This is a genomic window from Pseudomonas sp. D1-1, assembly GCF_051132225.1.
Classification (GTDB): domain Bacteria; phylum Pseudomonadota; class Gammaproteobacteria; order Pseudomonadales; family Pseudomonadaceae; genus Aquipseudomonas.
In genome coordinates this window covers 5,582,918-5,693,530 of sequence record NZ_CP071676.1, presented here as the reverse complement: position 1 = coordinate 5,693,530, position 110,613 = coordinate 5,582,918, and the positions used below count along the sequence as shown (strand labels likewise).

Sequence of the window (110,613 nt, the reverse complement as noted above, 5' to 3'; positions counted from 1 at the left end):
AGGAAGGCCTCGAATCCCTGGTCTGCCAGCTCCGAAGCCCGCCATTGATCGTAGCCGGCGTCTTGCAGTGCCCGGAACAGCACGCGTCGGCGCAAGGCACTGATGCGGTGCTTGAGGTCCGGCTCTTCGCTGAGCACTTGTGTGCGGATTGCCCACAAGCGCTCCACCGGAAAATCGCCCAGGTCCGGTGCGTTATCGGTCAGCCACTGACGTAATACGGCTTCGGCGCTGGCGATCACCGGGGCGGTGTCCCACAGGGTGTCGTCCAGGTCGAAAGTGATGAGTTCGATGGTCATGATTCGTCGCCCTTGATGCGTTTGGCCCTGGGGTGGGCACTGTCATAGACCGTCGCCAGGTGTTGGAAATCCAGATGGGTATAGATCTGGGTGGTCTTGATGTCCGAATGGCCGAGCAACTCCTGGACGGCGCGCAGGTCCTGGGACGATTCGAGCAGGTGACTGGCGAACGAATGTCGCAGCATGTGTGGATGCAGGTTCTGCCCAAGTTCGCGCTCACCGGCAGCCTTGACCCGCAATTGTATCGCTCGCGGCCCGAGGCGCCGGCCTTGCTGGCTGACGAAGACTGCTTCATCGGCCGGGTTGGCCATTGCCCGGAGCGGCAGCCACAGGTCCAAGGCTTCCCGGGCCTTGCGGCCGATAGGCAGCAGGCGGGTCTTGCTGCCCTTGCCGTGCACCTGAACCATGCCGTCGGCGAGGTCCAGTTGTTCCAGGTTCAGCCCGGTCAGTTCTGAAAGCCGCAGGCCCGAGGAATAGAACAGCTCGAGGATTGCCTGGTCTCGCCGCGCGAGAAAGTCATCCTCGACGGCGCCCTCCAGCAATTGCAAGGCGCGGTCGGTGTCGAGGGTCTTGGGCAGCCGACGCTCGCCCTTGGGCGGTGCCAGGCCGGTGGCCGGGTCGTGGTCGCAAAGGCCTTCACGATTGAGGTACTGGTACAAGCCGCGCACCGCCGACAACAGTCGCGCCAGGCTGCGGGAGGATTGCCCTTGTTGATGCAGGCGGGCAATCAGGCTGCGCAGGCGCTGGATATCCAGCGCCGACCAGCTGCCGATATTCTGTTTCTGGCACCAGCCCAGCACCTTTTCGAGGTCGCGGCGATACGCCGACAAGGTGTGGGGCGACACCTGGCGCTCACTGCGCAGGTGCTCGCAGTAGGCGTCCAGTTGCCGTTCCATCGTCAGCGTACCGAGCGCAGCGAACCGGCAACCCGTGGCAGCACGCGGCCGGTGACTTCGGCGATATAACTCAGGAACAACGTGCCGACCGAGCTCTTGTAGTGCTGCGGATCGCGGCTGGCGATGGCCAGCACGCCGTGCACGCCCTGGTGGGCAATGGCGACGACGGCCGTAGAGCCGATCTGCTTGCGTTGTTCTTCGCCGAACAGGAAATCCAGCTCATGTTCGCGCAGGCTACCGCTGACGCTTTTGTTTTCCGTGAGCAGGCCGCCGATGGCGGTCTGCGCTTCGGCGTGAGTCACCCAGCGCCCCACCGGCATGGCGTTGTCGCCAAACAGAATGAGGCTGACAAAAGGCACCTGGAAATCCTGGCGCAGGCTGTCTTCGACGCTCATCACCAGGTCTTCCAGGGTGCTGGCGTCCATCAACGCGAGGATCAGGCGACGGGTCTTGTCGAAGAGCCGGTCGTTGTCGCGCGCCACGTCCATCAGGTGCGAAAGACGGTGGCGCATTTCGATGTTGCGTTCGCGCAGGATCTTCATCTGGTGCTCCACCAGCGACACGGTATCGCCGCGCCGGTGGGGAATGCGCATCGTCGAAAGCAGGTCTTCATGCGCGACGAAAAAGTCCGGATGGGCCTCCAGGTAAGCGGCCACGGCTGCGGCTTCCGGGTTCTGGCTCGGGGATTCGTCGGGCTGCGGGGCTGGAACCTGAGGCTTATCGGTCATGGTTTGGCTCACTCAAAGACGAACTTGTCCTTCGTATACGCGTACGGCCGGGCCGGTCATCATCACCGGTTGGCCAGGGCCTGCCCATTCGATGGACAGGCGCCCGCCAGGCAGGTCGATCAGCAATGGCGAATCCATCCACCCCTGGCTGATCGCGGCGACGGCCGCGGCGCAGGCGCCGGTGCCGCACGCCTGGGTTTCCCCGGCGCCGCGTTCCCAGACGCGCAGTTGCGCACGATGCCGGTCTATGACCTGCAGGAAGCCGACGTTCACCCGGGCCGGGAAGCGCGAATGATGCTCGATCTTCGGCCCCAGTTCGTGCACGGGCGCACTGTTTATATCATCCACCCGCAGCACGGCATGGGGGTTGCCCATGGACACCGCCGCCAGTTCCACCGGCGTACCGTCGACGTCGACGGTATAGCTCAGGGCCTGGGCCGGTGCCTGGAACGGAATGTCCGCCGGAACCAGGCGTGGGGCGCCCATGTTGACGCCGATCTGGCCGTCGCTGCGGACATCCAGTTCGATGATGCCGCTTTTGGTCTCGACGCGAATCTGCCGTTTGGCAGTCAGGCGCTTGTCCAGCACGAAGCGGGCGAAGCAGCGCGCACCGTTGCCGCATTGCTCCACTTCGGAACCGTCGGCATTGAAGATCCGGTAGCGGAAATCCACGTCCGGGTTGTTCGGCGCCTCGACGATCAGCAACTGGTCGAAGCCGATGCCGGTGTGGCGGTCGCCCCATTGCTTGGCATGCTTGGGCAGGATGTGCGCGTGCTGGCTGACCAGGTCGAGGACCATGAAGTCATTGCCCAGGCCGTGCATCTTGGTAAAACGCAGCAGCATGGTATTACTCCGGCAACAGGCTTTCGCCGGCAAACAGCTCGGCTACCGTCTCGCGGCGGCGCACTTCGAATGCCTGATCACCGTCCACCAGCACCTCGGCGCAACGGCCGCGGGTGTTGTAGTTGGAACTCATGACAAACCCGTAGGCACCCGCCGAATGCACGGCCAGCAGATCGCCTTCTTCCAGCGCCAGCTCCCGACCCTTGGCCAGGAAGTCGCCGGTTTCGCAGATCGGCCCGACGATGTCGTAGGCGCGGGCCGCGGTATCGCGTGGGCGCACCGCGGTGACATCCATCCAGGCCTGGTACAGCGCCGGACGGATCAGGTCATTCATGGCCGCGTCGACGATGGCGAAATCCTTGTGCTCGGTGTGCTTGAGGTACTCGATCTGGGTCAGCAGCACGCCGGCATTGGCGACGATGTAGCGACCGGGCTCGAACATCAATGCCAGGTCGCGGCCTTCGAGGCGCTCGCGCACGGTCTTGATGTAGTCGGCCACCAATGGCGGTTCTTCGTCGCGATAACGCACGCCGACACCGCCGCCCAGGTCGATGTGACGCAGGTAGATGCCGCAGTCGCCGAGGCGATCGACCAGCGCCAGCAGGCGGTCGAGGGCGTCGATGAACGGTTCGAGGGTGGTCAGTTGCGAGCCGATGTGGCAATCGACGCCGAGCACTTCCAGGTTTGGCAGCTGGGCTGCGCGCACGTACACGTCCTCGGCGTCGGCAATGGCGATGCCGAACTTGTTTTCCTTGAGGCCAGTGGAAATGTACGGGTGGGTGCCGGCGTCGACGTCCGGGTTCACGCGCAAGGAAACCGGTGCGCGCACGCCCAGCTCGGCGGCGACGACCTGCAACCGCTCCAGCTCGTCGGTGGATTCGATGTTGAAGCAATGCACACCGACTTGCAGCGCGCGGCGCATGTCTTCGCGGGTCTTGCCGACACCGGAGAAAACGATCTTGTCGGCGCTGCCACCCGCGGCCAGCACACGCTCCAGCTCGCCTCCGGAGACGATGTCGAAGCCGGCGCCAAGGCGCGCCAGGACGTTGAGCACGCCCAGGTTCGAGTTGGCTTTTACCGCGAAGCACACCAGGTGCGGCATGCCTTCGAGGGCATCGGCGAAGGTGCGGTACTGGGCTTCGATATGGGCACGGGAATAGACGTAGGTCGGCGTGCCGAAACGTTCGGCTATCGCGGACAGGGCAACCCCTTCCGCGAACAGCTCCCCGCCACGGTAGTTAAAAGCGTCCATGGCGGTCCCTTAGTAAGTGGTGTGGGTGTCGTGCGCGTGTGACTTGGATTGCGACGACTTGGCCTGTTCTTCAGGGGACTTGCTGTCATCAGGCAGGTACAGCGGACCTTTTTGACCACAGGCTGTCACAAGGCAGGCAACCGCGACGAGCGCAGCAAGGGAAGAGATCAGGCGCTTCATGGCGAAATCCTTGAAAATGCGTTAATTGCGCCGGAGTATACCGGCCACCCGTCAGCTTGCCTATGCAACGGGGCGCCCGTCCGGCGGCGCTGGTGGTCTCAACCGGTATATCCTTTGCAATCGCCGGGAAGCGTCCGTATCTTGCGGCGCTTGAGCATGAGCAGACATTTTCGAGGTTGCCGCAATGAGTTTGACTGAAGCCCGTTTCCACGACCTGGTCGATGCGACCCAGCAAACGCTGGAAGATATCTTCGACGAGAGCGACATGGATATCGACCTGGAAAGCTCCGCTGGTGTACTGACCGTCAAGTTCGAGAACGGTAGCCAGCTGATCTTCAGCCGCCAGGAACCGTTGCGGCAGTTGTGGCTGGCGGCGGTGTCCGGTGGTTTTCACTTCGACTATGACGAGGAAAGCGAGCGCTGGATGTGCGACAAGAGTGAAGAGCAGTTGGGCGAGATGCTCGAACGCATCGTCAAGCAGCAGGCGGACGCTGAGCTCGATTTCGAAGGACTGTGACCGCGTGAGCCAGCCAGCCCCGGCGCGGCCACCCAAGCCGCTCTACAGCAACGTCAGCCCCGCCGTTCCGTCGCCTTGCACCAGCGTGTGCAAGCTGGATGAGCAGAAGGTCTGCCTCGGCTGTTTCCGGCACGTGGAAGATATCCGCGAATGGCGCTCGGCGGATGATGAGCGCCGGCGGGTGATCTGTGCCGAGGCCGCCAAACGCAAGTCTTTGTCATGATGCCCGTGGCGAGGGAGCTTGCTCCCGCTCGGCTGCGAAGCAGTCGCAAGATTCTTGGGGTCGCTTCGCAACCCAGCGGGAGCAAGCTCCCTCGCCACAAAAGCCTTCCACCAGATGGGCAAAAACCATCCGGGTTGTATATTTATTGAGCTGTGGTAGTGTCCAGCAACGCCTCAACTCATCGAGGCGCGTGAAAACCCCGTCTTATGTGGCGGGGTTTTGCTTTTTTCGTGCAGAAGAAAGGAGTCTGCCTGGATCATGACCGCACCTTCCATCACCCTGACTCGCTTGGACGTACAACGTCTGGAGCGCTTGATCGACAGCCTGGATGACACGCTTCCCGGTGTGATCGCGTTGCAAACCGAACTGGATCGCGCCGAGACACTGGTCGGCCACGATGAAGTGCCCGCCGATGTCGTGACCATGAATTCACGCGTGCACTGCCGCGAGGAAAGCAGCGGCAAGGATTACCATCTGACGCTGGTCTACCCGAAGGACGCCAACGCCGACCAGGGCCGGATTTCGATCCTGGCGCCGGTGGGCAGTGCCTTGCTGGGCTTGAAGGTGGGGCAGCACATCGACTGGCCGGCGCCGGGTGGCAAGACCTTGAAGCTGACGTTGCTGGAAGTCGAGTCCCAGCCGGCCAATGGCGGTGATTTCCCGTCCTGAACCCCGTCAGACCTGATTCAATGCTTCGTTCAGTGCGCGCTCCAGGTCGGCCTTGTAGCGCAGGAACAAAATGCTTGGGCAGGCACCGTCACCGACCAGGCCGGAGAGGTCCAGGTCGGTGATATAGCAGCGATAGCGTTCGGCGTCGCGGCGCTGCCCGACGATTTCCCTGGCGACCACATGAAACAGTTGGTCGCCGTGCTCCAGCTCCGAAAATTCCCGCTGATCGCAATAGAGGGTGACGTGCACTTGCCCGTGCGCCGCTTTGCCGATGATCGCCTGCACGTCGTAGAAGGGCTTGTTGACCGGCGTCTGCGGCGCCTGCCGTGATTCGACCCGCCGGGCCCGCCCGTTACCCGAAGGCAGGAGCTGGTAATAAAGGATTTCCAGGGTCAGCGGCTGGGTGGCGTCCATCGGCAGCAAGGCGTCGCGGCGATACAGCACCGACTGCAGGAAGCGCTGCAGCGGCACCAGCAGGCTTTGGTCATCGTGATAGGGCAGGCGCTGCTGCCACAACGCGTTGAATTCATCGAGCACATACAGCTCCGCTTCGTCCTCGTAGACCCGGTAGAACACCTGGATGCACTCGGGCTGGCCCATGGGCAGGATCAGGGCCGCGTCGTGTTCTTCCATGGCCATCGCGTCCAGATGCAGCGGGCTGTACGCCGTCAACTCTTCGCCCAGGTAGTCCATCAACGCCGGCAGGCTGCTCAACGCCACATGGTTGACCTGGCCGGGCACCAGCTCTAGCACGTGATAATGCTGCTGGACCTGAAGCAGGTAGCGGTAGTTGAGTTTGCTCAGGAGCAAGGTCTGGGCGGTCTCGATGACTTCTTCAACCCGTCGCGCGATGAACTGCGCACGGTTGTGGCAGAAACAGCGCACCTGTAAGCGTGGCTGACGCTGCGTAAGGGGCAAGTCGTTGAGGTAGTCGCGCAGGCAATCGAGCAAGGCGTGCTCGCCGTCGAACCGGTTGACCAGCACTTCATTCCAGCTGTTGAGGGTGACCTGGTCGAGGGTCAAGACCAGGTTTTCGCGGACACCGGCGTAGCTCAAGGAGTCGGTGCGCTCGGTGGTCATCAGGATGTTCAAGTCGCGGTGATGCTTGAGCGGGTCGACGCCGACGTTCACCAGTATCAACACTTCGCTGGGTACGCTGGCATGCAGCAGCTGTTCTTCATCAACCGTGGCCAGGGGCAGGGCGATGGACTGTTGCAGGCTGCCCAGCAGGTTGAACAGCTCGAACTCGCTCAGGTCGCTGTCGCCGGGGTGCAGCGCCAGGCGCGTGCTGCTGTCGATCACCCCGTTGCGGTGGCTCCAGGTGAGCAATTCGAGCAATTCGCGGCTGCGCTTGATCGGCGCGAAATTCTCCCATTCCAAGGCATTCAGGCTGCCGTTGTACAAGCCCCACTGGTTCTGCCCCGGCTCTTTCTTGTTCGGCGACTGGACCAGGGTCAGGGTGTCTTCGGCCAGGTCCGGGGCAATTCCGGGATTGATGAACTCGACCTTGTCGGCCTTGCGCTCGAAGGCCGCATACAGACGTCGGCCAAGGACATTGAGGTCGCGCTTGTTGATCAGGCTGACGGTCTTTTCGGTGCGGGCGAACTGGGTCAGGAAGCGATAGCTGTAGGTCAGCTCGTTGACCAGTGCGCGCCGCTCATTGCTGACCTGGCGGACCTTCCATTGACTGCGGCTGTCGAGCAACGCGAGTTGGCGTTGATCCCAGCCCCAATCCCGCGCCAGGCGCTCAAGCAGATTGCGTTGCCAACCGCTGCTGCGGGCATGGCCGGTGAGCTTGCGATTGACCTTCAGGTACAGCGCGCGGCGAATCAGCTCCAGGCGTTCCGGTTCGCCACGGGCGTTGAGGTATTCCTCGAGACGGCGGTAAACCACCATGTACGGGTCCAGCTCGTCCAGGTCCAGGCGATTGGCGAACACCGCCTGCTTGAAGCGCAGGCTCAGGCAGCGCACGTCCGGGTGTTCGCTGGCGTAGACCTCGGTCAGCAAAAGCTTGAGCACGGATTTGTAGGGTGACTCGATGCCCTTGAACAACTGCCAGAGCCCGGCGCCGATGAATTCGCCCGGCGGGATGTAAGCCAGATGCCCCAGGTCGAGGGTTTCGTCGGCACGGATGAAGCGCTTGGAGATCAGCGTGTGGGTGTATTGCTGATAATTCTCTTCTTCATAGACCGGCACCAGCCACCAGATCGGCGTGCGCCCGGCCAGCCAGATGGCGGTGCGGTAGAACTCGTCCAGCAACAGATAATGCTGGGTGGTGCCGCAGTCATCGGAGCTGAGCTGGTTATCCCGTTCGCCGCGGACGAATCGCGCCGGGTCGATGAGGAAAAAGTGAGCCTCGGCGCCTTGGGTGGCGGCCCAGATTTCCAGCAGCTGGCATTTCTTGCGTAGCTCGGCGAGTTCATCGTCGCTCAAGTCCGGGCCGTGGCACACCCACACATCCATGTCGCTCTGGTCGGCCTGGGCGAGTGTGCCGAGGCTGCCCATCAGGAACAGGCCGAGGATTGGCCGCGGAGGGTTGCTGCCATGGCGCGGCTTATACGAAAACGAGCGGGTCAGCCGCTGGGCCTCGGCGAGGACATTGGCGTCGGGCTCGTAATTCGACAACCCGGCGGGCGTGCTGCCGGAGACGTAGCCGGGCAGCAGTGGATGGTTGACGTGAAAGAACAGCGGAAGCAGCGTCAATACGCCCTGCTGGCGGGTCGACAACCCTTCCAGGGCGCGCTCCATGCGGCCGGAATTGAGCTTGAGGAAACGCGCGCGCAACTGGCTCAGGACCTTGCGGTCGATTCCCTGGTCCAGATCGGGGCGTATTTCGTGATTGCGGGTCATGTCAGCTCAAACCGGCTCGCGGCGTCGCACGTGGGGAAGCACAAGTGATGGCAGGTTAGCGCCCGAATCGTGGAATTCTTGAGCTGAAAATGATTTTGACGCCAGGATTTTTACGAAAGAAGCCATGCGCCTGCGGAAACCCCGAGGCAAAGGGATTTCCGTGGGCGGGAGGAGATCAGGCGGTTTCTTCGGCGCGGAGTATCGTCAGGACAGTTTGCACATTTTGCGCGGCATCACGCCCCAGGCTGGTCAGATAACCGCCATCGGGTTGGTCTATCAGGTCTTTTTCAAACAGGCGCTTGGCAGCGGCGATGGCTTTCGGGGCAGCGGTCTGATGAATTTTCAGGCCTTCCTGGGAACTGTCCAGGTTGAAGAGTGCAAGGATTTCCAGTTCGGCAACCAGCTCAGGGGTAAGCGACATAAGGACTCCAGACTTTCTAGGAATTTGGTCGACAGCGTCACTAAGGTGAGCGCACTCGGCCGAGCTGTCCAGTGTCAGTGTGGTGCTTTTTTGTTTAAAGCGATTTTTTTGTGGCGAGGGAGCTTGCTCCCGCTGGGTTGCGAAGCGACCCCGAAAATTTGCGACTGCTGCGCCCGAAGCGTCGGACGGCCGAGCGGGAGCAAGCTCCCTCACCACAAGAGCGGCGTTGCCCGTCGGGTCATTTCTTTTCCGGCGGCAGCTCAGGCAAGGCGCGCAGGGCGGCTTCGTACCACTCGGTATTGAACGGACGGTCTTCTTCCAGGATCGCGTCGATTTCAACCGCCAGCACGTGGGCCATCAGGTTGAGGATTTCGTCACGCTCATAACCGACCAGGGTCAACTTGTTGAAGGTGGCCTTGGCCGCTGGCGGGTTGTCGCTTTCGATCTGGTTCTCGATGGCCTGGATCAGCGTGGATTCGACGAACTCTTCTTCGTCCTGTTCGATATCGCTTGGCTCGCTCATGGCAGCCTCCTGTAGAAATGGCCGCCAGTTTACCTGCATTCAGCAGCGTGATGCGCCTGGCGCGAAATGTCCCGCCGGTCTATAACCGAAGGCTGCCAACCCCGCACGGCCTGGAGGCTATGGAATGCTCAAGCTTTATGGTTTTTCTGTCAGCAATTATTACAACATGGTCAAGCTGGCGCTGCTGGAGAAGGGGCTGCCCTTCGAAGAGGTCCAGTTCTTTGGCGCCCAAACCCCGGAAGCCCTGGCTATCAGCCCGCGCGGCAAGGTGCCGGTATTGAAGACCGAGCAGGGCTTTATCAACGAGACCAGCGTCATTCTGGAATATATCGAGCAAACCCAGCCGGGCAAGGCCCTGCTGCCCAACGACCCGTTCGAGCGCGCCCAGGTGCTGGCCTTGTGCCGGGAAATCGAGTTGTACATCGAGCTGCCGGGACGTGCCTGCTATCCCGAAGCGTTTTTTGGCATGGCGGTGCCCGAGGCGATCAAGGACAAGGCCAAGGGCGAGTTATTGCTCGGGTTTGCCTCGCTTGGCCGGCACGGAAAATTCTCGCCTTATGTGGCGGGTGACAGCCTGAGCATTGCCGACCTGTATTTCTACTACAGCCTTTCGCTGGCCTTGCCGGTGGGCAAGAAGGTTTTCGATATCGACTTGCTGGCAGAGATGCCGAAGGCCAGGGCCTTGATGGAGCTGCTCGGGCAGAATCCGCACGTACAGCGGATTGCGGCGGATCGAGAGGCGGAAATGCCGGCGTTCCTGGCGAAGATTGCTGCCAGGAAGTGAGTGGTTTCGTTGTCCTGACGACCGCTATCGCGAGCAAGCTCGCTCCCACATTTGATCTCCATGTTCACAAAATTTGTGTTCACTGAAATCCCTGTGGGAGCGAGCTTGCTCGCGATGCTCTTGCTTTAGCGGCTGGCGAGAAGCGCCTGGCCACGAACGACCGCTGCTTTTACCTGCGCCGGCGCCGTACCGCCAACATGATCACGGGCATTGACCGAGCCTTCCAGTGTCAACACCGCGAACACGTCCTGCTCGATCTGGTCGCTGAACTGGCGCAGTTCGTCCAGGCTCATTTCCGCCAGGTCCTTGCCGTTGTCGACGCCGTACTTCACGGCATGGCCGACAATCTCATGGCAATCACGGAACGGCAGGCCACGGCGGACCAGGTAATCGGCCAGGTCGGTAGCGGTGGAGAAGCCGCGCAGGGCCGCTTCGCGCATGACCGCATGCTTGGGCTTGATGGCTGGGATCATGTCGGCGAACGCTCGCAGCGAATCGCGCAAGGTATCGGCGGCGTCGAACAGCGGCTCCTTGTCTTCCTGGTTGTCCTTGTTGTAGGCCAGTGGCTGGCCTTTCATCAGGGTCAGCAGGCCCATCAGCGCGCCGAATACCCGGCCGCTCTTGCCCCGTACCAGCTCCGGCACGTCGGGGTTTTTCTTTTGCGGCATGATCGAGCTGCCGGTGCAGAAGCGGTCGGGCAGATCGATGAACTGGAATTGCGCGCTGGTCCACAGCACCAGCTCTTCGGAGAAGCGCGACAGGTGCATCATCGCGATGCTCGCGGCGGAGCAGAATTCGATGGCGAAGTCGCGGTCCGAAACGTTATCCAGCGAGTTGCCGCCCACCACATCGAAGCCCAGCAGTTGCGCGGTATATTCACGGTCGATCGGATAGGTCGTGCCGGCCAGCGCGGCGCTGCCCAGGGGCATGCGATTGGTGCGTTTGCGGCAGTCGACCAGGCGCTCGTAGTCGCGGCTGAGCATCTCGAACCAGGCGAGCATGTGATGCCCAAACGTTACAGGTTGCGCGGTTTGCAAGTGCGTGAAGCCCGGCATGATGCTCTCCGCCTCGCGCTCGGCCTGTTCCAGCAGGCCTTTTTGCAGGCGGGTGATTTCAGCCAGGATCAGGTCGATTTCATCGCGCAGCCATAAGCGGATGTCAGTGGCGACCTGGTCGTTACGGCTGCGACCGGTGTGCAGCTTCTTGCCGGTCACGCCGATGCGGTCGGTCAGGCGCGCTTCGATGTTCATGTGCACGTCTTCAAGGTCCACGCGCCAGTCGAACTGGCCGGCCTCGATCTCGCCCTGGATGGTCTTCAGGCCATCGATGATGCTGTCGCGCTCGGCATCGGTCAGCACGCCGACCTTGGCCAGCATGGTGGCGTGGGCGATCGAGCCCATGATGTCGTGGCGATACAGGCGCTGGTCAAAGTTGACGGAGGCGGTGAAGCGGGCGACGAAGGCGTCGACGGGTTCACTGAAGCGGCCGCCCCAGGACTGATTGGTCTTGTCAGTGCTCATGAATTCGCTCGTGATCGGCTGAAGAAAAAGTAGCGGTTAAGGCTGCGGCGGATGATAGCAGGGTTGCCGGGGCTGGCGCTGGCAATGGTCGGCAGGTTTTTTACCCGGAAAAGCCACGCATTTGCCGGGTTTTTGCACAACGATATTTTTCGATTGAGCAATATCGTCGTGGCAACCGTCTACAGTGGACGTAGGGCTTTGCTTTTTCATCTTGGACGCATCGGACGCACCAAAAAAATGGGGGGTGCTCATATTGATCAGATCGAGTGTTAACAGTCCCTGTGGCGACGTTGTGCGACAACAGGCCTCGAGCTCCGGTAGGCAAGCGCTGGTAAAGATAGGCAACCACCTCGCGGCACTTTTTGGCCCTCGGACGAGTCTTAGCGTGGATCGCGGTGACGGATGTCACTTCCCCTGTCTACGCTATCCTTGTGCGAGACTCACGCAGGAATCCAGCGCAATATGAATGTCCTGATCGTTGACGACGAACCACTGGTCCGCGAGCGCCTGAGCCGAATGCTTGGCGAACTCGAGGGTTACAGTGTCCTGGAGCCGAGCGCCACCAATGGCGAAGAGGCGTTGGCCCTTATCGACAGCCACAAGCCGGATATCGTGCTGCTCGACATCCGCATGCCTGGCCTGGACGGGCTGCAGGTCGCGGCCAAGCTGTGCGAGCGCGAGTCGCCTCCCGCGGTGGTGTTCTGTACCACCCGGGACGATTTTCCTCCGGAGGTGTTGCAGGCCGGTGCCGTGGGCTATCTGATCAAACCGGTTTCCGTCGAGGCGCTGGAAGAAGCGTTGCGCAAGGCTGAGCGACCGAACCGCGTGCAACTGGCGGCGCTTACCCGCCCGGCCGCCGAGAGCGGCAGCGGCCCGCGCAGCCACATCAGCGCACGGACCCGAAAAGGTATCGAGCTGATTCCGTTGAACCAGGTGGTCTACTTCATTGCCGACCACAAATACGTGACCTTGCGCCACGAAAGCGGAGAAGTGCTACTGGACGAGCCGCTCAAGGCGCTGGAGGACGAGTTCGGCGAACGGTTCGTACGCATCCACCGCAACGCCTTGGTGGCTCGCGAGCGTATCGAGCGTTTGCAACGCACCCCCCTCGGGCACTTCCAGCTTTACCTCAAGGGGCTCAATGGCGACGCGCTGATCGTCAGCCGGCGGCATGTGGCGGGCGTGCGCAAGATGATGCAACAGCTTTAGCGTGTTCCGCAGCGTTCCATCTCCAGGATTGGCGGCCAGGGAGGCCTTTGCGTCGTGATTCAAGTCAAAGCGGATTTGGCTGAGCTGTTATTATCTGCCGTATCTTTTAAGTACGGATTGATCCATGTCCCCTCGCGAGATCCGCATCGCCACCCGTAAAAGCGCCTTGGCTCTCTGGCAGGCCAAGTACGTCAAAACCCGCCTGGAAGCGGCCCACCCTGGCCTGATCGTATCGCTGGTGCCGATGGTCAGTCGCGGTGACAAACTGCTCGATTCGCCACTGTCGAAGATTGGTGGCAAGGGCCTGTTCGTCAAGGAGCTGGAAACCGCCCTGCTGGACAACGAAGCCGACATCGCCGTGCATTCGATGAAAGATGTGCCCATGGACTTCCCGGAAGGCCTGGGCCTTTTTTGCATCTGCGAGCGGGAAGACCCGCGTGATGCGTTTGTCTCCAACAGCTTTTCCAGTCTTGAAGCATTGCCCCCGGGAAGTGTGGTCGGCACTTCCAGCCTGCGTCGCCAGGCGCAGTTGCTGGCGCGGCGTCCGGACCTGCAGATCCGCTTCCTGCGCGGCAACGTCAACACGCGCCTGGCCAAGCTCGATGCTGGCGAATACGACGCGATCATCCTCGCCGCCGCCGGCCTGATCCGGCTCGGGTTTGAAGATCGCATCACCTCGGCCATCAGCGTCGATGACAGCCTGCCGGCCGGTGGGCAGGGCGCGGTGGGCATCGAATGCCGTAGCGCCGACAGCGAAATCCATGCGCTGCTGGCGCCGCTGCACCACGACGACACCGCCACGCGGGTCTTCGCCGAGCGCGCCCTGAACAAGCATCTGAACGGCGGATGCCAAGTGCCGATTGCCTGCTACGCCGTGCTCGAAGGCGAGCAGGTCTGGCTGCGTGGCCTGGTGGGCGATCCCAGCGGCGGCCAACTGCTCAGCGCCCAGGCCCGAGCACCGCGCCGCGATGCCGAGGCGCTGGGCGTGCGGGTGGCCGAAGACCTGCTGAGCCAGGGCGCCGATGACATCCTCAAGAAAGTCTACGGCGAGGCTGGCCACGCGTGACGGGCTGGCGGCTGCTGCTGACCCGGCCGACGGACGAATCGGCGGCCCTGGCGGCTGTGCTGGCGGATGCGGGGATCTACAGCAGCAGCCTGCCGCTGCTGGATATCGAGCCGGTCCCGGTGACCGAGTCCGGGCAGGCGATCCTCCGTGAATTGAATCAGTATTGCGCCGTGATCGTGGTCAGCAAGCCCGCCGCGCGCTTGTGCGTGGAGCTGCTGCGTCAGTATTGGCCGCAACCTCCGGTCTTGCCATGGTTCAGCGTGGGCGCCGCAACCGGACAGATTCTTGCCGATGCCGGCCTCAGCGTGTTTTATCCCGATAACGGCGACGACAGCGAAGCCTTGCTTGAGCTCGGGGCGTTGCGCCAGGTGCTCGACCGGCCCGATCCCCGTGTCTTGATCGTCCGTGGTGAGGGTGGGCGCGGATTGCTGGCAGAGCGTTTGCGCGAGCAAGGTGCTAGTGTCGACTATCTTGAGCTGTACCGGCGCGGCCTGCCGCAATACGCCGAGGGCGAACTGCCGGCCAGGGTCGAAGCGGAACGCTTGAACGCGCTGGTGGTCAGCAGTGGGCAGAGCTTCGAGCATCTGCGCCGGCTCGCCGGTGAAGCGTGGCCCGCCCTGGCGCGGCTGCCGTTGTTCGTTCCAAGCCCCAGGGTCGCCGACATGGCGCGTGCCGCCGGGGCCCGGACAGTTATTGATTGCCGTGGCGCCAGCGCCGCGGCTTTGCTGGCGGCATTACGGGAACAATCCGTGCCGTTTTCCAATGCAAAGGATGGATACGTGAGCGAAACAGCCTTGCCAAAAGATCAGGACCAGCCAGCGCTCGATGCGCCGCTTGAAACGGCGCCGCCGATAGCACCGCGTCGCGGCAACGGGCTGGCGATTGTCGCGTTGTTGTTGGGGGCTGCCGGCGTCGCCGTGGGTGGCTGGGGTGTATGGCAAGTGCGTCATCTGCAAGCCAGCACCCAGCAGCAATCCGCCCAGGTCCAGTCGCTCAATGACCAGGCCCAGGGCCTCAAGCTCAATGAGCAACGCCTGAGCGCGCGCCTGGAGCAATTGCCTCCGGCCGAAGAACTGGAGGAGCGCCGCCGCCAGGTTGCCCAGTTGCAAGGCGACCAGCAGCGTCTCAACCAGCGCCTGGAAACCGTGCTGGGTGCCAGCCGCAAGGACTGGCGCCTGGCCGAAGCCGAGCATTTGTTGCGCCTGGCCAGCCTGCGTCTTTCCGCCCTGCAGGACATCAGCAGTGCCCAGGCACTGGTACAGGGCGCCGATGAAATCCTGCGCGAGCAGAACGACCCGGGCTCATTCGCTGCCCGCGAACAATTGGCCAAGACCCTCGCTGCGCTGCGCAGCACCGAGCAGCCGGATCGCACCGGGCTGTTCCTGCAACTGGGTGCCTTGCGTGACCAGGTGCTGCAGTTGACCGAGCTCGCGCCCGAATACAAGGACCGTGGCGAGTCGCTGCTGGGGCTGACGAGCGACGGCGATGGTGCCAGTCGCTGGGCGCAGTGGTGGGACCGGATCTCGCGTTATATCCGCATCGATTTCAATGCCGATGAAAACGTCCGTCCACTCCTGGCCGGACAGAGCCTGGTCCAGGTGCGCCTGGCCTTGAGCCTGGCACTGGAGCAGGCGCAATGGGCCGCGCTCAATGGTCAGGCGGCGGTGTACACCCAGGCGCTGGCCGAGGCGCGTGACGTGCTCAGGAACAACTTCAACCAGGACAACCCGCAAAGCAAGATCATGCTCGAGCGGGTTGGCGAGTTGAGCAAGTTGCCCGTGACAGTGGTCACGCCGGACCTGACCGGCACCCTGAGCGCCGTCCAGGCCTACCTCGAGCGCCGCAACCTGAATGCTGAAGACTCGGTCAAACCGCTGCCCAAGGCGGGCGGGCAGGAGACCGCGCCATGAAGCGTCTCTACGTGATTCTGTTCGTGGTCATCGCGGCCGCAGCCTTGCTGGGCGTGGCGATTTCCGAGCATTCGGGTTACGTGCTGGTGGCGTACAAGAGCTTCCGCTACGAAGCCGGCCTGTGGGTCACCCTCGCACTGATCGCGGTGATCTGGCTGTTGTGGCGCGCAGTGTTTGCTCTGGTCGGGCTGGTAACCACGTCCACTGGCGTGGTCAACCCGTGGTCGCGACGCAACCGGAGTCGTCGCGTACAAGTTGCAATCGAACATGGCCAGTTGGACCTGGCCGAAGGCCGTTGGGCCAGCGCCCAGCGGCATCTTCACCGCGCCGCCGAAGCCGAGCGCCAGCCCTTGTTGTATTACCTCGGCGCCGCCCGCGCGGCCAATGAACAAGGCCTCTATGAGCAAAGCGACAGTCTGCTTGAGCGCGCTCTGGAGCGGCAGCCCCAGGCCGAGCTGGCCATCGCGCTGACTCACGCCCAGTTGCAGACGGACCGGGGTGACACCGACGGTGCGTTGAGCACGCTGCAAGCCATGCATGAACGCCATCCTCACAATGCCCAGACCCTGCGTCAGTTGCAGCGCTTGCACCAGCAGCGCGGTGATTGGTCGGCGGTGATCCGGCTGTTGCCGGAGCTGCGCAAGGACAAGGTCCTGCCGCCCGCCGAACTGGCTGAGCTGGAACGGCGGGCCTGGGGTGAAAACCTCACCTTGGCTGCCCATCGCGAAGCTGACGGAAGCGTCGGCTTGCAATCGCTCGATCGGGCCTGGCAACAGCTCACCTCAGCCCAACGCCAGGAACCGGCAATGGTGCTCGCCTATGCCGAGCAACTTCGTCAGCTGGGCGCCCAGGCGCAGGCTGAGGAGGTATTGCGGGTTGCGCTCAAGCGTCACTACGACAGCCACCTGGCGCGTTTGTACGGACTGGTTCGCGGCGCTGACCCGAGCCGCCAGTTGCAAGCGGCCGAGGGCTGGCTCAAGGAGCATCCGAATGACCCGAGCCTGCTCCTGACGCTGGGGCGTCTGTGCTTGCAAAACAGCTTGTGGGGCAAGGCGCGGGATTATCTCGAAAGCAGCCTGCGCATCCAGCGCAACCCTGAGGCTTGTGCCGAACTGGCCCGCTTGCTGGCGCAACTGGGCGATGCGGAGCGCAGCAACCAGTTATTTCAAGAGGGGCTGGGGCTGCTGGACGAGCGCTTGCTGGCGGCACCCTTGCCGGTTCCGAGCACTTGAATTACTAATGAATCATCGTGGCGAGGAAGCTTGCTTCCTTGCCGCATTTCCATCCCGTCGAAGGTGAATTGGGTCCGTTATGCGGCCGCTGAAGCTCTCTTCAGTAAAATCCTACAGCCTGTTGCGCCAAGTCTCGTGGTGCTTGTCGGGTATTCCTTACATCTTTGACGAAGTCTCCGCAACGCCTCGTCTTGAAAGGTCCGAGGGCTTTCCTCTACCGTAACCGCTTGTCTTTTCTGTTACGGAACCGCCATGTCTTTGGCCAGCTCTCGCTCTCTGTTTCTCCTGGCTTCCATCGCCGCGGCTCTGGTTTTGGGGATCACGTTTTACCTGGAATATGCGGTCGGTCTGACCCCGTGCAGCCTGTGCATTTTGCAGCGGTTATGCCTGACGCTGTTCCTGATGACCTGTCTTGCCGCTTGCGTGCATGGCCCGGCTCTGAGAGGTAGCGTTGTGTATGCGGCGGTGGGCGTGGTCTTCGTCTCGGGAGGGCTGGCGCTGGCGTGGTATCACGTCCTTGCGCAGAGCGATTCGATCGAGCTGTTGCCCGACTGCCTCGCCAAGCTCAGGGGCGCCGATTTGTGGTGGCACGCCATGCATCGCGCGCTTGACGGAGCGATCGATTGCACGAGCGTCTCCTGGACGCTGTTTCGTCTGAGCATCCCTGAATGGAGCCTGCTGTTTTTTATCGCGCTCTTCATCTCGATGACTTATCTGCTGCTGCGCCTGGCCTGGAATGCCCTGGTGCCACCGCTCGGCGACGAGACGTCGCAGTTGGTCCGAAGGCTGGATCAAACACTTGTATGAACTTTATAGCCTGCGTACCTTGAAGCAGTTGTCGTGCGGGCATAATCTGGCCGGCACGTATCATTGGAATCATGCCACTCGATCTGGTTGTGTCTGGCTCGTTCCTGGTCATCCAGGTGTGCTCCAGACTGCGAGGGGTGTGACTCAGAAGGGAAGAAATCACCATGCTCGAAAGTTGTCAGAATGCTCAGGAACGCTGGGGTGGGGTGCATCTGCTGATCGACCGCTGGTTGCAGGAGCGTCATGAACTGGTTCGAGCCTATGATGCTCTTGGCGACAAGCCTGAAGCACTGAGTGAAAGTCGCAAGCCTTTGCAGGAATTTTGCGGTGTGCTGGTGGACTATGTGTCGGCCGGTCATTTCGAGATCTACGAGCAACTGACGGGCGAGGCCAAGGCCTTCAATGACAAACGCGGCCTGGAACTGGCCGATACGATTTATCCGCGCATCGACGTCATCACCGAGAAGCTGTTGGCCTTCAATGACCTCTGTGATGAAGGTAAATGCGTAGCGGAAAAATTCAAGGAACTGGGCGGTTTGTTGCATGAGCGTTTCGAGCTGGAGGATTGCCTGATCGAGGTGCTGCACAACGCCCACAAGGAAGAGGCTACCGCCCAGGCTTGAGGGCTTGGCGGTGACATGAAACGGTGCGCTTTGCGCGCCGTTTTTCGTTTAACGGCTTCAGGTCGTTGCGCCCAGCAATTCAATTTCGAACACCAGCGGCGTGAAGGGTGGAATCAGGTCCCCGGCACCTTCGGCGCCATAGGCCAGGGCCGAAGGAATCACCAATCGCCACTTCGCGCCCACCGGCATCTGCGGCAGTGCGCTGCGCCACCCATCAATCACGCTGTCAAGATTGAACCACTGCGCCTGATGGTTGGAATCGAACACGGTGCCGTCCGGCAATTGACCGACATACCGCACCTGGACCTTGCCGTGGGGGCCGGCCTTCGCGCCGCTGCCCGGCTTGAGTTCGGTCAGCAGGATGCCGTCCGATAATTGCTGGACGCCCGGCCGGCCTTTTTCCTCATCGAGAAATTTCCGCTCGCTCTTCAGCGCCATTTGCGTTTGCGGCGTGGACGACTGCGCCAGGAGTTGCGCCTGATGTTCGGCCAGGATCCGTTCGATGCGTTCATCTGCCAGGGCCAACGGTTTACCCAGATAGGCCTGCTGCAAGCCTTCGACCAGCGCCTGGATCTGCAGGTCCGGCACGTCCTGACGCAGGCGCTCGCCCAGGCTGGCGCCGAGGCTGTAGGCCAGGTCGCGACCGTCGTTGGCGTCGGATTTTTCAGCGGCCTGAGCCAGGGAGAAAACCATGCAAAGAAATAAAAAAAGGTGACGCGACATGTGTACGTTCTCCGCCCTCGATTTTAGGGATTATGCCAGTGTCGATAACGCTCGAAGCGATTTGTCCTGGCAGTGCTGCAGACTATTTTTTGCCTCGTGCAACGCAACGCCTTGTGTAGTGTCAACATGCCCTAGCGGCGGTTGCAGCAGAGGTCTAGTATGAGCCGCACTCACGTCAGTCAGGAGGTAAACCATGTCGGCCACCAAGAAGCCTGTAAACACTCCGTTGCACTTGCTCCAACAATTGTCGGGCAGCTTGCTCGAGCATCTGGAAAATGCCTGCTCCCAAGCTCTGGCTGATGCTGAAAAACTGCTCGCCAAGCTGGAAAAACAACGCGGCAAGGCGCAGGAAAAACTGCACAAGTCGCGAACCAAGCTGCAAGACGCGGCAACCGCCGGCAAGGCCAAGGCACAAACCAAGGCCAAGGATGCCGTGAAGGAACTCGAAGACCTGCTCGATGCCTTGAAGGATCGTCAATCCGAAACCCGCGCCTACATCCTGCAACTCAAGCGTGATGCCCAGGAAAGCCTGAAGCTGGCCCAAGGTGTCGGTCGCGTTCAAGAAGCCGCCGGCAAGGCGCTGAGCCTTCGCGCGGCCAAGCCTGCCGCTGTATCGGCCAAGAAGCCAGCGGCTAAACCTGTCGCGGCAAAAACTGCGGCCAAGGCGCCCGTCAAGCCAGTCGCCAAAGTTGCCAGCAAGCCTGCTGCCAAACCTGCCGTGAAACCAGGCGCTGCCAGCGCTGCGAAACCTGTGGCGAAAAAACCGGCCGTGAAAGCAGCTGCCAAGCCTGCCGTCAAAGCTGCTGCTGCCAAGCCTGTTGCCGCCAAACCAGCCGCAAAAGTTGCCGCCAAGCCTGCCGCTAAAACCGCTGCTGCCAAACCCGCTGCGACGAAGACCGCCGCTGCCAAGCCTGCTGCGAAAGCGGCGGCCAAACCTGCTGCCGCGAAGCCGGCCGCCAAGGCTGCCGCTGCCAAACCCGCTGCCGCCAAGCCTGCTGTCAAATCGGCGGCCAAGCCGGTTGCTGCTGCCAAGGCTCCCGTCAAAGCACCTGTAAAGGCCGTGGCAAAACCCGCAGCAGCCAAACCAGCCGCCAAGCCGGCAACGGCCAAGCCGGCCGCTGCAAAACCTGCAGCCAAACCCGCTGCGAAGCCTGCCGTGAAAAAGCCTGCTGCTGCAAAACCGGTGACGGCTCCGGTTGCCAAGCCTGCCGCGCCAGCACCAGCGGCCGCAGTGACGCCTGCGCCAACGACCAGCACGCCGGCGCCAGCGGTGAACCCAAGCGTAACCACCGCGCCGAGTACTACTCCGCCCCGCGCTTCCTAAGGGGTGACTGCCGCGACGCGCAGCCGATGCAGCGCGTCGCGGTTGGTTTGGCCGGCATTCGCCACCAGCCTCTGCAGCCACTGCGCTGTCGCTTCATCCTGGCCCTTGGGCCAGTCCCCTGCCGCGGCTTCCAGCCGCTCCAGCAATTGTCGTTCGGCCTCCAGCTCCAGTTTCTTGATCTGTTCGCGCAGGCTACCCAGCCCGGCGTCCTGGCGGGCGAGGTCTTTCCATTGTGTGCGCAACGTCCGCAATGGCTGGACGACGGCTGCGTCCCAGGGGCCGGCCACGTGCCTAAGTTGCTGCAACCTCTGCTCATCACAGGTTACCCCGCGTTGTTCCAGCCACAGCCCGCAAAGCACCAGACAGACGTTCGCGCCTTCTGCCTGCAACGCCAGGCACGCCGCTTCCACGCCAGGCCTGGCATAAAGGTTGATCGAAAAGCTCCACAGATCAGAGGACATCGTGCTACTCGCGCCAGTTGCGAGCGAAGCTGGTAGACTCCGCCGCCATTATGATTCGACTTCAGAACCTGACTTTACAGCGTGGCCCGCAACGTCTGCTAGAAGACGCCGAGCTGACCCTGCACGCCGGCCACAAAGCTGGCCTCATCGGTGCCAACGGCGCCGGCAAATCGAGCCTGTTCGCTTTGCTGCGCGGCGAGTTGCACCCGGACTCCGGCGATTGCTTCCTGCCGGCGGATTGGCGCATCGCCCACATGCGTCAGGAGGTCGATACACTCGAGCGCCTGGCCGTGGATTATGTGCTCGATGGCGACCTGCGTCTGCGTGAGGTGCAGCGCGATCTCGCCGCGGCCGAAGCCGCCCATGACGGTGCCGCCCAGGCGCGCCTGCACTCGGAACTCGACAGTGCCGACGGCTACACTGCGGACGCCCGGGCACGTAAATTGTTGGCCGGCCTGGGCTTTACCAACGAACAGATGGATCGCCAGGTCGGCGACTTCTCAGGTGGCTGGCGGATGCGCCTGAACCTGGCGCAGGCCCTGATGTGCCCGTCGGACCTGTTGCTGCTCGACGAGCCGACCAACCACCTGGATCTGGACGCGATCATCTGGCTCGAAGAGTGGCTCAAGAGTTACCCCGGTACACTGCTGCTGATTTCCCACGACCGCGACTTCCTCGACGCCGTGGTGGATCACGTAGCCCATGTCGACCAGCGCAAGCTCACCTTGTACCGCGGCGGCTACAGTGCCTTCGAGCGTGCCCGTGCCGAACGTCTGGCCCAGCAACAGCAGGCCTACGAGAAGCAACAGGCGCAACGTGCGCACATGGAAAGCTACATTGCCCGCTTCAAGGCCCAGGCTACCAAGGCCCGCCAGGCCCAGAGCCGGATCAAGGCGCTGGAGCGGATGGAAGAACTGTCGGCGGCCCACGTCGACTCACCATTCGATTTTGTCTTCCGCGAATCGAGCAAGATCTCCAGTCCGCTGATCGACCTGTCCGACGCGCGCCTGGGCTACGGCGACAAGACCGTGCTGGAGAAGGTCAAGCTGCAACTGACCCCAGGCGCGCGGATCGGTCTGCTGGGGCCCAACGGTGCCGGTAAGTCGACCCTGATCAAGAACCTCTCTGGCGAGCTCCAGCCCTTGGCCGGACGCCTGACGCGCGGCGAAAACACGGTGGTCGGCTACTTCGCCCAGCATCAGTTGGACTCGCTCGATGCCAAGGCCAGCCCACTGTTGCATCTGCAACGCCTGGCGCCGACCGAACGTGAACAGACTCTGCGCGATTTTCTCGGTGGTTTCGACTTTCGCGGCGCGCGTATCGACGAGCCGGTGCTGAATTTCTCCGGTGGCGAGAAGGCGCGCCTGGCGCTGGCGTTGATCGCCTGGGACCGGCCGAACCTGTTGCTGCTCGACGAGCCGACCAACCACCTGGACCTGGAGATGCGCCTGGCCCTGACCATGGCCTTGCAAGAGTTCAGCGGCGCGGTGCTGGTGGTCTCCCACGACCGGCATTTGCTCAAGAGCACCACGGACAACTTCTTCCTGGTGGCCGACGGCAAGGTCGAGGAGTTCGATGGCGATCTCGAAGACTATGCGCGCTGGCTGGTGGAATATCGCCAGCGCAACGCACCGGTCAGCAGCACCCCGGTGAACCCGGACAAAACCGACAAGAAGGCCCAGCGCCAGGCCGCGGCAGCGTTGCGTCAGCAGTTGGCGCCGCACAAGCGCGAGGCCGACAAGCTCGAAGCCGAGTTGGGCAAACTGCATGAAAAGCTGCAGAAAATCGAAACCAGCCTTGGCGACAGCGGTCTCTACGAGGCAGCGCGCAAGGACGAGCTGCGTGATCTGCTGGCTGAACAGGCCAGGCTGAAAGTTCGAGAAGCGGAACTTGAGGAGGCGTGGATGCAAGCCCTGGAGTTGCTGGAAAACCTGCAAGCGGAGCTGGAGGCGTTGTCCTGATGGAAGCGTTGTCCCTGCCTATACCCGTCATGTGGATCGAGCCGATCTGGCTCGGTGTGCAAATCCTGCTGATTCTGTTGGTCGGTTATGTTGCCCAGCGTGTCGTCGCGCGCTTCCTCACCGGGCTCGGTGAACGTTACCCACTGCCGCCCCAATTGGTGATCATCCTGCGCGGTGTGCTGCGCTGGCTGATCATGGGCAGCGCGGTACTGGTGGCGCTCGAACGCCTCGGCGTCTCGGCTACGGTGCTGTGGACCGCGCTGTCTGGGTTCGTTGCCGTTGCGGCGGTGGCGTTCTTCGCCATCTGGAGCGTGCTGTCGAACCTGCTCTGCGCCATTCTGATCTACACCGTCGGCCCGTTCCGACTGGGTGACGTGGTCGAGCTGGTCGAGGCCACCGACAAGCCTGGCATCAAGGGGCGGGTGGTGGCGATCAACCTGCTCTACACCACCTTGATCGAACCCGAGGAACTCGGTACCGGCAGCTCCATGGTGCAGGTGCCCAACAGTCTGTTCTTCCAGCGTTCGGTCCGGCGCTGGCGCGGCAGCGAAGCGTTTCCGGTCGGCGGTTTCGTCGAGTAGTCCGATCCCTGGGCGGGTTATGAAAAAAACGGTGGTTATCCGCACGACGGCGCATTAGCTTATTCGTTTCGACGGAACTGAGCCGAGGTGTGCGATGTTGCTGGAAACGTGGCTGGCGTTCTTCGCCGCCTGCTGGGTCATCAGCCTTTCGCCGGGCGCCGGTGCCATTGCATCGATGTCCAGCGGTCTGCAATACGGTTTCTGGCGTGGCTACTGGAACGCCCTGGGCCTGCAATTGGGCCTGGCGTTGCAGATCGTGATTGTCGCCGCCGGTGTTGGCGCGATTCTCACCGCGTCAGCTACCGCCTTCTACGCAATCAAGTGGTTCGGCGTGGCGTACCTGGTCTATCTGGGCGTCAAGCAATGGCGGGCCATTCCCGCAGACCTTAGCGACGACGCGGCGGTGCGCCCCATCGGCAAACCCCTGGCCTTGGTGTTTCGCGGTTTCCTGGTGAACATCAGCAACCCCAAGGCGCTGGTATTCATGCTCGCGGTGCTGCCGCAGTTCATCGATCCTCATGCCCCGTTGGTCAAGCAATACCTGATCCTGGGCGTGACCATGATCTGCGTCGACCTCATTGTCATGGCCGGGTACACCGGGCTGGCATCCAAGGTCTTGCGCCTGTTGCGTACCCCGAAACAGCAACGGCGGATGAACCGGACCTTCGCCGGGCTGTTCATCGGCGCGGCAGGTCTGCTGGCGACGATTCGCAGGGCTGCGGTGTAACGCCAAACTTGTGCCAGGGCGCTTCTGTGGCGAGGGGATTTATCCCCGCTCGAGTGCGCAGCGCTCGTAGAATTTCAAGGGGTGCTTCGCACCCCAGCGGGGATAAATCCCCTCGCCACAAAAGTGCCCCTCAGTATTGCTCAGCGCAGGATTACCGGCGCGGTATCCCTCGGCAGGTTATTGCGCTGCACCGGCTCGCCAGGCTGTTCATGGCTCGGGCCACCGAGCTGCTCGCTCAACTGCCGCGCCACGTCTTCACCCAACGCCTTGGACACTTCGCGCACGACCCGTGGGCGATTGAGGCTGATACGCACGTCCCGGTGGTTCAACAGCTTGGTGTCCTGGCCCTCGCCCATGGCGGTGAAGGCCGAGGTGATTTCATAGGTCTTGGTGTTGATCAGGCTGAAATCCGCCACCAGCGACAGTGCAAGCACCGCCGAGTAGCTGTCGGCAGTGCCCAGCTCGTTGATGTCCCGAGTGAAATCGATGTCCGACACGGTGCCGAACAGCACATAGTCGGCGCCCTTGAAATGCCCGGCCTTGATTCGCTTGATCACGTCATAGACATCGCCCGTGGACGATGCGGTGTGCGGCGTGCCCTGCACCAGCTGGAACATACCGCTGCGCAGGATCTCGCCCTTGATGTCGCCAGTGAACTTGCGCAGTTCGCCTTGCTCGATGTAGCTGCTGGTCGCTTCCATCTCTTCGTAGCTCGACGACGCGCTGGCGCTGTACGGGTTCGCCTGGAAGTTGCTCTGGGCCGAAACGGTGTGGATGTATTCTTCCACGCGTTGCTGGTACGCCAGGTCAGTCACTGCAACTCTTGGGGCCGCCTGCGCACTGAATGCGCAGGCCAGGGCCATGATGCCGATCCATGTACGCATGGCTTAACGCTCCGTGGTCTTGCGGATTTCTTTCTCGTCCATCCATTCGGCCAGACCGCTTTCGACATCGATCAGTTGCAGGCTGAATTTGTAGAAGACGTCCTTGTAGTCTTCGCTGCGCTTGACGATCGAGCTGATGGAACCCTCGATGCGGTACTTGGCGGCGATCATGTTGCCGGTCTTGGCCACTGTGCTTTTTTTGTACAGGCCGCTCTGGTTCTGCAGCTTGAGCTGGTCGACCTGGCTGTCCATGGCATTGTTGTCACTGGCAAAGCGTGCCGCGCCGGTTTTCATCAGTTGGGTCTTGATGCTGGTAGTGATCTCGCGAGTATCGATGTACTCGCTGGTCTTGTTCTTCACGTCGTAGACCTGCACCACCGGACGGCCCTGCAGGATGCCGGACTGGGCGAGGGAGCGGGTCATCGACTCGGCGATCATCTGCAAGTCGGTGGAGCCGAACTCGTTGGTGACGGTTTCCACGGCCTTGGTGTCGCCATAGCTGATGTTCTTGTTGCCCAGGACCGGCGAGTTGTTGGCGCAGCCGCTGACCAGCAGGGCGGCGAGGGCGAGGGAGGAGATGCGTAGGAACATTTAGGTGCTCTCTAAAGGAATAAATGAATTAGTCGCAGTGCCAACCAGGGCAGGCCGTGCCACGGGGCTGGTGCTGACCTGATCGACTGGAACAGGGCTCAAGGGGTATTGATTTCCAAACGGAAGTCCACGGCCTTGGGCGTCGGTGCGATGGCCGGCAGGAAGCGGGTCTGTTCGCCATACAGCGTCAGGGTTTTCCAGCTTTCCTCTTCGGCGATCGGGAAGCCTTCCGGTCCCAGCCAGGCGAAGCGGTAATACATCGTCTTGTTATTGAAACTGGTGTTGCTCAACTGCACGTTGACGGTCATGTAGCCGTTTTCGCGGGCGACGCGCATGGCGCCGACCACGATGTTTTTTGTCTTGCCCATCGCCACGACCTTGCTGGCGGCAGTGCCCTGCTCCGGTGGTGGTGGGGTGGCGCAACCGGCCAGCAAGGCCAGGGCGCCGACGGCGATCAGTTTTAAACGCATGTGAACAAGACTCCGTTCTTAAGGTTGCTTGAGGGCGATGGCGGTCGGGTTGGCGCTCGGGATCACCTGGGCCGCGAGGCCGCCGGCGAAGACCTGGCTGCCCACCGCCCGCAGGCTGATGACCTGGTAACGCTGATCAACCTTGACCTTGACCACCGAGCCGCCTACCGCGCTTGGCAGGGTGACCTGGTGTTCGCCCTTCTTCAGGCGCAGGCGCACCACTTGGGTGTAGTCCGGCAAGGTGCGCCAGGTCCGGGTGTCGGCGCCTTCGAGCACGGCCGAGGTGATGCCCACGGCCAGGCCGGCCAGCGGGTTGGTTTCGTTGATCTGTTTCTGTGCGACGCCACGGGTGATGGCCCGCACGGTCGTGCGCAGGATGATCCCCGGCATGTCGTCGCGCAGGGCCCGGCGCGACATGGCGGTGGTGCTGTTGAGCTGGGTCAGGTCCAACTGGCGGCCGTCGACGCCGATCTGGGCGAAGGTCGCGGTGGAGGTGTCCGGCTTGATCAGCGGGAAGGACAGTGGCGTGATGACCACATTGCCGCTGATCGGCAAGGGCAGCGGGATTCGCATCGAGTCACGGGATGGCGCCAGGCCGCTCTGCACCACAATCAGGACGTCACTGTCGTCGTCCTTTGCGGCAGGCTTGTCGAGGTTGAGCAGCGCCTGTTCCAGCAGCGGGGTGTTGGGACGCAGTTCGGCGGCCTTGCGATAACCCGGCGCGGCCAGATCTTTCTCGCCCAGGGCTTCGTAGACGAAACCTGCCAGGTAATGGCTGAACGCGCTCTGGTAACTGTTTTTCAGGCTGACCACTTCAGGGGCGTCAAGGCTGGCGACCGGATAACCCTTGAGGTCCTTGTATTCGGTCTTGACCCCCTGTTTCTCGGCGTCTTCCTCGCGCTTGAGGTATTCCTTGTCGCGCAGGTCGGCGATCACGGCTTCGCGCTCGTGGGTCTTCTTGATCTGCATCCGTGCGCCGTCGAAGTCATTCACCGCCAGCAGGTTCAACGCCATCTGAGTGGTGAGCATCACCTTTTCATAGTCATAACCCTCATAGCGCCGGACTTTGTCGTTGACCAGGAAACTGCCGAACTGCGCAACGTACTTGGCGGTATCGAGCTTGACGGCGTCTTCCCACTGCCCGACTTGCTGGTCGGCGCTGGTCCAGGCGGTCTGGCTGCCGGACAGGTCGCCCTTGGCACGCAGCAGCTCACCCTTTTCAAAGAAATAAAGCAGGTCTTTGTCTTTGCTGGTGTTGTTTTTTTCCAGCAGGGTCAATGCCGCGTCGACGTTGCCCGAGGCCAGTTGCTGATTGGTCTGGGCCAGTTCGCTGTCGTAGTTGCGAAACGCCGAGCAGCCGGACAGCAAGGTGATCGCGCCGAGGGCGACCGAGAAAAGAGCACGGGATGCCATGAACACTTCTTCCCTGAGTATCAGCCGGGGGGTGCGGGTCGGGCTGGGGCGATCCACGGACAGGCGCTTTTGCGCCGTCGGTTCCTCAAGTCCAGAGGAGCTTTTATGCCTTCTTCTAATAAGTAGGCGGCGCATTATAAGCAGTGGATTTGCTTGTGTAGTGGCTTTTTAGTTTCTAAATGATGTTTTTGTGATGTCATCTTCAAAGCATGAAGATCCGATGAAAATGCTTGGCCGGAACACATCGGTGCTTGAGCCAAGCGCATTGGAAGTGAACAATGTGTTACTTCTTATTTCCAATCGAGAGTCATTCATGACTGCCCCGTTTCGTTTTCTGGCCTGGATTGCGCTGCCGATGCTTGCGCTTTGCAGTGCCGATCTGCTGGCTGACACTGTTGAAGGCGCGCCACAGGCGCTGCACTTGCTGGATTACATCGGGGCGGATTACCCGGCGACCGTCGACGCGGGGAAGGTCATCGACGATGCCGAATATCGCGAGCAACTGGAATTCACTCAAGTGCTGGAAGGGCTGGTCGCCGCGCTGCCAGGCAAGCCGGAGAAAGCTGAGCTGACGCAAGGCATCGGTACGTTGCGCAGTGCGATCAGCCAGCGCCAGGACGGCGCTGACGTGGCCCGTCTGGCGCGGCAGCTGGGGGCCAGGCTGGCTGTAGCCTATGAGGTCAGCCAGGCGCCGGTGATCACCCCGGACCCGACGCGCGGGGCGCCGTTGTATGCCCAGAACTGCTCGGTGTGCCATGGTGACAGCGGTGCCGGCGACGGTCCGGCGGGTGTCGGCCTGGAGCCGCCGCCCTCGAACCTGCGCGACGGGCAGCGCCTGGATCGGCTGAGCCTCTACGCGATCTACAACACCCTGGGCATGGGCGTCGAAGGCACCGATATGCCGGCCTTCGCCGATCAGCTCGACGACCGTCAACGCTGGGACCTGGCGACCTACATCGCCAGCTTCAGCGCCGACCCGGCTGCGGCCAAGGGCCAGCAGGCCTTCAACCTTGCCGACCTGGCCCGCCAGACCCCGGCCGAAGTCCTCGCCGCCCAGGGGCCCACGGCAGCGGCGACGTTCCGCGCCCAGCGCGCCCAGCCACCGCAGGTGCAGCGCGGCCCGGCGCAGTTGCTTGACTACACCGCCGCTACCCTGGACAAGAGCATCGCGGCGTATCGCACAGGTGACCACGACCAGGCCTACGACTTGTCGGTGGCAGCGTACCTGGAAGGCTTCGAGCTGGTGGAAAGCTCACTGGACAATGTCGACGCCAACGTCCGTAAAGATACCGAGAAGGCCTTGATGGCCTACCGTCAGTCCTTGCAGGACGGTTTGCCGGTCGAGCAGGCCGAGCAACGCCTGGACGCGGCCAAGGCCAAGTTGAAAGAGTCCGCCGGCCTGCTCGGTGGCGATGGCTTGAGCTGGTCGCTGAGCTACATTTCGGGCTTGCTGATCCTGCTGCGCGAAGGCCTGGAGGCGATCCTGGTCCTGGCGGCGATCCTGGCGTTCTTGCGCAACACTGGCCAGCAGTCGGCGGTGCGCAGCGTCAACGTTGGCTGGGGCCTGGCGCTGCTGGCCGGCCTGGCGACCTGGGCGCTCGCCGCATACGTAATCGATGTCAGTGGCGCGCAGCGCGAATTGCTCGAAGGCGCGACGGCGTTGTTCGCCAGCGTGATGGTGCTGTGGTTGGGCGTGTGGATGCACGATCGGCGTCACGCGGCGGCCTGGCAGGATTACATCAAGAGCAGCCTGGTCGGCGGCGGAGGCCGTTTCGGTTTCGCGATCCTGGCATTTTTCTCGGTCTATCGAGAGCTGTTCGAGGTGATCCTGTTCTACGAAACCCTGTGGCTGCAGGCCGGCCCGGCCGGGCATGACGCGGTGTTGGCCGGTGGCGCGACGGCGCTGGTGCTGCTGGTGGGACTGGCCTGGGTGATCTTGCGCGGCTCGGCGAAATTGCCGCTGGCGCTGTTCTTCAGCATCAACGCCGGTTTGCTGTGTGCGTTGTCGGTGGTATTTGCCGGTCATGGCGTGAAGGCCTTGCAGGAAGCCGGAATCTTCGGCACGCGGCCGGTGGCGTTCTTCGAGTTCGACTGGCTGGGCATCCATGCCGATGCTTATTCCCTGGCGGCCCAGGCGGTAGCGATCATCGCGATCGTTGTGCTGTACGGGCGCAGTTGGGTGGCGGAGAAACGTCGGGTGCAGGTTTCCTGAAAAAGCATTCGCTGCGCTCATAATCGCGAGCAAGCTCGCTGCCACAGGAGGTAGGCTATCCATCGTGGGAGCGAGCCCGCTCGCGAAGCTTTTAGAGAGGAATAACCCGATGCGTGTATGGATCGACGCCGACGCCTGCCCCAAGGCCGCTAAGGAACTGGTGGTCAAGTTCGCCTTGAAGCGCCAGTTTGAAGTAGTACTGGTGGCCGGGCAGCCGCAGATCAAGCCGGGCCTGGCTCTGGTGAAGCTGATCGTGGTGCCCAGCGGGCCTGATGCGGCGGACGATTATCTGGTGGAGCATGCCGTCCCGGGTGAACTGGTGATCTGCAGCGACGTGCCGCTGGCCGACCGCCTGGTAAAGAAAGGCGTCGCAGCCCTTGACCCGAGGGGCAAGGAGTTCGACGCGCAGAACATGGGCGATCGACTGGCGGTGCGCAACCTGTTCACCGACTTGCGGGAACAGGGCCACATGGGCGGTGGCCCGGCGGCGTACAGCGAGCGGGACAAGCAGGGATTTGCCAATGCGCTGGATCGGATATTGACGCGGTTGTCTCGAATCTCCTGAATGTGTCCGATTCCCTGTGGGAGCGAGCTTGCTCGCGATAGCGGTGTGTCAGTCAGCACTTATGCGACTGAGTTGACGCCATCGCGAGCAAGCTCGCTCCCACAGTTGATTGTGTGTGGTCACTCATCATTCTCGTGCGTCAGCTCCAGCACCCGGTCCACCAGCTTGTTGATCCCCGAAGCCGCTTCGCTGATGTTCTGCGCCAGCATGTAGGCGGGGGTGCTGACCAGCTTGCGCGCGGTGTCTTCGACGATATCGGTGACCAGGCACTCTTCATGAGTCCCGCCCATCTTGGTCACGGCAGCGGCGGTGTCGGCGTCCGTGCCGATGGTGCAGGTCACCCCAGGGCCGTAGATTTTCGCCGCCAGGGCCGGTGAGATGCAGATCAGCCCAACCGGCTTGCCGGCCTCGGCGAAGGCTTCGGTCAACGCCAGGACTTGCGGCTGGACGCTGCAACCGGCGCCTTCGACGGCAAAGTTGGAGAGGTTTTTCGCCGAGCCGAAGCCGCCGGGCACGATCAGCGCATCAAAGTCCTCGGCCCTGGCTTCGCGCAGGTCTTTCACATTTCCCCGGGCGATGCGCGCCGATTCCACCAACACGTTGCGGCTCTCGGGCATTTCCTCACCGGTCAGGTGATTGATGACATGCAATTGGGCGATGTTGGGGGCGAAACACTGGACCTGCGCGCCGCGCTGGTCGAGACGCAGCAAAGTGATCACGCTTTCGTGGATCTCTGCGCCGTCGTACACGCCACAGCCGGAAAGGATCACTGCAACTTTTTTGCTCATGGGCTTTTCTCCAGATTCATGGCGTTAAATGTCTACTAATTTGTCACTCGTTGCCATAGGGGGATCCGGCAGCTACACCTAATCTGCCAGCTCCTTCCTGCCTTGCATGCCCGGGTCGCGTCATGAATTTCATCCTGTATGCCGTGCCGTTTTTCTTCGTGTTGATTGCCGTCGAGTTGCTGGCCGATCGCTGGCGTGGCGTGAGCCACTATCGCCTGGCGGACGCGATCAACAGCCTGAGCACCGGTGTGCTGTCGACCACGACGGGGTTGTTGACCAAGGGCGTGGGCCTGGTGACCTATGCCTTTGCCCTGGAGCATCTGGCGGTCTTTCAATGGCCGACCGACCAGGCCTGGACCTGGGCATTCGCCTTTGTGTTCTATGACTTCTGCTACTACTGGCTGCACCGCTTGGGCCACGAGCGCAACATCCTCTGGGCCGCCCATTCGGTGCACCACCAGAGCGAGGACTACAACCTCTCCACGGCGTTGCGCCAGACCAGCAGCGGTTTCCTGCTGAGCTGGATCTTCTACCTGCCGCTGGCGGTGCTGGGCGTGCCGCTGCTGGTGTTCGTCGGTGTCGCGGCGTTGAACCTGCTGTATCAGTTCTGGGTGCATACCCAGCACATCCCCAAGCTCGGCTGGCTGGAGTGGTGCTTCGTCACGCCATCCAATCATCGTGCCCACCATGCACAGAACCCTCTCTACATGGATCGCAACTACGGCGGCGTGTTCATTATTTGGGACCGTCTGTTTGGCACCTTCCAGGAAGAGGACGACAACGAGCCGGTCATTTTCGGCGTGACCACGCCACTGGCGAGCTGGAATCCGTTGTGGGCCAATCTGCAGTTCTATGCGCAACTGTGGGCCGATGCCCGGCGCGCCGAGCGCTGGTGGGACAAGCTGCGGATCTGGTTCATGCCCACCGGTTGGCGGCCAGCCGATGTGGCCGCCAGGTACCCGCTGAACAAGCCGGACCTGAGCCGGTTCCGCAAATTCGAAGTGCCCCTGGCCGGACGCCAGCAAGGGTACGTGGCGCTGCAGTTTTGCTTCTACATCGCCCTGGGCAGTTATTTGATGAACCTGGAAAACAGCCTGCCGGCCACTGCCCTGGTGTTGGGGTGGGGAGCGGTAGCGTTGGGTCTGTTCGTGTTGGGCGCGGCTCTGGAGAATCGCCCGTGGGCGCTGAGGCTTGAGGTTTTGCGCCTGGCTGCGAACCTGCCGCTGGTGTGGCTGGCGCCGCTGTCCGGGTTATGGCCGGCCAGCCCGGTGGCCTGGGTTGGCTTGCTCAGCTACAGCCTGATCAGTGGCATCGGCTTGTACTATTGCCGCAACCGTCTCACTCGCCTGGCGTCGTAGTTTCGGCGGACTTGGCTTGTTCGAGACGTTCTGCCGCAAGGACTTGTCTGGCCAGCCGTGCGTTCTTGATGCGTCGACGCAGCCATAGGCCCAAGCCCAGAACCAGCAGGGCGCCAAGTACCCACAGTTCGTATTTCTTGATGCTGCCCAGCATGCCTTCGAGCACCGCGCCAAAGTGGTACGCGGCAGCCGCCAGGGCCGTGGCCCAGATCGCCGCGCCGATACCGTTGAGCAGCAGGTAGCGACCCGGTGGATAGCCAGAGAGGCCGATCGCCACCGGCATCACCGTGCGCAAACCGTAGACGAAGCGAAAGCTCAGTACCCAGATGTCCGGATGGCGGCGGATGTGCTCCAGCGCGCGATCCCCCATCAACTGCCAGCGCGGCTTGCGCGCCAGGAGCTTGCGGCCATGTTTGCGGCCCAGGAAGTACCACAGCTGATCGCCCGCGTAGCTGCCGCAAAATGCCACGACCACCACCAGGTTGATGTCCATGTAGCCACGGAACGCCAGGAAGCCTGCGAGCACGAGGATGGTTTCGCCTTCGAAGAACGTGCCGATAAACAGGGCCAAGTAGCCGAAGTCATGCAGAAATTGTTGGAGCATTGTCTGGGTGCTGGCGAAATGAACGCGCAGCCTAACCCTTCAGACACATTCAGGAAAGTATCGAAATGTGTCTCGACGTGAACATTTCCTACAGAAGACAATCGCTGCGACTAGTGGTCGCGCTTCAGCACAACTGTCATGTGTTCGTCATAATGACCGCTTATAACTGTCACGCTCGCCCGTCTGCGGGCTCAGGAGTCTGCCGTGAGCTTTACCCCCGCCAATCGTCTGTTCCCCGCCACCCGTCTGCGCCGCAACCGCCGTGATGAGTTCTCCCGTCGGCTGGTGCGTGAAAATGTGCTGACCACCAATGACCTGATCCTGCCGGTGTTCGTGCTGGACGGGGAGAACCGTCGTGAAGCGGTGGCGTCGATGCCGGGCGTGGAGCGCCTGACCATCGACTTGCTGCTCGAAGCGGCGGCCGAGTGGGTGGAACTGGGTATCCCGGCGCTGGCGCTGTTCCCGGTCACCCCGCCAGCGCTCAAATCGCTGGACGCCGCCGAAGCCTGGAACCCCGAGGGTATTGCCCAGCGCGCGACCCGTGCCCTGCGCGCGCGCTTCCCGGAGCTCGGTGTGATTACCGACGTGGCGCTGGATCCGTTCACCACCCACGGTCAGGACGGCATTCTCGACGAAGAAGGCTACGTGCAGAACGACATCACCGTCGATGCACTGGTCAGGCAAGCGTTGTCCCACGCCGAAGCGGGGGCCCAGGTCGTGGCGCCATCCGACATGATGGACGGTCGCATCCAGGCGATCCGCGAAGCCCTGGAAGTGGCCGGCCATGTCAACGTGCGCATCATGGCCTATTCGGCCAAGTACGCCAGCGCCTACTACGGTCCGTTCCGCGACGCGGTCGGCTCGGCCCTGAACCTGGGCAAGGCCAACAAGGCCTCCTATCAGATGGACCCGGCCAACACCCATGAAGCCTTGCACGAAGTGGCTGCCGACTTGTCAGAAGGCGCAGACATGGTCATGGTCAAGCCGGGGATGCCTTATCTCGACATTCTTTGCCGGGTAAAGGAAGAATTCAAAGTACCGACCTTTGTTTATCAGGTCAGCGGCGAGTATGCGATGCACATGGCCGCGATCCAGAACGGCTGGTTGAGCGAAGGGGTGATTCTCGAGTCCCTGACCGCTTTCAAACGTGCGGGTGCTGATGGCATCCTGACCTACTTTGCCGTGCGCGCCGCCCAATTGTTACGAGAGCAGAAATAGCCTCCCAGGAACTTGCGATGAATACCGAAGGACTCACAGAAGTTGCCGTAAAAGACGCTCAGCCCGTGGTCGAGCAAGCCGCCGAAACGCCGCCGGAGCTGGAGTCGGCTCCAGCGGCCGTGCCCGAGCCGGCCCCTGCTCCGGCGATCGCGATCACCAACCTGGATGACAGCAGCCTGTACATCCACCGCGAGCTGTCGCAACTGCAATTCAACATCCGCGTGCTGGAGCAGGCACTGGATGAGTCCTATCCACTGCTGGAGCGGCTGAAGTTTTTGCTGATCTTTTCCAGCAACCTGGACGAGTTCTTCGAGATTCGCGTCGCCGGCCTGAAAAAACAGATCACCTTCGCCCGCGAGCAGGCCGGTGCCGATGGCTTGCAACCGCACCAGGCCCTGGCGCGCATCAGCGAGCTGGTACACGGCCACGTTGACCGCCAGTACGCGATCCTCAACGACATTCTGCTGCCGGAGCTGGAAAAACATCAGGTCCGCTTCATCCGTCGCCGCTACTGGACGACCAAGCTCAAGACTTGGGTACGCCGTTACTTCCGCGACGAGATCGCCCCGATCATTACCCCGATCGGCCTCGACCCGACGCACCCGTTTCCATTGCTGGTAAACAAGAGCCTGAACTTCATCGTCGAGCTGGAAGGCATCGATGCCTTTGGTCGCGATTCCGGCCTGGCGATCATTCCGGCGCCGCGCCTGCTGCCGCGCATCATCCGCGTGCCGGAAGATGTCGGCGGGCCAGGCGACAACTATGTGTTCCTGTCGTCAATGATCCACGCCCATGCCGATGACCTGTTCCAGGGCATGAAGGTCAAGGGCTGCTACCAGTTCCGCCTGACCCGTAACGCCGACCTGTCGGTGGACACCGAGGACGTCGAAGACCTGGCCCGCGCCCTGCGCGGCGAGCTGTTCTCCCGCCGTTACGGCGATGCGGTGCGCCTGGAAGTGGCTGACACCTGCCCGAAACATCTGTCCGACTACCTGCTCAAGCAGTTCAACCTGCACGAGACCGAGCTGTATCAGGTCAATGGTCCGGTGAACCTGACGCGGCTGTTCAGCATCACCGGCCTGGACAGCCATCCGGAGCTGCAATACTCGCCGTTTACGCCGCAGATTCCGAAACTGCTGCAAAACAGCGAGAACATTTTCAGTGTGGTCAGCAAGCAGGACATCCTCCTGCTGCACCCCTTCGAGTCGTTCACGCCGGTGGTCGACTTGCTGCGCCAGGCCGCCAAGGATCCCCACGTATTGGCGGTGCGCCAGACGTTGTATCGCAGCGGCGCCAACTCGGAGATCGTCGACGCCCTGGTGGACGCGGCGCGAAACGGCAAGGAAGTCACCGCGGTGATCGAATTGCGCGCGCGTTTCGACGAAGAATCCAACCTGCAACTGGCCAGCCGCCTGCAAGCGGCCGGCGCGGTGGTGATCTACGGCGTGGTTGGCTACAAGACCCACGCCAAGATGATGCTCATCCTGCGGCGCGAGGCCGGCGAGATTGTGCGCTACGCGCACTTGGGCACCGGCAACTATCACGCCGCCAACGCTCGGCTGTATACCGACTACAGCCTGCTGACCTCGGATGATGCGCTGTGCGAGGACGTCGGCAAGCTGTTCAGCCAACTGATCGGCATGGGCAAGACGCTGCGCATGAAAAAATTGCTGCATGCGCCGTTCACCCTGAAAAAGGGCATGCTCGACATGATCGCCCGGGAAACCCAGTTCGCCCTGGACGGCAAGCCCGCGCACATCATTGCCAAATTCAACTCGCTGACTGATCCGAAGATCATTCGCGCGCTATATAAGGCCAGCCAGTCGGGCGTGCGCATCGACCTGGTGGTACGCGGCATGTGCTGCCTGCGGCCGGGCATTCCGGGGGTGTCCCACAACATCCATGTGCGCTCGATCATCGGGCGCTTCCTGGAGCACACCCGGGTGTTCTATTTCCTCAATGGCGGCGAGGAGCAAATGTTCCTCTCCAGTGCCGACTGGATGGAGCGCAACCTCGACAAGCGTGTCGAGACCTGCTTCCCGGTGGAGGGCAAGAAGCTGATCCTGCGGGTCAAGAAGGAGCTGGAAAGCTACCTCACCGACAACACCCACAGTTGGAGTCTGCAGTCGGACGGTCGTTACATCCGCAACACACCGACCGGCAACCAGAACCCGCGCAGTGCCCAGGCGACCTTGCTGGATCGGCTTAGCAGCCCGGTGTTGGCGGTTCGTTAGGGTTGGAGGCGACTGCTTAAGGCTACACAGTCTGAGGCGAGCGGATTTATTCGTGGCGAGGGGATTTATCCCCGTTGGGCTGCGCAGCAGCCCTAAAACCTGGCAGCGCGGTGCGTCAGATTTACTGAGTCCAACCTCTCTGGGGCTGCTTCGCAGTCCAGCGGGGATAAATCCCCTCGCCACAAGATCTTTGTCGCTGGACTCAGTGAATATTCAACACAATCCCAACCCGGGTCAGCCATTCCGCTTCCTGGGCGAAGTCGGCCTGGGTCAATTGGTTTTCTTCCAGCCAGCCGTCCGGGAATATCACATCCAGTTGATCACCATTGGCATGCAGGGTTACCTGGGGCATTTCCTGGGTGCCGCGGATGTGGTGGAAGAGGATTGCGAAGCGCAACAGCACGCATAAGCGGATCAGCTTGATGCCGTCATCGCCGAACTCGGCGAATTTATCCTTGGGAATATTGCGCCGGTGACCACGCACCAGTAGCGCAAGCATCTGCTGGTCCTCGCGCGAGAAACCCGCCAGGTCCGAGTGCTCGATCAGGTAGGCGCCGTGCTTGTGGTAATGGTAGTGGGCGATGTCCAGGCCGACTTCGTGCACTTTGGCGGCCCAGCCCAGCAGTTCGCGCCAGACACCGTCGTTCAGGTCCCAGTCGTCGGCCACCTGGTCGAACGCGTGGAGGGCCTTGCGCTCGACCCGCGCCGCCTGTTCCTGATCGACGTGGTAACGCTCCATGAGCGAGCCGAGGGTGCGCTCGCGGACGTCTTCGTGATGATGGCGCCCCAGGAGGTCGTAGAGCACGCCCTCACGCAGGGCACCTTCGCAGTGATCCATGCGTTGCAGTTCGAGGGCGTCAAAAATCGCCTCGAGAATCGCCAGGCCCGCCGGGAAAATCGCCCGGCGATCAGGCTTGATGCCTTCGAAATCGATCTTGTCCGATTCGCCCAGCTTGAACACTTTGCGCTTGAGCCAGGCCAGGCCTTCGGCGTTGACCTCGCCACTGCCATGGCCGCCAGCCTTGAGCGCCAGGCCGATGGCGCGGATGGTGCCCGAGGAGCCGATGGCTTCATCCCAGGTCAGGCGGTGCAGCGCGTGCTCGATGCTCATGATTTCCAGGCGCGCCGCCGTGTAGGCCTGGGCGTAGCGGGCCGGGGTGATCTTGCCGTCGCGGAAGTAGCGCTGAGTGAAGCTGACGCAACCCATCTGCAGGCTTTCGCGCAACAGTGGTTCGAAGCGCTGGCCGATGATGAATTCGGTACTACCGCCGCCGATGTCCGCCACCAGGCGCTTGCCCGGGGTGTCCGCCAGGGTGTGGGAAACACCCAGGTAGATCAGGCGGGCCTCTTCACGGCCGGAGATGACTTCCACCGGATGGCCGAGGATCTCTTCGGCGCGCCGGATGAATTCGCCGCGGTTGCGCGCCTCGCGCAGGGCATTGGTGCCGACGATGCGCACCGCGCCCAGGGGCATGCCGTTGATCAGTTGGGCAAACCGTTTGAGGCAGTCGAGGCCGCGCTGGATGGATTCTTCGCTCAGTTGACGTTCTTCGTCGATACCGGCGGCCAGCTGGACCTTCTCGCCGAGTCGCTCAAGAATGCGGATTTCCCCGTTCTGGGCCTTGGCGACGACCATGTGAAAGCTGTTGGAGCCCAGGTCTATGGCAGCGATCAGGGACAGATTCTTGGCTTGGGATAGCGGCATGGTCAAAAAGTCTCGGTCGATAACCTTGCCATCCTGCCACGATCGATCGCTTACGCCAACGCGCCTGATCCAAACCACTGACCCAGAGCCATTCGCAGGATGCTTCTGTGGCGAGGGGATTTATCCACGCTGGGCTGCGAAGCGGCCCCCAAACCAAGCAACTCGTCGTGCCAAGAAGATTGAGTTCATAGCTTTAGGGCCGCTGCGCAGCCCAGCGGGGATAAATCCCCTCGCCACAGAGTGTTCTTTGGCAGTAAAAATCAGGCAGGCTCCACCGTCCCGATGAAGTTTGCCAGCTCGGCCGTCTGCGGATCGGCGAACAGTACCTTCGGGTCCCCCACTTCATGCACCTTGCCCTGGTGCATGAACACCAGCTTGTCCCCTACCTCCCGGGCAAAGCGCATTTCATGGGTGACCATGATCAGCGTCATGCCTTCCTTGGCCAATTGCCTCACCACGCTGAGCACTTCATTGACCAGCTCCGGGTCCAGGGCCGAGGTGATTTCATCGCACAGCAGCACCTTCGGCGACATCGCCAGGGCTCGGGCAATCGCTACCCGTTGCTGTTGGCCGCCGGACAAACGGTCCGGGAAGGCATCGAATTTCTCGCCGAGCCCGACCCGCTCCAGCATCTGCCGCGCCAGCTCGGCCGCCTTGGCCTTGGGCACTTTTTGCACGACTTGTGGCGCGAGCATCACGTTCTCGCCGACCGTCAGGTGCGGGAACAGATTGAATTGCTGGAACACCATCCCGACTTTCTGGCGCAGGCTGCGCAAGTCGGCGCGTGCCGCGTCGAGGTACTCGCCATCGACTTCGATCACGCCGTCGTTAATCGATTCGAGACCGTTCAGGGTGCGCAGCAAGGTGGATTTTCCCGAACCGCTGCGGCCGATGATCGCTACCACCTGGCCTTCCTCGACACTCAGGTCGATGCCTTTGAGCACGTGGTGATCGCCGTAGTACTTATGCAGGGCGGAAATTCTAAGCAGAGGCATGCAGTCTCCTTTCCAGGTAGCGCGCGCTGAGGGACAAGGGGTAACAAAGGAGGAAATAACCGAGGGCCACCAGGCCGTAGACCATGAACGGCTCGAACGTGGCATTGGCGAGCATGCCGCCGGTCTTGGTCAGTTCGGTAAAGCCGATGATCGACGTCACGGCCGTGCCCTTGACCACCTGCACGGAGAAGCCCACGGTCGGCGCCACGGCAATCCGCAGCGCCTGGGGCAGGATCACGTAGCGCAACTGTTCCAGCGGGTTGAGCGCCAGGCTCGCGGACGCTTCCCATTGGCCGTTGGAAATCGACTCGACGCAACCGCGCCAGATCTCCGCCAGGTAGGCGCTGGTAAACAGCGTCAGGGCGATCGCCGCCGCCATCCAGGGGGAAATCTCCACCCCGGCCAGGGCCACGCCAAAGAACACCAGGAACAACTGCATCAACAGTGGCGTGCCTTGGAACAGCTCGATATAGGTCCGGGCGACATTACGCGGCAGGGCGCGTTTGGAGATGCGCAGCACCATCACCAGCAAGCCGATCACACCGCCGCCGATAAACGCCACCAGCGACAGCGCCAGGGTCCATTGCAGGCCGGTGAGCAGGTTGCGCACCACGTCCCAGAAAGTGAAATCGCTCATTGGCTGCTCCTGGCAATGTAGCGACGCCCGACCCAGTTGAGAAACTGGCGGATCAACAGCGCCATGCACAGGTAGATCAGCGTCGTCAGCGCGTAGGTTTCGAACGCGCGGAAATTGCGCGACTGAATGAAATTGGCGGCGAAGCTCAGCTCTTCGGTGGCGATCTGCGAACAGACGGCGGAGCCGAGCATCACGATGATGATCTGGCTGCTCAGCGCCGGCCAGACCTTGCCCAGTGCCGGCAGCAAGACTACGTGGCGGAACGCTTCGAAGCGGCTCATCGCGAGTGCCGCGGCGGCTTCCAGTTGCCCCCGTGGGATAGCCTGGATGCCGGCCCGGATGATCTCGGTGGAATACGCGCCGAGGTTGATCACCATCGCCAGCACCGCCGCCTGCCACTCGGAAATCTGCAGGCCCAGGGACGGCAAGCCGAAGAAGATGAAAAACAACTGGACCAGGAACGGCGTGTTGCGGATCAGTTCCACGTACACGCCGAAGATCGCCGCGAACGGACGGATATTCCACGCCCGAACCACCGCCCCGACGATGCCCAGGCCGACCCCGAGCAAAGCGCCGATGGCCGTCAGTTCAAGGGTGAACAGCGCGCCGCGCAACAGCAGCTCGGTGTTTTGCACCACCGGCAGGAAATCGAACTGATAAGCCATGCTCAGCCTCTCAAGCGACGGTCAGAGGTCGGCCGGCAGCGGCTGCTTGAGCCAGGTCTGGGCGTTTTTCTCCAGGCTGCCGTCGGTCTTGGCCGTAGCGAGGATCTGGTTGACCTTGTCCAGCAGCGCCGGCTCGTTCTTGTTCACGCCCACGTACACCGGCGAGTCCTTGAGTTTCACTTTCAACGCCGGAACGCGCTTGGGGTTGCGCTCGCTGATGGCCACCATCACCACGTTGCCACTGGCGATCAGGTCCACCTGGCCGGCCAGGTAGGCGGCGATGGTCGAGTTGTTGTCTTCGAAGCGCTTGATGGTGGTGCCTTCGGGGGCGACCTTGCTCAGCTCGATGTCTTCGATGGCGCCACGGGTGACGCTGATGGTCTTGCCCTTGAGGTCGTCCAGGCCGTTGATGGCGGCATCAGGCGGGCCGAATACGGCCAGGTAGAACGGCGCGTAGGCGCTGGAGAAGTCGATGACTTTTTCACGCTCAGGGTTCTTGCCCAGGCTGGAAATCACCAGGTCGACCTTGCCAGTGGTCAGGAATGGAATGCGGTTGGTGCTGTTGACGGGCGTCAGTTCAAGCTTGACCTTGAGCTGGTCGGCCAGCAGTTTCGCCGTATCGATGTCCAGGCCGCGTGGCTTCATGTCCGGACCCACGGAGCCGAACGGTGGAAAATCCTGAGGCACCGCAACCTTGAGCGTACCGCGCTTGACCACGTCTTCCAGGCCATCGGCGTGGGCGGGCAATTGGCAAAGCATCAGGCTGGCAAACAGGGCAGTGAGCAGGACGCTGCAACGCTGGATCATGGTGAATCTCCGCAGTCGATGATGTGATTTCTCTGATCGGACAGAGCACAGGCCATGCCAAAGGCCTTGCTGATCCACCAAAGCCGCGATTTTGCTGGCGGGCATCGGTCTGACTGGTCTGAACAGTTGCGTCGCGTTTCGCACCTTTATCGAGCGTTGATACAAGCCGCCGAACCCTGCTGGGGCACGACTTGCCGAGGGCTTCGAATAGCTTTACAACTAGCCGCTCATTGACTCGGTTTCCCTGAAAAACCATGAATTCCATTTCTCGTGCCGTTCCGGAAGTCGCCCTGCAAGGCATCCGCAAGCTGATCGCCGATCAAGGTTTCGGCCCGGGGGATGCGCTGCCGTCACAACGGGACCTGGCCTTGCAGCTGGGGGTGAGCCGGGCCTCACTGCGCGAGGCGCTTTCATCGCTCAGTGCCTTGGGCATGATTAGCGTGCAGCCAGGGAGGGGGGTATTCGTGCAATCGCCGGCGCAAGCCCCACGCAGCGAACCAACGCCGGGTTGGCCCTTCGCCGCGCAGGCCTCGCCGGTGGATATCTTTCAGTTGCGTTATGCCCTTGAGGGGTTCGCGGCCGGGTTGGCGGCCGTCACGTTGAGCGCCGATGAGCTCGATGCCCTGGATGACAACGTCGAGGCCATGCGCCGAGAGTTGAAAGCGGGGGATTTCGACGCGGCGGCGCGGCTCGATTTCGAGTTCCACCGGCGGATCCTGCTGGCCAGCGGCAACCAGGCGATGCTGGGCATTCTCACCGCCAGCGCCGATATCTTCCTGGAAAGCCAGAAACTACCGTTCATCAGGGCGGAGCGGGCGATGGAGACGTGGCAGGAACATCGCAAGATCCTTCGCGCCCTGGCCCGCCGGGCATCGGTTTCGGCGCAAAAAACCATGCAGGAACATGTACGTAATGCGGCGTTGCGTACCGGTATCTCGTTCATCGCACCGGCCGCTTCATGAAGCGGGCCATACCCAAAGCCATCAATCTCCATAGCGAGACTCAATCAACTGCGGCTTCCTGAACCTGGGAAGGGCAGCTATGATGGGCCACGTTTTTTTGCTGATTACCCCGGAGATTTCCATGAGCAGCGATCTGATCAAACACGTTAGCGACGCTAGCTTCGAAGCTGACGTACTCAAGGCCGAAGGCGCAGTGCTGGTCGACTATTGGGCTGAGTGGTGCGGTCCTTGCAAAATGATCGCTCCGGTCCTGGACGAAATTGCCGAGACCTACAAGGGCAAACTGACCGTCGCCAAGCTGAACATCGACGAAAACCAGGAAACCCCGGCCAAGCACGGCGTGCGTGGTATCCCGACCCTGATGCTGTTCAAGAACGGCAACGTCGAGGCCACCAAGGTCGGCGCGCTGTCGAAGTCGCAACTGGCAGCTTTCCTCGACGCCAACATCTAAGCGTCGAATGTTCTGCCAAAAGCCCCGCAAATCGCGGGGCTTTTTCGTTATCCAGGGCTAGACGCTCGTAAATCGAGGTGTTACATTCGGCCCCGCACTGGTTTCTCCATTGCCCCCTGCAAGCCGTCGCCGACGCTCTCCTTTCGAACAAGTACGCGATCCTGTCGCCTTCTCTGCGGCGCGGCCTCATTAAGCCAAAAGCTTAATTTCCCCCCTCCATAAATGATTACGTCATTCCTATATGAATCTGACTGAACTCAAGCAAAAGCCGATTACCGAACTGCTCGAATTGGCCGAACAGATGGGCATAGAAAATATGGCCCGTTCGCGCAAGCAGGACGTGATTTTCTCCCTGCTCAAGAAGCACGCAAAAAGCGGCGAGGAAATCTCCGGTGATGGCGTGCTGGAGATTCTCCAGGACGGCTTCGGCTTCCTCCGCTCCGCGGACGCTTCCTACCTCGCCGGCCCGGACGATATCTACGTCTCGCCGAGCCAGATCCGTCGCTTCAACTTGCGCACCGGTGACACCATCGTTGGCAAGATCCGCCCTCCAAAGGAAGGCGAGCGTTACTTCGCGCTGCTCAAGGTCGATACGATCAACTTCGACCGTCCGGAAAACGCGAAGAACAAGATTCTCTTCGAGAACCTGACCCCGCTGTTCCCGACCGTGCGCATGAAGATGGAAGCCGGCAACGGTTCCACCGAAGACCTCACTGGTCGTGTCATCGACCTGTGCGCACCTATCGGCAAAGGCCAGCGCGGTCTGATCGTGGCGCCGCCGAAAGCGGGCAAGACGATCATGCTGCAGAACATCGCGGCCAACATCGCCCGTAACAATCCTGAAGTTCATCTGATCGTGCTGCTGATCGACGAGCGTCCGGAAGAAGTGACCGAGATGCAGCGCACCGTGCGCGGCGAAGTGGTCGCCTCGACGTTCGACGAGCCGCCGACCCGCCACGTGCAGGTTGCCGAAATGGTGATCGAGAAGGCCAAGCGCCTGGTCGAGCACAAGAAGGACGTGGTGATCCTGCTCGACTCCATCACCCGTCTGGCCCGTGCCTACAACACCGTGATCCCGAGCTCCGGCAAGGTATTGACCGGTGGTGTCGATGCCCACGCCCTGGAGAAGCCGAAGCGTTTCTTCGGTGCCGCACGGAACATCGAAGAAGGCGGCTCGCTGACCATCATCGCCACCGCGCTGGTTGAAACCGGCTCGAAGATGGACGAAGTGATCTACGAGGAGTTCAAGGGTACCGGCAACATGGAACTGCCCCTGGACCGTCGCATCGCCGAGAAACGTGTGTTCCCGGCCATCAACATCAACCGTTCCGGTACCCGTCGCGAAGAATTGCTGACGGCCGATGACGAGTTGCAGCGCATGTGGATCCTGCGCAAGCTGCTGCATCCGATGGATGAAGTGGCGGCCATCGAGTTCCTGGTCGACAAGCTGAAAACGACCAAGACCAACGATGAGTTCTTCCTGTCGATGAAGCGCAAGTAAGTCGAGCAGGCCAGCAAGAGCCGGGGAAACCCGGCTTTTTGCTGTCTGTGCATTCACTATTGCGAACGGGCGGCGTTAAACTCGGGCCCCCGAACGCCACGGTCACCATGAGGCTTTGCATGCAGTATCGCGACTTGCGCGACTTTATCAGCGGTCTGGAACAGCGCGGCGAACTCAAGCGCATCCAGGTGCCGGTGTCCCCAGTGCTGGAGATGACCGAGGTCTGCGACCGCACCCTGCGGGCAAAGGGCCCGGCACTGCTGTTCGAAAATCCGACCGGCTATGACATCCCGGTGCTGGGCAATCTGTTCGGCACACCGGAGCGTGTAGCCCTGGGCATGGGGGCCGAAGCTGTCAGCGAACTGCGCGAGATCGGCAAGCTGCTCGCGTTCCTCAAGGAGCCGGAGCCGCCGAAGGGCCTGAAGGACGCCTGGTCGAAGCTGCCGATTTTCCGCAAGATCATTTCCATGGCGCCGAAAGTCGTCAAGGACGCGATCTGCCAGGAAGTGGTGATCGAGGGCGACGCTGTCGACCTCGCCATGCTGCCGGTGCAGACCTGTTGGCCGGGCGACGTGGGGCCGCTGATCACCTGGGGCCTGACCGTCACCAAAGGGCCGAACAAGGATCGCCAGAACCTCGGTATCTACCGCCAGCAGGTGATTGGCCGCAACAAGGTCATCATGCGCTGGCTGAGCCATCGGGGTGGCGCGCTGGATTATCGTGAGTGGTGCGAAAAACACCCTGGCCAGCCGTTCCCGGTTTCGGTGGCCCTGGGCGCGGATCCGGCGACTATCCTTGGCGCCGTCACGCCCGTGCCGGACAGCCTTTCCGAATATGCCTTTGCCGGCCTGCTGCGGGGCAACCGCACCGAGCTGGTGAAATGCCGTGGCAACGACCTGCAAGTGCCGGCCACCGCCGAGATCATTCTCGAAGGCGTGATCCACCCCGGCGAAATGGCCGATGAAGGTCCTTACGGCGACCACACCGGTTATTACAACGAGGTGGACAGCTTCCCGGTGTTCACCGTCGAGCGCATCACCCATCGGATCAAGCCGATCTACCACAGCACCTACACCGGACGTCCGCCCGATGAGCCGGCTATCCTCGGCGTGGCGCTGAACGAAGTGTTCGTGCCGATCCTGCAGAAGCAGTTCCCGGAGATCACTGACTTCTACCTGCCACCGGAAGGCTGCTCGTACCGCATGGCCGTGGTGACCATGAAGAAGTCATATCCGGGGCATGCCAAGCGGGTGATGTTGGGCGTCTGGTCGTTTTTACGACAATTCATGTACACCAAGTTCGTTATTGTCACTGATGACGATATCAACGCACGGGACTGGAACGACGTGATCTGGGCCATCACTACGCGCATGGACCCGAAGCGCGACACGGTGATGATCGAGAATACGCCGATCGACTACCTCGACTTCGCCTCGCCGGTGTCCGGCCTGGGGTCGAAGATGGGGCTCGATGCCACGCATAAATGGCCCGGTGAAACCACCCGTGAATGGGGCCGGGTTATCGTCAAGGATGAAGCCGTTACCCAACGGATCGATGCCATCTGGAATCAGTTAGGAATAGATTGATGCGTGTAACCTTGCAGCCGTCCGGCGCGGTGCTGGAGATACAGCCGGCGGAGCGGATTCTCGATGGCGCCCGGCGCCTGGGCTACGAATGTCCGCAGAGCTGCCGCAATGGCAATTGCCACGTCTGTGGCGCGCTGCTGGTGGAAGGTCGCGTGACGCAGGCCGGTGAGGTGCGTGATCACGGCGAGATCTTCACCTGCATTGCCGAGCCGCTGGAGGATTGCGTGGTGCTCTGGGATGGCGTGCTGGCGCCGGGTGAACTGCCGGTGCGCAACCTGGCGTGCCAGGTTACCGAATGCAGTGATGTCGGCGGCGATGTCTGGCGGGTGCGCCTGCGGGCGCCGGCGGGCAAGCCGCCGCGCTATCACGCTGGGCAATACTTGATGATCGAGCGCGAGAACGGCGAAAAATCGGCGTTCTCCCTGGCCTCGGCGCCGCATTCGGGGCGGGACCTGCAGCTACATGTACTGGCGCGCGAAAGCAGTGCGCTGGCGCTGCTGGAGCAACTGCGGCGCAATCCTACCGTGCGCATCGAAATGCCGTTCGGTGATACCCACTTGTCCGAGTTGCCGGATGGCCCGTTGGTGCTGATCGCCGCTGGAACCGGCATGGCGCAGATGCACAGCCTGATCGAGCACTGCCGGGCCGCCGGTTTCAAATACCCGGTGCATTTGTATTGGGGCGTGCGGCGGCCGGAGGATTTCTACGAAATCGAGCATTGGGATGAATGGAAAAAACTGCCGAACTTGTTCCTGCACAAAGTCGTCAGCGACTTGTGCGGCTGGGAAGGGCGCTGCGGGATGCTCCATGAAGCCGTGTGCGAAGACATCAGCGATCTTTCCAGCGTCCACGTCTACGCCAGCGGCTCACCAGCGATGATCTACGCCACGCTTGATGCGCTGGTGGAAGCCGGGATGGACGCTCATCAGATGCGTGCGGATGTGTTTGCGTACGCGCCGCGGGCTTGAACCGCGTTCGTCCAACCTAGGCTCGGTGAGTTCTTCGTGGCGAGGGAGCTTGCTCCCGCTCGGTTGCGCAGCGACCGCCTCATCTGGGACTGCTGCGCAGTCCAGCGGGAGCAAGCTGCCTCGCCACAAGAACGAATGCCGATCGATATAACGGCCCATATTTCGTTTCGGTATTTAGTTCTGTCAGCTAGATACCGATAACGTATATAGAAGCCCGATGGCATCCAACTTGCCTTCGTTCCTTCAAACGCCAGTACCTTGGCGTTGCCAAGCCATTCACAATCAGCGAGGAGCCAACCGCTACCGGCCATGACCGCTATCGAATCCGCCATCACCTGCGCGCTGTATCCGCCACGACTCGAGTTGGGGCCACAGCTGACCCGGGAACAACTGCTTGCGTCGATGCACTCGACCATGAGCCTGCACCAGGGCGGCCCAGTCTGGCTGTTCGCCTACGGCTCGTTGATCTGGCGGCCCGAATGCACGGCGGTGGAGCGTATGCGCGGGCGAGTGCACGGTTATCATCGCGGGTTGTATCTGTGGTCCCATGAACACCGTGGCACCCCGGAATTGCCAGGGCTGGTATTCGGGCTGGATCGCGGCGGCTCGTGCAGCGGTTTCGCCTACCGGTTGCCGGAAGAAAACCTGCAGGATTCGCTGTTGGCCCTGTGGCAACGCGAGATGCCCGTGCCGTCCTATCGGCCGCACTGGCTCAGCTGTCGGCTGGAAGATGGCAATCGGGTTCAGGCCTTGGGTTTTGTCCTGGAGCGACACCTGCCCAGCTATGCCGGCAATCTGCCGGATCATGTGCTGAGCCAGGTGTTCGAAAGCGCCTGCGGGCGGTATGGCACGACTCGCGATTATGTCGAGCAGACCATCCACGCCCTGCGCAGCCACGCCATGCCAGACCGTAATCTGGAGGCGCGGCTCAAGCGCTGCAAATCAGCGCTGGATCAGGCGATCGCGTCGCGGCTCTGACTGGCGATCTGCTTGTGCCGCAGGGTTGGCGCGAGGAATGCCATGGCCAGCAGGCAGGCACCGACCAGCAGGATGAAGCCGCCATCCCAGCCGAAATAGTCCACCGTGTAGCCCATCATTGCGCTGGCTGCGACTGAGCCACCCAGATAACCAAACAGACCGGTGAAGCCGGCAGCTGTACCTGCTGCTTTCTTGGGCACCAGTTCCAGGGCCTGCAGACCTACCAGCATGACCGGGCCATAGATCAGGAAGCCAATCGCGAACAGCGAGATCATGTCGACCATCGGGTTACCCGGCGGATTCAGCCAGTAGATGATTGTTGCGACGGTCACCAATGCCATGAACACCATGCCCGTCAGGCCGCGGTTGCCCCGGAAGACCTTGTCCGACATCCACCCGCATAGCAGCGTGCCGGGAATGCCGGCCCACTCGTACAGGAAGTAAGCCCAGGACGTCTTGTCGAAATCGAAGTGCTTGACCTCTTTGAGATAGGTCGGTGCCCAGTCCAGAATGCCATAGCGCAACAGGTAGACGAAAACGTTGGCCAGCGCGATGAACCAGAGCATCTTGTTGCGCAGCACGTATTTGACGAAGATGTCCCTGGCGCTGAATTCTTCTTCATGGCTGGCATCGTAGCCTTCCGGGTAATCGTTTTTGTATTTCTCGATGGGCGGCAAGCCTGTCGATTGCGGCGTATCGCGCATGACGATGAAGGCAAATACAGCGACCAGCAAAGCCACCGCTGCCGGTACGTAGAACTTGCTGTGCCAGTCGTTGAACCAGCCCATGCCAAGTATTGCCAGCGGGCCGATCAAGCCGCCGCCGACGTTATGGGCGGTGTTCCATACCGAAACCACACCGCCGCGTTCTTTCTGCGACCACCAGTGCACCATGGTGCGTCCGCTTGGTGGCCAGCCCATGCCTTGCGCCCAGCCGTTGATGAACAACAGGATGAACATCATGGTCACGCTTGAGGTTGCCCACGGTGCGAAACCGAAAATGAACATCACTCCGGCTGACACTATCAGGCCAAAAGGCAGGAAATAACGCGGGTTGGAGCGGTCGGACACGATGCCCATCAGGAACTTGGAAAGACCGTAGGCGATCGCGATTGCCGATATCGCCACCCCCAGCTGGCCCTTTGTATAGCCTTGGGCGATCAGATCCGGAAACGCCAGGGTAAAATTTTTGCGCAGCAGGTAGTAACCGGCATAACCAATAAAAATGCCGGCGAAGATCTGCCAGCGAAGGCGCCGATAGGTGCTGTCTATTTTTTCTTCAGGCAATGGAGCCTGATGTGCGGCGGGACGAAAGAAAGCAAACATTCAAGGGCTCCAGATTTCTTGTTTTGACTGCGGATGCGAATGTTACAGTTTCATTACCGAAAATAGCATCGCTCGTTGTCGCATAAACAGCGGAAATTTCGATGGATGGTGTTCTTAAGTGAACATGTCGCTCAGGCATACGTTGGAGGCGCTGTAGGAATCTTCATGGCTGGTGTTCTCCCGATGCTTTCATGACAGGAAAGTAGGGAAACGTCCTTCAACCAAATGAGAGGTATCGCCATTCAACCCAAAAGGCGCGGCCTTTACCCTTTACGTTTTGCCGGGTCAGGCATTCAAAAGGGTGGGTTATGAGGTGGTTTGCTGCGATGTTGTTATTGTGTCTGTCTGGGTCGAGCTGGGCGGAGGGAATGGTATTGGTGCCAGAGAACAACCCCAAGCCAGGATATCCGACAGCTCTGAGCCGGGCAGGGGTCATGGGAGCGGTCAGGGCCGGCTTCACGGTACACGCCGATGGTCGTGTCAATGAGGTCGCGATTCTGCACAGCGACCATCCGGAGTTTGCCGAGGCCGTTCGAGAAACGCTGATTGATTGGCGGTTCAAGCCCTGGACGGTTGATGACAAGCATCCCGCCCAAGTCAATGTCGTGGCACCGTTCGAATTTCGTCTGGACGACGCACCGATTGATACCAATAAATGGATCAAGACCTGGCGATGCTCGGTCATCACCTCCTATGCCAGCGATCTGCATGTGCAGGACCTGCTTCCCTTCCATTACACGCGCAGCTACCTGTCCAACGTATTTTTTGTCAAACAACTGCCCGAAGCCGAGCGCCTGGCAATGATCGCTCGATTCAACCGGCTGCTGCCCTCGATCCTGCAGCGCTGCGGAACGTTTCCTGCATCGCGATATGTGAAAATGTTGCCGGAGGAGATTCGTGCGTTGCTTTAGCCGAGTTATGGCGCGTCATTGCCGGTGGCGATGACGCCTTTGCTCATTCGGGCTTGAAGCCGGGTTTACCGTTTTGTTTTCGCCATCTCTTAACTTCACTTAAGATTCCTTCCGGGCTATCTTCCCTACCTTGTTGAGGATAGAAAATAAGTGCCGATTTTTCTGGGTGCTCAGTAATTTGCTCAAAATGCTTTGAAAGTCTGCTGATATATTCACCCAGCTGGTCGCCGGTAAGCTCGCTGTTGTCGTCAAAAAATTCGTGAAGGAATGATAGAAACTCTGCTTCTGTATAATCCTCGATTCTTTCTTTGAGTATCATAGGTTGGTTCCTTTTTTGTGGATCTCAATGTGCTCTTTGGGTGTCGTGATGCTTAGATTGTCAAGGTCGTATACTGCGCCACCCTGGGAAATTGATTGTATGTGATGAATTTCGAATTTGTTCCGTTCTCCTACGTGGTCGTCAGGGCGAGTAAAAGGTGCAGCGCCGTTACGCATTAATCTTAAATTAGATCGACTGAACTGCACTGCCAATTTTTCATCATTTGCTACTGACCTCCAAAATTCTTCTCGAAAGCTGCCAAAGTCTCTGAAGTCCTGGCCCCGAAGGAGACTAGCTATCTCACCAGGTATGGGAGCACCAAGGCCTTGCTCAGTACTCCCTAGCCAGTTCCTTCCTACCTCCTGACCTGATCCAGTCACCGTACCCGGTTCATATCGCGGCCCGGTCCGACTCGCCATGACGTAGACTGGCTTGATCCCCGATTCCATCGGGAAAACCAGCACATAATCATCAATGTCGGCGTCATCACAAGCTGGGTGATCGTCTGCTCTCCCTTCTATCTGAGTAATCCTGGCCCCGGGAAGAATCCTGATCTCCGGCTGCGTTGCAGGCGATTCGGTTGAGCCCAGATGATTGTTTCCTGGCGGGACATTCGGCGTCCAGGTCAGCGTTCGGGGAAGAGCTCCTTCTGTTATGAATGTGTAGAGATTTGTTTGCGGATCAAGTGATACGTTTCTAATCCTGATTTTATCGGATAGGTTTTTGTCGGTGGGTGAAAGGTAAAATTGGCTGTGTTCTCCTCTAATCGATGACACGACCCGAAACGGTAGATGCGCCACGCTAGCACCTGAAATTAATTGGAGTTCCTCCGCCACTTGAGATAAAGGAATGCTGATCACCACCGGATTGCGCTGCAGTTCACCGTTGGCAATTGGCGTGGAGCAGGACACTGCTACTCCGAGTGCCGCCAGAGGTCCTCCCGATACGGCGACTCTCGCTTTTTGAAGTAGATCAATCGCGCCTTGTAAGGAGAAAGGGGAGCCTTCATATCCGGCAATCAGACCGTCAGGAGCAGTGATCAGCGGTCGCGCCGAAGTCATCGCACCGTTGAAGGTGGGTAGCGAAATATTTTCGATACGGTATTTCGACCGAAAGACTGCATCGATATCTGCTTGTGCCTTACGCAGCGAGGCCTCGCGAGAGCTACTCCTTGATGAATCGGAAAGGTCCCCCGCCGAAAGCGCAGCCTTGGTTGCGTCTTGATGCGCGGCGGCCAGTTCCCGGTGTTTTTGTCGCATCCAAGTCAATTGTTGGTCGACGTCTTGGGGCTGGGCGTGGTTGAACTGACGGAGCAATTCGTTGAAATGCCCCGCCAATGCGGACGCAATTTTCTGTTTCCGTTCCTGTTCAGCTTGTTGCGCCATCGCTCGGGCTTGCGCTTGCTTTTGTGCCTGTTCTTTCTGCGCGGCTGCAACACGAAGCTGTTCTTTCACGCGTTCGGCCGATTGAGCGCGGTCTATCAGGCTGGCAAATGTGTTTACTGTTCTTGTTAGATGTCGAACAGATTCTGAATGCAGAAGGGATGCATGGTAGTCCTGCCATCGTTTTCCCAGCTTTGTCTTTTCTTGTAGAACAACCAAGTTATTAAGTGCTTCGAGTTCGGGCTTGCTGAGTGGCGGCTTGATGTTCGGATTGGCTTTTGCATAGGCAGCGATAGCTGCCCGCTCGGTTGTGATGATTTGGGTTACGATTGTCTTGTGATTTCTTAACAGTTGAGAAAGGGGCAAGCCGGTTGTTACCCCCAGCAGCGATGAAACTTTCTTCAGCAGAAATTCAGGCAGAAGTTGGAGATGGATGTTTTTTTCTTGGTTGATAAACCTGAGCTTGGCATCAAGGGTGGTTGTTGAGTTGTTTTTTTCAGCTTGGGTGCCAGTGAGGAACTGCTCGGCTGTCTGGGATGACTGCTCCAATTGTCCAGCGAGAATGTCTTTTTGCAGGGAAAGTCGCTTTAACTCTAACGCCGATCGGTACGCATCATCTATGGCGGCGTAAGCGACTGCAATATTCGGTGGGGAGGTCTGTAGGCTGTCCATTATTTTCTTGAAGGACAATTCCTTCATTAGAAAAAATGGATTCTGGCCGTAGAGCGAGTAGGCGCTTGTGGTGCGTGCTTGATAGTCCGACTCTTTGGCTTGAAGGGCTCTTGCCGTCGCCTGCTGTTCTGTAATTACTTTTTCAAACGGCGAAAGCTGGCGATCACCTAATGCGGATCTTTTTATCTGATCGAGTTCTTGTGTGGTGGTTTCGGTCAGTTTTATAAAAGTGTTGCTATATTCTGCATCGATGGATTCACTATTGGCTATCCGTTCTCTCAACATGTCATCCCATGCGTAGGGAATAGACGCGTTGTGTCTTTTTGAGCTTCTACCGGTCCCTCTATGAGGCCCATCGTTCAGCCCCCACGCTATAAAACCTCCAGTATTGAAGTCCGGTAACCTTCGCCCTGTTATCGGGATGGGCGGTATTTCGTATGAGCCTGGGCCTAGCTGTATATGCGGTCCCAAATATGTATCCGCGTTATCCATATGACTTATCCATGTCCGATTGGTGTCGCTAGTAAAAAGCACTCGCTGCTGCGCGTGCTGTGCAGGCGAAACAGGTTCCCCTAATTTTTCGACGGGAGTGCGGTAACTATCTACTACCCGGCCGGCTTGTATTTATGGCTGATGGGCATTGCAGAACGGAGCAGAGCAGTCACAAAGAAAAAAGGGCCAGAGCCACCTCATCGGTGGCTCTGGCCCTTTTTACCCGGTAGGGGTTTCAGCGAACCTGCACAACCACCTTGCCCACCGCCTTGCGCTGCCCCAGGTCATTGATCGCCTGGGCGGCGTTGCTCAACGGATAGACCTGCGACACCAACGGTTTCAACTTGCCTTCGGCGAACCAGCCAAACAGTTGTTGGAAGTTGGCGGCGTTGTCCTGCGGCTGGCGTTGGGCGAACGAGCCCCAGAAGACGCCTACCACGGCAGCGCCCTTGAGCAAGGCCAGGTTCACCGGCAGCTCGGGAATGCGCCCGCTGGCGAAGCCGACCACCAGCAGCCGGCCGTTCCAGGCGATGGCGCGGACCGCCTGGTCGAACAGGTCGCCGCCCACCGGGTCGTAGATCACGTCGGCGCCCTGGCCGTCGGTGAGGCGCTTGATTTCATCCTTGAGGCTGGTTTCGGTGTAGTTGATCAGTTCGTCGGCGCCGGCGGCCTTGGCTACCGCGAGTTTTTCCGGGCTGCTGGCGGCGGCGATCACCCGGGCGCCCATGGCCTTGCCGATTTCCACCGCCGCCAGGCCGACGCCGCCGGAGGCACCGAGCACCAGCAGGGTTTCACCCGGTTGCAGGTTGGCACGTTGCTTGAGGGCATGCATCGAGGTGCCGTAGGTCATGCTGAAAGCGGCGGCGGTGTTGAATTCCATGGCGGCGGGAATGGGCAGCACGTTGTAGCCCGGGACTGCCACCTGTTCGGCGAAACTGCCCCAGCCGGTCAGCGCCATGACCCGGTCACCGACTTTCAGGTGACTGATCTTTTCTCCCACCTCGCGGACGACGCCCGCTGCTTCGCCGCCGGGGGAAAACGGGAAGGGCGGCTTGAATTGATATTTGCCTTCGATGATCAACGTATCAGGAAAATTCACCCCGGCGGCGTGCACGTCCAGCAGCACTTCGTTCTTCTTCACGACGGGGCTGGCGACGTCTTCCAGCACCAGCGATTCGGCGGGGCCGAATTCTTTGCACAGCACGGCTTTCATCAGGGCTATTCCTTTGGGAGTGATGGCCGATAAGTGTAGGTGTGAGAGTGAAGGGGTCAACGAGCATGCCCCGCCCTGATAGCCGGCCATAAGCTTGTGCTGGGACGAGGGGGCGGTATGCTGGGCCGCAAATCGGATGAGGAGTCGAATGTGAAAGCGTGGATCATGTTGATGCTGGCCCTGTCGTTGCCTGTGGCGGCGATGGCCGAAGAAGCCAAGGAAGCCAAAGAAGGCGAGGCGCCGAAGGTCAGTTACATCACGCTCAGCCCGCCATTCGTGGGCAACTATGGCCTGGACGGAACGACCAAGCTGAAGGTCTACAAGGCCGACGTTGCCCTGCGCGTGACCGGTGACGCCGCCGCTGCGGCGGTGAAGGCTAACGAGCCGTTGATTCGCAATCAGTTGGTGGCGCTGTTCGCCCAGCAGACGACCGAAACCATGAACAACCTTGAAGCCAAGGAAAAGCTGCGGCAGGAAGCGTTGAAGCAGACCCAGCAGGTGATGAACGACGAGACGGGCAAGCCGATGGTGGATGATCTGTTGTTCAACAACCTGATCATTCAGTAGGTTTGTCCGGGCGGGCCCCTTCGCGAGCAGGCTCGCTCCCACAGGAATTTTGTGGGTAACACCAGTCCCCTGTGGGAGCGAGCCTGCTCGCGAAAGCGGCCGACAGGGCACTGCATTGGTCAGGATTTCAAGGCAATGACCGCCGCCCACTGCTCAGCTGTCACCGGCATCACCGACAGTCGCGAGCCTTTTTGCACCAGCGGCATTTCGGCCAGGGCGGCCTGCTGCTTGAGGTAGTCGAGCTTCAGCACCCGTGGGAATGTCTCGACATGGGCGACGTCGAGGGCGGTCCAGGGGTTTTTCTCCGGGCTGGCCTTGGCGTCGAAGTAATGACTGTCAGGTTCCAGGGCCGTTGGGTCGGGATAGGCGGCCTTGATGATTTTGCCAATTCCGGCAATGCCTGGCTCCGGGCAGCTGGAGTGATAGAAGAAAAATGAGTCGCCTACCGCCATGGCTCGCAGGAAATTGCGCGCCTGGTAGTTGCGAACCCCATCCCAGCGCGCTTGGCCGAGCTTTTCCAGGCCCTGGATGGACAATTCGTCGGGCTCGGATTTCATCAGCCAGTAGGCCATGATTTCTACTCCTGGGTGGTGGCGATAAAAAGGTTCAGCGATTTTATGACAAACCGACAGTCGGTTGACGCCAGCATTTGCGTGTCGGTTCACGTTGCCGCAAAATGCCGGCCTTCCAAGCTTGACGCTGCTGCACGGCCAGATAAGAAAACCGCTGCTGTCATCGTGTGTGATATGCCTTGAGGGGGGCAATCGATGAAACGCAAACCGGATTTGTTGTGGGTCCTGGTCATTCTGTTCGGCCTGGGTGTCGTCACCACGGGTTATGCCCAGAGCTTATGGGCCAACAAAAATGATGCACCGATGGAAATCACCCAGCCCGCGCCCGCACTCAAGCGCTGAGCCGTCTTCTGGACGCCGCTGTTTCGCGGCGTCTAGCTCGCCAGATACCATCGCCTGTCACTGACCGTTCCCTGTAACGGTACATCCCAGCTTGCCTGCGCCAATCGTTCGACCTTCTGACACTCATGGGCCAGGCCCAGCAACGTCGGCTTGCGCCATTGTTTGCGTCGCGACAGATACGCCAGGCTGCGGTCATAGAAGCCGCCGCCCATGCCCAGGCGTCCGCCGGCATCGTCAAACCCCACCAACGGCAGCAATACCAGGTCCAATGTCCAGACTTTGCGCTGCCGGGCGATATTCTTGCCTGGTTCCGGGATGCGGAAACGATTGGGGCGCATTTTTTCGCCGGGATGGATCCGCTGGAACACCATCCTGGTCTGCGGCCAGGGACTGAGTACTGGCAGATAAGTCGCCTTGCCCCGACGTTGGGCGGCGCGCAGCAGCAGGCGTGGGTCGATTTCACCGTCGTTGGGCAGGTAGAGGGCGATGTGTCTTGCGCGGCGAAACAGCGGATGCTGTGCCAGTTGCCGATATAGCCCGTGGGCGGCTTGCCGTTGCTGGGCCGGGGTCAGGGCACGACGGGCCTGGCGTAGCAGGCGGCGAAGTTGTGGGCGGGTCGGCAACGCAGGTTCGGTCATATCGATGCTTCGCGAGACGGTGACATCAGCACAGCGTAACCGCAAACGGCGGGACCGGAAAACGCCAAACGCCAGAAACGACAATGCCAGTCATGATGACTGGCATTGTTTCAAGAATCAGGCTCCCCGGATGAACCGCTGTCGGCTTAGCCCTTGAACCCGAAAGTTCAAGGTGGAAGTTGCAGGAGGCGTTAAGGCTTTCCGTCAAGCGGACATGCACACCGGCCCCAACGTGCAACCCCCGTGGTTGTGCGTATCGGCTCAGGGACATCACCAACTGGCAAGCACCCCAGGGAGTGACGCAAGTATACCCCAGGCTGCCTCGCGAATCAGCCCTTGCTGACGTCCGGATCAGTAGCCAGTACCAGATCCACCCGATCGAGCAGGTCGCGGACCTGTTCGCGGGTCGAGCCGCTGACCTGTACGTCCGGCGTATCCTGGCGGTGGAGCAGGTCGTGGGTAATGTTCAAGGCGGCCATCACGGCGATGCGATCGGCGCCGATGACTTTGCCGCTGCTGCGGATCTCGCGCATCTTGCCATCCAGGTAACGGGCGGCGCTCACCAGGTTGCTGCGCTCTTCCTGGGGGCAGATGATCGAATACTCTTTATCGAGGATCTGCACGGTAACGCTATTGCTTGAACTCATGAGTCTTGCTCCAGGGCCTTGAGGCGCGAAATCATCGATTCGACCTTACGCCGGGCGATTTCGTTTTTTTCAATGAGGTGCGCGCGTTCCTCGCGCCAGGTTTTTTCCTGAGCTAATAGGAGTCCGTTTTGGCTCTTAAGTTGCTCGACCCGGTCAATTAGCAGCTCGAGTCTGGCCATCAGCGCTTGCAGGTCGGTGTCTTCCATTGTGTCCACTGAAGAATGTGTCTGATGGAGGGATTTGGGTCGCACAGCCTTTAATGGTCTTGGCGAGTCTGTCGATGTAGGATACAAGGCCTCCATTCTAGACATAGCGCCGTCTGGCGCCTAGCTGCCCATGCCCATTCAGAATTCTCCGTACCAAGCCTTTGCCACCCTGCTGAGCACCAGCGGCCACCCTGTCTCGCCCGCCGAACTGCATGGCCTGCTGCTCGGCCGCAGCTGTGCCGGCGCCGGTTTTGATGCTGACGGCTGGTTGGCCGACGCCGCCGAACTGCTTGAAGGCGAGCCGGCGGACAACGTGCGCAACGCGCTCATCGGCCTGCAGGAAATGGTCAAGGGTGAATTGACCAGTGACGACATGACCGTCGTCCTGCTGTTGCCCACCGATGACGCGCCGCTGGCTGAACGCGCCGCTGCGCTGGGTCAGTGGTGCCAGGGTTTCCTGGCAGGCTTCGGCCTGACCCGCCGCGAATATGCCTTGAGCGATGAAGCCAAGGAAGTGTTGCAAGACCTGGCGGCCATCTCCCAGGTGCAGGACGCCCTGGAAGAATCCGACGACGGCGAGAGCGACTACATGGAAGTGATGGAGTACCTGCGGGTCGCGCCGTTGCTGCTGTTTACCGAGACCAAAAAAACCGCTGAACCGGCTGCCAAGCCGTCCCTGCACTGATCGCTTGAAAGGGAACGCCGTCTGCCCATGATTCATATCCCGAAGTCGGAATACAGTCGTCGCCGCAAGGCCTTGATGGCGCAGATGGAACCCAACAGCATCGCAATCCTGCCCGCCGCCGCCGTTGCGATCCGCAACCGCGACGTCGAGCACGTCTATCGCCAGGACAGCGACTTCCAGTACCTCAGCGGCTTCCCCGAGCCGCAAGCGGTGCTGGTGCTGGTGCCCGGTCGCGCTCACGGCGAGTACATCCTGTTTTGCCGCGAGCGCAACGCCGAGCGTGAACTGTGGGATGGCTTGCGTGCTGGCCAGGAAGGGGCGATCCGGGACTACGGCGCCGACGACGCGTTTCCCATCACCGACATCGACGACATCCTGCCGGGCCTGATCGAAGGTCGCGATCGGGTCTATTCGGCCATGGGCAGCAACCCCGAATTCGACCGGCACCTGATGGAGTGGATCAACGTGATTCGCTCCAAGGCCCACCTTGGTGCCCAGCCGCCGAACGAATTTGTTGCCCTGGATCATCTGCTGCACGATATGCGCCTGTATAAATCGGCGGCGGAAGTGAAAGTGATGCGCGAAGCGGCGCGGATTTCCGCCCAGGCGCACATCCGCGCCATGCAAGCGGCACGCCCCGGGCTGTACGAATACAGCCTGGAGGCCGAGCTCGACTACGAATTTCGCAAGGGCGGCGCAAAGATGCCGGCCTACGGCTCCATCGTCGCGGCGGGGCGTAACAGTTGCATCCTGCATTACCAGCAGAACGACGCGCCGCTCAAGGATGGCGACCTGGTGCTGATCGACGCCGGTTGCGAAATCGACTGCTATGCCAGCGATATCACCCGTACCTGGCCGGTCAGCGGCAAGTTTTCGCCCGAGCAGAAGGCGATCTATGAGGTCGTGCTGGCGGCCCAGGAAGCGGCGTTCGCTGAGATTGGCCCGAACAAGCATTGGAACCAGGCCCATGAAGCTACGGTCCGGGTCATTACTGAGGGGCTGGTGCGTCTCGGGCTGCTGGACGGCGAGGTGGACCAGTTGATCGCCAGCGAAGCCTACCGGGCGTTCTACATGCACCGTGCCGGTCACTGGCTGGGCATGGACGTGCACGACGTCGGTGAATACCGGGTCGGTGGCGAATGGCGCGTGCTGGAGGTTGGCATGGCCTTGACCGTGGAGCCGGGCATCTATATTGCTCCGGACAATCGCAGCGTAGCGAAGAGATGGCGCGGCATTGGCGTGCGCATCGAGGATGACGTGGTAGTGACCAAGACCGGTTGTGAAATCCTGACCCGCGGCGTGCCGAAAACGGTCGCCGAGATCGAGGCCCTCATGGCCGCCGCACGGACTCAAGCGGCATGAGCCGGGTCAACGTGGCGATCATAGGTGGCGGCCTGGTCGGCGCGAGCCTGGCGCTCGCCTTGCAGGCAGGCGCCAAGGCCAGGGGGTGGAAGATCATGCTGATCGAGCCGTTCGCCCCCGGCGACACTTGGCAGCCGAGCTATGACGCGCGCTCATCGGCGCTCTCCTTCGGTGCTCGACAAATTTATCAGCGCCTGGGCCTCTGGCAGGAAATTTCCCGCCGCGCAGAACCGATCAAACAGATTCATGTTTCCGACCGCGGACGGTTTTCCACCGCACGGTTGTCCGCCATGGAGGAGGGCGTGCCGGCCCTCGGCTACGTGGTGGAAAATGCCTGGCTCGGCCAATGCCTGTGGCAAGGGCTGGACAAGGACGTGGTCAGCTGGCGCTGCCCGGCGCAAGTCACCCGGATGGAGCCGCTAGTTGGTGGTTATCGTTTGACGCTGGATGACGAAACCACGCTGGAATGCGACCTCGCCGTACTGGCCGACGGTGGACGCTCCGGATTGCGTGAGCAGTTGGGCGTCGGTGTGCGCAATCGCCCTTACGACCAGAGCGCGTTGATTGCCAACCTCACCCCCAGCGAAGCCCACAACGGCGTGGCTTTCGAACGCTTTACCGATGACGGCCCGATGGCCTTGTTGCCGCTGCCGGAAAATCGTTGTGCGTTGGTCTGGACTCGCCAGGGCATGGATGCGCAACGGCTGGCAGCCCTCGACGAGCGTAGTTTTCTCAGTGAGCTGCAGAGTGTGTTCGGCTATCGCCTGGGCACGTTGAAACAGGTGGGTGCGCGACACCTTTATCCGCTGGCGCTGGTGGAAGCCGAAGAGCAGGTACGTCCGCACCTGGCGATCCTCGGCAATGCTGCCCATAGCCTGCATCCGATAGCGGGCCAGGGCTTCAACCTGTCCTTGCGTGATGCGCAGGCACTGGCCGATGCATTGCTCGGGAGCGACGGCACGCCCGGCGACTTCTCTGTATTGCAAGCCTATCGCGAGCGCCAGCGGATGGACCAGGCCCTGACCGTCGGCTTCTCCGACCAGGTCACGCGGCTGTTCAGCAGCGATCTGCCGCTGGTATCCGTGGGCCGCAATCTCGGCCTGCTGGGCCTTGACCTGCTGCCCCCGGCCAAGCGCTGGTTCGCTCGCCAGGCCATGGGATTGGGGACTCGCCCCGATGCTTGATACGGCTCATTCCTTTCACGGGCGGCTCATGTCGCCAGCAGCACAGGCTTAAAGCATGGAATTGCGCGCAGATCTGTTGATTGTCGGTGCCGGCATGGTCGGCAGCGCCCTGGCGCTTGCGTTGCAGGGCAGCGGCTTGCAGGTATTGTTGCTCGACGGCAGCCCGCTGAGCGTCAAGCCCTTTGATTCCCTGGCAGCGTTCGAACCCCGGGTCAGCGCCCTGTCGGCGGCCAGCCAGCGGATTCTCGATCGTCTGGGCGTCTGGGACGGTATCGTCGCCCGACGCACCAGTCCCTACACCGACATGCACGTCTGGGACGGTAGCGGCACGGGGCAGATTCATTTTTCCGCCGCCAGCCTGCATGCCGAAGTGCTTGGCCACATCGTCGAGAACCGCGTCGTTCAGGATGCCCTGCTGGACCGGTTGCATGACTGCGACCTGGGCCTGCTGGCCAATGCACGCCTGGAGCAGATGCGCCGCTCCGGCGACGACTGGCTGTTGACCCTGGCTGACGGGCGCACCTTGCGCGCGCCACTGGTGATTGCCGCCGACGGGGCGAACTCCGCCGTGCGCCGCCTGACGGGGGTCGCCACTCGCGAGTGGGACTACCTGCATCACGCGATCGTCACCAGCGTGCGCTGCGCCGGACCTCATCGCCAGACCGCATGGCAACGCTTCACCGACAATGGTCCGCTGGCCTTCCTGCCTCTGGCGCGCGACGGCCGGCAGGACTGGTGCTCGATCGTCTGGTCGACCACGCCTGGCGAAGCGCAGCGCTTGATGACACTGGATGACGGCGCTTTCTGCGCCGAACTGGAGCGGGCTTTCGAGGGCCGGCTAGGCGCGGTGCTCGGCGCCGATCCTCGCGTCTGCGTACCGCTGCGCCAACGCCACGCCAAGCGTTACGTGGCCGAAGGGCTGGCGCTGATCGGCGATGCGGCGCACACCATCCATCCCCTGGCCGGGCAGGGCGTCAACCTGGGTTTCCTGGATGCCGCGGTGTTGGCCGAGGTGCTGTTGCAGTCCTCAGGGCGTGGCGAGCGGTTGGCCGATCTCAAGGTGTTGAGCCGCTATGAGCGGCGGCGCATGCCCCATAACCTGGCGCTGATGGCGGCGATGGAAGGCTTCGAGCGGCTGTTCCAGGCCGATCCATTGCCGGTGCGCTGGTTGCGTAATACCGGTCTGAAGCTGGTAGACCGCATGCCGGAAGCCAAGGCGCTGTTCGTACGCGAGGCGTTGGGGCTGACCGGGGACTTGCCGGATCTGGCCAAGGTCTGAGAGTTGTTTTGGGGCTCATGGCCTCATCGCGAGCAGGCTCGCTCCCACAGGTTTCACCGGATCAAATGTGGGAGCGAGCCTGCTCGCGATGAGGCCGGAACATCCCCCCATCCTATCTGTGCAACATTTGGAAACGTGTCTACCCACTGTTCGATTGTGGTGCTAAATGTGAGTCCTTATCATTTGCGCTCTGTTCACAATCGAGAGACCGCTACCATGTCGGCCACCAAACGCCTGCTGTCCGCCCTCGCACTGACCCTGATCGGCACTTCCGTCGCCCAGGCTGCCGATGAGGTGGTGGTCTATTCGTCGCGCATCGATGAGCTGATCAAACCGGTTTTCGATGCCTACACCAAGAAGACCGGCGTCGCGGTGAAGTTCATCACCGACAAGGAAGCGCCCCTGATGCAGCGGATCAAGGCCGAAGACAAAAATGCTACCGCCGACCTGCTGCTGACCGTCGACGCCGGCAACCTCTGGCAAGCCGAGCAGATGGGCATTCTGCAGCCGTTCACCTCGCCGGTAATCGATGCCAACATTCCCCCTCAATATCGTGCGTCGTCCCACGCCTGGACCGGCCTGAGCCTGCGTGCGCGGACCATTGCCTACTCGACTGACCGGGTCAAACCGGGTGAGCTGACTACTTACGAAGCGCTGGCCGGCAAGGAATGGGAAGGCCGCTTGTGCCTGCGGACCTCGAAAAAGGTCTACAACCAGTCGCTGACCGCGACCCTGATCGAAACCCATGGTGCTGAAAAAACCGAGGAGATCCTCAAAGGCTGGGTCAGGAACCTGTCCACCGACGTATTCTCCGACGACACCGCGCTGCTTGAGGCGATCAATGCCGGCCAGTGCGACGTCGGCATCGTCAACACCTATTACTACGGCCGCCTGCACCAGCAGAAGCCAGACTTGAAGGTCAAGCTGTTCTGGCCAAACAAGGCGGACCGTGGCGTGCACATCAACCTCTCGGGTATCGGCCTGACCAAGCACGCGCCGCACCCGGACGCCGCGAAAAAACTGGTGGAATGGATGACCACGCCTGAAGCGCAAAGCATCTTCGCCGACGTGAACCAGGAATTCCCGGCCAACCCGAAAGTCCAGCCGTCCAAGGAAGTCGCCGCCTGGGGCCAGTTCAAGGCCGATACGCTGCCGGTGGAAGTCGCGGGTAAACGCCAGGCCGAAGCCATTCGCCTGATGGATCGTGCCGGCTGGAACTGAGACGATCCCTTTCAGCTCATTGACGACCCGTGGCGAGGGAGCTTGCTCCCGCTGGGCTACGCAGTAGCCCCAAAATCCTGGATCATGCCCCGGCATATAGGTCCTGGCAGATATCCCGGGAGGGCTTCGCCTTCCAGCGGGAGCAAGCTCCTCGCCACATGACCGTTTGTCTTACGAGAGTTTTCCTTGACCCACCCCGCCCAACGCCGCTGGTATCCCCTGGTCTTCGCCGTCGCTGCGCTGGTCCTGTTGCCGTTGAGCGTGCTGTTGCTGTCCTGGCAGAGCATCGACGCGCAGATCTGGTCCCACTTGTGGGAGACCCAGATGCCGCGCCTGCTGGGTAATACCCTGACGCTGATCCTGGGTGTGGGCGTCGGCGTGACGTTGTTCGGGGTCAGTCTGGCGTGGCTTACCAGCCTTTGCGAATTCCCCGGTCGGCGCTGGCTCGATTGGGCGTTGATGTTGCCGTTCGCGATTCCCGCCTATGTGCTGGCGTTTGTTTTCGTCGGCCTGCTGGATTTTGCCGGCCCGGTGCAGACCCTGATGCGCGAATGGCTCGGCAGCGGCTTGCGCCTGCCCCGGGTGCGGTCGACCGGTGGGGTTATCCTGGTGTTGGTGCTGGTGTTCTATCCGTATGTCTATCTGCTCGCGCGTAGCGCCTTCCTGGCCCAAGGCAAGGGATTGATGGAAGCGGCCCGGGTACTCGGCCATTCGCCCTGGCAGGCGTTCTGGCGGGTGGCACTGCCGATGGCCCGACCGGCCATTGGCGCGGGCGTGGCGCTGGCGCTGATGGAAACCCTGGCGGATTTCGGCGCGGTGTCGGTGTTCAACTTCGACACCTTTACCACCGCCATCTATAAAACCTGGTACGGCTTCTTCAGTCTTTCCAGCGCCGCCCAACTGGCCAGTCTCTTGCTGCTGGCGGTGATGGTGGTGCTCTACGGTGAACGCCGTGCCCGAGGAGCACAGCGGGCCAGCAACGAACGGCCCCGGGTCAAGGCGCTTTACCATTTGCGCGGTTTCAAGGCGGCGGCGGCCAGCAGCTGGTGCCTGTTGGTTTTCGCGTGCGCGTTCGTCATTCCGGTGCTGCAACTGGTGGTGTGGTTCTGGCAGCGCGGTCGGTTCGACCTGGACGAGCGTTATGCCGGGTTGATCATCCATACCCTCTATCTGGGCGGCCTGGCGGCCCTGGTCACCGTCTGCGTGGCTTTGCTGCTGGCGTTCGCCCGTCGCTTGGCGCCGACCCGCCCGATCCGCGCCGGTGTCGGCCTGGCGAACCTGGGTTATGCCTTGCCGGGTTCAGTGCTGGCGGTGTCGATCATGCTTGCGTTCAGCTATCTGGACCGTGAGTTGGTCATTCCGCTATCGACCCTGCTCGGCGGGGCGGGCAAACCGTTACTGTTGGGCAGTTTGTCGGCGTTGCTGCTGGCCTACCTGATACGTTTCCTGGCCGTGGCCTACGGTCCGCTGGAAAACAGCCTGGCGCGGATTCGTCCGTCATTGCCCGAGGCCGCACGAAGCCTTGGCGTCAGTGGGCCACGACTGTTTTTCAAAGTGTATCTGCCGTTGCTACTCCCTGGCACGTTGAGCGCGGCGTTGCTGGTGTTTGTCGATGTGCTCAAGGAAATGCCCGCCACCCTGCTGATGCGCCCGTTCGGCTGGGACACGCTGGCAGTGCGGGTCTTTGAGATGACCAGCGAGGGGGAGTGGGCACGGGCTGCATTGCCGGCGCTGACCCTGGTGCTGGTCGGGCTGTTGCCGGTCATCGGATTGATACGGCGCTCGGCTCATCGACGCGTTCTGAATTAATTGAGAGCGGCTCCAGGTGCCAGTGCCATGGCATGCGGATACAATGCGCGGCATTCGGTGCGGTCCGTCCGTCGGACCGGGTAGCTGAGGGCGCTTTTTTTCAGGCGTTCGTGCTGTGCAGTACCCGTCCGCACCTTCGCCACGCCCGGAAGGAGAAACCCATGGGACAGCGTACGCCTCTGTATGACCTGCATCTCGCCCTTGGCGCGAAGATGGTCGATTTTGGCGGTTGGGATATGCCTTTGCACTACGGCTCGCAGGTCGAGGAACACCACCAGGTGCGCCGCGATTGCGGTGTGTTCGATGTGTCCCACATGACCGTGATCGACGTTGCCGGCCCCCAGGCCAAGGCCTGGCTGCAGCGCTTGCTGGCCAATGACGTCGATCGCCTCCAGGACACCGGCCGTGCGCTGTACAGCACGATGCTCAATGAGCGCGGTGGCATCGTCGATGACATGATCATCTACCGGGTCGAGTACGGTTACCGGCTGGTGTTCAATGCCTCGACCCGCGACCAGGACCTGGCCTGGATGCAGGCACAGCTCGGTGAATATGATGTGCAACTGCACGAGCGTCCCGAACTGGCGATGCTGGCCATCCAGGGGCCGCAGGCCCGGCACAAGATTGCCGAACTGGTCACGCAATCACGCGGCCAATTGATCCAGCAACTCAAGCCCTTCGAAGGTCGTGCCGACGGTGACTGGTTCATTGCCCGTACCGGCTACACCGGTGAAGATGGATTGGAAATCGTCCTGCCGGCCCATGAAGCCCCGAGCTTTTTCAACGATCTGGTGGGCGCTGGCATTCCTCCCATCGGCCTTGGAGCTCGCGATACCTTGCGCCTGGAGGCGGGCATGAATCTCTATGGCCAGGATATCCACCAGGATGTTTCGCCGCTGGCCTCCAACATGGCCTGGAGCATCGCCTGGGAACCTGCGAGTCGCCAGTTCATCGGCCGCTCGGCGCTGGAAGCCGAACTGGCGGCTGGCGTGCAGCACAAACTGGTCGGGCTGGTACTTGAGGAGCGCGGTGTTCTACGCGCTCATCAGGTGGTCCGCATCGCCAATGTTGGCGAAGGAGAGATCACCAGTGGTAGTTTTTCTCCTACGCTTAGCAAGTCGATCGCCCTGGCGCGTGTTCCGATGGCTACCGCCGACCGTGCCGAGGTGGAAATTCGTGGCAAGTGGTACCCGGTACGGGTGGTCAAGCCGACCTTCGTCCGCCATGGCAAAACCCTGATCTAACCTTTTGCGGCGGGCCGCCGGCCGCTGACACTTTCTCTTGAGGACACAGAATATGAGTGATATCCCCGCCGAACTGCGTTTTGCCGAAAGCCACGAGTGGGCGCGCCTGGAAGCCGACGGTACCGTCACCGTGGGCATCAGCGACCATGCGCAGGAAGCTTTGGGCGATGTGGTGTTTGTCGAGCTGACCGAGGTCGGTAAGGTTTTTGCTGCTGGTGATCAGGCTGGCGTGGTGGAGTCGGTCAAGGCCGCTTCCGACATCTACGCCCCCATTGCCGGCGAAGTGATTGCGATCAATGAAGAGTTGGGCGGCTCGCCGGAGTTGCTGAACTCCGATCCGTACGGCGCCTGGATCTTCAAGCTCAAGCCAAGCGACAAGGCCGAGTTGGACAAGTTGCTCGATGCTGCCGGCTATAAGGCTGCTATCGGCGAGTAACACTTGATACCTGTGGGAGCGAGCCTGCTCGCGAAGGCGATAAATCAGCAACATCGAGGTTGGCTGACACACCGCTTTCGCGAGCAGGCTCGCTCTTACGTTGGTTTGTGAGATGTCCGTCGGGCAAAAAAATGCCGCTCAATCGAGCGGCATTTTTTATCGGCCGGAAATCACTCCTGGGCGACGGCGTTTTTCGCCAGGATCGCGTTGGCCAGTTCCATGTCGGTGGCTTGCAGGCCTGGGTTGTCGGCACGGACTTTCTGCATCGCGGCTTCCAGGTAGGGGCCACGGATGCCGCCGTCACTGGCGACGAAGCTGCCGGCGTCGTCCTGGGCGGCGACGATCAGCTTGTTGTCCTTGAAGGTCAGGTAGGTAGAACCGGTGGTCGCACCGGATGAGATGACGTTACGCCAAAACGTGTCGGCCATTGCCGAGCCAACAGGAAGAGAAAGCAAGGCCAGGGTCGCGACAGCAAGTTTGAGACGCATGATAGGTGACTCCACAGGGTTAACTATGACTTTGGATTGCCGCAGCCTCGATTCAGTTCCATGACCCGTCAGTCAGCCCTCGCCACACGCTACTTCTGTTCACTCTGTGGCGTCACCCGCAGCACTTCTTCGACCGTGGTCAGGCCCGCCGCTACCTTTTGCGCGCCCGAGAGCCGCAGGCTGCGCATGCCTTCCTTGAAGGCCTGGCGGCGCACGGCGAGCAGGTCCGTGTCTGGGTGGATCAGGCCTTTGACGCTGTCGCTTAACTGCATGATCTCGTACACCCCGGCCCGCCCCCGATAGCCGGTATCGCGGCATTCCGAGCAGCCGACAGCCTGCTGGGCGTTGGTCGGCAGCGGGGCCTGCCAGGGCCTCGTCAGGGTTTGCCAGTCGTCTTCATCCAGGGTGATGGGCGCCTTGCAATGTGGACACAACGTACGCACCAGGCGCTGGGCCATGACTCCGAGCACTGTGGCCTTGATCAGGTAATGCGGCACGCCGAGCTCCAGCAGGCGGCTGATGGCGCTCGGCGCGTCGTTGGTGTGCAGGGTCGAGAGGACGAGGTGTCCGGTGAGTGCTGCCTGGATTGCCATTTCGGCGGTTTCCAGGTCACGGATCTCGCCGATCATGATGATGTCCGGGTCCTGCCGCATCAACGCACGTACGCCCGCCGCGAAAGACAGCTCGATGTTGTGCTGGACCTGCATCTGGTTGAACGAGGCCTCGACCATCTCGATCGGATCCTCGATGGTGCAGAGGTTCACTTCCGGCGTCGCCAGTTTTTTCAACGTCGTGTAGAGCGTCGTGGTCTTGCCGGACCCGGTGGGGCCCGTGACCAGAATGATGCCGTTGGGCTGGCGGGTCATGTCCTGCCAGCGACGCAGGTCGTCGGCGGAGAAGCCCAGCTGGTCGAAATCCTTGAGCAATACTTCCGGATCGAAGATCCGCATCACCATTTTTTCGCCGAACGCGGTCGGCAAGGTCGACAAGCGCAACTCCACTTCGTTGCCGTCGGGAGTCTTGGTCTTGACGCGACCATCCTGGGGCTTGCGCTTTTCCGCGACGTTCATGCGCCCCAGGCTTTTCAGGCGACTGATGATCGCCATCGTCACCTGCGGCGGGAACTGATAGACGGTGTGCAGCACCCCGTCGATGCGAAAGCGTACGGTGCCCTGCTCCCGGCGCGGTTCGATGTGGATATCGCTGGCCCGCTGCTGGAAGGCGTACTGGAACAGCCAATCGACGATGTTGACGATATGGGCGTCGTTGGCGTCCGGCTCCTGGTCGCTGGCGCCGAGGTTGAGCAGTTGTTCGAAGTTGGTCAGGTTGCTCGGTTGCTGATCGACGGTGGTAGCGCCGCTGACGGATTTGGCCAGGCGATAGAATTCCACGCTCAGGCGCTGGATATCCACCGGGTTGGCAACCACCCGCCTGACCGGCAGCTTGAGCACGTGGGTCAGGTCGGCTTCCCAACTGCTGACGTAAGGCTGGGCACTGGCGACGGTGACGGCGTCACGGTCAACCGCCACTGCGAGAATCTTGTGACGTTGCGCAAAGGCATAGGACATCAGCGGCGTAACGGCCGCCACGTTGATCTTCAACGGGTCGATGCGCATGTAGGGCTGGTCGGCCTGCTGGGCCAGCCACAGCGTCAGGTTCTCAAGGTCCAGGCGCTTGCCGGGTCGGCTGAGGTCGTCCAGGTGTTGGTTGGCGATGAACTCCAGCGGGTGCAACTGGCTGTTGGCGTTATGCCGGCGCCGGGCGTTGAGCGCGGTTTCGGCTGAATCCTGGCTGATGAGGCCCTGGGCGACCAGTTGGCGGAGCAGATCGTTAAGGTCCAGCCAGCGGTCCTGAGTGGCGTGTTTGGTGGACATGGGCGTTCGGGTTCCTATTGGACAGTTGCAGCAAAGCCGCGATGCAGACGCTTCGGCGTCCCGGCTTGTTGTGCAAAAGAATAGTCCCGACCTTATGGACCGTTGGGCCACTACCCGACCAATGCGTTTCCAATTCTTGCCTGCGCACCCCTCAACCGGCCGCCAGGACCCGTCCGGCCCGCGTGATATCGGCGTCCTGCAGGTCCACCGAGCACATGCTGATCAGGTTACGTAATTTTTCAGCAATGACCTGGGCACGGTGCCAGCTCAGCCCATCCAGGACAATGTCCAGCATCAGCAGATCGTCTTGACGCTCGACGTGGACCTGCTGTGGCGTCAGGCCCTGCAAGGCGAACAGATTCAACGCTCGACACAGCACGTCCGGTTCGGCTTCGGCCTGCATCTGATAATGCACGCGGCAATGGGCGTTGGCGGCGTGCCAGGCGTCGGCGCGGGTCGGGGCGGTGGATACGGTTGCGAGTGAATGCATGTTCGGTCTCCTGGAGGTCGGGAGAAATATTTACATGCATAGAAGGGTATTTCTTACCTAAGATGAGCTATTTAGGGCCTATGGTGAATAAACTGATTCGCTTATCGGAAAACTACGGGTTTATTTATGCAAAGTGAGCTGGATAGCTACGACCGCAGAATACTGGCGTTGCTGCAAGAGGATGCTTCGCTGTCCAGCGCGCAGATCGCCGAGCAGGTTGGCTTGTCCCAGTCGCCCTGTTGGCGTCGGATTCAGCGGATGAAGGAAGAGGGAATCATTCGGGGACAGGTGACGCTGCTGGACCGCAAGAAAATCGGCCTGAACACGCAGATCTTCGCCGAAATCAAGCTAAACGCCCACGGTCGCTCGAATTTCACCGAGTTCACCGAGGCGATCCGCGGATTTCCCGAAGTGCTGGAATGTTACGTGCTGATGGGGTCGGTGGATTTTCTGCTGCGCATCGTCACGGCGGACATCGAGGCGTATGAGCGATTCTTTTTCGAAAAGCTGTCGATGGTGCCGGGGATTCAGGAGGTGAACTCGATCGTGGCGTTGTCGGAGATCAAGTCGACGACGAGTTTGCCGGTGGTGCGCTAGTTGGATCCGAGGTGTATGTGCCGACCCCTTCGCGAGCAGGCTCGCTCCCACATTGGGATCTCGACATGATCCAGTGTGGGAGCGAGCCTGCTCGCGAAGGTGGTATCACAGGCGCAGCAAAGTCTTCCAGGCCCGATTCTGGTAAACCGCAATCGCCTGCTGCTTGCGCGCATCCAAGAGCTCGTCGGTGATCGGTTCGTTGGCCAATTGCGCCAGCTTGTTCAATTCGCCGTAGAGCCGGTCCATCTCAGGAATTTCCAGCACCTGGCGGGCATGATGCAGCCAGGCCTGGATACGTTCGATGCGCGGCAGTTGCTCGGCCAGGTCTTCCGGTTGTTGCTGGTAGCGTTGCAGTTGCAGCGACGAAGCTTCTTCGCTGAGCAGGCGCGGCAGCCAGCTGCCCAGTTGCGCCGCGCCTTGGCGATTGCCGCGGGTGTTGCGGTCGGCGGTCCAGCTGCGGGCGAGCAACCAACGCGAAGCTTCAAGAGAGAAGAGGCCCCAGCGCGGGTCCTGCAGCTCTTCGAGGAATTGCTCCGGCGCCGCCTTGCGCACGTCTTCGTCGTCGAGGCCGGCCTGGACCAGCGGACGCCAGTCCTCCAGCAGCGCATCCAGGGCGACGCGCAGATCATGGGTCGATTGGCGCGGCGCTGCCTGGCCGAGGCTGCTGAGCAACGCGCGCAGTTCGGCGAGGTTTTCCACCCAATCCTGCAACAGGCGCCAGTGGCCGTTGAAACGATATTGTTCAGCCAGGCGTTGGCTGCTGCCCAGCAAATGCCAGCTCAATGCGCCAAAAGCATCGTCCAGCGGCGTTTCGGCCGTCAGTTGCGGAGCCGGCAGGCTCAGGGCGTAACTGCTCGCATCATGCAGGCGATAGCCACGTTCAGCCTTGCTGATGTCGCAAGGCATCAAGGGCAGGGTCGCGGCCAGTTCGGCGGCCAGTTCCAGAAGGGCGGCGGGTTCGCCTTCGCGCAGTTCCAGTTCCAGCTCGCAGATTTCTTCCTTCTGCTTGCCGACCACCACGTGGCCCAGGTCCAGGGCGGCCTCGATGACCACCTTGGCTTTGCCGCGGCCCCAGGCAATTTCGGCGCGCTCGCGAACGAAATCGGTGGAGAAAATCGCCTTGAGGGTTTTTTTGTCCAGGTCCGCCAGTGCCTCGGGCCAGCATTCGCCGTCGAGCTTCTTCAGGTCGAGCTTGGCTTTGGGCAGGTGCCAGTCGTATTCGTTGCGCTCGGACAGGCCGGCAACGCTCTGGCCACGGGTCTTGAGGGTCTGGATGACTTCTTCGCCGTCGCGGCGCAGGCGCAGGGCAACCTTGGCCCGGGCGAGGTCACGTTCCGGCGTGTCGAAGTACTGGTTCATCAATTCGTGGCGTTCCCAGCCACTCTTGTTGCGTTTTTTCAACAGCGGATGCTCGCGCAAGGCTGCCAGGGTCTCGCGGCTGACGCGGAGTTTGATTTCGGTTTCTTTCTGCATGGCCGGAAAATCCAGGAATCGGGTGCGCAGCCGGGGGAAGATGTGGCTGCCAGGGTCGTGCAGTGTACAGGACTCGTCGGTCCTCCGCGCCGAACGGTTCCATCCTTGCTCTCGATGGTTCTATGATGGACCCCATTTTGTAAGCCCCGGGAGCCAGCGATGCCTTTGCCGTCCATGAAAGATCAGTTCGCTGCCCTGATCGCCGCGCCTTCGGTCAGTTGTACCCAGCCCAAGCTGGACCAGTCCAACAGCGCCGTGATCGAGCTGCTGGCAGGCTGGCTGTCGGAACTGGGATTCTCCTGTGATATCCAGCAGGTCAGCCCCGGCAAGTTCAACCTCCTCGCCAGCTTCGGCACGGGGCCCGGCGGGCTGGTGCTGGCCGGGCACAGCGACACGGTGCCGTTCGATGGCGCGTTGTGGCAGACCGACCCGCTCAAGCTCACCGAGGTCGGCGGGCGCTGGGTGGGCCTGGGCAGTTGTGACATGAAAGGTTTTTTCGCCCTGGCCATCGAAGCGGTGCGGCCGTTGCTGGACCAGCCGTTCAAGCAGCCGTTGCTGATCCTCGCCACCTGCGATGAAGAAAGCTCCATGGCGGGCGCCCGTGCCCTGGCCGAGGCCGGGCGGCCGCTCGGACGCGCGGCGGTGATAGGCGAACCGACGGGGCTGAAGCCGATCCGCATGCACAAGGGCGTGATGATGGAGCGTATCGACATCCTCGGGCGCAGCGGCCATTCCTCCGACCCGAGCCTGGGCCGCAGCGCGCTCGAAGCGATGCACGACGCCATGGGCGAGCTGCGTGGCCTGCGCCTGCAATGGCAGCGTGAGTTCCGCAATCCACAGTTCACCGTGCCGCAGCCGACCCTGAATTTCGGTTGTATTCATGGCGGCGACAATCCCAACCGGATCTGCGGCCAATGCTCCATGGAGTTCGACCTGCGCCCACTGCCAGGCATGGATCCAGAGGTGCTGCGGGCGGCGATCCGGCAGAAGCTCGACCCCATCGCCGAACGCCATCAGGTGAAGATCGACTACGCACCGCTATTCCCCGAAGCGCCCCCGTTCGAGCAGGCCGAGGACGCCGAGCTGGTGCGGGTGGCCGAACGGCTCACCGGGCATCGTGCCGAAGCAGTGGCGTTCGGCACCGAAGCGCCTTATCTTCAGCGCCTCGGTTGCGAAACCGTGGTATTGGGGCCTGGCGATATCGCCTGCGCCCACCAGCCTGGCGAATACCTTGAAATGTCACGTTTGCAGCCTACCGTGCAGCTGTTGCGACAGTTGATCGGCCATTACTGCCTGACACCGGCCAGCGCCGGTTAAATTGTCCGCTTGCGGACCCGTATTCATGAGGAGAGCGCGCGTGTCGCCAAGCCTGTTCCGACGATAACCACCAGCCCGCTGTGCGTTCCGCTTCGTCTTTTTTAGGCTGTTATTTATTACAGGCCCAGGTTCATGCCCGAATACGTCAATTGGCTTCGTCACGCTTCGCCCTATATCAACGCCCACCGCGATTGCACCTTCATCGTCATGCTGCCTGGCGACGGGGTGGAGCACCCCAACTTCGGCAACATCGTCCATGACCTGGTGTTGCTGCACAGCCTCGGCGTGCGGCTGGTGCTGGTGCATGGTTCGCGTCCGCAAATCGAGACCCGCCTCGCTGCCCGCGGCCTGACGCCGCACTATCACCATGGCATGCGCATCACCGATGCCGCGACCCTGGAGTGCGTAATCGACGCGGTCGGTCAGTTGCGCATTGCCATCGAGGCGCGCCTGTCGATGGACATGGCCTCCTCGCCGATGCAAGGCTCGCGGTTGCGCGTGGCCAGCGGCAACCTGGTCACCGCGCGGCCGATCGGCGTTCTCGAAGGCGTGGACTATCACCACACCGGGGAAGTGCGTCGGGTCGACCGCAAGGGCATCAACCGCCTGTTGGATGAGCGCTCGATCGTCCTGCTGTCGCCGTTGGGCTATTCACCGACCGGGGAAATTTTCAACCTGGCGTGTGAAGACGTTGCGACCCGGGCGGCCATCGATCTGGCCGCCGACAAACTCCTGTTGTTCGGCGCCGAGCAGGGCCTGATCGGCGAGGATGGGCGGCTGGTTCGCGAGCTGCGTCCGCAACAGGTCCCGGCTCATATGCAACGTCTGGGCAGCGATTATCAGGCCGAGCTGCTCGATGCGGCGGCGCAGGCCTGCCGGGGCGGCGTGGCGCGTAGCCACATCGTCAGCTATGCCGAGGACGGTGCGCTGCTGGCCGAACTGTTCACCCGCGATGGCAGCGGCACGCTCGTGGCCCAGGAACAATTCGAGGTGGTGCGCGAAGCCGCCATCGAGGATGTCGGCGGCTTGCTGGACCTGATCAGTCCTTTGGAGGAACAGGGCATTCTGGTACGGCGTTCCCGCGAGGTGCTGGAGCGCGAGATCGAGCAGTTCAGCGTGGTCGAGCGCGAAGGCATGATCATCGCGTGCGCGGCGCTGTACCAGATCGCCGATTCGGATGCCGGGGAACTCGCCTGCCTGGCGGTGAACCCGGAGTACCGCCACGGTGGCCGGGGCGATGAGCTGCTGGAGCGGATCGAAACCCGGGCCCGCGCCCAGGGCCTCAAGACTCTGTTCGTGCTGACGACCCGGACCGCCCACTGGTTCCGCGAGCGCGGCTTCGAGCCCAGCAGTGTCGATCGCCTGCCGGCGGCGCGGGCTTCGTTGTACAACTATCAGCGTAATTCGAAAATCTTCGAAAAATCGCTGTAAACGACCCGCCTGTCCAATCACGCTGCCGCGACTTTCTTGATTTCAGACAATCAGCGACTAGTCTGGAAAGCCTCAAGATCGCGGCATGCGCACGCATTGGCATGTCGCGCGCGAGCCCCGACGAAACACCATTCAGGAATCCGCGGCGTCGCCGATAAGCCGAGTCAGGGCTTGATGACGCTTTGATGGCAAGCATATGTCGAAACGAGCTGAAAACTGGTGAAACAATTCTTTTTGGATTTATAAAGAAACCTTTATTCTTCCGGCCGGTGTCGCGGGGTTAGACCATGGTCGTAGTCCGAAAGGGTTACGGTTGACTTGCCAGTCACGGTCTGGCGCTAATCGCGCATCCGCGGATTCCGGGCGTTCGAACCGGAACCAAAGACACACAAGAATTAGAAAACGAGAGGAGCGATACATGAAGAAGTCCACCTTGGCCCTGGCTGTGGCCGTTGGGGTAATGGCGCAGCAGGCAGGCGCCGCCGGTTTCATCGAGGACAGCAAGGCGTCCGTCAGTTCTCGCACCATGTACTTTGACAACGACAACCGTGAAGGCGCTGAAGACCAGCGTGAAGCGGCGACCGGCCTGAAGTTCGACTACAAGTCCGGCTTCACTCAAGGTGTCGTTGGTTTTGGTATCGACGCCCAGGCGATGGTTGGTCTTCACCTTGATGGTGGTAAAGGTCAGCGTCCAGACGCCAATAACTCCTTCTCGCCAAGTGACTCCGACGGGTCCGCGGAGCACAGCTGGAGCCGTGGGTCGGCCAACGTGAAGGCGCTTTTCTCCAAGACCGAGGCCCACCTGGGTGGTGCTCTGCAGCCTAACCTGCCGATCCTGGTCGCCAACGATGGCCGTCTGCTGCCGCAAACCTTCGAAGGTGGCACTATCACCTCCAAGGACCTGGACAACGTGACGTTCAACGCCGGTCAACTGGAGCGCGCCGTAGGCCGTGCCGGTACCAACAGTACTGGCTTGGCAGTGGCAGGTGGTACCGAAGACAGCAACCAGTTCCGTTACGCCGGTGCTGACTGGAAGGTCACCAAGGACCTGACCCTGCAGTACTACTACGCCAACCTGCAGGATTACTACAAGCAGCACTTCCTGGGTGCGGTACACGTTTTCCCGATCACCGAAGGCCAGTCGTTCAAGACTGACCTGCGTTACTTCGACAGCAGCTCGGATGGCCGTAACGGCGACCCAGGCTATCGCTTCAACAACAACGGCGGTTATGCCAAGAACCCGGGCGAGGTCGATAACAAGACCTGGAGCGCCATGTTCACCTACACCCTGGGTGGCAGCGCGTTCCTGTTGGGTCACCAGCAAGTTGGCGACGATGGTGGCTTCGTCTACATGAACCAGGGCAACCTGCTCAATGACAGCGGCCGCAACGAAGGCGCCGGTGGCTCGAGCTTCTACCTGTTCACCGACAGCATGATCCATCAGTTCGTTCGTGCGGGTGAGAACACCACCTTCGGTCAATACTCGTACGACTTCACCGGCCTGGGCGTTCCTGGCTTGAAGGCAGCGATTGCCTACCTGCACGGTGACGACATCAAGTCTGCTACCGGCGGAAGCGAAACTTCCGAGTGGGAACGCGACATGCGCCTGGACTACGTCGTCCAGCAAGGCCCGCTCAAGGGCTTCGGCACTACCCTGCGTCATGGCTCCTACCGTGGCAGCAGCACCGGTATCGCCGACCAGGATCAGACCCGCCTGATCTTCAACTACACTTACAACTTCATGTAAGACGTAGCGAAGTAAAAAAGCCCCGCCCGGCAGCACGCCGGGCGGGGCTTTTGCGTTTTTGGCTCAGCGAGCCGGATAGAGTCTTTATCCCTTGGACTGCGCCGCGTCCTTGCGCAAGATGTACGCGCTGAACCCGAGGAAATCGTCCAAGTGCCCGGTAATGATTGCGATCATGATCGGCAGTTGCAGAGCTTGATAGTCATGCACGGCGATGTTCCTGAAGCCCACCATATTCTTCAGGTTTTTCACCAGGCCTTCCTCCAGCCAGCCACCTTGCAAAAGCAGCTCGAATGTATCGCGAGCACTTTGCGGAACACCCAGCCGCTCACGTCGAATCAAGTGCTGTCCCATGTCCAGTGCCGCTTCACACGCCCGTTGAATGTTCAGGACTGCCGAGTCCTGGCGAGTGAAATCGGTGGCAAACGTAGCGGGATCTTTCTCGTATTCTTCCCGCACCCTGGCGACGCAACGCTCGATACTTGCTGCCTTGTTGATCAAAACATCATCGGCCATACACGCTGCCTTCTTCCTGAATATCCTTGAGCAAACCTGCCCGAGCCTCATCCAGAGCGGTTTTTTCGCTGAGAATGAAACATTCATACAAACCCGCCTGTACGTCTCTGGCCCAGAGCCGCTGACCTCGGGTCACGATCTGGTATTGCATGACGGTCGTTGCCGCGCGTAGATCGATCAGATCGACGGGACTGCCAGCGATATCGGCCAAATCTCCTGAGAGCTGCCACAGCGAAACAGGGTCGACCTCGCCGGACACGAGCACCGCCAGATCGACGTCGCTATCAGGTCCCGCGGTGCCCTGTGCATGACTACCGAACAGGTAAACCGCCAGCAGCCCAGGGAGATGGTGATGCAGATAAGACAACAAGGCTTGAGTGTTCATGCTGCCTATCCTAGCCGCTCATTCTGAAATCGCCGCAATAATTTGCGGAGTGCAAATGCAGTGTCTAGTCCTGAAATAGGTTTACACCTGTTTCATCTCAAAGCGCCCGATGCACCGCATCGGGCGTTTTGTATTTCAGAGACAAATGAGGTCGCTTACGGTTATAAATTTCTATCGACTCCTCGACCATGCGCTTGGCTTGGGCAAGGTCTTTGGGACGGTGTAAAAGAAACTCCGTTTTCAGAATCCCATTCACCCGTTCCGCTAGGGCGTTCTGGTAGCAGTCATAGCCATCAGTCATCGAGCATTTGATGCCGTGCTTGGCATGCAGCCTCTGGTAGAGATCAGAGCAGTATTGCGAGCCCCGATCAGAGTGATGTACCAGCGGCTGATTGCTTCTTCGATGCCGAAGGGCTTTGGTCATTGCCTGGATGACTGACTCGGTATGCAGGCTTTCATGCACATGATGGCCGACTATTTTGCGCGAAAACGCATCAGTGACCAGGCTCACATAAGCGACGCTTTGTTCGGTAGGCAAGTAGGTTATATCCGCTACCCATACCTGTTCAGGACCCGTGGCAGTGACTTGGTCAGGGCCGGGTTTGAGCCGATTCGGATGTCGACGGAAGCGATGATGACTATCGGTAGTCTTGTGATAAGCGCGTTTGCGTAGGACCAGTTGTCGATGGTCTCGCAAGATATCGAACAACCGATCTCGACCTACCGTTCGCGTCAGTTCAGGTTCGGCTTGCATAAGGCCATGCAGCTTACGAGTGCCCAACCGGGGCATTTCAAGACGAGTCTCCAACACAAATCCCAGCACTCTTTGCGTATGTCTGGCTTGTGCGTCGTAAGCTCGATTGCGCTTGTAGTAGGCCTGCCGAGAGATGCCTAGAAACTGGCAAGCCCTGGTAATGCTCAGGCCTTCGATTTGCCCTTGGGTGAGGACTTGCCGGATCGCTTTTTTACGACAGAAACACCGTAATCGTTTTTCAGCACGTCAACGACAGCTTCAAAAAATTGGGCTTTCTGGTTGGCAAGGGCCAGCTTTTCTTCCAGCTCCTTGATTCGCTGCTCTGGTGTCAGCGGCAAATTTGGCTCGGCCATCGGTCGGTTCCTCTGGGCACGAATGGAGGCGCCTTGACTCCAGTCCTGCCGTCCATGCTTGCGTAACCACACCAACACAGTCGACCGACCCTGAATCCCATAACGCCGTTGAGCCTCTTTATAACTCAGTTCGCCCTTTTCAACTTGATCGACGACCGCCAATTTAAAGCCCAGTGTGTAGTCACACTGACTGCGCCTTTTTCCTGATTCCATTGGTTCCTCCTGAGGATAGGTCAGAAGGTGTAAACCTTATTCAGGACGAGACACAGAGCAAAAAAAAGCCCCGCCCGGCAGCACGCCGGGCGGGGCTTTTGCGTTTCGGGTCCGGCCCACCCCTGTAGCCTTCCCCGAACCTTCTCCTCTTTTCAGCAACTCGAGGCCTTCTCAAAACCTCGGCGATGATCTTGGTCCGCTATGCACGAGAGCGCCAGTGAACAGTTTTTTATATTCAATAAAGATCTAAATAAATGGGTATTCATTCTTTTTCAAGCAAGGAAAAGCGGTGCACAGTTGGGCCACAACTACTCAACCAGGAGCTGCACCATGAGCCTCAGACTTGGCGACATCGCCCCCGATTTCGAACAGGATTCCAGCGCCGGCAAGATTCGCTTCCATGAATGGCTCGGTGATAGCTGGGGTGTGTTGTTCTCCCATCCAGCGGATTTCACCCCGGTGTGCACCACCGAACTGGGCCTTACCGCCAAGCTCAAGGATGAATTCGCCAAGCGCGGCGTCAAGGCCATTGCCCTTTCGGTAGACCCGGTGGACTCGCATCACAAGTGGATCGAGGACATCAACGAAACCCAGAATGCCGTGGTCAATTTTCCGATCCTGGCCGACGCCGACCGCAAGGTATCCGACCTCTACGACCTGATTCACCCCAACGCCAGCGACACGTTGACCGTGCGTTCCTTGTTCGTGATTGACCCGAACAAGAAGATCCGCCTGACCATCACCTACCCGGCGAGCACCGGGCGCAACTTCAATGAAATCCTGCGGGTGATCGATTCCTTGCAGCTGACCGACAACTACAAGGTCGCCACGCCGGCGAACTGGCAGGATGGCGATGAAGTGGTGATCGTGCCGTCGCTCAAGGATGAGGAGGAACTCAAGCAGCGCTTTCCCAAAGGCTATCGCGCCGTCAAACCATACCTGCGCCTGACGCCGCAGCCCAATCGCTGAGGCAAAAACAGAACCAGAACCTGTGGGAGCGAGCCTGCTCGCGAAGGCGGCCGATCAGCCAGTATTGAGGTCGACTGACACACCGCTATCGCGAGCAGGCTCGCTCCCACAGTTGATCTTCTGTGCACCAAGGGTTTTGGCCGTTTCGACGGCCTTTTTTATTGCCTTAAGGAAAGCTGATCGTATATCTCTTAAATGCATAACCAAATGAATAAATATGATTTAAAGATATATAAATGCCCTGTTATGGTTTGCTCCATACAGCGAGATCGCCCACCGCGAATCGCACGTGAATTCAAGGAATGGTTGGCATGTTGGTTGTCTCGCTCGGCGGCAGTCCCAGCCAGCGCTCCCGATCAGGAGTGCTGCTGGAGCGCTCGCAACGTTGGTTGCAGCAGCAAGGTGTGGAAGTGGTGAGCTATCAGGTGCGTGATTTTCCCGCCGAAGATCTGCTCCATGCCCGCTTCGATAGCCCCAAGGTACTGGACCTGCTGGCCCAGATCGAAAACGCCGACGGCCTGGTGATCGCTACGCCTGTCTACAAGGCGTCTTTCTCCGGCGCGTTGAAAACGGTACTGGACCTGCTGCCCGAACGCGCGCTGGCCCATAAGGTAGTGTTGCCCATGGCGACAGGCGGCAGCATCGCCCACATGCTGGCGGTGGACTACGCCCTGAAGCCGGTGTTGTCGGCACTCAAGGCCCAGGAAATGCTGCATGGGATTTTCGCCGAGGACAACCAGATCGCTTACGGCGAAGGCAGCGCCCAGGCGCAATTGGCGCCGGCCCTGCAGCAGCGTCTGGACGAGGCGCTTGAACAGTTCTACAGCGCCATGGCCCGGCGGCCCAAGCCGCTGGATCCCAGCGTATTGAACGAACGTCTGTTGAGTGCTCGCTGGAGCATCTGACTCGCTACATCCCTGATTCAACTCCACCTTACTCAGCCGTCAACGGCCAAGCAGGTGCAGCCAAAACCCCACAGCAAAAAGGAGAGGCGCCATGCGCACTGTCATTTTGCGTCGCGGGCTGGTCGCTCTGTTTGCTGCGGCTGTGTCCTTCGGCGCCATCACCCAGGCTCAGGCCGAAACCTTGCGGATCGGCTATCAGAAGTACGGCACTCTGGTGCTGCTCAAGGCCAAGGGCACCTTGGAAAAACGCCTCGCCGCCCAAGGCGTCGACGTGCAATGGACCGAATTTCCCGGCGGCCCGCAGCTGCTGGAAGGCCTGAACGTCGGCTCGATCGATTTTGGCGTGACTGGCGAAACCCCTCCGGTGTTTGCCCAAGCGGCAGGCGCGGATTTGCTTTATGTCGCCTACGAGCCACCGGCGCCGAACAGCGAGGCAATCCTGGTGCCCAAGGGCTCGCCGATCCAGTCGGTGCAGGAGCTCAAGGGCAAAAAAGTCGCGCTGAACAAAGGCTCTAACGTCCACTACCTGCTGGTACGCGCGCTGGAAGATGCCGGCCTCGAATATTCCGACATCCAGACGGTTTTCCTGCCGCCGGCGGATGCCCGTGCCGCGTTCGAACGCGGCAGCGTGGACGCCTGGGTAATCTGGGACCCGTACCAGGCAGCCGCCGAACAACAGTTGCAGGCACGCACCCTGCGTGACGGCAAGGGCATCGTCGACAACCACCAGTTCTATCTGGCGACCAAACCTTACGCGCAAAAAAATCCCCAGGTCATCACGACGCTAGTGGAAGAGGTGCGTGCGGTAGGGGAGTGGTCCAAGGCCAACCCTGAAGACGTGACCCGGCAGGTCTCGCCGCTGCTAGGCCTGCCGGCGGACATCACCCTGACGTCGGTGAAACGCCAAGGCTATGGGGCTCTGTTCCTGACGCCGGAGGTGGTCGCGGCGCAGCAGAAAATCGCCGACAGCTTCTATCAGCTCAAATTGATTCCCAAGCCCTTGAGCATCAAGGACGTGATCTGGACGCCGCCGGCGGCCGTTGCGAACGCGCAGTAATTCGATCCCTTAGGAGACCACTCCATGAGCCTCAATATTTTCTGGTTCCTGCCCACCCACGGCGACGGCCATTACCTTGGCACCGCTGAAGGCGCCCGCGCCGTCGATCATGGTTACCTGCAACAGGTTGCCCAGGCTGCCGATCGGCTGGGTTTCGGCGGGGTGTTGATTCCTACCGGGCGTTCCTGCGAAGACTCCTGGCTGGTAGCCGCTTCGTTGATTCCGGTGACCCAGCGCCTGAAGTTCCTGGTTGCCCTGCGCCCCGGGATCATTTCCCCGACGGTGGCGGCGCGTCAGGCCGCGACGCTGGATCGGCTGTCCGGCGGGCGGGCGCTGTTCAACCTGGTGACGGGTGGCGATCCGGACGAGCTGGCCGGTGACGGGCTGTTTCTGGACCACGAGCAACGCTACCAGGCATCGGTGGAATTCACCCGGATCTGGCGTCGGGTGCTAGAGGGCGAGACGGTCGATTACGACGGTGAACACATCAGTGTGAAGGGCGCCAAGCTGCTCTATCCGCCGATCCAGCAACCGCGTCCGGCATTGTATTTCGGCGGCTCGTCGGAAGCTGCCCAGGATCTCGCCGCCGAGCAGGTGGAAATGGTTTTGACCTGGGGCGAACCGCCCGCCGCCGTCGCGGAAAAAATTGCCCAGGTGCGGGCCAAGGCCGAGAAGCTTGGGCGCACCGTGCGTTTCGGCATTCGCCTGCATGTGATCGTGCGGGAAACCAACGCCGAAGCCTGGCAAGCCGCCGACCGGCTGATCTCCCACCTGGACGACGAAACCATCGCTCGCGCCCAGGCGTCCCTGGCGCGTTTCGACTCGGTGGGTCAGCAACGCATGGCCGCGTTGCACGGCGGTCGGCGCGACAAGCTGGAAGTCAGCCCCAACCTCTGGGCCGGTGTCGGCCTGGTGCGCGGCGGTGCCGGAACGGCGCTGGTGGGCGATGGCCCGACCGTGGCTGAGCGGGTCAAGGAATACGCCGACCTGGGCATCGACACGTTCATTTTCTCGGGTTATCCACACTTGGAAGAATCCTATCGGGTGGCGGAACTGTTGTTCCCGCACCTCGATGTGGAGCGCCCGGAACTGCCGAAAAGCCAGGGCTATGTGAGCCCGTTCGGTGAAATGGTCGCCAACGATATCCTGCCCAAAGCTGCTTCGCAGAGCTGAGGCGGCCATGAAAAAACTTATCCACAACCTCGCGCCGTGGGCGGTGCCCCTGCTGTTGTTGGCGGTGTGGCAATTGTCGGTATCGGCCGGCTGGTTATCCACGCGGATCCTGCCGGCGCCGGTGGCGGTGATCGAGGCCGGAGTGAACCTGGTGCGCAGCGGTGAAATCTGGACGCACCTGGCTATCAGCGGTTGGCGCGCGGCGGTCGGCTTCCTGATTGGCGGCGGCATCGGCCTGGCCCTGGGCTTTATCACCGGCCTGTCGAAGTGGGGCGAACGGCTGTTGGACAGCTCCGTGCAGATGGTGCGTAACGTGCCTCACCTGGCGCTGATTCCACTGGTGATCCTCTGGTTCGGTATCGACGAGTCGGCGAAGATTTTCCTGGTGGCGCTGGGCACGCTGTTTCCGATCTACCTCAACACCTACCACGGGATTCGCAATGTCGACCCGGCGCTGGTGGAGATGTCCCGCAGCTACGGTTTATCCGGCTTCAGCCTGTTTCGCCAGGTGATCCTGCCGGGCGCCTTGCCTTCGATCCTGGTGGGCGTGCGTTTTGCCCTGGGTTTCATGTGGTTGACGCTGATCGTCGCGGAAACCATCTCGGCCAGCTCCGGTATCGGTTATCTGGCGATGAATGCCCGGGAATTCCTGCAGACCGACGTGGTGGTGCTGGCGATTCTGCTGTACGCCGTGCTCGGCAAGCTGGCCGACCTTGCTGCCCGCGGGCTTGAACGCGTCTGGCTGCGCTGGCATCCGGCCTATCAGGTGAACAAGGGAGGTGTCGCATGACCGCCCAACAACCGCCGCGCCTGCTGCGAGGTATCCCGCTGGCGGTGCGCAATCTGCAGAAGACCTTTGGTTCGCGCCAGGTATTGCGTGACATCGACTTGCATATCCCGGCCGGGCAGTTCGTCGCCGTGGTTGGCCGCAGCGGCTGCGGCAAAAGTACCTTGTTGCGCTTGCTGGCCGGCCTCGATCAGCCGTCGGGCGGGCAATTGTTGGCCGGTTCGGCATCGCTGAGCGCTGCACGGGAAGACACACGTCTGATGTTTCAGGAGGCGCGTTTGCTGCCCTGGAAAAAGGTCATCGACAACGTCGGCCTCGGACTCAAGGGCGACTGGCGACCACAAGCGTTGCAGGCGCTGGATGCCGTGGGCCTGGCCGATCGTGCACACGAGTGGCCGGCGGCATTGTCCGGCGGACAGAAACAGCGGGTGGCCCTGGCCCGGGCGCTGATTCATCAACCGCGCCTGCTGTTGCTGGACGAACCTCTGGGCGCGCTCGATGCGCTGACCCGGATCGAAATGCAGCAACTGATCGAGCGTCTCTGGCAGCAACACGGCTTCACCGTGCTGTTGGTGACCCACGACGTCAGCGAAGCGGTGGCGATCGCCGACCGGGTGATCCTGATCGAAGACGGCCAGATCGGCCTCGACCTGGCCATCGACTTGCCGCGCCCGCGTGCCCGCGGTTCGCATCGGCTGGCGAGCCTGGAAACCGAAGTCCTCAACCGCGTGCTGTCCTTGCCCGGCCAACCGCCGGAATCCGAACCCGTTTCACCCTTGCCCACGCAACTGCGTTGGGCGCAATAACTTCATCCAGACAGGAACGACATCATGACTATCAAAGCCATCAACGTACGCAACCAGTTCAAAGGCACCATCAAGGAAATCGTCGAAGGCGACGTGCTGTCGGAAATCGACGTGCAGACCGCCTCGGGCATCGTTACCTCGGTCATCACCACCCGCTCGGTCAAGGAGCTGGAACTGGCGATTGGCAGCGAAGTGATTGCCTTCGTCAAATCCACCGAGGTGTCTATCGCCAAGTTGTGAACTATGCTTGACCTGCAGCCCCGGATGGCTTGAGCCCTTCGGGGCTTTTTCGTTCCCACGCTCTGCGTGGGAACGACTCAATCAGAGCGCTTGGGCAGAAACGGAGGGAGATAGAGCCCCAGGTACGCATCGAACACACGCATGCCTTCCTCGGCCATGCGCGGGGTTATCTGGCCGTGCTGGTGTACCGAGCGGGCGTAGACGCGGTCGCCCAGTTCCATGGCCAAGGCGAACACGTCGACATCGGCAGGCAAGGGCGGCAGTTGGAAATGGCGGGCAAAGACGGTGTGCATCAGCTCGCTCAGTTCCAGGTCATGCTGGCGGTCGGCCTGGGTGACTTCAGTCAGGCCATGCTGGGCCAGGATCAGTTGGCGAGCGGCGGCGTCCTCGCTGTAGATCACCAGCATCCGTTGCTCCACCAGCCGCGACAGATCGTGCCAATGGTTCAGCGCTGCATGATCGATCGGTGTTTGAAGGCAGGCACGAAAGGCTGCATGGACGTCGGCGGTCAGGGCTTCGAGCAGGGCCGGGACGCTGGCGAAGAAGTGATAGACGGAGGAGGGCGGGATCCCGGCGCGCTCGGCGACGCTGTAGATCGACAGGCTGGCCACGCCTTCGGCGGCGAGCAGCGTGCGGGCGGCATCGAGGATCGAGTCGATCCGGGCCTGGCTGCGGGCGCGGGGTTTGCGAGGGGTGGCGGTGCGTGTCATGAAGCTCTCCTGCGGGGCTGCCGGGCATTGTACGAGTCGGGTCTTGTGTTGTCTGCCAGGCCGTCATCGCGAGCAAGCTCGCTCCCACATTGAGTGTGCGGTGCCCCTTGAATCATGTGCGCTGAAAATCCCTGTGGGAGCGAGCTTGCTCGCGATCCGCCGAAGGCGGTCATTCGCCCAGACATAAAAAAACGCCGCAGCCCTGAAGGCCTGCGGCGTTCCTTTCTACCGCAACCGCTTAAACGGTATGCAGGTACCAGTTGTACTCAAGGTCGGAGATGGAGTGTTCAAACTCTTCCAGCTCGCTTTCCTTGCAGGCCACGAAGATATCGATGTACTTGGGATCGATGTACTTGGCCATGACTTCGCTGTCGTCCAGTTCGCGCAGGGCATCGCGCAAGTTGTTCGGCAGGCTTTGCTCGTTCTGCTCGTAGCTGTTGCCTTCGACGGGCGCGCCGGGCTCGATCTTGTTGGTCAGGCCATGGTGCACGCCCGCCAGGACCGCCGCCATCAACAGGTACGGGTTGGCATCGGCGCCGGCGACACGGTGTTCCAGGCGTACGGCATCGGCGGAGCCGGTCGGCACGCGCAAGGCCACGGTGCGGTTGTCCAGGCCCCAGGTCGGCGAGTTCGGCACGTAGAACTGTGCGCCGAAACGACGGTAGGAGTTGACGTTCGGGCAGAGGAACGCCATCTGCGCGGGCAGGGTCTCGAGCACACCGCCGATCGCGTGACGCAGCGCGGCGTTCTGCTCGGGATCCTCGCTGGCAAAGATATTCTTGCCTTCTTTGTCCAGGATCGAGATATGGACGTGCAGACCGTTGCCCGCCTGGCCTGGATACGGCTTGGCCATGAAGGTGGTGTCCATTTCATGGTCGTAGGCGATGTTCTTGATCAGCCGCTTGAGCAGTACCGCGTAGTCACAAGCCTTGATCGGGTCGGCCACGTGGTGCAGGTTCACTTCGAACTGCGCCGGGGCACTTTCCTTGACGATGGCGTCGGCGGGAATGCCTTGCTCCTTGGCCCCTTCCAGGATGTCCTGGAGGCAATCGACGTATTCGTCGAGGTCATCGATCAGGTAGACCTGTGTCGAGTGCGGGCGTTTGCCAGAGATTGGCGAGCGGGGCGGTTGTGGACGGCCATTCACGTTCTCCTGGTCGATCAGGTAGAACTCCAGCTCGAATGCCGCGCAGATGGTCAGGCCCAGTTCATCGAACTTGGTCACGACCTGGCGCAGGACTTCGCGAGGGTCGGCGAAGAACGGATCGCCTTCAAGCTCGTGCATGGTCATCAGCAGTTGCGCGGTGGGGCGCTTCTGCCAGGGTTCGTTGCTTAGAGTGCCGGGGATTGGATAGCAGATGCGGTCGGCATCGCCGATGTCCAGGCCCAGGCCGGTGCTTTCCACCGTCGAGCCATTGATATCCAGGGCAAATAGAGAGGCCGGCAGGTTGATGCCTTTCTCGTAAACCTTGTGGAGGCTGGTGCGTTCGATGCGCTTGCCGCGCACCACACCATTCATATCCGCAATCAGAAGGTCAACGTACAGAACCTCAGGATGTTCCTTAAGGAACGCGTTCGCTTCGTTAAGCTGAACGGCACGCGGGGGTACCGACATGATGCAACACCTTTGTTGTTAAAAATATCAATCATTGATCTCTTCGAAAGCCAGTCAACCCGAACGGCATGCCGAAGTCAAGCAGGGCCTTTTTTGCCCTAAAAAAGCACCTGCGGGGCTTTTTTGAGGCAATTTGGGGCGTTTTTTTCCCTTTGAAGGGCTTGTCCCCCGCAGGCTTGAGCGGGCCGTGTTGTATTTTTTACGGGGGTGTTGTGTAAAAAAATGAACAAGGCTAAGCTCGATTCAAACCCATAACAGCAATAATACCGGGGTGCTTCATGTCTCGCCTGCCGTTAATCGGCATCACCACCTGCTCCAGGCAGATCGGTCTGCATGCGTATCACACCACTGGCGACAAATATGCGCGGGCTGTCGCAACGGCCGCCAAGGGCTTGCCGGTGCTGATCCCGTCCCTGGCGGATCTGTTCTCCCCGTCCGATATTCTGGACGCCCTGGACGGTATTCTTTTTACCGGCTCCCCTTCCAATGTAGAACCTTTTCACTACCAGGGCCCGGCCAGCGCGCCAGGCACCGCTCATGATCCTGCACGGGACGCCATTACCCTGCCGCTGATCCGCGCAGCGGTCGACGCGGGCGTTCCGGTGCTGGGCATCTGTCGCGGTTTCCAGGAAATGAACGTTGCCTTTGGCGGTAGCCTGCATCAGAAAGTTCATGAAGTCGGAACCTTCATCGATCATCGTGAAGACGACACCCAGCCGGTAGAGGTCCAATATGGTCCTGCCCATGCCGTGCATGTCCAGCCTGGCGGTATCCTCGCGTCTTTGGGGCTGCCGCCGCAGGTCGAGGTCAACTCGATCCACAGCCAGGGCATCGAGCGCCTGGCCTCGGGGCTGCGGGCCGAAGCGCTGGCGCCGGATGGCTTGATCGAAGCCGTCTCGGTGGTACAAGGCAAGGCTTTTGCTTTAGGAGTGCAATGGCACCCTGAATGGGCGGTAGGCTCCAACCCGCACTACCTTGCGATTTTCCAGGCATTTGGCGATGCCTGCCGAGCAAGGGCAACACAACGCGACGCCGATGCGTCAAACAACGCCTGACGACTAATAGCAGTCAGGAAACTCACGCCTAGAGGCATTTATGAGTAACAACCTCGACCAGCTCACCGATTGGTTGAAAGACCACAAGATCACAGAAGTCGAATGCATGATTGGCGACCTGACCGGCATTACCCGGGGCAAGATCTCGCCGACCAACAAGTTCATCGCCGAAAAAGGCATGCGCCTGCCCGAGAGCGTTCTGCTCCAGACCGTAACGGGCGACTATGTCGAAGACGACATCTATTACGAACTGCTCGACCCCGCCGACATCGACATGATCTGCCGCCCGGACGAAAACGCAGTCTTCCTGGTGCCCTGGGCCATCGAGCCCACCGCCCAGGTGATCCACGATTCCTACGACAAGCAAGGCAACCCCATCGAGCTGTCGCCGCGCAACGTGCTCAAGAAGGTGCTCAAGCTCTACGCCGACAAGGGCTGGCAGCCGATTGTCGCGCCGGAGATGGAGTTCTACCTGACCAAGCGCAGCGACGACCCGGACTTTCCGCTGCAACCGCCTATCGGCCGTTCCGGTCGCCCGGAAACCGGTCGCCAGTCTTTCTCGATCGAAGCGGCGAACGAATTCGACCCGTTGTTCGAGGACGTCTATGACTGGTGCGAATTGCAGGAACTGGACCTCGATACCCTGATTCACGAAGACGGCACCGCGCAGATGGAAATCAACTTCCGTCATGGCGATGCACTGTCGCTGGCCGACCAGATCCTGGTGTTCAAGCGCACCATGCGCGAGGCGGCGCTCAAGCACGATGTGGCCGCCACCTTCATGGCCAAACCGATGACCGGCGAGCCGGGCAGTGCGATGCACTTGCACCAGAGCATCATCGACAAGGAAACCGGCAAGAACGTCTTCTCCAACGAAGACGGGACCATGAGCGAGCTGTTCCTGCACCACATCGGTGGCCTGCAGAGATTCATCCCCGAGCTGCTGCCGCTGTTCGCCCCCAACGTCAATTCGTTCCGCCGCTTCCTGCCCGACACCTCGGCGCCGGTGAACGTCGAATGGGGCGAAGAAAACCGCACCGTGGGCTTGCGGGTTCCGGACGCCGGGCCGCAGAACCGTCGCGTGGAAAATCGCTTGCCGGGCGCCGACGCCAACCCGTACCTGGCGATTGCCGCCAGCCTGTTGTGCGGCTACATCGGCATGGTCGAGGGCATCGATCCGAGCGCGCCAGTGGTCGGCCGTGGTTATGAGCGCCGGAACCTGCGTTTGCCGCTGACCATCGAAGATGCCCTGGAGCGCATGGAAAACAGCTCCACCATCGAGAAGTACCTGGGCAAGAAATTCATCACGGGCTACGTCGCGGTCAAGCGGGCCGAGCATGAAAACTTCAAGCGCGTCATCAGTTCGTGGGAGCGGGAATTCCTGCTCTTTGCCGTCTGATGCGCCGGGCGGGGCCGCCGAAAGCCCCGCCCCCAATGGAATAAAAGGAGAATCCGCATGACCCGCAACAATCCGCAAACCCGTGAATGGCAGGCCCTGAGCAGCGATCATCATCTGGCACCGTTCAGCGACTTCAAACAGCTCAAAGAGAAAGGCCCGCGCATCATCACCCACGCCAAGGGCGTGTACCTCTGGGACAGTGAAGGCAACAAGATCCTCGACGGCATGGCCGGCCTCTGGTGCGTGGCGGTCGGCTACGGCCGCGATGAGCTGGCGGACGCCGCCAGCCAACAGATGCGCGAGCTCCCGTACTACAACCTGTTCTTCCAGACCGCCCACCCGCCGGTGCTGGAACTGTCGAAGGCCATCGCCGACATCGCCCCGGAAGGCATGAACCACGTGTTCTTCACCGGCTCCGGCTCCGAAGGCAACGACACCATGCTGCGTATGGTCCGCCACTACTGGGCGATCAAAGGGCAGCCGAACAAGAAAGTCATCATCAGTCGCAAGAACGGTTATCACGGTTCGACCGTGGCTGGCGCGAGCCTGGGTGGCATGACCTACATGCATGAGCAGGGCGACCTGCCGATCCCGGGTATTGTCCACATCGCCCAACCCTACTGGTTTGGCGAAGGCGGCGACATGAGCCCCGAAGAGTTCGGCATCTGGGCCGCCAATCAGCTGGAAGAAAAGATCCTCGAGATCGGCGTCGACAACGTCGGTGCGTTCATTGCCGAGCCGATCCAGGGCGCCGGCGGCGTGATCGTGCCGCCGGACAGCTACTGGCCGCGCATGAAGGAAATCCTCGCCAAATACGACATCCTGTTCGTGGCCGACGAGGTCATCTGCGGTTTTGGCCGCACGGGTGAGTGGTTCGGTACCGATCATTACGGGTTGAAACCGCACATGATGACTATCGCCAAGGGCCTTACCTCGGGTTACATCCCCATGGGCGGCCTGATCGTGCGCGACGATGTGGTCGCGGTGCTCAACGAAGGCGGTGACTTCAACCACGGCTTCACCTACTCCGGTCACCCGGTGGCCGCTGCGGTGGCCCTGGAAAATATCCGTATCCTGCGCGAAGAAAAGATCATCGAGCGCGTCCACAGCGAAACGGCACCGTATTTGCAGCAGCGCCTGCGGGAACTGAACGACCATCCGCTGGTGGGTGAAGTGCGCGGCGTCGGTTTGCTGGGGGCGATCGAACTGGTCCAGGACAAGGCCACGCGCAAACGCTACGAAGGCAAGGGCGTGGGCATGATCTGCCGGCAGTTCTGCTTCGATAACGGGCTGATCATGCGCGCAGTGGGCGACACCATGATCATTGCGCCGCCGCTGGTGATCAGCAAGGCCGAGATCGACGAATTGGTGGCCAAGGCGCGGCAATGCCTGGACCTGACGCTCGGTGCGCTGCAAGGCTGAGTGCTAGGCTCTGTGCGAGGTGCCGACATGGGCCTCGCCCGGTGTGAATAAAGGCTGGGCTTGTGTTGAAAGCCTGCCCTGTAACTTGCCAGACTACCCCTGCTGTTCAAGTTGCCAGAGAGCCGGCTACTGAACCGTGGCCAAGAAGAATAACTGGAGCACTTTTTCATGAAGGCAATAGGCATGAAGACATTAGGTATGAAGATAGCTGGCAAGACCCTCCTCGCCATGTCCCTGGCGGGCGTGATGGCGGGCGCCGCCCAGGCGGACGACAAAGTGCTGCACGTCTACAACTGGTCGGACTACATTGCGCCGGACACGGTCGCCAAGTTCGAGAAGGAGACAGGGATCAAGGTCGTCTACGACGTCTTCGACAGCAACGAGACCTTGGAGGCCAAGCTGCTGGCGGGCAAATCCGGCTATGACGTCGTCGTGCCGTCGAACAACTTCCTCGCCAAGCAGATCAAGGCCGGTGTCTATCAGGAGCTGGACAAGTCCAAGCTGCCGAACTGGAAAAACCTCGACACCGACCTGCTCAAGGCCGTCGGCGATGCCAGCGACCAGGGCAACAAACACGCCTTCCCGTACATGTGGGGCACCATCGGCATCGGTTACAACCCGGAAAAGGTCAAGGCCGCATTGGGCATCGACAAGATCGATTCCTGGGACACCCTGCTCAAGCCCGAGAACATCGCCAAGCTCAAGAGCTGCGGGGTGAGCTTCCTCGATTCGCCGACCGAAATGATTCCGGTGGCCCTGCATTACCTCGGCTACCCGACCGACAGCCAGGACAAGAAGCAACTGGCCGAGGCCGAAGCGTTGTTCCTCAAGCTGCGTCCATCGATCGGCTACTTCCACTCCTCCAAGTACATCTCGGACCTGGCCAACGGCAACATCTGCGTGGCCGTGGGTTACTCGGGTGATATCGAGCAATCCAAGAGCCGTGCTGCCGAAGCTGGCGGCAAGGTGAAAGTGGCCTACACCATTCCGAAGGAAGGTGCCGGTTCGTTCTACGACATGGTCGCCATTCCCAAGGATGCCAAAAACGTCGAAGGCGCCTACAAGTGGATGAACTTCATCATGCAGCCGGAAATCATGGCGGAGATCACCGACAACGTGCGCTTCCCTAACGGCAACAAGGCCGCCACCCCACTGGTGGACAAGGAAATTTCCGGTGACCCGAGCATTTATCCATCGGACGAAGTTAAGGCCAAGCTCTACGCGATTGCCGACCAGCCGGCCGCGACCCAGCGGATCCTGACCCGCAGCTGGACCAAGATCAAATCCGGTAAATAAGCCGGCTTGAAGCAATCTCCTGTTGTCGGCGTCGTCACGGCGGCGGCAACAGGCGCAATTAAATAACTAAAAGTTTTGCTGGATCGGTTTATCGAGGGTAAGTTGCGCGCCGGTTTTGTTGCAGGGCATTTCGTTGCCCGGTAACGGGGGCAACTTGGGCCCAACTATTTAAGAGGACCTCCACGTGCCTGTCTTTTCTTTGTTACGCAACGCTTTGCTGGTCGGTGCCGGCCTGACGCTCGCCGTCGGTGTCCAGGCCGCCTCCACCGTGCATATTTATAACTGGTCGGACTACATCGGCGAGACCACCCTGGCGGACTTCGAGAAAGCCACCGGGATCAAGCCGGTCTACGACGTGTTCGATTCCAACGAAACCCTGGAAGGCAAGTTGCTGGCCGGTCGTACCGGTTACGACGTGGTTGTGCCGTCCAACCACTTCCTGGGCAAGCAGATCAAGGCTGGTGCGTTCCAGAAACTCGACAAGGCGCAATTGCCCAACTACGCCAACCTCGACCCCGTGCTGCTCAAGCGCCTGGAGAAAAACGACCCGGGCAACCAATATGCCGTGCCTTACCTGTGGGGCACCAACGGCATCGGCTACAACGTCGAGAAGGTCAAGGCGGTATTGGGCGTCGAGAAAATCGACTCGTGGGCCATGCTGTTCGAACCGGAAAATATCAAGAAGCTCTCCAGCTGCGGCGTTTCGTTCCTCGACTCGGGCGACGAAATGATTCCGGCCATGCTCAACTACCTGGGCCTGGACCCCAACAGCCAGAACCCCGAAGACTACAAGAAGGCCGAGGCCCAGCTCCTCAAGATCCGGCCTTACGTCACCTACTTCAATTCCTCCAAGTACATCTCCGATCTGGCCAACGGCGAGATCTGCGTGGCCGCCGGTTTCTCCGGGGACATTTTCCAGGCCCGCGAACGTGCCAGCGAGGCCGGCAAGGGCGTCGATATCGCCTACGTGATTCCCAAGGAAGGCGGCAACCTCTGGTTCGACATGCTGGCGATCCCGCGCGACGCCAGCAACGCCAAGCAGGCCCATGCGTTCATCAACTACCTGCTCAAGCCTGAGGTCATCGCCCAGGTGAGCGACGTCGTTGGTTACGCCAACCCGAACCCGAAGGCTGGCGAACTGATGAGCCAGGACGTACGCACCGACGAAGCGGTCTACCCACCGCAAGCGGTCGTCGACAAGCTCTACGTCAATTCCGAGTTGCCGCCCAAGATCCAACGACTCATGACCCGCAGCTGGACTAAGGTCAAGTCGGGTAAATAGCGTCAAGCGCTCTAACTTTTCCAAGGTTCGCCCACCTGGGGCGAGCTGCAAATTTTGTGGGAGTTTCGTAAATGGCAGTTGCCTCCGGCGCCTATAAGAAAGCCCTCGAGGGCGACCAGACACCCAAGCAGGTGCTGGTCAAGATCGACCGGGTCACGAAGAAGTTCGACGAGACGATTGCCGTGGACGATGTGTCCCTGGAAATCAAGAAAGGCGAGATCTTCGCCTTGCTCGGCGGTTCGGGATCAGGCAAATCCACCTTGCTGCGCATGCTGGCAGGTTTCGAGCGGCCCACGGAGGGGCGGATCTTCCTCGATGGCGTGGACATCACCGACATGCCGCCCTACGAGCGGCCGATCAACATGATGTTCCAGTCCTACGCCTTGTTCCCCCACATGACGGTGGCGCAGAACATCGCCTTCGGCCTGCAACAGGACAAGATCCCGAAAGCCGAGGTCGATGCCCGCGTGGCCGAGATGCTCAAGCTCGTGCAGATGAGCCAGTACGCCAAGCGCAAGCCGCACCAGCTCTCCGGCGGCCAGCGCCAGCGTGTCGCCCTGGCCCGTTCGCTGGCCAAGCGGCCGAAGCTGCTGCTGCTCGATGAGCCGATGGGCGCCCTGGACAAGAAGCTGCGCTCGCAGATGCAGCTTGAGCTGGTGGAGATCATCGAGCGGGTCGGCGTGACCTGTGTAATGGTGACCCATGACCAGGAAGAGGCCATGACCATGGCCGAGCGCATCGCGATCATGCACCTGGGCTGGATTGCCCAGATCGGCAGCCCGATCGACATCTACGAAACCCCGACCAGCCGCCTGGTCTGCGAATTCATCGGCAACGTCAACATCTTCGAGACCGAAGTGGTGGACGACGCCGAGGGCCACGCGGTGCTGACCTGCAAGGACCTTGATCGCAATATCTACGTCGGCCACGGCATCAGCACTTCGGTGCAGGACAAGTCCGTGACCTACGCCATTCGCCCGGAGAAGCTGCTGGTCACCTCCGAGCAGCCAACCTGCGAGCACAACTGGTCCAGCGGCAAGGTCCATGACATTGCCTACCTGGGCGGCCACTCGGTGTTCTACGTCGAATTGCCAAGCGGCAAGCTGGTGCAGTCGTTCGTCGCCAACGCCGAGCGGCGCGGCCAGCGCCCGACCTGGGGCGACCAGGTGTTCGTCTGGTGGGAAGACGACAGCGGCGTGGTGCTTCGCTCATGAACATGCGCAAGCTCAAACGCCGACTCGCTCGAATAACGCCCGGTGGCCGTCAGCTGGTCATTGGGGTGCCCTTCATCTGGCTGTTCCTGTTCTTCATGCTGCCGTTCTTCATCGTCCTGAAGATCAGCTTCGCCGAAGCCGACGTGGCCATCCCGCCGTACACCGAGATCTACAGCTACGTTGACCAGAAGCTGCAAGTGCTGCTCAACCTCGCCAACTACGCGATGCTCAGCGAGGACGAACTGTACATCGCCGCCTATCTCGGCTCGCTGAAGATGGCCCTGATCAGCACCGTGCTGTGCCTGCTGATCGGCTACCCGATGGCCTACGGCATCGCCAACGCCCGCAAAGAGATGCAGACGGTGCTGGTATTGCTGATCATGATGCCGACCTGGACCGCGATCCTGATCCGCGTCTACGCGTGGATGGGCATCCTCAGCAACAACGGCCTGCTCAATGGCTTCCTGATGAGCATGGGCTGGATCAGCGAGCCCTTGCAGATCCTCAACACCAACCTGGCGGTCTATATCGGCGTGGTTTATTCCTACCTGCCGTTCATGATCCTGCCGCTGTACGCCAACCTGGTCAAACACGACCCGAGCCTGTTGGAAGCCGCGTCCGACCTGGGTTCGAGCACGTTCAACAGCTTCTGGAAAATCACCGTGCCGCTGTCCAAGAACGGCATCGTCGCAGGCTGCATGCTGGTGTTCATCCCGGTAGTGGGTGAGTTCGTGATCCCGGAACTGCTGGGCGGTCCGGAAACCTTGATGATCGGCAAGGTGCTGTGGCAGGAGTTCTTCAATAACCGTGACTGGCCGGTGGCATCCGCCCTGGCGGTAGTGATGCTGGCGATCCTGATCGTGCCCATCATCCTGTTCAACAGCAGTCAGGCCAAGGAAATGGAGGGCAAGGAATGAAGCGCTTCAGTTTTTCAAGCCTGATGCTGGTGTTGGGGCTGTTGTTCATCTATGCGCCAATGCTGATCCTGGTGATCTTTTCGTTCAACGCCTCGAAACTGGTGACGGTGTGGGGCGGTTGGTCGGTCAAGTGGTACGTCGGCCTGCTGGACAACTCGCAACTGATGGGCTCGGTGGTGCGTTCGCTGGAGATCGCCTGCTACACCGCGATCGCCGCGGTGGCGCTGGGTACGCTGGCGGCCTTCGTGTTGACCCGCATCACCCACTTCAAGGGCCGCACGTTGTTCGGCGGCCTGGTCACCGCGCCGTTGGTGATGCCGGAAGTGATCACCGGCCTGTCGCTGTTGCTGTTGTTCGTGGCGATGGCGCAGATGATCGGCTGGCCACAGGAGCGTGGCATCGTCACGATCTGGATCGCCCATACGACGTTCTGCGCGGCCTATGTGGCGGTGGTGGTCTCGGCGCGCTTGCGTGAGCTGGACCTGTCCATCGAAGAGGCAGCCATGGACCTCGGTGCGCGGCCGTGGAAGGTGTTCTTTTTGATCACCATCCCGATGATCGCGCCATCGCTGGCGGCGGGCGCGATGATGTCGTTCGCTTTGTCCCTCGACGACCTGGTGCTGGCAAGCTTCGTCTCCGGTCCTGGCTCGACGACGTTGCCAATGGAAGTCTTCTCGGCGGTACGCCTGGGGGTCAAGCCGGAAATCAACGCGGTGGCGAGCCTGATCCTGCTGGCGGTGTCGCTGGTGACCTTCCTGGTCTGGTACTTCAGCCGCCGCGCCGAAGAAAACCGCAAGCGAGCGATCCAGCAAGCCATCGAGGAAAGCGCCGCCGATTCCTGGAAACAACCGCAGGTGCGCCGGCCCGAGACCACTTCGGCCTGATTGAGGAGCGGAACCATGTGGGAGCGAGCTTGCTCGCGATAGCGATATTACAGTCAGTGAAGAGGTTGACTGTCAGTCCGTCATCGCGAGCAAGCTCGCTCCCACAGGTTTTATGTTGTTCCTAACTTTGCGACCTGGCTCAGATCCCCTGTGGGAGCGAGCCTGCTCGCGAAGGCGATAGCACCTGCCGGCTACGAAACCCAGGGCGACGTGCGAATCACCTCGATGAAGTTCATCGGCTTGAACCCCGGTTCCTGATCCACCAGCACATCGGTCTTCACGTTGCCAAAAGTGGTCTGCGGACGATGCCGCAAGCCGTCGGCGAAGGCGCAGATGATGCACTCCTTGAAACCTTCTCCACGCGGGTGCGCATGCACCACGGCGTCGCGCTGTGCGGCGGGGAACGCGGCGTAGTCCATGCCGAGCACGTCCATTTCCACCCCGGCGGTCACCAGGGCGACGGTCGGGCGCAGGTGTTTCGGCACGCCTGGGGTGGTGTGCAGGGCAATCGACAGCCACACCTGTTCGATGTCGTCATCGCTCAGCCCGTAGGGTTTGAGAAATGCTGCGGCAGCGTTTGCCCCGTCCACCTCGAAACGCTCGTCATCACTGCGATAGCCTTCCACCAGGCCGAGGTCGTGGAACATCGCGCCGACGTACAGCAGCTGCGGATCGTAGGCCAATTGGCGGCGCTCGCCACTCAAGGCGCCGAACAGGAACACCCGGCGGGAATGGTGATAAAGCAGGTCTGATTCGATGTCGCGGATATATTCGGTGGTGGCCCGGGCGAGGGCGCTGTCGGGAATCCGGATGCCGGCGATGCTGCTCATGCTGCTCTCCTCTTTGACGATGCGCCGTGGCGGCGCTGAGAATTTCAGTCTGTTCGCCGGGGTAAGACGCGGCAATCGCGCCATGGCTGCGATTACGGCCAATGAACTCGGGTTTCATGCCATCTGGCTTCTGCACGCCGGATTGGCTAGGGTTCGCTGGACAACCCGGACAGGTAAGCGCAGACCATGGAAAAGACCGTCGCCATCGTGGTATTCACAGGCGCCCAGTCTCTGGACATCAGCGGCCCCATGGATGTGTTCTGCGAAGCCAATCGCTTTCTCGCCGCGCATGATCACTATCGCTTGGAAGTGATCGGTATCGAGCCCGGCGCAATGTCCTGCTCCAACGGAATGTCCCTCAACCCGCACCGACATTTCAGCGAAGCGTCAGGCGCGTATGACCTGTTGCTGGTCGCGGGCGGTCCGCAGTTGCCATTTATGGAATTTGGCCCGGCGTTCAATGCCTGGTTGCACGACGCCTGCGCCCGTGCGCGACGCTTCGGTTCGATTTGCAACGGCGCGTTCATGCTGGCTCGGGCCGGCTTGCTCGAAGGGCGGACTGTCACGACCCATTGGGGCGATGCATCGGCATTGACGCGGATGTGTCCCTCGACCCGGGTCGAAGCCGATCGGCTGTACGTGCAGGACGGCGCGCTCTACACCTCGGCGGGTGTCACGGCGGGGATTGATCTGTCGCTGTTCCTGCTGGCGCAAGACCATGGGCCGGACGTGGCGCTGAATGTCGCCAAGCGGCTGGTGGTGTTCACCCAGCGCTCGGGCGGGCAGTCGCAGTTCAGTCCGTTCCTCGTACCGCACGCCGAGCCTGCCTCCGCGGTGGCTCAGGTTCAGTCATACGTGATGGCCAACCTCAACGGTGACCTGGGCATTGCCGACCTCGCCAACGCCGCGAACATGAGCCAACGCAACTTCTCCAGGGTGTTCACCCGGGAAGCGAAGGTCACGCCGGCGGAGTTCGTCGAGCAGGCCCGGGTAGACGCGGCGCGGGTAATGCTGGAAAGCACCCGGGCGCCGCTCAAGACCGTGGCGTACCAATGCGGCTTTCGCGACGCCCAGCACATGCGCAGCGTATTCAATCGCAGGCTGGGCGTGACACCGCAGCAGTTCAGGCTGAATTTTGCCGCGCTGGTTTGAGTTCACTTCTTCAGCGCGTCATGGGCCTCCAGCGCCCGCAGCGAATAAATGTAAGCCGCGCCGGCGTTCAGCGAGACCGCCGTCGCCAGGGTCGCGGCGATTTCTTCGCGAGTGGCGCCGGCCTTGATGGCGGCATCGGTGTGCACGCCGATGCAACCGTCACAGCGAGTGGTGATCGCCACGGCGATGGAAATCAGCTCGCGGGTCTTGGCATCGAGCACGTTGTTCTCGGCCGCCGCTTCATCCAGGGCCATGTAGGCCTTGACCATTTTTGGATTGCTTTTTCCCAGGGCGCCAAAGGCGCTCTTGATGGTGGGCAGCAGCTCGGACCAGTTAATGAACATTGCATGACTCCATTGAGGTAAACGGGGTATGGGCCCCTGTAGTCTTGACCATCAATGGCGATCGAGCCTGCCGACGGTCAAGAAAGGATTCAGGGCTGCGCCCTGGCGGGCAACAGTTTGAAGGTGCCGCGGGTGTTGGCCGTGACTTCCTCCTCCGCCAGGTGCGCCTGGTGATACAGCCCTTCGATGTAGGCTTCGGCCTGGTCTTCATAATGCTTGTCGAACGGCACGCCGCTCTGGCCGACCGGATTGATGGTGACGCTGTGGGTCGGGTCGGCGAAGTCGATGATGCGTCGAGTGGAGGGGCCGTAGGTCACCGGCCAGGGCGCCGGGCCGATCCTGGCCGAGAGGTTGTTGGGTACTTCATGGGTACCGGGGGCGGCGAACGGGCCGACATTGAAGACCCGGTCCAGCGGTTTCTGTTGGCCCAACGGATGCCCGTGGGTCAGGGTGTGGGCCTTGCCCCATTGCCATTGGCTGGCGTCCTCGCCCAAGGTGGCTTTCAGGTGCACCAGGCTTTTGTTCCAGGCCTTGATCACCGTATCGGTACGGGTTTCGGTGCCCAATGTCGAGCGGTCGTCCCACCATGGCGAGTCTTTTGCGGCGGCCAGGCGTGGCAGCGCGGCGTCGATCACCCGGGTCGACAATGCCGTTTCGAAAAAGCCGTCGCCCAGTTCATCGCCCAGGGCGGCGTCGGCCAGCTCGAACAGGAACTGGTTGAACAGCGTGGCGCTGGTGGAGTCCAGCGGGTAGTCGCCCTTCCATCCAGCCAGTTGTTCAAGCCACTTGCGCTCCTGCGGGTCGCTGACCGCTTCGCGCAGTATCGGCAACAGCGGCGCAAGCAGGCGCGGGCCATAGGCGGTGGTGGTGCCCAGTTGCAGCTTCTGGGTGGTCTGGATATCCCATTTGGCCTGTTTCTCGCTCAACTGCCGATCCAGCTCCTGGCCCCGGTCGGCAAGGTTGTAGTAACCGGGAATCTCGATCCCGCTGGCCGGCACCGGCTGGAAATTTGCCGAGAGAACGTAGCCCCTGGCCGGGTTCTCTTCCTGGGGATTGCTGGTGAAAGGCTGGAAGCCCGGTTTTTCCGCTTCAGCGCTACCGCCATCGAGAATGAAACCGGGCTTCACACCCTCCGGGCGCTTGGGCAACTGCGCCGCGGCCCACCAGCCGATATCGCCCTTGGCGTTGGCCCAGACCACATTCAGGCCCGGCGCGTGGATCCCGGCCGACGCGCCGCGAGCCTTGGCGAGGGTGTCGGCGCGGTTGAGCTGGTAGAAGGCTTCGAGGATCGGGTTGCGGGTTTCCAGGAACCCCCACCACATGGCGATCGGCGTCTTGCCGGCATTGGCGCCGAGGGCATCGTTGACGATCGGGCCATGGGGCGACTGGCGCAGCACCAGGGTCACGGGTGCCTGGCCTTTGACGGCGATCTGCTGTTCGCTGCGGGTCATGTCCACCCATTGGTCGCGATACCAGACCTGTTCGGGGTTGTCCGGGTTGGTCTTCTCGGCGATCAGGTCCAGGTCGTCGTTCTGGAACATGGTAATGCTCCAGCCGAAATCCTTGTTCATGCCCAGCGTCGCAAAGGGCACCAGCGCCTGGTATTGGCCGTAGAGCTCGAAACCCGGCGCCGACAAATGCGCCTCGTACCACACCGACGGCGCGGAAAAACGGATGTGCGGGTCACCCGCCAGCAAGGGCTTGCCGCTGTGCGTGCGGCTGCCGGAAACCGCCCAGGCGTTGCTGCCTTCGAACTGCGGCAGGCCATTTTCGGCCAGGGCCTGTTCGCTCAGGCGCGCCAGGGCATTGAGGTCTTTCCAGTCAATGCTGGTCAGGGACGGACCGCTTGCGGGATCTTTTTGCAGGACGCCCTGAGGCTGCCAATCGAGGTCGAAGATATTCACGTACTCGGCACCGAGTTTGTCACGCACGTAAGTCAACAGCGGTTCGGTGCGAAAGGCGGCGGCGAAGCTGTACGCCATGTAGCCGATGATGCTGGCGGTGTCTTCAGCGGTGAAGGGCCGCTTGGGAATGCCCAGCACATCGAACTCCAGCGGCCGCGTATGGGTTTGCTGGTAGGTATTGATGCCGTCCAGATAAGCCTGCGTCGCGATCCACGCCGGCGACTGCCGATCCTGCTCGGCGACATGGCTGGCAGCGCGTTCGCGGATGCGCAGGCTGCGCATCAGCTTGTCGGTGTCGAGCAGCTTCGGCCCGAGGATCTCGGCCAGCTCGCCACGGGCGAGTCGGCGCATCAATTCCATCTGGAACAGTCGATCCTGGGCGTGGACATAACCGAGGGCGCGGTACAGGTCGGTTTCGTTCTCGGCGCGGATATGCGGCACCCCACGTTCGTCGTAGCGCACCGTCACCGAGCCTTGCAGGCCCTGCAACTGCACGGTGCCCTGGCGCGTGGGCTGCTTGCTGTAGAGGTAGCCGCCCGCGACGATGATGGCGGTGACAACCAGTGACAGGAAAGCGACGAGCAGGCGTTTCATGGTCAGTCCTTATGCGAGTGGCAGCGGTCCAGTTGATTCCCTGTTTAACACGCGGGCGCTTCCTGGCGCATCGTTCCTCGGAGGATTTGTGGCCTTATTCCTTGCTTGATGTGTCCTGGCCCCACGGGCAATAACAACCCACCGCCAAGGTGTGCGTCGCATCCACCGCCCGGCCGACGCTCAGCGCCTCAAGAATCGGCTCGATAAAGCTATTGCTCGAGTTGCAAGTCAGTCCTTCGCTGTACGGCCCGAAGTACGCCAGCTTGCCGCTGCGGTCCCAGATCGCCACGGCGGGGCTGGCGGGAATCTGTGCCGAGCCTGGCAACGCCGTCAGGGGTTTGAGACCGCTCAGAGTGCTGGGCAAGTGGCCTTGGCTGCCGGTCTTTTGTACGGCGAAGAACTCGACGCCTTGCGGTGCATATTTGTCGATCAGCTCGGAGAGGTGCTGCTGATTACCGACGTTGCAAGGGCAGGCCGGATCCCAGAAATGCACCAGGCGGATTGCGCCCGGGCCAGCGAGGTCGGTGGGCAGGCGCAGCGGGTCGCCGGAAAACACCGCCGTGTGTTGACTGAACGCCCGGAGGAAACGCCCCTGGAACCAGTCGTAGGCGAACCAAAGGATGACGGCGCACGTCAGGGCGAGGAGCCTGGCAAGCAAGGTCGTGCGGTGGGACGGGCGCATGGAGTCGATCCTCTGAAGCCGCGTAGCTTGCCATGGCTGGCGCGACAGATGAATATCGCAGGCGTATAACGCCCGTTTTCGCGCGATGCGCATTTGCCTGGAATATTGATGCCCGCCTCCTTCGACCCCGATCACCTGCGCGCCAGCCTGCAACCCCTGGCGCAGTGGCAACCGCTGTCTGCGCAAGCGCAGGCCTACCAGCAATTCTATGGGCTGGACTTTCCGGCGCGCACCTTGCGCAGGGGCCTGGGACGTTTCGACATTGCCGGGTATGAACTGGTCGGCCAGGTCTGGTGGCCGGAAAAAGCCGTGGGGACGCTGTTCCTCTTTCACGGTTATTACGACCATATGGGGCTGTACCGGCATTTGGTCGAGTGGGCGCTGGATCAGCAATGGGTGGTGATCAGCTGTGACTTGCCGGGCCACGGCCTGTCCAGTGGCGAACGCGCCAGCATCGGCGATTTCGCCGAATACCAGGCGACCTTGCGCGGCTTGCTGGCCGAAGCCGAGACCCTGGACCTGCCGCAACCCTGGCACCTGTGCGGCCAGAGTACCGGCGGCGCGATCGTGGTGGACCATGTGCTGCACCACGGCGCGGACAGCCCGGCCCAGGGCCAGGTCATCCTGTTGTCGCCCTTGGTTCGGCCACGGGCCTGGGGCTGGTCGCGCCTCAGTTATTACTTGCTCAAACCTTTTGTGAGCGGCATCGCCCGGCGCTTCAGCGAGAACTCCAGCGACCCGGGTTTCCTGCCGTTCCTGCAGGCCGATCCGCTGCAACCGCTGCGCCTGCCCACTGCGTGGGTCGGGGCGCTGGCGCAATGGATCCGGCGTATCGAGGCGGCGCCGAGCAGCTCGCGGCAACCCTTGATCGTGCAAGGGCAGGCGGACATGACCGTGGATTGGCGGCATAACCTGCAAGTATTGCGCGGCAAGTTCGATCGGCCGCAGGTATTGATGTTGCCCGAGGGGCGGCATCACCTGGCGAACGAGACCTTGGCGATACGGCAGGAGATGTTTGGGTTTTTGAGCAAACGGATGGGCCGGATTCGGCGGTAATCGGGCTATGGCCTTCGCGAGCAGGCTCGCTCCCACATTGGATCGGGGGGCATTTACAAGCGCCGGCCTAACCAGCCCCTGTGGGAGCGAGCCTGCTCGCGAAGACGATGCAACAGGCGCTGAAGATTACTGCCCCAGATTCTGCCCCACCGCCAACCCCGCCCGGATCGCCGCCAATGCCGCCTGATAATAAGCCTGGCCCTCGGCCGACTCGGCAAACGTGGCGAATTCTTCCAGTTCGGTATCCGTCAGGTCGCGGTAGACGTATAGCAGCGTGTTGTTCAGGTCCGCGCCGATCTGATCCATCAGGCGCTGGCGCTGACCGTTGAGCATGCCCTGGGCCTGGCCGCCGCCGAGCAGGCCGGGAATCATCGAGCTCAAGCTGTCGGCTGCCACGCCGGCAATCGCCAGGCTGACTTCGGCGCCGGCTTCGCGGGCAGGCAGGGCCTGGGCCAGGTGGCCGATGATCAGCAGGCGATTGTCGCTGGCTTGCATCTTCGGCAGGCCCTTGGCGTTCTTCGCCAGTTGGTCGCGGCGGGTGGCGAGCAGTTCGGCGGCGACGACTTTGCGGCCCAGTGGCGACTGGAAAAAAGCCAGGGCCGGGTTCGGGTCGGCAAGATTGCTGCGCAGTTGCGCCTCGGCCCGCTGGTCCATTGCCTGGGGCGCGAAACGCTGGTTGCTGTTGTTCACCAGCGCCTGGAAGACCGCCGGCGGCAAGCTGTTCTGGTAGCGCTGCTGCGCGGCGCTCAAGGCATCATTGAAATGCGCCCGCTGTTCCGGCCAGCCGGCGACCTTGTACAACTGGTCATAGCTGTCTGCCCAGGCGGGCAATACGCAGAACATCAACAGTGAGAAAAGCAAACGGCGCATAGGGACTCCTGTCAGCAGCCGACTATTCTCCGTGGGGGGCGGGGTCTTGTCGAGAATTCGTATCAAGTTCGTACGACGGTGCTGACAGGCGCAGCCAACCCGCTGCGCGGCGCTGTCGGTTTTGCAGGCACAGGAATACTATGCGCGCCATGCGAATACCTTCTGATCATCCGTTGCTGTTACGTATCGTCGACGACCTGGCCGAGCGCGGGTGGTCGCAGCAGAACATCTTCTTGCCGGATGCGCTCACCCGCGCGCTGGCGGCCGAATGTCGCCAGCGCGCCGCCGAAGGCGAACTGGCTCCAGCCGCGGTGGGGCGTGGGCCGTTTTCGGAAATTCGCGAAGGGGTTCGTGGCGATCGCATCCAATGGATCGAGCCCGGCCAGGTCGACGCCTGTGATCGTTACCTGGGGCTGATGGACAGCCTCCGCGAGGCCTTGAATCGGGGGCTGTTCCTGGGCCTGGAGGATTTTGAAAGTCATTTCGCCCTGTACCCGCCGGGTGCGTTCTACCTCAAGCACGTAGACCGTTTCCGCGATGATGACCGGCGCATGGTCTCGGCGGTGCTCTACCTCAATGACGCCTGGCTGCCGGAGCACGGCGGCCAGTTGCGCATGTACCTGGATGAAGGCGTGGAGCATGACGTGGTGCCCACGGGCGGCTGCCTGGTGGTGTTTCTGTCGGGGGATATACCCCATGAAGTCCTGCCGGCCACGCGTGATCGGCTGTCCTTGACCGGTTGGTTCCGGCGCCGTGGCAACGAGTTGTTCTGAACATGCAAAAGATCCTTGTCAGCCGCTGCCTGCTCGGCCATCGCGTGCGCTACGACGGTGGCGCACGCGGGCCGTTCGACCTGCTCCAGCATTGGCTCGACGAAGGTCGGCTCGTACCGCTGTGCCCGGAAGTCGCCGGCGGCCTGCCCACGCCTCGGCCGGCGGCGGAGATTCCAGGCGGCCAGGGCGCGCGAGTGCTCGATGGCAACGCGGCGGTGATCACCACCGAGGGCGAGGACGTGAGCGCGCAGTTTCTATCCGGTGCGTATCAAGCGCTGGCGTTGGCGCGCGAGCACGGCATCCGCATCGCCGTGCTCAAGGCCAACAGCCCCTCGTGTGGCAACCTGCTGACGTATGACGGCACGTTCAGCGGGGTCAAGATTCGAGGTGAAGGCGTGACGGCGGCATTGCTCAAGCGCAATGGGGTTCGGGTGTTCAGCGAGCTGGAACTGGCTGAAGCGGCGTTGGCGCTCAAGGCATTGACCGCAGAATAGCGGCCGGCGATTAGCGTTTTTGTGGCGAGGGGATTTATCCCCGCTGGGTCGCGAAGCGGCCCCGGCTTTTCTATCTGGTAAACGGCGGCGCTCGATACTTTTTTGGGGGCGCTTCGCACCCCAGCGGGGATAAATCCCCTCGCCACAAGAGTTGTGGTGTCTAGAGCTGTTCAGCCAACAGCTCGATCTGTTCCTGTCGTTCGGCCTGGCTCAGTCGTGGCTGGGGATTCAACGACGACCACTGCGGATACGCCCTGGCCTTGCCCAGTGCTTCAGGCAGCTTGCCTTCGCGCCAGGTCTTGTCCTGAGGCGTGGCGATATGGATGCTCTCCATCGCCGCATGGCCACGCTGGTCGATGGCTTGCAGCAGTTGCCGTTGGCGCAGGGCCAACAGGCGCAGCACGTTGTCATCGACGCTCAGTTCACGTTGGCCCTTGAGCTTGCCGATCAACCGGTCGCCATAGTTGCGGGCCGTTTGCAGCGCGCCGCCGGCAATCGCCCCGGCGAGGGCGGCGGCGCCCAGGGTCAGGCCACCCACCAGCAGGTCGACACCGGCTCCGGCCGCCGCCCCGGCCGCAATGCCGCCACCGACCCGTACGCCCAATTGCTTGAGTGTGTCGGGGTTGAACAGGTCATCACCCCAACGGCCATCCAGCAAGGGAAGATCGCTGGCCGCTGCATCCTGAGGGCGGAAAGCGTAGAGCTTGAGCAGGGCCTCGACACAACGCTGTTCGCGCTGACGCACCGCGTTGCGCAGTTCGCTGATGGCCTGGCGTTCCAGTTCGGCATCGCTGGCGACGCTGCGCCGGCAAGCGGCGCAATCGATCAGCAATTCGGCAATCAGCCGTCTGGCGCTCTGCTGGCGCGCCAGACGCTGGGCCTGTTGGTCAGCGATCAGCCGCTCCAATTGCCCGCGAGCGCTTTCCAGCAGCAACGCCAGGCTTTCATACAGACGTCGCTCGCCGTCCTCGGGCGGGGCGACGCTGTCGAAACGGACCAATGCATGCAGGCCCAGCCGCGCCAGGGCTTCGCGCCAGTCGGCTTCACGGTGCTGGGCGCTGCTGACGAAATTGAGCACCGGCAGCAGCGGTTTGCCGCAACTGGCGAGGACTTCCAGTTCATCGCGGTACTTGGCCAACACCGGTTCGCGGGCATCGATCACATAAAGCCCGGCGTCGCTGGCGAGCAACTGCCGCAGCACCTTGGCTTCTTGCTCGAAGCGTTGTCGCGCCTCGCTGCCTTCGAGGAAACGGGCCAGGCGTGCCGGGCCATCCAGGCGTTCACCGGGACGCTCGAGGCGTTCGAGATAATCGAGCAGGGCGATGGCGTCTTCCAGCCCAGGCGTGTCGTACAACTCCAGCAGCGCCTCGCCGTCCACCGACAGGCGCGCGCCTTCGACGTGACGGGTGGTGCTCGGGCGGTGGGACACTTCGCCGAAGCCGACATCCCGGGTCAGGGTACGCAGCAGGGAGGTCTTGCCGACGTTGGTGTGCCCGACCACGGCGAGCTTCAATGGCTTAATGGATTCAGTCATGGCCCGTCTCCAGCCAGTTCAACGGCGCGCAGTCGGCGAACGGCAATTGCAGCTGCTGCAACGCGCTGTGCCAGTCACCCAGGCGCTCGGCATCCAGTGCTTCGCCGGGCGGTGCCTGCAACAGCCAGACGCGGGTGGCGCTGGCGCTGCGAGCCAGTTCGGCGATCAATGCCAGGCTGCCACGGTCTGGCGAGCGCCGGGGATCGCAGGCAATCGCCAGTCGCGCGGGCGGGAAGCGCGAAAGTTGTTCAAGCAATTTGTGGCGCGATTCGCGGCTGTCGAGGATGCCCGCGCTTTTCACGGTGCCCGGCAGCTTCGGCGGCCAGGGACGTTCATCCAGCTCGATCGCCACCAGCAGCGCGCCGTCGCTTTTCATGGCGCCCACGGCGCTTTCGACGTGATGCAATTGTGCGGGCGCGGCGTCATTGACGCCCAGGCGTTCGCTGCTTGGCATCAATCGCTCACGCAGCTGAGCGTAGCCGGGCAGGTTCAAGTCCAGGCGCAGGCTGGCGCGGCCACGGCGCCAACGCCACAGGCACAACAGCGCAAGACTCAGGCGCGGCAGCACGCCGTAGACCAGCAGCACGCCCACCAACCAGGCAGCCCAGGCCTGGCGGGCGCTTTCGATGTCCAGCGCGGCGTCGCCGCTGGCGCGGATCATCTCGACGCTCGGCACGCTGAAGCCCAGCAGGGCGGGCAACGCACCGAGGGCCTGAGTCATGGCGACGAAGGTCTCGCCACCGAGAATGGTGGTTTCCCATACGAAGCCATAGCGCCGGGTCGCCATCAGCAACAAAACGATGACCAGCGCGCTGAGCATCGCCAGCAACCACAAGCCATTGACCAGCACACCGAGGGCCCAGCGGTTGAGCTTGTGCCGTTGCAGCAACAGCAGCAGGGCCGGCGCGAGTTGCGCGGCCTTGGCGTCGCGGGCGAGTTTTTCGCTGAGCCACAGCCACAGGCGGCCGAGCGTGGCGCCTTGCTCACCGGCCAACAGCAGGCCCAGAGCCCAGCCGACCAGCAGGATCAGGTTCAGCCCCAACAGACTGCCGAGGGCCCAGAATACGTTGACCGGCGCGCGTCCATCGCCGAGGGCGGCAAAGCCCAGGCCGGCGCCGCTGGCCACGGCGAGCACGGCCAATGCGACCAGTGCCAGCCGTGCGCCTTGCAGCCAGTGGCGCAGGGCCTGGACGAGGCCATCGCGCTCGGCCAGCCAGTGGGCGCGATGACGGATGCGCGTGGACAGATCGCCGCCGGCCGCGCGGGCCAGGCGATTGGCTTCCTGGTCTTCGAGCGGGCCGGCATGTTCTTCGCGCAGGCGTATCGTCTCGGTCAACCAGAGGTTTTGCAGTTCAGTCACGAGGGCTTCCGTTGCTCGAATGAGCAATCAGCATAACCGCTGTGGCACCGGTCCGGGCCTCTGGTATCCTCGCCGTCATGAAAAAAACTCTTCCCTTAAGCCTGATCGCAGCCCTCGGTGAAAACCGTGTGATCGGCATCGACAACAGCATGCCCTGGCACTTGCCGGGGGACTTCAAATACTTCAAGGCCACCACCCTGGGCAAGCCGATCATCATGGGGCGCAAGACCTGGGACTCCCTCGGTCGGCCGCTGCCGGGACGCTTGAACATTGTCGTCAGCCGCCAGCCGGGCCTGGTGCTGGAAGGCGCGGAAGTCTTTTCTTCGCTGGAGGCCGCAGTGGAACGGGCCGAAGCCTGGGCGTTGGAACAGGGCGTTGACGAGCTGATGCTGATCGGTGGCGCCCAGCTCTACGCGCAGGCACTGGAGCAGGCGGATCGGTTGTACCTGACCCGCGTGGCGCTGAGCCCGGAAGGGGATGCGTGGTTTCCGGAGTTTGCTTCGAGCCGGTGGAAACTTGTGTCGAACCAGCTGAACCCGGCTGAAGGGGACAAGCCGGCGTACAGTTTTGAGGTGTGGGAGAAGCTTTAGAAGCCAAAGCTTCGCGAGCAGGCTCGCTCCCACAGGTAACCGAGTTGGGTCAGGAAATCGGTCAACTGTGGGAGCGAGCCTGCTCGCGAAGGCGATCTACTTGGCGCCACCAATCAAGCGTGCACCAACTCCCCATGCTCCTCGGCATCGAGCAAGGCCTTGTCCGTCTGCTGCATCACCTGGCTGGTAATCGCCCCGGCGGTGATCGAGCCACTGACGTTCAACGCGGTACGGCCCATGTCGATCAATGGCTCGACCGAAATCAGCAGCGCCACCAGCGAGACCGGCAAGCCCATGGCCGGCAGCACGATCAACGCGGCGAACGTTGCGCCACCGCCGACACCGGCCACGCCCGCTGAACTCAAGGTCACAATGGCTACCAGCGTCGCGATCCACACCGGGTCCAGCGGATTGATCCCCACCGTAGGCGCGACCATGACCGCCAGCATCGCCGGATACAGCCCGGCGCAACCGTTCTGGCCGATGGTGGCGCCAAACGATGCGCTGAAGCTGGCGATCGCCCGGGGAATGCCGAGGCGGCTGGTCTGGGCTTCGATACTCAGGGGGATGGTCGCCGCGCTGGAGCGGCTGGTGAAAGCGAAGGTCAGCACCGGCCAGATCTTGCGGAAGAAGCGCAACGGATTGATCCCGGCAGCGGACACCAGCAGGCCGTGGACCACGAACATCAGCCCCAGCCCCAGGTACGACACCACCACGAAGCTGCCGAGCTTGATGATGTCCTGCAGGTTGGAGCCAGCCACCACTTTTGTCATCAGCGCCAGTACGCCATATGGGGTCAGCTTCATCACCAGGCGCACCAGGCGCGTCACCCAGCTTTGCAGGGTGTCGATGGCGTTGATCACTTTCTGGCCTTTCTCTGCGTCATCCTTGAGCAATTGCAACGCCGCCACACCGAGGAACGCCGCGAAGATCACCACGCTGATAATCGACGTCGGCTTGGCCCTGGCCAGGTCGGCGAAGGGGTTCTGCGGAATGAACGAAAGCAGCAGTTGCGGGATATTCAGGTTGGCGACCTTGCCGGCGTAATCGCTCTGGATCACTTGCAGCCGTGCCTGCTCCTGGGTTCCGGCCACCAGGCCTTCGGCAGTGAGGCCGAACAGGTTGGTCAGGCCGATACCGATCAGGGCGGCGATGGCGGTAGTGAACAGCAGCGTGCCGATGGTCAGGAAGCTGATCTTGCCCAAGGACGAGGCGTTGTGCAGGCGGGCCACGGCGCTGAGGATCGAAGCAAAGACCAGCGGGATCACGATCATCTGCAGCAACTGCACGTAGCCGTTGCCCACCAGGTCGAACCAGCCGATCGAGGCTTTGAGCACCGGGTCGCCTGCGCCGTAGATCGTGTGCAGCGCGATACCGAACACCACGCCCAGGACCAGCGCCAGCAGCACTTTTTTGGCCAGGCTCCAAGTGCTGTGACGGGTTTGCGCCAAGCCGTACAGCAAGGCGATGAACACCAACAGATTGAAGATCAGCGGTAGATTCATGAAAAACTCCGGAAAGACTTTGCCAGCCGCCAAGCGTCGCGACTGTGAGCCGGAAAGCCTAACAGTCTGATATCTAAAGAATTAATACTTAAAAAGAATGTTCACTGTCGCTTTTGGAATAAGGCGTTGGCGCCCAGGGGTATGCCGCTGGCGTTATCGAGACGCAAGCGGTCGCGCACAGGCGGGATCTGTCACAGGCATTTGTTAGCGTCGAGCTCCTACAACCTGGGAGTAAATGTCGATGAAGCTCATACCTCGCTTGCTCGCTGTCGCTATAGGCCTGGGCCTCGCCGGCCAGGCGCTCGCCACTGACCTCAAGCATTGGCCCGCGGAACAGGCCAAGGCGCTGGAAGCGATGATCGCGGCCAACGCCAACAAAGGTAACTACGCGGTGTTCGACATGGACAACACCAGCTACCGCTACGATCTCGAAGAATCGTTGCTGCCGTTCATGGAGAACAAGGGGCTCATCACCCGGGAAAGCCTGGACCCGTCCTTGAAGCTGATGCCATTCAAGGACACCGCCGACCACAAGGAAAGCCTGTTCAGTTATTACTATCGACTCTGCGAAGTGGACGACATGGTCTGCTACCCGTGGGTGGCCCAGGTGTTTTCCGGCTTCACTCTCAAGGAGCTGAAGGGCTACGTCGATGAGCTGATGGCTTCCGGCAAACCGGTACCGACCACGTATTACGATGGCGACAAAGTGGTCCAGTACAACGTCAACCCACCGAAGATATTCACCGGGCAGGCCGAGCTGTACAACAAGCTGATGGAGAACGGCATCGAGGTCTATGTCATGACCGCCGCTTCCGAAGAGCTGGTGCGCATGGTTGCCTCCGACCCGAAGTATGGCTACAACCTCAAGCCGCAGAACGTCATTGGCGTAACCACGCTGCTCAAGGACCGCAAGACCGGCGAACTGACCACCGCCCGCAAGCAAATCACCAACGGTAAATATGACGAAAAGGCCAATCTTGGCCTGGAGTACACACCGTACCTGTGGACGCCGGCGACCTGGATGGCCGGCAAGCACGCGGCGATCCTGACCTACATCGACGAATGGAAAAAACCGGTGCTGGTGGCTGGTGACACGCCGAGCAGCGACGGCTACATGCTGTTCCATGACGTAGAC

Annotated in this window: 110 protein-coding genes, 1 other RNA gene and 2 pseudogenes (2 of these 113 only partly in view); 64 read left to right on the top strand and 49 right to left on the bottom strand. The window is 61.3% G+C overall.

Translation table 11 applies throughout. The annotated features are described in order from the left end of the window. The 6 genes in view from J3P86_RS25795 to lptM are tightly spaced (at most 12 nt apart) and all read right to left on the bottom strand, a layout consistent with a single transcriptional unit that may run on beyond the window. Window positions 1-296, bottom strand: partial view of an HAD family hydrolase gene (locus J3P86_RS25795; protein WP_305497957.1) — the 5' end (the start) only. It extends 409 nt beyond the left edge of the window; the window shows 296 of its 705 coding nt (coding positions 1-296); it begins with the start codon at window positions 294-296; its stop codon lies beyond the left edge, outside the window. Beyond that, a complete protein-coding gene (gene xerC / locus J3P86_RS25790) occupies window positions 293-1,192 on the bottom strand; it encodes a tyrosine recombinase XerC (protein WP_434627150.1) in 900 nt (299 codons plus the stop codon). The genes J3P86_RS25795 and xerC overlap by 4 nt, the downstream gene beginning before the upstream one ends. Before the next feature lie 2 nt (window positions 1,193-1,194). Continuing rightward, window positions 1,195-1,920: a DUF484 family protein gene (locus J3P86_RS25785; protein WP_434699114.1), complete on the bottom strand. Its 726-nt coding sequence runs from the start codon at window positions 1,918-1,920 to the stop codon at window positions 1,195-1,197. 12 nt (window positions 1,921-1,932) lie between these two features. Then, complete coding sequence (dapF, locus tag J3P86_RS25780; RefSeq protein WP_434627152.1) at window positions 1,933-2,763, bottom strand: diaminopimelate epimerase; 831 nt, start codon at window positions 2,761-2,763, stop codon at window positions 1,933-1,935. 4 nt (window positions 2,764-2,767) lie between these two features. Next, on the bottom strand, window positions 2,768-4,015 hold the full coding sequence (gene lysA / locus J3P86_RS25775; protein WP_434699113.1) for a diaminopimelate decarboxylase: 1,248 nt from the start codon (window positions 4,013-4,015) through the stop codon (window positions 2,768-2,770). A gap of 9 nt (window positions 4,016-4,024) precedes the next feature. Next, complete coding sequence (gene lptM / locus J3P86_RS25770) at window positions 4,025-4,195, bottom strand: LPS translocon maturation chaperone LptM (protein ID WP_047226132.1); 171 nt, start codon at window positions 4,193-4,195, stop codon at window positions 4,025-4,027. Between the two features lie 184 nt (window positions 4,196-4,379). Here lptM and cyaY point away from each other — a divergent pair, with 184 nt between their 5' ends. From cyaY to rnk, 3 genes are all read left to right on the top strand, one after another. Then, a complete protein-coding gene (cyaY, locus tag J3P86_RS25765; RefSeq protein ID WP_434699112.1) occupies window positions 4,380-4,712 on the top strand; it encodes an iron donor protein CyaY in 333 nt (110 codons plus the stop codon). 4 nt (window positions 4,713-4,716) lie between these two features. After that, window positions 4,717-4,935: a DUF1289 domain-containing protein gene (locus J3P86_RS25760; RefSeq protein WP_305497964.1), complete on the top strand. Its 219-nt coding sequence runs from the start codon at window positions 4,717-4,719 to the stop codon at window positions 4,933-4,935. Window positions 4,936-5,193: 258 nt separating this feature from the next. Beyond that, a complete protein-coding gene (gene rnk / locus J3P86_RS25755) occupies window positions 5,194-5,604 on the top strand; it encodes a nucleoside diphosphate kinase regulator (RefSeq protein ID WP_434627157.1) in 411 nt (136 codons plus the stop codon). Window positions 5,605-5,610: 6 nt separating this feature from the next. On the opposite strand, the gene J3P86_RS25750 is transcribed toward rnk, so the two are convergent. The 3 genes from J3P86_RS25750 to J3P86_RS25740 all read right to left on the bottom strand — a co-directional run bounded on the left by J3P86_RS25750 (window position 5,611) and on the right by J3P86_RS25740 (window position 9,398). Beyond that, on the bottom strand, window positions 5,611-8,454 hold the full coding sequence (locus J3P86_RS25750) for a class I adenylate cyclase (RefSeq protein WP_434699111.1): 2,844 nt from the start codon (window positions 8,452-8,454) through the stop codon (window positions 5,611-5,613). Window positions 8,455-8,629: 175 nt separating this feature from the next. Further along, window positions 8,630-8,875 carry a TIGR02647 family protein gene (locus J3P86_RS25745; RefSeq protein WP_150724924.1) on the bottom strand — a complete coding sequence of 82 codons (246 nt, stop codon included), beginning with the start codon at window positions 8,873-8,875 and terminating at the stop codon, window positions 8,630-8,632. Window positions 8,876-9,113: 238 nt separating this feature from the next. Then, complete coding sequence (locus J3P86_RS25740; protein ID WP_434627163.1) at window positions 9,114-9,398, bottom strand: hypothetical protein; 285 nt, start codon at window positions 9,396-9,398, stop codon at window positions 9,114-9,116. A 124-nt stretch (window positions 9,399-9,522) separates the two neighbouring features. On the opposite strand from J3P86_RS25740, the gene J3P86_RS25735 reads away from it, so the two are divergent. Further along, window positions 9,523-10,182 (top strand): glutathione S-transferase family protein, encoded by a 660-nt coding sequence (locus J3P86_RS25735; protein ID WP_434570968.1) that lies wholly within the window; start codon window positions 9,523-9,525, stop codon window positions 10,180-10,182. A gap of 125 nt (window positions 10,183-10,307) precedes the next feature. Here the strand turns inward: J3P86_RS25735 and argH are convergent, their stop codons facing one another. Next, the gene (argH, locus tag J3P86_RS25730) at window positions 10,308-11,702 is read right to left on the bottom strand and encodes an argininosuccinate lyase (protein WP_434699110.1); all 1,395 of its coding nucleotides are present in this window, start codon (window positions 11,700-11,702) and stop codon (window positions 10,308-10,310) included. Window positions 11,703-11,753: 51 nt separating this feature from the next. Between argH and J3P86_RS25725 the strand changes: the two genes are divergently transcribed. The 9 genes and pseudogenes from J3P86_RS25725 to rsd all read left to right on the top strand — a co-directional run bounded on the left by J3P86_RS25725 (window position 11,754) and on the right by rsd (window position 18,549). Continuing rightward, window positions 11,754-11,975: a hypothetical protein gene (locus J3P86_RS25725; protein ID WP_434602214.1), complete on the top strand. Its 222-nt coding sequence runs from the start codon at window positions 11,754-11,756 to the stop codon at window positions 11,973-11,975. A gap of 43 nt (window positions 11,976-12,018) precedes the next feature. Further along, window positions 12,019-12,168, top strand: a pseudogene (locus tag J3P86_RS25720) (sensor histidine kinase); the annotation flags it as partial. Then, window positions 12,165-12,911, top strand: a complete 747-nt coding sequence (locus J3P86_RS25715) for a LytR/AlgR family response regulator transcription factor (RefSeq protein WP_305497976.1) — start codon at window positions 12,165-12,167, stop codon at window positions 12,909-12,911. The pseudogene J3P86_RS25720 and the gene J3P86_RS25715, both read left to right, overlap by 4 nt. A gap of 124 nt (window positions 12,912-13,035) precedes the next feature. Beyond that, a complete protein-coding gene (hemC, locus tag J3P86_RS25710; protein WP_434699109.1) occupies window positions 13,036-13,977 on the top strand; it encodes a hydroxymethylbilane synthase in 942 nt (313 codons plus the stop codon). Continuing rightward, a pseudogene (locus J3P86_RS25705) lies at window positions 13,974-14,672 on the top strand (uroporphyrinogen-III synthase); the annotation flags it as partial. The gene hemC and the pseudogene J3P86_RS25705, both read left to right, overlap by 4 nt. 84 nt (window positions 14,673-14,756) lie before the next feature. Then, on the top strand, window positions 14,757-15,887 hold the full coding sequence (locus J3P86_RS25700; protein ID WP_434700686.1) for a uroporphyrinogen-III C-methyltransferase: 1,131 nt from the start codon (window positions 14,757-14,759) through the stop codon (window positions 15,885-15,887). Next, the gene (locus J3P86_RS25695; protein ID WP_434627172.1) at window positions 15,884-17,119 is read left to right on the top strand and encodes a heme biosynthesis protein HemY; all 1,236 of its coding nucleotides are present in this window, start codon (window positions 15,884-15,886) and stop codon (window positions 17,117-17,119) included. Before J3P86_RS25700 ends, J3P86_RS25695 begins: the two co-directional genes overlap by 4 nt. A gap of 252 nt (window positions 17,120-17,371) precedes the next feature. Then, on the top strand, window positions 17,372-17,926 hold the full coding sequence (locus J3P86_RS25690; protein ID WP_434627174.1) for a disulfide bond formation protein B: 555 nt from the start codon (window positions 17,372-17,374) through the stop codon (window positions 17,924-17,926). A 164-nt stretch (window positions 17,927-18,090) separates the two neighbouring features. Next, the gene (rsd, locus tag J3P86_RS25685; protein WP_305497980.1) at window positions 18,091-18,549 is read left to right on the top strand and encodes a sigma D regulator; all 459 of its coding nucleotides are present in this window, start codon (window positions 18,091-18,093) and stop codon (window positions 18,547-18,549) included. A gap of 57 nt (window positions 18,550-18,606) precedes the next feature. Here the strand turns inward: rsd and J3P86_RS25680 are convergent, their stop codons facing one another. Next, entirely contained in the window at window positions 18,607-19,272 is a 666-nt protein-coding gene (locus J3P86_RS25680) for an FKBP-type peptidyl-prolyl cis-trans isomerase (protein ID WP_434699108.1), read from the bottom strand. Between the two features lie 193 nt (window positions 19,273-19,465). On the opposite strand from J3P86_RS25680, the gene J3P86_RS25675 reads away from it, so the two are divergent. Further along, window positions 19,466-20,596, top strand: coding sequence for an AlgP family protein (locus tag J3P86_RS25675; protein ID WP_434699107.1), 1,131 nt, complete (start codon window positions 19,466-19,468; stop codon window positions 20,594-20,596). Here the strand turns inward: J3P86_RS25675 and J3P86_RS25670 are convergent. Beyond that, window positions 20,593-21,057, bottom strand: a complete 465-nt coding sequence (locus J3P86_RS25670; RefSeq protein WP_434699106.1) for a TIGR02444 family protein — start codon at window positions 21,055-21,057, stop codon at window positions 20,593-20,595. The two genes, J3P86_RS25675 and J3P86_RS25670, sit on opposite strands and share 4 nt — an antisense overlap. Before the next feature lie 50 nt (window positions 21,058-21,107). Between J3P86_RS25670 and J3P86_RS25665 the strand changes: the two genes are divergently transcribed. The 3 genes from J3P86_RS25665 (at window position 21,108) to rhtB (ending at window position 24,326) form a co-directional block, all read left to right on the top strand. Continuing rightward, window positions 21,108-23,018: an ATP-binding cassette domain-containing protein gene (locus tag J3P86_RS25665; protein WP_434627182.1), complete on the top strand. Its 1,911-nt coding sequence runs from the start codon at window positions 21,108-21,110 to the stop codon at window positions 23,016-23,018. After that, window positions 23,018-23,599 (top strand): mechanosensitive ion channel family protein, encoded by a 582-nt coding sequence (locus tag J3P86_RS25660; RefSeq protein WP_305497985.1) that lies wholly within the window; start codon window positions 23,018-23,020, stop codon window positions 23,597-23,599. Before J3P86_RS25665 ends, J3P86_RS25660 begins: the two co-directional genes overlap by 1 nt. Before the next feature lie 94 nt (window positions 23,600-23,693). Beyond that, the gene (rhtB, locus tag J3P86_RS25655; RefSeq protein WP_305497986.1) at window positions 23,694-24,326 is read left to right on the top strand and encodes a homoserine/homoserine lactone efflux protein; all 633 of its coding nucleotides are present in this window, start codon (window positions 23,694-23,696) and stop codon (window positions 24,324-24,326) included. Between the two features lie 140 nt (window positions 24,327-24,466). On the opposite strand, the gene J3P86_RS25650 is transcribed toward rhtB, so the two are convergent. From J3P86_RS25650 to J3P86_RS25635, 4 genes are all read right to left on the bottom strand, one after another. Next, a complete protein-coding gene (locus tag J3P86_RS25650) occupies window positions 24,467-25,210 on the bottom strand; it encodes a penicillin-binding protein activator LpoB (RefSeq protein ID WP_305497988.1) in 744 nt (247 codons plus the stop codon). Window positions 25,211-25,213: 3 nt separating this feature from the next. Further along, complete coding sequence (lpoB, locus tag J3P86_RS25645) at window positions 25,214-25,801, bottom strand: penicillin-binding protein activator LpoB (protein WP_305497989.1); 588 nt, start codon at window positions 25,799-25,801, stop codon at window positions 25,214-25,216. 98 nt (window positions 25,802-25,899) lie between these two features. After that, window positions 25,900-26,271, bottom strand: coding sequence for a DUF1425 domain-containing protein (locus J3P86_RS25640; protein ID WP_434627189.1), 372 nt, complete (start codon window positions 26,269-26,271; stop codon window positions 25,900-25,902). 18 nt (window positions 26,272-26,289) lie between these two features. Then, complete coding sequence (locus J3P86_RS25635) at window positions 26,290-27,684, bottom strand: COG3014 family protein (RefSeq protein WP_434570992.1); 1,395 nt, start codon at window positions 27,682-27,684, stop codon at window positions 26,290-26,292. Window positions 27,685-27,997: 313 nt separating this feature from the next. Between J3P86_RS25635 and J3P86_RS25630 the strand changes: the two genes are divergently transcribed. Next, the gene (locus J3P86_RS25630) at window positions 27,998-29,896 is read left to right on the top strand and encodes an FTR1 family protein (protein ID WP_434699105.1); all 1,899 of its coding nucleotides are present in this window, start codon (window positions 27,998-28,000) and stop codon (window positions 29,894-29,896) included. Window positions 29,897-30,005: 109 nt separating this feature from the next. Next, the gene (locus tag J3P86_RS25625; protein WP_434627193.1) at window positions 30,006-30,461 is read left to right on the top strand and encodes a YaiI/YqxD family protein; all 456 of its coding nucleotides are present in this window, start codon (window positions 30,006-30,008) and stop codon (window positions 30,459-30,461) included. A gap of 119 nt (window positions 30,462-30,580) precedes the next feature. On the opposite strand, the gene elbB is transcribed toward J3P86_RS25625, so the two are convergent. Continuing rightward, window positions 30,581-31,249 carry an isoprenoid biosynthesis glyoxalase ElbB gene (elbB, locus tag J3P86_RS25620; RefSeq protein ID WP_434570998.1) on the bottom strand — a complete coding sequence of 223 codons (669 nt, stop codon included), beginning with the start codon at window positions 31,247-31,249 and terminating at the stop codon, window positions 30,581-30,583. Between the two features lie 122 nt (window positions 31,250-31,371). Here elbB and J3P86_RS25615 point away from each other — a divergent pair, with 122 nt between their 5' ends. Next, the gene (locus tag J3P86_RS25615; RefSeq protein WP_434699104.1) at window positions 31,372-32,607 is read left to right on the top strand and encodes a sterol desaturase family protein; all 1,236 of its coding nucleotides are present in this window, start codon (window positions 31,372-31,374) and stop codon (window positions 32,605-32,607) included. Here J3P86_RS25615 and J3P86_RS25610 read toward each other — a convergent pair. After that, the gene (locus J3P86_RS25610) at window positions 32,588-33,211 is read right to left on the bottom strand and encodes a DedA family protein (RefSeq protein WP_305498000.1); all 624 of its coding nucleotides are present in this window, start codon (window positions 33,209-33,211) and stop codon (window positions 32,588-32,590) included. The two genes, J3P86_RS25615 and J3P86_RS25610, sit on opposite strands and share 20 nt — an antisense overlap. A 204-nt stretch (window positions 33,212-33,415) precedes the next feature. On the opposite strand from J3P86_RS25610, the gene hemB reads away from it, so the two are divergent. Both hemB and ppk1 read left to right on the top strand, forming a co-directional pair. Further along, window positions 33,416-34,429 carry a porphobilinogen synthase gene (hemB, locus tag J3P86_RS25605; protein ID WP_434571002.1) on the top strand — a complete coding sequence of 338 codons (1,014 nt, stop codon included), beginning with the start codon at window positions 33,416-33,418 and terminating at the stop codon, window positions 34,427-34,429. A 17-nt stretch (window positions 34,430-34,446) separates the two neighbouring features. Continuing rightward, complete coding sequence (ppk1, locus tag J3P86_RS25600; RefSeq protein WP_434602202.1) at window positions 34,447-36,663, top strand: polyphosphate kinase 1; 2,217 nt, start codon at window positions 34,447-34,449, stop codon at window positions 36,661-36,663. A gap of 202 nt (window positions 36,664-36,865) precedes the next feature. Here the strand turns inward: ppk1 and ppx are convergent, their stop codons facing one another. From ppx to J3P86_RS25575, 5 genes are all read right to left on the bottom strand, one after another. Continuing rightward, on the bottom strand, window positions 36,866-38,368 hold the full coding sequence (gene ppx / locus J3P86_RS25595) for an exopolyphosphatase (RefSeq protein ID WP_434627199.1): 1,503 nt from the start codon (window positions 38,366-38,368) through the stop codon (window positions 36,866-36,868). A 260-nt stretch (window positions 38,369-38,628) separates the two neighbouring features. Beyond that, window positions 38,629-39,363, bottom strand: a complete 735-nt coding sequence (locus J3P86_RS25590; protein WP_039590243.1) for an amino acid ABC transporter ATP-binding protein — start codon at window positions 39,361-39,363, stop codon at window positions 38,629-38,631. Continuing rightward, entirely contained in the window at window positions 39,350-40,000 is a 651-nt protein-coding gene (locus J3P86_RS25585) for an amino acid ABC transporter permease (RefSeq protein ID WP_434627201.1), read from the bottom strand. The genes J3P86_RS25590 and J3P86_RS25585 overlap by 14 nt, the downstream gene beginning before the upstream one ends. Further along, window positions 39,997-40,665 (bottom strand): amino acid ABC transporter permease, encoded by a 669-nt coding sequence (locus J3P86_RS25580; RefSeq protein ID WP_181288088.1) that lies wholly within the window; start codon window positions 40,663-40,665, stop codon window positions 39,997-39,999. The genes J3P86_RS25585 and J3P86_RS25580 overlap by 4 nt, the downstream gene beginning before the upstream one ends. 21 nt (window positions 40,666-40,686) lie before the next feature. Further along, window positions 40,687-41,472 (bottom strand): transporter substrate-binding domain-containing protein, encoded by a 786-nt coding sequence (locus tag J3P86_RS25575; RefSeq protein ID WP_305498011.1) that lies wholly within the window; start codon window positions 41,470-41,472, stop codon window positions 40,687-40,689. A 254-nt stretch (window positions 41,473-41,726) separates the two neighbouring features. Here J3P86_RS25575 and J3P86_RS25570 point away from each other — a divergent pair, with 254 nt between their 5' ends. The 6 genes from J3P86_RS25570 (at window position 41,727) to J3P86_RS25545 (ending at window position 47,918) form a co-directional block, all read left to right on the top strand. Beyond that, window positions 41,727-42,434 carry a FadR/GntR family transcriptional regulator gene (locus J3P86_RS25570; RefSeq protein WP_434627203.1) on the top strand — a complete coding sequence of 236 codons (708 nt, stop codon included), beginning with the start codon at window positions 41,727-41,729 and terminating at the stop codon, window positions 42,432-42,434. A 121-nt stretch (window positions 42,435-42,555) separates the two neighbouring features. Further along, window positions 42,556-42,885: a thioredoxin TrxA gene (gene trxA / locus J3P86_RS25565; protein ID WP_003206727.1), complete on the top strand. Its 330-nt coding sequence runs from the start codon at window positions 42,556-42,558 to the stop codon at window positions 42,883-42,885. Window positions 42,886-43,126: 241 nt separating this feature from the next. Further along, window positions 43,127-44,386, top strand: coding sequence for a transcription termination factor Rho (gene rho, locus J3P86_RS25560; RefSeq protein WP_003206716.1), 1,260 nt, complete (start codon window positions 43,127-43,129; stop codon window positions 44,384-44,386). Window positions 44,387-44,505: 119 nt separating this feature from the next. Further along, window positions 44,506-45,972 (top strand): 4-hydroxy-3-polyprenylbenzoate decarboxylase, encoded by a 1,467-nt coding sequence (ubiD, locus tag J3P86_RS25555; protein WP_434571014.1) that lies wholly within the window; start codon window positions 44,506-44,508, stop codon window positions 45,970-45,972. Further along, window positions 45,972-46,940, top strand: coding sequence for a CDP-6-deoxy-delta-3,4-glucoseen reductase (locus tag J3P86_RS25550; protein ID WP_434654812.1), 969 nt, complete (start codon window positions 45,972-45,974; stop codon window positions 46,938-46,940). Before ubiD ends, J3P86_RS25550 begins: the two co-directional genes overlap by 1 nt. 309 nt (window positions 46,941-47,249) lie before the next feature. Next, entirely contained in the window at window positions 47,250-47,918 is a 669-nt protein-coding gene (locus tag J3P86_RS25545) for a gamma-glutamylcyclotransferase (protein WP_434602199.1), read from the top strand. Here the strand turns inward: J3P86_RS25545 and glpT are convergent. After that, window positions 47,894-49,243, bottom strand: a complete 1,350-nt coding sequence (glpT, locus tag J3P86_RS25540; protein ID WP_434627207.1) for a glycerol-3-phosphate transporter — start codon at window positions 49,241-49,243, stop codon at window positions 47,894-47,896. The genes J3P86_RS25545 and glpT overlap by 25 nt on opposite strands. A 368-nt stretch (window positions 49,244-49,611) precedes the next feature. Between glpT and J3P86_RS25535 the strand changes: the two genes are divergently transcribed. Further along, the gene (locus J3P86_RS25535; RefSeq protein ID WP_434699103.1) at window positions 49,612-50,154 is read left to right on the top strand and encodes an energy transducer TonB; all 543 of its coding nucleotides are present in this window, start codon (window positions 49,612-49,614) and stop codon (window positions 50,152-50,154) included. A 43-nt stretch (window positions 50,155-50,197) separates the two neighbouring features. Here the strand turns inward: J3P86_RS25535 and J3P86_RS25530 are convergent, their stop codons facing one another. The 3 genes from J3P86_RS25530 to J3P86_RS25520 all read right to left on the bottom strand — a co-directional run bounded on the left by J3P86_RS25530 (window position 50,198) and on the right by J3P86_RS25520 (window position 54,232). Then, on the bottom strand, window positions 50,198-50,473 hold the full coding sequence (locus J3P86_RS25530; protein ID WP_434696468.1) for a bacteriocin immunity protein: 276 nt from the start codon (window positions 50,471-50,473) through the stop codon (window positions 50,198-50,200). Then, the gene (locus J3P86_RS25525) at window positions 50,470-52,812 is read right to left on the bottom strand and encodes an S-type pyocin domain-containing protein (RefSeq protein ID WP_434699102.1); all 2,343 of its coding nucleotides are present in this window, start codon (window positions 52,810-52,812) and stop codon (window positions 50,470-50,472) included. The genes J3P86_RS25530 and J3P86_RS25525 overlap by 4 nt, the downstream gene beginning before the upstream one ends. Before the next feature lie 442 nt (window positions 52,813-53,254). Beyond that, window positions 53,255-54,232 carry an NADPH:quinone oxidoreductase family protein gene (locus tag J3P86_RS25520; protein ID WP_434699101.1) on the bottom strand — a complete coding sequence of 326 codons (978 nt, stop codon included), beginning with the start codon at window positions 54,230-54,232 and terminating at the stop codon, window positions 53,255-53,257. 150 nt (window positions 54,233-54,382) lie between these two features. Between J3P86_RS25520 and J3P86_RS25515 the strand changes: the two genes are divergently transcribed. Continuing rightward, window positions 54,383-54,799, top strand: coding sequence for a flagellar basal body-associated protein FliL (locus J3P86_RS25515; RefSeq protein WP_434571024.1), 417 nt, complete (start codon window positions 54,383-54,385; stop codon window positions 54,797-54,799). Window positions 54,800-54,918: 119 nt separating this feature from the next. Here the strand turns inward: J3P86_RS25515 and J3P86_RS25510 are convergent, their stop codons facing one another. Beyond that, on the bottom strand, window positions 54,919-55,371 hold the full coding sequence (locus tag J3P86_RS25510; protein WP_434699100.1) for an EVE domain-containing protein: 453 nt from the start codon (window positions 55,369-55,371) through the stop codon (window positions 54,919-54,921). A gap of 195 nt (window positions 55,372-55,566) precedes the next feature. Here J3P86_RS25510 and J3P86_RS25505 point away from each other — a divergent pair, with 195 nt between their 5' ends. Then, window positions 55,567-55,713, top strand: coding sequence for a hypothetical protein (locus tag J3P86_RS25505; protein WP_305498028.1), 147 nt, complete (start codon window positions 55,567-55,569; stop codon window positions 55,711-55,713). A gap of 32 nt (window positions 55,714-55,745) precedes the next feature. Here the strand turns inward: J3P86_RS25505 and J3P86_RS25500 are convergent, their stop codons facing one another. The 4 genes from J3P86_RS25500 to J3P86_RS25485 all read right to left on the bottom strand — a co-directional run bounded on the left by J3P86_RS25500 (window position 55,746) and on the right by J3P86_RS25485 (window position 57,204). Beyond that, window positions 55,746-56,351: a 5-formyltetrahydrofolate cyclo-ligase gene (locus tag J3P86_RS25500; RefSeq protein WP_434699099.1), complete on the bottom strand. Its 606-nt coding sequence runs from the start codon at window positions 56,349-56,351 to the stop codon at window positions 55,746-55,748. A 119-nt stretch (window positions 56,352-56,470) separates the two neighbouring features. Continuing rightward, window positions 56,471-56,650, bottom strand: a non-coding RNA gene (gene ssrS / locus J3P86_RS25495) — 6S RNA. A 30-nt stretch (window positions 56,651-56,680) separates the two neighbouring features. Next, window positions 56,681-56,998, bottom strand: a complete 318-nt coding sequence (locus tag J3P86_RS25490) for a cell division protein ZapA (RefSeq protein ID WP_039590276.1) — start codon at window positions 56,996-56,998, stop codon at window positions 56,681-56,683. Further along, complete coding sequence (locus J3P86_RS25485) at window positions 56,995-57,204, bottom strand: TIGR02449 family protein (protein WP_003177365.1); 210 nt, start codon at window positions 57,202-57,204, stop codon at window positions 56,995-56,997. The genes J3P86_RS25490 and J3P86_RS25485 overlap by 4 nt, the downstream gene beginning before the upstream one ends. Window positions 57,205-57,334: 130 nt before the next feature. Here J3P86_RS25485 and J3P86_RS25480 point away from each other — a divergent pair, with 130 nt between their 5' ends. The 8 genes from J3P86_RS25480 to gcvH all read left to right on the top strand — a co-directional run bounded on the left by J3P86_RS25480 (window position 57,335) and on the right by gcvH (window position 66,424). Further along, window positions 57,335-57,889 carry a YecA family protein gene (locus tag J3P86_RS25480; RefSeq protein WP_047226083.1) on the top strand — a complete coding sequence of 185 codons (555 nt, stop codon included), beginning with the start codon at window positions 57,335-57,337 and terminating at the stop codon, window positions 57,887-57,889. Between the two features lie 27 nt (window positions 57,890-57,916). Then, window positions 57,917-59,251 carry a Xaa-Pro aminopeptidase gene (gene pepP / locus J3P86_RS25475; RefSeq protein ID WP_434627216.1) on the top strand — a complete coding sequence of 445 codons (1,335 nt, stop codon included), beginning with the start codon at window positions 57,917-57,919 and terminating at the stop codon, window positions 59,249-59,251. Further along, complete coding sequence (gene ubiH, locus J3P86_RS25470) at window positions 59,248-60,435, top strand: 2-octaprenyl-6-methoxyphenyl hydroxylase (RefSeq protein ID WP_434627218.1); 1,188 nt, start codon at window positions 59,248-59,250, stop codon at window positions 60,433-60,435. The genes pepP and ubiH overlap by 4 nt, the downstream gene beginning before the upstream one ends. A gap of 61 nt (window positions 60,436-60,496) precedes the next feature. Then, entirely contained in the window at window positions 60,497-61,714 is a 1,218-nt protein-coding gene (locus J3P86_RS25465; protein WP_434700684.1) for a 2-octaprenyl-3-methyl-6-methoxy-1,4-benzoquinol hydroxylase, read from the top strand. Between the two features lie 216 nt (window positions 61,715-61,930). Then, window positions 61,931-62,935, top strand: coding sequence for an extracellular solute-binding protein (locus J3P86_RS25460; RefSeq protein WP_434627220.1), 1,005 nt, complete (start codon window positions 61,931-61,933; stop codon window positions 62,933-62,935). Between the two features lie 186 nt (window positions 62,936-63,121). Beyond that, window positions 63,122-64,744: an ABC transporter permease gene (locus J3P86_RS25455; RefSeq protein WP_434699098.1), complete on the top strand. Its 1,623-nt coding sequence runs from the start codon at window positions 63,122-63,124 to the stop codon at window positions 64,742-64,744. Between the two features lie 161 nt (window positions 64,745-64,905). Then, window positions 64,906-65,988, top strand: coding sequence for a glycine cleavage system aminomethyltransferase GcvT (gcvT, locus tag J3P86_RS25450; protein ID WP_305498035.1), 1,083 nt, complete (start codon window positions 64,906-64,908; stop codon window positions 65,986-65,988). Between the two features lie 52 nt (window positions 65,989-66,040). Continuing rightward, the gene (gene gcvH / locus J3P86_RS25445) at window positions 66,041-66,424 is read left to right on the top strand and encodes a glycine cleavage system protein GcvH (RefSeq protein WP_434602192.1); all 384 of its coding nucleotides are present in this window, start codon (window positions 66,041-66,043) and stop codon (window positions 66,422-66,424) included. A 170-nt stretch (window positions 66,425-66,594) separates the two neighbouring features. On the opposite strand, the gene J3P86_RS25440 is transcribed toward gcvH, so the two are convergent. From J3P86_RS25440 to J3P86_RS25430, 3 genes are all read right to left on the bottom strand, one after another. Next, window positions 66,595-66,915 carry a DUF2388 domain-containing protein gene (locus J3P86_RS25440; protein ID WP_186707601.1) on the bottom strand — a complete coding sequence of 107 codons (321 nt, stop codon included), beginning with the start codon at window positions 66,913-66,915 and terminating at the stop codon, window positions 66,595-66,597. Between the two features lie 86 nt (window positions 66,916-67,001). Next, on the bottom strand, window positions 67,002-68,786 hold the full coding sequence (locus tag J3P86_RS25435; RefSeq protein ID WP_305498037.1) for a GspE/PulE family protein: 1,785 nt from the start codon (window positions 68,784-68,786) through the stop codon (window positions 67,002-67,004). A gap of 151 nt (window positions 68,787-68,937) precedes the next feature. Further along, window positions 68,938-69,276: a hypothetical protein gene (locus J3P86_RS25430; RefSeq protein ID WP_434699097.1), complete on the bottom strand. Its 339-nt coding sequence runs from the start codon at window positions 69,274-69,276 to the stop codon at window positions 68,938-68,940. A gap of 126 nt (window positions 69,277-69,402) precedes the next feature. On the opposite strand from J3P86_RS25430, the gene J3P86_RS25425 reads away from it, so the two are divergent. Then, the gene (locus J3P86_RS25425) at window positions 69,403-69,873 is read left to right on the top strand and encodes an Lrp/AsnC family transcriptional regulator (protein WP_434627227.1); all 471 of its coding nucleotides are present in this window, start codon (window positions 69,403-69,405) and stop codon (window positions 69,871-69,873) included. Window positions 69,874-69,978: 105 nt separating this feature from the next. On the opposite strand, the gene J3P86_RS25420 is transcribed toward J3P86_RS25425, so the two are convergent. Further along, complete coding sequence (locus J3P86_RS25420) at window positions 69,979-71,346, bottom strand: inorganic triphosphatase (protein WP_434699096.1); 1,368 nt, start codon at window positions 71,344-71,346, stop codon at window positions 69,979-69,981. A gap of 159 nt (window positions 71,347-71,505) precedes the next feature. Here J3P86_RS25420 and argE point away from each other — a divergent pair, with 159 nt between their 5' ends. The 3 genes from argE to J3P86_RS25405 all read left to right on the top strand — a co-directional run bounded on the left by argE (window position 71,506) and on the right by J3P86_RS25405 (window position 75,841). Beyond that, window positions 71,506-72,663 carry an acetylornithine deacetylase gene (argE, locus tag J3P86_RS25415; protein ID WP_434627231.1) on the top strand — a complete coding sequence of 386 codons (1,158 nt, stop codon included), beginning with the start codon at window positions 71,506-71,508 and terminating at the stop codon, window positions 72,661-72,663. A 132-nt stretch (window positions 72,664-72,795) separates the two neighbouring features. Beyond that, the gene (gene argA, locus J3P86_RS25410; RefSeq protein ID WP_434571047.1) at window positions 72,796-74,094 is read left to right on the top strand and encodes an amino-acid N-acetyltransferase; all 1,299 of its coding nucleotides are present in this window, start codon (window positions 72,796-72,798) and stop codon (window positions 74,092-74,094) included. 418 nt (window positions 74,095-74,512) lie between these two features. Further along, complete coding sequence (locus J3P86_RS25405; protein WP_434699095.1) at window positions 74,513-75,841, top strand: OprD family outer membrane porin; 1,329 nt, start codon at window positions 74,513-74,515, stop codon at window positions 75,839-75,841. Window positions 75,842-75,925: 84 nt separating this feature from the next. Here J3P86_RS25405 and hepT read toward each other — a convergent pair whose 3' ends face one another. The 3 genes from hepT to J3P86_RS25390 form a co-directional block, all read right to left on the bottom strand. Then, window positions 75,926-76,354, bottom strand: coding sequence for a type VII toxin-antitoxin system HepT family RNase toxin (gene hepT, locus J3P86_RS25400; RefSeq protein ID WP_434627234.1), 429 nt, complete (start codon window positions 76,352-76,354; stop codon window positions 75,926-75,928). After that, a complete protein-coding gene (gene mntA, locus J3P86_RS25395; RefSeq protein WP_434699094.1) occupies window positions 76,344-76,739 on the bottom strand; it encodes a type VII toxin-antitoxin system MntA family adenylyltransferase antitoxin in 396 nt (131 codons plus the stop codon). The genes hepT and mntA overlap by 11 nt, the downstream gene beginning before the upstream one ends. A gap of 97 nt (window positions 76,740-76,836) precedes the next feature. Continuing rightward, a protein-coding gene (locus tag J3P86_RS25390; protein ID WP_434699093.1) for an IS3 family transposase occupies window positions 76,837-78,059 on the bottom strand; the annotation gives its coding sequence in 2 pieces (ribosomal slippage) (window positions 76,837-77,708 and window positions 77,708-78,059; 1,224 coding nt in all). A gap of 330 nt (window positions 78,060-78,389) precedes the next feature. Between J3P86_RS25390 and J3P86_RS25385 the strand changes: the two genes are divergently transcribed. The 7 genes from J3P86_RS25385 to J3P86_RS25355 all read left to right on the top strand — a co-directional run bounded on the left by J3P86_RS25385 (window position 78,390) and on the right by J3P86_RS25355 (window position 83,996). Continuing rightward, window positions 78,390-79,028: a peroxiredoxin gene (locus J3P86_RS25385; RefSeq protein WP_003206652.1), complete on the top strand. Its 639-nt coding sequence runs from the start codon at window positions 78,390-78,392 to the stop codon at window positions 79,026-79,028. A 311-nt stretch (window positions 79,029-79,339) separates the two neighbouring features. Next, on the top strand, window positions 79,340-79,933 hold the full coding sequence (gene ssuE, locus J3P86_RS25380; RefSeq protein ID WP_305498044.1) for an NADPH-dependent FMN reductase: 594 nt from the start codon (window positions 79,340-79,342) through the stop codon (window positions 79,931-79,933). Between the two features lie 91 nt (window positions 79,934-80,024). After that, window positions 80,025-80,990: a sulfonate ABC transporter substrate-binding protein gene (locus tag J3P86_RS25375; protein WP_434627240.1), complete on the top strand. Its 966-nt coding sequence runs from the start codon at window positions 80,025-80,027 to the stop codon at window positions 80,988-80,990. A gap of 24 nt (window positions 80,991-81,014) precedes the next feature. After that, window positions 81,015-82,163, top strand: coding sequence for an FMNH2-dependent alkanesulfonate monooxygenase (gene ssuD, locus J3P86_RS25370; RefSeq protein WP_434699092.1), 1,149 nt, complete (start codon window positions 81,015-81,017; stop codon window positions 82,161-82,163). Between the two features lie 7 nt (window positions 82,164-82,170). After that, window positions 82,171-82,953: an aliphatic sulfonate ABC transporter permease SsuC gene (gene ssuC / locus J3P86_RS25365; RefSeq protein ID WP_434571056.1), complete on the top strand. Its 783-nt coding sequence runs from the start codon at window positions 82,171-82,173 to the stop codon at window positions 82,951-82,953. Next, complete coding sequence (ssuB, locus tag J3P86_RS25360) at window positions 82,950-83,756, top strand: aliphatic sulfonates ABC transporter ATP-binding protein (protein WP_434699091.1); 807 nt, start codon at window positions 82,950-82,952, stop codon at window positions 83,754-83,756. The genes ssuC and ssuB overlap by 4 nt, the downstream gene beginning before the upstream one ends. 24 nt (window positions 83,757-83,780) lie before the next feature. Next, complete coding sequence (locus J3P86_RS25355) at window positions 83,781-83,996, top strand: TOBE domain-containing protein (RefSeq protein ID WP_003177394.1); 216 nt, start codon at window positions 83,781-83,783, stop codon at window positions 83,994-83,996. A gap of 77 nt (window positions 83,997-84,073) precedes the next feature. On the opposite strand, the gene J3P86_RS25350 is transcribed toward J3P86_RS25355, so the two are convergent. Both J3P86_RS25350 and J3P86_RS25345 read right to left on the bottom strand, forming a co-directional pair. Further along, complete coding sequence (locus J3P86_RS25350) at window positions 84,074-84,706, bottom strand: TetR/AcrR family transcriptional regulator (RefSeq protein ID WP_434571059.1); 633 nt, start codon at window positions 84,704-84,706, stop codon at window positions 84,074-84,076. Window positions 84,707-84,944: 238 nt separating this feature from the next. Beyond that, complete coding sequence (locus J3P86_RS25345) at window positions 84,945-86,321, bottom strand: glutamine synthetase family protein (protein WP_305498052.1); 1,377 nt, start codon at window positions 86,319-86,321, stop codon at window positions 84,945-84,947. A gap of 278 nt (window positions 86,322-86,599) precedes the next feature. On the opposite strand from J3P86_RS25345, the gene J3P86_RS25340 reads away from it, so the two are divergent. The 8 genes from J3P86_RS25340 to J3P86_RS25305 all read left to right on the top strand — a co-directional run bounded on the left by J3P86_RS25340 (window position 86,600) and on the right by J3P86_RS25305 (window position 95,790). Beyond that, a complete protein-coding gene (locus J3P86_RS25340; protein ID WP_434602180.1) occupies window positions 86,600-87,376 on the top strand; it encodes a gamma-glutamyl-gamma-aminobutyrate hydrolase family protein in 777 nt (258 codons plus the stop codon). 40 nt (window positions 87,377-87,416) lie between these two features. Continuing rightward, entirely contained in the window at window positions 87,417-88,775 is a 1,359-nt protein-coding gene (locus J3P86_RS25335; protein WP_434602179.1) for a glutamine synthetase family protein, read from the top strand. 57 nt (window positions 88,776-88,832) lie between these two features. Next, the gene (locus J3P86_RS25330) at window positions 88,833-90,197 is read left to right on the top strand and encodes an aspartate aminotransferase family protein (RefSeq protein ID WP_434627249.1); all 1,365 of its coding nucleotides are present in this window, start codon (window positions 88,833-88,835) and stop codon (window positions 90,195-90,197) included. A gap of 198 nt (window positions 90,198-90,395) precedes the next feature. Next, window positions 90,396-91,493 carry a polyamine ABC transporter substrate-binding protein gene (locus J3P86_RS25325; protein ID WP_434700683.1) on the top strand — a complete coding sequence of 366 codons (1,098 nt, stop codon included), beginning with the start codon at window positions 90,396-90,398 and terminating at the stop codon, window positions 91,491-91,493. A 184-nt stretch (window positions 91,494-91,677) separates the two neighbouring features. After that, window positions 91,678-92,775, top strand: coding sequence for a polyamine ABC transporter substrate-binding protein (locus tag J3P86_RS25320; RefSeq protein WP_434696486.1), 1,098 nt, complete (start codon window positions 91,678-91,680; stop codon window positions 92,773-92,775). A 71-nt stretch (window positions 92,776-92,846) separates the two neighbouring features. Next, window positions 92,847-93,989, top strand: a complete 1,143-nt coding sequence (locus J3P86_RS25315) for an ABC transporter ATP-binding protein (RefSeq protein WP_014340741.1) — start codon at window positions 92,847-92,849, stop codon at window positions 93,987-93,989. Beyond that, window positions 93,986-94,906, top strand: a complete 921-nt coding sequence (locus tag J3P86_RS25310; protein WP_434699090.1) for an ABC transporter permease subunit — start codon at window positions 93,986-93,988, stop codon at window positions 94,904-94,906. The genes J3P86_RS25315 and J3P86_RS25310 overlap by 4 nt, the downstream gene beginning before the upstream one ends. Continuing rightward, the gene (locus J3P86_RS25305) at window positions 94,903-95,790 is read left to right on the top strand and encodes an ABC transporter permease subunit (protein WP_305498066.1); all 888 of its coding nucleotides are present in this window, start codon (window positions 94,903-94,905) and stop codon (window positions 95,788-95,790) included. The genes J3P86_RS25310 and J3P86_RS25305 overlap by 4 nt, the downstream gene beginning before the upstream one ends. A gap of 191 nt (window positions 95,791-95,981) precedes the next feature. Here J3P86_RS25305 and J3P86_RS25300 read toward each other — a convergent pair whose 3' ends face one another. Continuing rightward, window positions 95,982-96,620: an HD domain-containing protein gene (locus tag J3P86_RS25300; protein ID WP_434699089.1), complete on the bottom strand. Its 639-nt coding sequence runs from the start codon at window positions 96,618-96,620 to the stop codon at window positions 95,982-95,984. A 186-nt stretch (window positions 96,621-96,806) separates the two neighbouring features. Here J3P86_RS25300 and J3P86_RS25295 point away from each other — a divergent pair, with 186 nt between their 5' ends. Next, window positions 96,807-97,772, top strand: coding sequence for a GlxA family transcriptional regulator (locus J3P86_RS25295; RefSeq protein ID WP_434699088.1), 966 nt, complete (start codon window positions 96,807-96,809; stop codon window positions 97,770-97,772). Between the two features lie 2 nt (window positions 97,773-97,774). On the opposite strand, the gene J3P86_RS25290 is transcribed toward J3P86_RS25295, so the two are convergent. The 3 genes from J3P86_RS25290 to J3P86_RS25280 all read right to left on the bottom strand — a co-directional run bounded on the left by J3P86_RS25290 (window position 97,775) and on the right by J3P86_RS25280 (window position 101,296). Next, complete coding sequence (locus tag J3P86_RS25290) at window positions 97,775-98,116, bottom strand: carboxymuconolactone decarboxylase family protein (RefSeq protein ID WP_139048923.1); 342 nt, start codon at window positions 98,114-98,116, stop codon at window positions 97,775-97,777. A gap of 89 nt (window positions 98,117-98,205) precedes the next feature. Further along, window positions 98,206-100,614 (bottom strand): penicillin acylase family protein, encoded by a 2,409-nt coding sequence (locus J3P86_RS25285; protein WP_434699087.1) that lies wholly within the window; start codon window positions 100,612-100,614, stop codon window positions 98,206-98,208. A gap of 94 nt (window positions 100,615-100,708) precedes the next feature. After that, window positions 100,709-101,296 (bottom strand): DUF6436 domain-containing protein, encoded by a 588-nt coding sequence (locus J3P86_RS25280; protein ID WP_434699086.1) that lies wholly within the window; start codon window positions 101,294-101,296, stop codon window positions 100,709-100,711. 108 nt (window positions 101,297-101,404) lie between these two features. On the opposite strand from J3P86_RS25280, the gene J3P86_RS25275 reads away from it, so the two are divergent. Continuing rightward, on the top strand, window positions 101,405-102,352 hold the full coding sequence (locus J3P86_RS25275) for an alpha/beta hydrolase (RefSeq protein ID WP_434602145.1): 948 nt from the start codon (window positions 101,405-101,407) through the stop codon (window positions 102,350-102,352). A gap of 126 nt (window positions 102,353-102,478) precedes the next feature. Here J3P86_RS25275 and J3P86_RS25270 read toward each other — a convergent pair whose 3' ends face one another. Continuing rightward, window positions 102,479-103,222 (bottom strand): DUF2059 domain-containing protein, encoded by a 744-nt coding sequence (locus J3P86_RS25270; protein ID WP_434627313.1) that lies wholly within the window; start codon window positions 103,220-103,222, stop codon window positions 102,479-102,481. A 140-nt stretch (window positions 103,223-103,362) separates the two neighbouring features. Between J3P86_RS25270 and J3P86_RS25265 the strand changes: the two genes are divergently transcribed. Next, window positions 103,363-103,995 (top strand): 2OG-Fe(II) oxygenase, encoded by a 633-nt coding sequence (locus J3P86_RS25265; protein WP_434699085.1) that lies wholly within the window; start codon window positions 103,363-103,365, stop codon window positions 103,993-103,995. A gap of 2 nt (window positions 103,996-103,997) precedes the next feature. Next, window positions 103,998-104,489 carry a DUF523 domain-containing protein gene (locus J3P86_RS25260; RefSeq protein WP_434699084.1) on the top strand — a complete coding sequence of 164 codons (492 nt, stop codon included), beginning with the start codon at window positions 103,998-104,000 and terminating at the stop codon, window positions 104,487-104,489. Window positions 104,490-104,649: 160 nt separating this feature from the next. Here J3P86_RS25260 and J3P86_RS25255 read toward each other — a convergent pair whose 3' ends face one another. Together J3P86_RS25255 and J3P86_RS25250 are read right to left on the bottom strand one after the other, a co-directional pair. Next, complete coding sequence (locus J3P86_RS25255) at window positions 104,650-106,023, bottom strand: GTPase/DUF3482 domain-containing protein (RefSeq protein WP_434627319.1); 1,374 nt, start codon at window positions 106,021-106,023, stop codon at window positions 104,650-104,652. Continuing rightward, on the bottom strand, window positions 106,016-107,383 hold the full coding sequence (locus tag J3P86_RS25250) for a DUF2868 domain-containing protein (protein WP_434627321.1): 1,368 nt from the start codon (window positions 107,381-107,383) through the stop codon (window positions 106,016-106,018). The genes J3P86_RS25255 and J3P86_RS25250 overlap by 8 nt, the downstream gene beginning before the upstream one ends. Window positions 107,384-107,460: 77 nt before the next feature. Here J3P86_RS25250 and J3P86_RS25245 point away from each other — a divergent pair, with 77 nt between their 5' ends. After that, a complete protein-coding gene (locus J3P86_RS25245) occupies window positions 107,461-107,973 on the top strand; it encodes a dihydrofolate reductase (RefSeq protein ID WP_434699083.1) in 513 nt (170 codons plus the stop codon). A gap of 113 nt (window positions 107,974-108,086) precedes the next feature. Here J3P86_RS25245 and J3P86_RS25240 read toward each other — a convergent pair whose 3' ends face one another. After that, window positions 108,087-109,478 (bottom strand): L-cystine transporter, encoded by a 1,392-nt coding sequence (locus J3P86_RS25240; protein ID WP_434699082.1) that lies wholly within the window; start codon window positions 109,476-109,478, stop codon window positions 108,087-108,089. A gap of 241 nt (window positions 109,479-109,719) precedes the next feature. Here J3P86_RS25240 and J3P86_RS25235 point away from each other — a divergent pair, with 241 nt between their 5' ends. Next, on the top strand, window positions 109,720-110,613 hold the 5' portion of the coding sequence (locus tag J3P86_RS25235) for a haloacid dehalogenase-like hydrolase (protein ID WP_434627327.1). 162 nt of this gene lie beyond the right edge of the window; 894 of the gene's 1,056 nt are visible here — the first part of the coding sequence; it begins with the start codon at window positions 109,720-109,722; the stop codon falls past the right edge of the window.

Bases quoted from the DNA above. Each gene is read 5' to 3' on its own strand.
- xerC (WP_434627150.1), bottom strand. From the start codon at position 1,192: ATGGAACGGCAACTGGACGCCTACTGCGAGCACCTGCGCAGTGAGCGC.
- J3P86_RS25785 (WP_434699114.1), bottom strand. From the start codon at position 1,920: ATGACCGATAAGCCTCAGGTTCCAGCCCCGCAGCCCGACGAATCCCCG.
- dapF (WP_434627152.1), bottom strand. From the start codon at position 2,763: ATGCTGCTGCGTTTTACCAAGATGCACGGCCTGGGCAATGACTTCATG.
- lysA (WP_434699113.1), bottom strand. From the start codon at position 4,015: ATGGACGCTTTTAACTACCGTGGCGGGGAGCTGTTCGCGGAAGGGGTT.
- lptM (WP_047226132.1), bottom strand. From the start codon at position 4,195: ATGAAGCGCCTGATCTCTTCCCTTGCTGCGCTCGTCGCGGTTGCCTGC.
- cyaY (WP_434699112.1), top strand. From the start codon at position 4,380: ATGAGTTTGACTGAAGCCCGTTTCCACGACCTGGTCGATGCGACCCAG.
- rnk (WP_434627157.1), top strand. From the start codon at position 5,194: ATGACCGCACCTTCCATCACCCTGACTCGCTTGGACGTACAACGTCTG.
- J3P86_RS25750 (WP_434699111.1), bottom strand. From the start codon at position 8,454: ATGACCCGCAATCACGAAATACGCCCCGATCTGGACCAGGGAATCGAC.
- J3P86_RS25745 (WP_150724924.1), bottom strand. From the start codon at position 8,875: ATGTCGCTTACCCCTGAGCTGGTTGCCGAACTGGAAATCCTTGCACTC.
- J3P86_RS25740 (WP_434627163.1), bottom strand. From the start codon at position 9,398: ATGAGCGAGCCAAGCGATATCGAACAGGACGAAGAAGAGTTCGTCGAA.
- J3P86_RS25735 (WP_434570968.1), top strand. From the start codon at position 9,523: ATGCTCAAGCTTTATGGTTTTTCTGTCAGCAATTATTACAACATGGTC.
- argH (WP_434699110.1), bottom strand. From the start codon at position 11,702: ATGAGCACTGACAAGACCAATCAGTCCTGGGGCGGCCGCTTCAGTGAA.
- J3P86_RS25725 (WP_434602214.1), top strand. From the start codon at position 11,754: ATGATAGCAGGGTTGCCGGGGCTGGCGCTGGCAATGGTCGGCAGGTTT.
- J3P86_RS25715 (WP_305497976.1), top strand. From the start codon at position 12,165: ATGAATGTCCTGATCGTTGACGACGAACCACTGGTCCGCGAGCGCCTG.
- hemC (WP_434699109.1), top strand. From the start codon at position 13,036: ATGTCCCCTCGCGAGATCCGCATCGCCACCCGTAAAAGCGCCTTGGCT.
- J3P86_RS25695 (WP_434627172.1), top strand. From the start codon at position 15,884: ATGAAGCGTCTCTACGTGATTCTGTTCGTGGTCATCGCGGCCGCAGCC.
- J3P86_RS25690 (WP_434627174.1), top strand. From the start codon at position 17,372: ATGTCTTTGGCCAGCTCTCGCTCTCTGTTTCTCCTGGCTTCCATCGCC.
- rsd (WP_305497980.1), top strand. From the start codon at position 18,091: ATGCTCGAAAGTTGTCAGAATGCTCAGGAACGCTGGGGTGGGGTGCAT.
- J3P86_RS25680 (WP_434699108.1), bottom strand. From the start codon at position 19,272: ATGTCGCGTCACCTTTTTTTATTTCTTTGCATGGTTTTCTCCCTGGCT.
- J3P86_RS25675 (WP_434699107.1), top strand. From the start codon at position 19,466: ATGTCGGCCACCAAGAAGCCTGTAAACACTCCGTTGCACTTGCTCCAA.
- J3P86_RS25670 (WP_434699106.1), bottom strand. From the start codon at position 21,057: ATGTCCTCTGATCTGTGGAGCTTTTCGATCAACCTTTATGCCAGGCCT.
- J3P86_RS25665 (WP_434627182.1), top strand. From the start codon at position 21,108: ATGATTCGACTTCAGAACCTGACTTTACAGCGTGGCCCGCAACGTCTG.
- J3P86_RS25660 (WP_305497985.1), top strand. From the start codon at position 23,018: ATGGAAGCGTTGTCCCTGCCTATACCCGTCATGTGGATCGAGCCGATC.
- rhtB (WP_305497986.1), top strand. From the start codon at position 23,694: ATGTTGCTGGAAACGTGGCTGGCGTTCTTCGCCGCCTGCTGGGTCATC.
- J3P86_RS25650 (WP_305497988.1), bottom strand. From the start codon at position 25,210: ATGCGTACATGGATCGGCATCATGGCCCTGGCCTGCGCATTCAGTGCG.
- lpoB (WP_305497989.1), bottom strand. From the start codon at position 25,801: ATGTTCCTACGCATCTCCTCCCTCGCCCTCGCCGCCCTGCTGGTCAGC.
- J3P86_RS25640 (WP_434627189.1), bottom strand. From the start codon at position 26,271: ATGCGTTTAAAACTGATCGCCGTCGGCGCCCTGGCCTTGCTGGCCGGT.
- J3P86_RS25635 (WP_434570992.1), bottom strand. From the start codon at position 27,684: ATGGCATCCCGTGCTCTTTTCTCGGTCGCCCTCGGCGCGATCACCTTG.
- J3P86_RS25630 (WP_434699105.1), top strand. From the start codon at position 27,998: ATGACTGCCCCGTTTCGTTTTCTGGCCTGGATTGCGCTGCCGATGCTT.
- J3P86_RS25625 (WP_434627193.1), top strand. From the start codon at position 30,006: ATGCGTGTATGGATCGACGCCGACGCCTGCCCCAAGGCCGCTAAGGAA.
- elbB (WP_434570998.1), bottom strand. From the start codon at position 31,249: ATGAGCAAAAAAGTTGCAGTGATCCTTTCCGGCTGTGGCGTGTACGAC.
- J3P86_RS25615 (WP_434699104.1), top strand. From the start codon at position 31,372: ATGAATTTCATCCTGTATGCCGTGCCGTTTTTCTTCGTGTTGATTGCC.
- J3P86_RS25610 (WP_305498000.1), bottom strand. From the start codon at position 33,211: ATGCTCCAACAATTTCTGCATGACTTCGGCTACTTGGCCCTGTTTATC.
- ppk1 (WP_434602202.1), top strand. From the start codon at position 34,447: ATGAATACCGAAGGACTCACAGAAGTTGCCGTAAAAGACGCTCAGCCC.
- ppx (WP_434627199.1), bottom strand. From the start codon at position 38,368: ATGCCGCTATCCCAAGCCAAGAATCTGTCCCTGATCGCTGCCATAGAC.
- J3P86_RS25590 (WP_039590243.1), bottom strand. From the start codon at position 39,363: ATGCCTCTGCTTAGAATTTCCGCCCTGCATAAGTACTACGGCGATCAC.
- J3P86_RS25585 (WP_434627201.1), bottom strand. From the start codon at position 40,000: ATGAGCGATTTCACTTTCTGGGACGTGGTGCGCAACCTGCTCACCGGC.
- J3P86_RS25580 (WP_181288088.1), bottom strand. From the start codon at position 40,665: ATGGCTTATCAGTTCGATTTCCTGCCGGTGGTGCAAAACACCGAGCTG.
- J3P86_RS25575 (WP_305498011.1), bottom strand. From the start codon at position 41,472: ATGATCCAGCGTTGCAGCGTCCTGCTCACTGCCCTGTTTGCCAGCCTG.
- J3P86_RS25570 (WP_434627203.1), top strand. From the start codon at position 41,727: ATGAATTCCATTTCTCGTGCCGTTCCGGAAGTCGCCCTGCAAGGCATC.
- trxA (WP_003206727.1), top strand. From the start codon at position 42,556: ATGAGCAGCGATCTGATCAAACACGTTAGCGACGCTAGCTTCGAAGCT.
- rho (WP_003206716.1), top strand. From the start codon at position 43,127: ATGAATCTGACTGAACTCAAGCAAAAGCCGATTACCGAACTGCTCGAA.
- ubiD (WP_434571014.1), top strand. From the start codon at position 44,506: ATGCAGTATCGCGACTTGCGCGACTTTATCAGCGGTCTGGAACAGCGC.
- J3P86_RS25550 (WP_434654812.1), top strand. From the start codon at position 45,972: ATGCGTGTAACCTTGCAGCCGTCCGGCGCGGTGCTGGAGATACAGCCG.
- J3P86_RS25545 (WP_434602199.1), top strand. From the start codon at position 47,250: ATGACCGCTATCGAATCCGCCATCACCTGCGCGCTGTATCCGCCACGA.
- glpT (WP_434627207.1), bottom strand. From the start codon at position 49,243: ATGTTTGCTTTCTTTCGTCCCGCCGCACATCAGGCTCCATTGCCTGAA.
- J3P86_RS25535 (WP_434699103.1), top strand. From the start codon at position 49,612: ATGGTATTGGTGCCAGAGAACAACCCCAAGCCAGGATATCCGACAGCT.
- J3P86_RS25530 (WP_434696468.1), bottom strand. From the start codon at position 50,473: ATGATACTCAAAGAAAGAATCGAGGATTATACAGAAGCAGAGTTTCTA.
- J3P86_RS25525 (WP_434699102.1), bottom strand. From the start codon at position 52,812: ATGTTGAGAGAACGGATAGCCAATAGTGAATCCATCGATGCAGAATAT.
- J3P86_RS25520 (WP_434699101.1), bottom strand. From the start codon at position 54,232: ATGAAAGCCGTGCTGTGCAAAGAATTCGGCCCCGCCGAATCGCTGGTG.
- J3P86_RS25510 (WP_434699100.1), bottom strand. From the start codon at position 55,371: ATGGCCTACTGGCTGATGAAATCCGAGCCCGACGAATTGTCCATCCAG.
- J3P86_RS25505 (WP_305498028.1), top strand. From the start codon at position 55,567: ATGAAACGCAAACCGGATTTGTTGTGGGTCCTGGTCATTCTGTTCGGC.
- J3P86_RS25500 (WP_434699099.1), bottom strand. From the start codon at position 56,351: ATGACCGAACCTGCGTTGCCGACCCGCCCACAACTTCGCCGCCTGCTA.
- J3P86_RS25490 (WP_039590276.1), bottom strand. From the start codon at position 56,998: ATGAGTTCAAGCAATAGCGTTACCGTGCAGATCCTCGATAAAGAGTAT.
- J3P86_RS25485 (WP_003177365.1), bottom strand. From the start codon at position 57,204: ATGGAAGACACCGACCTGCAAGCGCTGATGGCCAGACTCGAGCTGCTA.
- J3P86_RS25480 (WP_047226083.1), top strand. From the start codon at position 57,335: ATGCCCATTCAGAATTCTCCGTACCAAGCCTTTGCCACCCTGCTGAGC.
- pepP (WP_434627216.1), top strand. From the start codon at position 57,917: ATGATTCATATCCCGAAGTCGGAATACAGTCGTCGCCGCAAGGCCTTG.
- ubiH (WP_434627218.1), top strand. From the start codon at position 59,248: ATGAGCCGGGTCAACGTGGCGATCATAGGTGGCGGCCTGGTCGGCGCG.
- J3P86_RS25460 (WP_434627220.1), top strand. From the start codon at position 61,931: ATGTCGGCCACCAAACGCCTGCTGTCCGCCCTCGCACTGACCCTGATC.
- gcvT (WP_305498035.1), top strand. From the start codon at position 64,906: ATGGGACAGCGTACGCCTCTGTATGACCTGCATCTCGCCCTTGGCGCG.
- gcvH (WP_434602192.1), top strand. From the start codon at position 66,041: ATGAGTGATATCCCCGCCGAACTGCGTTTTGCCGAAAGCCACGAGTGG.
- J3P86_RS25435 (WP_305498037.1), bottom strand. From the start codon at position 68,786: ATGTCCACCAAACACGCCACTCAGGACCGCTGGCTGGACCTTAACGAT.
- J3P86_RS25430 (WP_434699097.1), bottom strand. From the start codon at position 69,276: ATGCATTCACTCGCAACCGTATCCACCGCCCCGACCCGCGCCGACGCC.
- J3P86_RS25425 (WP_434627227.1), top strand. From the start codon at position 69,403: ATGCAAAGTGAGCTGGATAGCTACGACCGCAGAATACTGGCGTTGCTG.
- J3P86_RS25420 (WP_434699096.1), bottom strand. From the start codon at position 71,346: ATGCAGAAAGAAACCGAAATCAAACTCCGCGTCAGCCGCGAGACCCTG.
- argE (WP_434627231.1), top strand. From the start codon at position 71,506: ATGCCTTTGCCGTCCATGAAAGATCAGTTCGCTGCCCTGATCGCCGCG.
- argA (WP_434571047.1), top strand. From the start codon at position 72,796: ATGCCCGAATACGTCAATTGGCTTCGTCACGCTTCGCCCTATATCAAC.
- J3P86_RS25405 (WP_434699095.1), top strand. From the start codon at position 74,513: ATGAAGAAGTCCACCTTGGCCCTGGCTGTGGCCGTTGGGGTAATGGCG.
- hepT (WP_434627234.1), bottom strand. From the start codon at position 76,354: ATGGCCGATGATGTTTTGATCAACAAGGCAGCAAGTATCGAGCGTTGC.
- mntA (WP_434699094.1), bottom strand. From the start codon at position 76,739: ATGAACACTCAAGCCTTGTTGTCTTATCTGCATCACCATCTCCCTGGG.
- J3P86_RS25385 (WP_003206652.1), top strand. From the start codon at position 78,390: ATGAGCCTCAGACTTGGCGACATCGCCCCCGATTTCGAACAGGATTCC.
- ssuE (WP_305498044.1), top strand. From the start codon at position 79,340: ATGTTGGTTGTCTCGCTCGGCGGCAGTCCCAGCCAGCGCTCCCGATCA.
- J3P86_RS25375 (WP_434627240.1), top strand. From the start codon at position 80,025: ATGCGCACTGTCATTTTGCGTCGCGGGCTGGTCGCTCTGTTTGCTGCG.
- ssuD (WP_434699092.1), top strand. From the start codon at position 81,015: ATGAGCCTCAATATTTTCTGGTTCCTGCCCACCCACGGCGACGGCCAT.
- ssuC (WP_434571056.1), top strand. From the start codon at position 82,171: ATGAAAAAACTTATCCACAACCTCGCGCCGTGGGCGGTGCCCCTGCTG.
- ssuB (WP_434699091.1), top strand. From the start codon at position 82,950: ATGACCGCCCAACAACCGCCGCGCCTGCTGCGAGGTATCCCGCTGGCG.
- J3P86_RS25355 (WP_003177394.1), top strand. From the start codon at position 83,781: ATGACTATCAAAGCCATCAACGTACGCAACCAGTTCAAAGGCACCATC.
- J3P86_RS25350 (WP_434571059.1), bottom strand. From the start codon at position 84,706: ATGACACGCACCGCCACCCCTCGCAAACCCCGCGCCCGCAGCCAGGCC.
- J3P86_RS25345 (WP_305498052.1), bottom strand. From the start codon at position 86,321: ATGTCGGTACCCCCGCGTGCCGTTCAGCTTAACGAAGCGAACGCGTTC.
- J3P86_RS25340 (WP_434602180.1), top strand. From the start codon at position 86,600: ATGTCTCGCCTGCCGTTAATCGGCATCACCACCTGCTCCAGGCAGATC.
- J3P86_RS25335 (WP_434602179.1), top strand. From the start codon at position 87,417: ATGAGTAACAACCTCGACCAGCTCACCGATTGGTTGAAAGACCACAAG.
- J3P86_RS25330 (WP_434627249.1), top strand. From the start codon at position 88,833: ATGACCCGCAACAATCCGCAAACCCGTGAATGGCAGGCCCTGAGCAGC.
- J3P86_RS25325 (WP_434700683.1), top strand. From the start codon at position 90,396: ATGAAGATAGCTGGCAAGACCCTCCTCGCCATGTCCCTGGCGGGCGTG.
- J3P86_RS25315 (WP_014340741.1), top strand. From the start codon at position 92,847: ATGGCAGTTGCCTCCGGCGCCTATAAGAAAGCCCTCGAGGGCGACCAG.
- J3P86_RS25310 (WP_434699090.1), top strand. From the start codon at position 93,986: ATGAACATGCGCAAGCTCAAACGCCGACTCGCTCGAATAACGCCCGGT.
- J3P86_RS25305 (WP_305498066.1), top strand. From the start codon at position 94,903: ATGAAGCGCTTCAGTTTTTCAAGCCTGATGCTGGTGTTGGGGCTGTTG.
- J3P86_RS25300 (WP_434699089.1), bottom strand. From the start codon at position 96,620: ATGAGCAGCATCGCCGGCATCCGGATTCCCGACAGCGCCCTCGCCCGG.
- J3P86_RS25295 (WP_434699088.1), top strand. From the start codon at position 96,807: ATGGAAAAGACCGTCGCCATCGTGGTATTCACAGGCGCCCAGTCTCTG.
- J3P86_RS25290 (WP_139048923.1), bottom strand. From the start codon at position 98,116: ATGTTCATTAACTGGTCCGAGCTGCTGCCCACCATCAAGAGCGCCTTT.
- J3P86_RS25285 (WP_434699087.1), bottom strand. From the start codon at position 100,614: ATGAAACGCCTGCTCGTCGCTTTCCTGTCACTGGTTGTCACCGCCATC.
- J3P86_RS25280 (WP_434699086.1), bottom strand. From the start codon at position 101,296: ATGCGCCCGTCCCACCGCACGACCTTGCTTGCCAGGCTCCTCGCCCTG.
- J3P86_RS25275 (WP_434602145.1), top strand. From the start codon at position 101,405: ATGCCCGCCTCCTTCGACCCCGATCACCTGCGCGCCAGCCTGCAACCC.
- J3P86_RS25270 (WP_434627313.1), bottom strand. From the start codon at position 103,222: ATGCGCCGTTTGCTTTTCTCACTGTTGATGTTCTGCGTATTGCCCGCC.
- J3P86_RS25265 (WP_434699085.1), top strand. From the start codon at position 103,363: ATGCGCGCCATGCGAATACCTTCTGATCATCCGTTGCTGTTACGTATC.
- J3P86_RS25260 (WP_434699084.1), top strand. From the start codon at position 103,998: ATGCAAAAGATCCTTGTCAGCCGCTGCCTGCTCGGCCATCGCGTGCGC.
- J3P86_RS25255 (WP_434627319.1), bottom strand. From the start codon at position 106,023: ATGACTGAATCCATTAAGCCATTGAAGCTCGCCGTGGTCGGGCACACC.
- J3P86_RS25245 (WP_434699083.1), top strand. From the start codon at position 107,461: ATGAAAAAAACTCTTCCCTTAAGCCTGATCGCAGCCCTCGGTGAAAAC.
- J3P86_RS25240 (WP_434699082.1), bottom strand. From the start codon at position 109,478: ATGAATCTACCGCTGATCTTCAATCTGTTGGTGTTCATCGCCTTGCTG.